The following is a 108,803-nucleotide window of genomic DNA, read 5'->3' on the forward strand; positions in this document are numbered from 1 at the left end:
CGTCGGCCGCGTTCACAACCAGGATCGCGCCGTCCATCTGCGCCGCACCGGTGATCATGTTTTTCACATAGTCAGCGTGGCCGGGGCAGTCGACGTGGGCGTAGTGACGGTTCTCGGTCTCATACTCGACGTGCGCGGTCGAGATGGTGATGCCGCGGGCCTTCTCTTCGGGCGCGCCGTCGATCTGGTCATACGCTTGGAAGTCACCGAAATACTTGGTGATCGCCGCGGTCAGCGTGGTTTTACCGTGGTCAACGTGGCCGATCGTGCCGATGTTGACGTGCGGTTTGGTGCGTTCAAACTTTGCCTTTGCCATGGTGGCGCCCTTTTAATTGAGGGGCCCCAACGGGGACCCGAACCCTATCTGGCGGGCGATGTATTGGGTTCGAGCGGTAAAATCAAGCGGGAGTTGCGTCTTGGCGCCACTTAAAGCCCACCGTGGGCCTGCCGCATCGGTCGGGCGCGCCCCGGCTATGGCTATTTATCCTCCGGCTCCCCGGCGGGGGAGAGGGCTGTGCCGCCGTTGAACCACCCCTCTTCGCGGTTTTGCTTGACCAGATATGTCTCAATCGCCTTGGCGGCGTTCTGGCTGAGGTTCTTCAGCTGCTCTTCGGCGGATTTGGTATAGCCCGAGCCCACCACCGGCCCCTGATCGAGGGATTCGAAGACGGTGATCTGATGCGGCTCGGGGTTCAGCTTTTTGTTCTTGGCGTCGTCCCAGACCGTCAGGTTGAGGATCAGGATCGATTTAGGCGCAAAGACCAGCGGGATGCCCGGCTGGGCCAGCACGTAGCCCTCGACGCTGATGCCGAAGTGGTAAAGCCGCTCGCCCTCGTAGCGATCAAAGCGTTCGGCGGTGGCGGCGCGTACGGCCTCGGCCAGTTCTTCCTTGCTCACCTCGCGGCTGAGCGGCCCCTTCTGCGCCTTGGGCGCCACCACGATATTGTGGTGCAGATTGAAATCCCCCAGCGGGGTCGGCGCCTTGTCGAGGTCGGATGCCCCGTTGCAGGCGGCCAGCGTCGCGACGAAGGTCAACAGGGCAAGAACTCTCAGCATGGGCGATCCCTCAGGGGTGTTAAGGTTTTGAAAAGGGGTAGCCGATGGGCCCAAGGGGCGCAATCATTTGCCGCAGTTGCGCAGCCCCCGGGCCGGTCTATCTTGGACTGAGAGTGAGGACAGCAAAATGACCCAAGCCCGCCCCCTGCCCGTTCGCGTGCCGCTCGTTACCGAGCCTGTCGGCATGCTCGGCAGCCTTCAGATGGCGCGTCGCAACGTGCTGAGCATCATCCCCAAGATCGCCACCACCCAGCCCATGGTTTCGGGCAAGACTGGCAAGCGCTGGCATATGGTGATGGATCCGGGTGCTATCCGGGAAATCCTGCTCGACCGGCTGGAGGACTACCCGAAGTCCGATGTCACCAAGAACCTGCTGCGCCCGGCGATCGGGGAATCGCTCTTCATTGCAGAGGGCGCGCATTGGCGTTGGCAGCGCCGCGCCGCCGCCCCCGTCTTTTCGCAGCGCAACGTGCGCAACCTCGCCCCGGTGATGAGCGCCGCCGCCGCCCGCTCGGCCGAGCGCATCGCCCAAGCCGGGCCGCGCGCGGTCAACATGCTCGATGAAATGGTGACCACCACTTTCGAGGTGATCGGCGACGTGACCTTCTCGGGCGATGGCACCTTCGACCGCGAAAAGGTGCATGGGGCGATCGACGACTATATCGCCGAGGCCGGCAAGATCAGCCTTTTCGACATCCTCGGCCTGCCCGACTGGCTGCCGCGCCCGGGGCGGATGATGTCCGGCCAAGCGCTGAAGCAAATGAAGGCCATGGCAGATCAGGCGATCGAGGCGCGGGTTGCGCGCGGCCATGACGGCACGCCCGACCTGCTGGACCTGCTTTTGGAAGGCGAGGACCCCAAGACCAAACGCCAGATGAACACCGGCGAGCTGCGCGACAACCTGCTGACCTTCATCGTCGCGGGCCATGAAACCACGGCGCTGACGCTGGCGTGGTCGATGTACCTGATGGGCTTTGACCCCGAGATGCAGGAACGCGCCCGCGCCGAAGTGCGCGCCGTGCTTCAGGGACGTGCCTGCACCGGCGAGGACGTGGATAAATTGCCGCTGGTGCGGATGATCGTCGACGAGGCGCTGCGCCTCTACCCCGCCGCCGGGATCATCTCGCGCACGGCGCAGAAGCCTGACAGGCTCTGCGACCGCGAGATCCGGCCCGGGGACACGGTGATGATTCCGATCTACGCGCTTGGCCGCAACGAACTGCTCTGGGAGGAGCCCGACGCCTTCCGGCCTGAGCGTTTCGCCGACCGCAAGGCGATCGACCGCTACGCCTATCTGCCCTTCGGAGACGGGCCGCGCATCTGCATCGGGGCGAGCTTTGCGCTTCAGGAGGCGGTGATCATCCTCGCCACCCTGCTGGGGCGGTTCAAATTCACCCCGGTGCCGGGCAAGGATCCTGAGCCGGTGATGATCCTGACCCTGCGCCCCGAGGGTGGCGTCTGGATGACCGCCGAGCAGCTGGACTGACCGCGCCCCGAAGGGCGCGGTGTTTCACGTGAACTTGTTGTCGCGCGGGAAGCCGCGAGGGGCCATGCGGCCCGAGCTTGCGCGCTTGCCGGTCCACTCGGCCAGATCGGCCTCGGTCCGCGTGCGGCCCGCCGGGTCCTGCCAAGTGAGACCCGCCTCGCGCGTGAAGGTGATGGCATCCGACAGGCCGCCGTCCTTGAACTTTTGCAGCCGCACGCCCTTGCCCCGGCCCATCTCGGGCAGCTCATCAAGGCCGAAGACCAGCACCTTGCGGTTCTCTCCCACCGTGGCGACGCTATCGCCTGAGACTGGGTGACAGACCAACGCCGTGACCCCCTCGCCGCGCACGTTCAGCACCTGCTTGCCGCTGCGGGTCTGTGCCACGACGTCATCCTCGGGCACGACAAAACCGTCGCCCGCGGTGGAGGCCACCAAAAGCTTGCGCCCCGGCTGGTGGATGAAGAGCGAGACGATCTGCACCTCGTTGGGCAGATCGACCATCAGACGCAAAGGCTCGCCCATGCCGCGCCCGCCGGGCAGGTTGGCGGCCGAGACGGTGTAGAACCGCCCGTTCGAGCCGAAGACCAGCAGCCGGTCCGTCGTCTCGGCATGGAAGATGAAGCGCGGGCCGTCGCCGTCCTTGAACTTCAACTCGCGGTTCAGGTCGATATGGCCGGTCATGGCGCGGATCCAGCCCATCTGGCTGCAGACCACGGTGATCGGCTCGCGGTCGATCATCGCCTCGATCGGCACGTCCTCGACCTCTCCGGCGGTGTCGAACTCGGTCAGACGCTGGCCGCGTTTGACACCGTCGATCACCCAGTCTTTGCCGAACTGCTTTTTCGTCGTGCGCAGCTGGTCGGCAATGGTGGACCATTGCAAGTCCTCGCTTTCAAGCAGGTCTTCGAGCCCCGCACGCTCGGTCATCAGCGCGTCACGCTCGGCCACCAGCGCGTCTTCTTCCAGACGCCGCAAGGACCGCAGGCGCATGTTGAGAATCGCCTCGGCCTGCACGTCCGACAGCCCGTTCTCACGGCCTGCGTAGCTGTGCGGGATGGCGCGGGTGTCACCACTTTCAGCCAGCACGCCGGTGGCCTGCGCCTCGGCATCGGCGATGACGGCGAGCTTCGAGACGTCAACGCCCGCAAGCGGCGAGACGTAAGCGGCCTCGTCCATGGCGCGTGTCAGCGTGTCCTGATGCGCGCGGCTCCAGTCCTCGTACATCAACGCGGCCTTGGGGTCTTCGTCGTAGCGGATGATCTCGATCACCCGGTCGAGGTTCAAGAAGGCCGTGATCAGGCCCTGCAACACCTCAAGCCGGTGATCGATCTTGTCCATCCGGTGCCGAGAACGGCGTTGCAGCACCTCGCGACGGTGGTCGAGGAAGGCGCGCAGCACTTCCTTGAGCGAGCAGACCTTGGGCGTCTGCCCGTCGATCAGCACGTTCATGTTGAGCGAGAAACGCACCTCTAGATCGGAGTTGCGGAACAGCATGCCCATCAGCACGTTCGGATCGACGTTCTTCGACCGCGGCTCGATGATCATGCGGATGTCTTCGGCGGATTCGTCGCGGACATCGGCAAGAATCGGGATCTTCTTGGTCTGGATCAGTTCGGCGATCTTCTCGATCAGCTTGGACTTCTGGACCTGATAGGGGATCTCGGTAACGACGATCTGCCAGGCCCCACGGCCAAGGTCCTCGACCTCCCAACGGCAGCGCAGCCGGAAGGAGCCGCGGCCCGTGCGATAGGCGTTGGCGATGTTCTCGGGCGGCTCGACGATGATGCCACCGGTGGGGAAATCTGGGCCGGGGACGTAGTTCAAGAGCGTGTCGTCGCGCGCGTCCGGCGTCTTAATCAAGTGAATACAGGCATCGCAAAGCTCGGCGATGTTATGCGGCGGGATGTTCGTGGCCATGCCTACGGCGATGCCCGAAGAGCCATTGGCCAAAAGGTTCGGGAACTGCGCGGGCAGCACGGCAGGCTCGGTCAGCGTGCCGTCGTAATTCTCGCGGAAATCGACGGCGTTCTCGTTCAGCCCTTCGAGCATGGCCTCGGCCACGGCGGTCATCCGCGCCTCGGTGTAGCGCGAGGCCGCCGGGTTGTCGCCGTCGATGTTGCCGAAGTTGCCCTGCCCGTCGACCAGCGGGTAGCGCACGTTGAAATCCTGCGCCAGACGCGCCATCGCGTCATAGATCGCGGCATCGCCATGCGGGTGATAGTTACCCATCACGTCGCCCGAGATCTTTGCCGACTTGCGGAAACCCCCGGTGGACGACAGCCGCAACTCGCGCATCGCGTAGAGGATGCGGCGGTGCACCGGCTTCAGCCCGTCGCGCGCATCGGGCAGCGCCCGGTGCATGATCGTGCTCAGCGCATAGGTCAGGTAACGATCCCCCAAGGCGCGGCGCAGCGGCTCGGACAGGTCATTCGGGTCGAGTTCTGGGGGTGTGCTTGTGTCTGACATGACGGGTCTTTTAGCCAAGCACGCCAGAGCGGGCAAGCGACAGATTACCCGCAAACGACTCGGCAAAATGGCCGCTGGCACGGTTTCAAGTGAGAAAAAAGCAATACTTTTCGGCTATGCGAATTCTTGCCAATCGGAAATGAACCATTCGCGAAGTTTCGCGTTGGTCTCTCAACAGCAACATGGTTTGACACGGGACGAGGAACAGCAAAAATGAAACGGTTCATCTTTTTGACATTTGGTTTCATGGGCTGGGCATTCTACGAGATGAGCGGCGGTGCCGATTTCGTGCCCGCAGGCCCGCAAACGGCCAGCGCCGAAGCGGCTGAGACGGCCCTGATCGCCAGCGCAAACCCCTCTTCCAACCTTGTCACTGCCACCGCCGCGAACGCGGCCCGCAAGGCGGAGAGCCCGATCACCCCCTTCGCCGAAAGGACCCCTGCGCGTGATGCCACGGCAACCCGCGTGGCGCTGAACCTCACAACGCTGAGCGACCTGCCGCAGGCCAATGACGGGATGGTGCAAAAGGCCGTGGCCACCCCTACGGACCGCGCCGGGGCGAAAGTGGTCAAAGCCAAGGCCGTCAGCGCCCCCAAAGTGGAAAAGGCCGCTTACACGACGACAAGCGCCAATGCGCCCGCTGTCATCCCGAGCCTGATCGAAGGCGCTGACAATGGCGCGACCTTTGTCAGCACGACCCAGGCCGACATCCGCGAAGTCAACGGCACCCGCGTAAATGTCCGCGGCGGTCCGGGCACCAACTTCGGCGTGGTCGGCAAGCTCGGCAAAGGCGATGCTGTCGAAGTGATCGAAGACAACGGCGCAGGCTGGGTGCGTTTCCGCAGCGTCGACGGCAGCGAATCCGGCTGGATGGCCGACTTCCTGCTCAACAACGGCTAACTTGCCAATCCCATAGCATCGCGCAATGAAGGGCCTTTCACACGAAGGGCCCTTTGCATGTCTGCGACCCGCTCCATCCTCATCACCGGCTGTTCCAGCGGCATCGGCTATGCCGCCGCGCACGGCATGCGCGCCCGTGGCTGGCGCGTTTTCGCTGCCTGCCGCCAACAAGCGGATTGCGACCGGTTGCAAGCCGAAGGCTTCGACGCGCCGCGCCTCGATTACACCGATGAGGCCAGCATCCAAGCGGTGCTTGCCCATGTGCTGGACCAAACCGGCGGCACGCTCGACGCGCTGTTCAACAACGGTGCCCACGCCACGCCCGGGTTGGTCGAAGACCTCCCCACCGATGCCCTGCGCGAGATATTCGAGGCGAATTTCTTTGGCTGGCACAGCCTGACCCGCGCGGTGATCCCGGTGATGCGCAAGCAGGGGCATGGGCGGATCGTGCAATGTTCCTCGGTGCTTGGCATGGTGGCGATGCCGTGGCGCGGGGCGTATAACTCCACGAAATTCGCCCTTGAGGGGCTGACCGATACCCTCCGGCTTGAGATGCGCGGCACCGGGGTCGCGGTGATCCTGATCGAACCCGGCCCCGTCACCTCGAAACTGCGGACCAAGGCCATTCCGCGTTTCGAGCGCTGGATCGACTGGCAAAACAGCCCCCGCGCGGCGGAGTATGAAAGCACCATGCGGCCCCGGCTTTATGACGACAGCGGCAAGAAGGACCGCTTCGAACTCCCGCCCGAGGCGGTGGTCGAGAAGCTGGTCCACGCCGTCGAATCCCCCCGTCCCCGCCCGCGCTATTTCGTCACAACCCCAACGCATATCGGCGGTGTTTTACGGCGTATCCTGCCGACGCGCGCGCTGGACTGGGTCACCAGCCGCTGATTTTGGTTGCGCGGCTGCCCGGTGCCGCTACATCTCGGGGCAACGAAAGGACAGCCCATGCCAAATGATCCGTTTTTCGTGATCGTCCTGATCTCTGTCGTGGCGGTCGCCGTTGTGCTCCTGATGGGGCTGGGCGGCTTTGCCACCGGGGGCAAATTCAACAAACGCAACGCCAATAAGCTGATGCGGTGGCGGATCATCGCGCAGTTCATCGCCGTGCTGCTGATCCTTGCCTATGTCTATTTCCGAGGGGGCACGATCTGATGGTTGTACTGAACAAGATTTACACCCGCACCGGGGACAAGGGCACCACCGCCCTTGGCAATGGCGACCGTGTCGCCAAACATGACGCGCGGGTCGAAGCCTATGGCACCTCGGATGAGTTGAATTGTTTCGTGGGGGTGGCCCGGCTTGAGGCTAAGGGCGCCACGGATGAAGCGCTGGCGCGCATTCAGAACGACCTTTTCGATCTGGGCGCCGACCTCTGCCGCCCCGATATGGAAGCCGATAAGGATGCGGAATACCCGCCCCTGCGGGTCACCCAAGAACAGGTCGACCGGCTGGAGCGTGAGATCGACGTGATGAATTCCGAGTTGGAGCCGCTGCGCAGCTTCATCCTGCCCGGCGGTCGCGCGCTGGCGGCGCATCTGCATGTTTGCCGCACCGTAGCGCGCCGCGCCGAGCGGCTGGCGGTGCTGCTGGCTGAGCAAACGGCGGTGAACCCCGCCTGCGTGACCTATCTGAACCGGCTCAGCGATTGGTTCTTCGTCGCCGCGCGGATGGCCAATAACGCGGGCAAGGAAGACGTGCTTTGGGTGCCGGGGGCGAACCGGGCGTAAAATAGCGCTAACAGACGAAAAACCGGGAAAACGCCGCGTTCAAAACTGCCAACCTGCCGATTTTGGCCTGTTTTGATCCGATCCGCTTCGTTACACCCGTCTGGAGAATTAGGGAGACCGGGCCACCAGCCCGCGTCGCAAACTGAGGAGAGAGACCGCTCATGAAGGTACTGGTGCCTGTCAAACGCGTGATCGACTATAACGTGAAAGTTCGTGTCAAAGCGGACGGATCGGGTGTTGATCTTGCCAATGTGAAAATGTCGATGAACCCCTTCGACGAAATTGCCGTCGAACAGGCGATTCGTCTGAAGGAAGCCGGTCAGGCTGAAGAGGTCGTCGCCGTCTCCATCGGTGTGAAGCAAGCGCAGGAAACGCTGCGCACCGCCCTCGCCATGGGTGCCGACCGCGCGATCCTCGTGGTGGCCTCGGACGATGTGCACAAGGACATCGAACCGCTGGCCGTGGCCAAGATCCTCAAAGCCGTCGTCGACGAGGAACAGCCGAGCCTCGTGCTCTGCGGCAAGCAGGCGATCGACAACGACATGAACGCCACCGGGCAGATGCTCTCGGCGCTGATGGGCTGGTCGCAGGCGACCTTCGCTTCTGATATCGCCATCGAAGGCGACAAGGCGAAAGTGACCCGCGAAGTCGATGGCGGCCTGCAGACCATCGAAGTTACCATGCCGACCGTGGTCACCGTGGACCTGCGCCTCAACGAGCCGCGCTACGCCTCGCTGCCCAACATCATGAAGGCCAAGAAAAAGCCGCTGGATGAAAAGACCGCCGAGGACTATGGCGTCGACGTCTCCAACCGCTTGGAAATCGTGAAGACCGAAGAGCCCGCGGAACGTGCCGCTGGCATCAAGGTCGGCTCGGTCGACGAGCTTGTGGCGAAACTCAAAGAAGCGGGGGCTGTGTAATGGCTGTTCTTCTGATTGCAGAGATTTCCGACGGCGAACTGTCGATGGACGCAACCGCCAAGGCGGTGACCGCGGCCAAGCAACTGGGCGACGTGACCATTCTGGCGGCGGGCAGCTCTGCCGCGGCGGCTGGCGAAGCGGCGGCCAAGATCGATGGCGTCTCCAAGGTGCTGGTTGCCGAGGACGAGATGCTGGGCCACCGTCTGGCCGAAGCCACCGCGGCGCTGATCGTCAGCCTTGCCGGTGACTACGACCACATCGTCGCGCCCGCCACCACGGATGCCAAGAACATCATGCCCCGCGTCGCGGCCCTGCTTGATGTCATGGTGATCTCGGACGCTTCCGGCGTTGTCGATGCCGATACCTTTGAGCGTCCGATCTACGCGGGCAACGCGGTGCAGACCGTGAAGTCCAACGACGCGAAGAAAGTCATCACCTTCCGCACATCGACCTTCGATGCCGCCGGTGACGGTGGGTCCGCCTCGGTCGAGACCATTTCGGCTGCCGAGAACCCCGGCCTGTCCACATGGGTCGAAGACAAGGTCGCCGAATCGGACCGCCCCGAGCTGACAAGCGCGGGCGTGGTGGTTTCCGGTGGTCGCGGTGTCGGCTCCGAAGAGGACTTCGCCCTGATCGAGAAACTGGCCGACAAACTGGGCGCCGCCGTTGGCGCGTCGCGTGCGGCGGTCGATTCGGGCTATGCCCCGAACGACTGGCAGGTGGGCCAGACCGGCAAAGTGGTCGCCCCCGACCTCTATGTCGCGGTTGGCATCTCGGGTGCGATCCAGCACCTTGCCGGGATGAAAGACTCCAAGATCATCGTCGCGATCAACAAAGACGAAGAATCGCCGATCTTCCAAGTCGCCGACTACGGTCTTGTGGCAGACCTCTTCGACGCGGTGCCGGAACTGATCGAAAAGCTGTAAGGCTTCTCATATGAGACACCAAAGGCCCGCCGCTCTCGGCGGGCCTTTTTCGTGCATGTCCCTACCGGGAGCGTCAGGACATGCTTTGCAGCGCATCGGTCAAAGCGGCGGCGGCAGAGGCATGAGCCATCGGGCCCAGCATTTCCGACGCGGCCTGCGCTTCGAATTCACTGACCACCATGCCAGCGGACGGTCCCCCTGAGGGATCTTTGGGAGAGACGACCTCGATCTTGGCCGTGGCGTGTTGGGCCACCGCGTCCAACATTTCGCGTGTCACGAAAAGCGGATCATGGCCCAACTCTCCCACCGGCTGCGCTGCTGTTGCGACCGGCGGGCGGTCAGCCAGCCAAAGCAGGAGCGTGCGCCCCTGTATCTGCCCCAGCATCAAACGCATGCGTGCCATCCACGCCTGCTGAAGCTCCGCGCGCACCGCTTCGAACCGTTCGGGCGAGACCTGCATGAGATGGGTCAGCATGTGCCGGTTAAAATGGAACTGCGAGAAATCGACCTCGCGGTAGATCGTCTGCAACAGGGCTGAGGCCCCGACAAAGCGGTCGTTCCGACGCCGATGCACGGAATAGAAACGGTTGGTCATATTCTGCGCCCCCATGATCTGAACCACCGTCACATCTGCCTGCGAGGCGGCCTGCGCGACGAAAGGGTCATGGGCAAAAGCGTCGATCCCCGCGTTGGGAAAGCCGAAGTTCACGCAGGTCTTGCCGATCTCGGCCTCGACCCGCGCGGGAAACGGCTCTTCAATGAATTTTCCATAGGTCTCCGTCCCGCCGAGAAAGGCAATATAGGGCGCCTCCAACCTGCGGCGCGGGCCGCGAAACATCAGCTTTGACGTGCCATAGCGACATGGCAAATAGTCCAGAGGCGCTGGCCCCACTGCATCATAGGTCATCGAACCCACCTTTTTGTTCACCCAAAGCCAGATTGCACAGCAGGGGCTGCGATTCTGTTAACGGGCGAATTTGTCGTGAGATTTCGTAAACAGCTGCCCTTGCGGCACCCCCGCCACGCGCCCTATTGTGCGCCGAACTCAAGCAAAGGACAGGCCATGGACATCCAGACAATCGGTATCGTGGGAGCGGGGCAAATGGGCAATGGGATCGCCCATGTCATGGCGCTGGCAGGCTACGACGTACTGCTGAACGATGTCAGCGCCGATGCGCTGGCCAAAGCGATGAAAACCGTGACCGGCAATATGGACCGCCAAGTCAGCCGCGAGAAGATCACCGCCGCCGACCGGGACGCCGCCATGGCGCGGATCACCACGACGCAGACGCTAAGCGATCTGGGCCAAAGCGATCTGGTGATCGAAGCCGCGACCGAGCGCGAAACGGTGAAACAGGCGATCTTTGAAGACCTGATCCCGCATCTGAAGCCGACGACGATCCTGACCTCGAACACCTCCTCGATCTCGATCACCCGCCTTGCCAGCCGCACCGACAGGCCCGAGAAATTCATGGGCTTTCACTTCATGAACCCCGTGCCGGTGATGCAGCTGGTCGAATTGATCCGCGGCATCGCCACGGACAGCGAGACTTATGACGCTTGCAAAGCTGTGGTGGACCGTTTGGGCAAGACCGCCGCCTCGGCCGAGGATTTCCCGGCCTTTATCGTGAACCGCATCCTGATGCCGATGATCAACGAGGCGGTCTATACGCTCTACGAAGGGGTCGGCAATGTCGAGTCGATCGACAGTTCGATGAAGCTGGGGGCAAACCATCCGATGGGGCCATTGGAGCTTGCGGACTTTATTGGTCTGGACACCTGCCTTGCCATTATGAACGTTCTGCATGACGGGTTGGCGGATACGAAATATCGCCCCTGCCCGCTCCTGACCAAATATGTCGAAGCCGGGTGGTTGGGCCGCAAGACGCAGCGCGGGTTCTATGACTACCGCGGCGAAAAGCCTGTCCCGACGCGCTGAGTTGCGAGGGTGTTGGGGGCCCTGCCCCCATCGCGCCAGAGGCGCGATTCCCCCGAGGGTATTTTTAAAAGGATGAAGTTTAGTTGGTGAGCGCCAGAGTATGGGCGCGCAGCCAAGCCATGAAACCGCGCGGGTCGTCGGCCCAGCGGTCAATCTCTTGGCGGGCGAGCGGGTGGCCGACGATGGGCCCTTGGGGTTTGTCGCAGGCGTGGGCGATTTCATGCAGCAAAAGCCCTTGGCGCAGCATCGGGCTGAGCCTGTTGGCGATCTGATAGGCGCGGCTGTTCTGGCCCGGGAATCGCATCGGCACCACCTGCGCACCGGAACGGCGGATCATCTTGGCGGTGAAGACGTTCCATTCCGCTTCAACCGCCGGGCCCCACCAGCTTTCCGAAGCCGCGACGACGCCGGAGGGGAAGAGCGCCACGACGCCGCCTTCTTTGAGGTGGGCCATGGCCTTGGCGCGCATTTCCACACCTTTGCGCTGCGCATCCGGGTCATGTGGGAAGGGCACCGGGATCATGTAGCTGCCTGCCACCTCGTCGATGGAGGTAAGCAGCGACCGGGTGAGGATACGGTAATCGGGGCGCACGCGGCCGATGAGATCGGCGAAAATCATACCGTCGACCATTCCGTGGGGGTGGTTTGCCACGACCACGACCGGCCCTTCTTTCGGGATGCGGTCCAGTTGTTCTTGGGGGGTGGTGAGGTCGATGCCCATCGTGTCGAGCGCTGCGCGCCAGAAGGCCTGGCCTGAGGGGGTGCCGCGTTGTTCGAACTTACGGATCAGACGCAGGATTTTGAGCTTGCCGGTGAAAAGCTCCATCGCGGAGATCACCCGCGCCTTCCATGGGTCATCGAAGGTCGAGGCATAGGACAGGCTGCGGCGGTCGTATTTGGTGAAGGCCACCGTGCCGTCGCCTGTCTGGGCCGGCTCGGCCGCGATGTTATGCACGTCATCCATGGGGTCGGCGGATCCTTTTTCCCGCTTGGTGGGCCTAAAACCCTTCGCCGAACTTATCCGCCACGAGGGCGGTCAAAGCTTCGGCCAAGGCCTCGGCATCGGGGCCGGAGGTTTGGACATCGATGGTGGTGCCGCGCGACGCGCCGAGCATCAACAGCCCCATGATACTGTCGCCCGAGGCCGACATGCCATCCTTGCTGACTTCGGCGCGGGCATCAAACGCCTCGACCACTTCGACCAATTTGGCGGAGGCGCGCGCGTGCAGGCCTTTTTCGTTTACGATCTTTAAAGAAAATTCGGGCATGACGTCTTGGGGCCTTCTAACCTGCGCTGACATTCTGGCTGTCGATATACTTCTTACCAGCTTCGAGCGCGGCACGCACGGCGTCGGGCACATCCATATGCCGCGATTTGGCGAGTTTGATCAGCATGGGCAGGTTCGCGCCGTAGATGATCCGGCGGTTTTCCGGGCGGCAAGCCAAGAGGCTGAGGTTCGAGGGGGAGCCGCCGAAAAGATCGGTGACAACCACCACACCGGCGCCTTGGTCCACCGCATCGGCGGCGCCGCAAATCTCGCGTTCTTTATCGGCGCGGTCATGGTCGGCTTCGATGGCGATGGCGCGTACGCCGAATTGGGATCCCACGACATGTTCGATGGCGGCAAGATATTCTTGCGCCAGCCCCCCATGTGCGACGATGACGATCCCGATCACGGCTTGTTTCCTTCACGATGCTGACGGTCCAGCTCTCGATGCCTAATTGACACCTGCCAGCCCTGCTCTGCAAGGCGCAAAGCGTGATCTTCGGCCATGGCGACAGAGCGGTGTTGCCCGCCCGTGCAGCCGAAGGCGATGGAGATATGGGATTTGCCCTCTTCGCGGTAGGCGGGCAGCAGCAGGAGGCTGAGGTCGAGCACCTTGTCGGCGAAATCGGCGTAGCGTTTGTCCCCCGCCACATGGGCCGCGACGGAAGGGTCACGCCCGTCGCCGCTGCGCAATTCAGGAACCCAATAGGGATTGCTCAGAAAGCGGCAGTCGTGCACCACATCAACGCCGCGCGGAAGGCCCCGTTTGTAGGAAAAGCTTTGTACCGAGACTGTGAGTTGGCGTTGCCCGCCGGGGGCGAACCATTGTTCGACCTCGGCGCGCAACTCGTGAACGTTCAGCGTTGTCGTATCAATAAGCACGTCGGCACGGGCGCGGATCGGGTGGAGCAATTCCTGCTCGCGCGCGATCCCGTCGACGGGGCGGTCAGCCGGGGCCAGCGGGTGGCGGCGGCGGGTTTCGGAAAAGCGTTGCAGCAGCACATCAGGCGCGCAGTCGAGATAGAGCAGTTCCGCGCGCCACCCCGGTTCAGCCGTCAGGCGGCCCATCAGCTCCAGCACGCCTTCGGTTGAAAAGTCCCGGTTGCGGGCGTCGATCCCCAAGGCCACCGATTGCGCATCGCCGGGGCGGTCAAGCAGCGCGGGCAGCAGCCGCAGCGGCAGGTTGTCGATCGCCTCAAACCCCGCATCCTCCAGCACGTTGAGCGCAGAGGACCGCCCGGCGCCCGAGGGGCCGGTGACAAGGACCAACCGCCGCGGGGCGGGGTCTGTTGATGAGGTCTGACTGATCAATTCGGTTCTTCCACACCTGACATATACAGATGAATTGCTGCCGCAAAATGAGCGCTATCGCATTTGTGAAAACAGGGCAACGTGACACCCCGTAGCATATGGCTGTGCCCTTCGGGAAGGCGCTGGTCTTCGGTACGGGCCAGATCGACGACCAGGCCCAGCGGCACGGGGCCGTGATCCTCGGCCCGCAGAATGCCCACGTAGCGCGCCTCAATCAGGCCGCGGATCGGCTCGGGGACGCTGGCAATCACCTGATCCCCGTCGCGCATGATATCGGTGCGATCATCGGCCACCAGCTTGGCACCGAAGGCGATCAGTTGCAGGGCGAGCGACGATTTGCCAGCACCCGACGGGCCAAGGATCAGCACCCCGCGCCCATTGATCGCCACGCAGCTGGCGTGGAGGTTTTCGCGCTCGACGGTCATATCAGGCCCCGCGCCCGGGAGTTAGGTGGGCAGCCCCACGACAAAACGCGCGCCCAAGGGTTCGGAGGTGATGTCGGCCTCGGTCGGGCGAATGTTCTCGGCCCAGATCACGCCGCCATGGGCTTCGACGATCTGTTTCGAGATCGCGAGGCCGAGGCCGGAGTTGTTGCCAAAATGCTCTTCCGGGCGCTGCGAATAGAAGCGTTTAAAGATTTTGCCGAGCGCCTGTTCGGGGATGCCGGGGCCGGTGTCCTCGACCACGATCAACACGCGATTGGCACGTTTGCGGGCCCAGACCCGGATCGCGTCGCCGTCTTCGCAAAAGGAAATCGCGTTGGTGATCAGGTTCACGAAGACCTGCGCCAAACGGGCTTCCAGCCCATGCACGGTGATTGGCGCAGCGGGCAGATCGGTGATGAAATCGATGCCTTTGGATCTCGCATCTTCGCCGAGGTACTGGCCCAGATTGCCCAGCATTTGCAGCAGGTCGAAGGGTTCTTCCTCTTCCTTGACCAGTTCGGAATCGAGCCGCGAGGCATTGGAAATGTCGCTCACCAAACGGTCGAGGCGGCGCACGTCATGTTCGATCACATCCAGCAGTTTCTCGCGCTGGTCGTCACGCTTGACCATCCGCAGCGTGCCCACGGCAGAGCGGAGAGAGGCGAGCGGGTTCTTGATCTCATGGGCCACATCGGCGGCGAATTGTTCGTTGCCGTCGATCCGGTTGTAGAGGGCGGAAACCATGCCGCGCAGCGCGCCTGACAGGCGGCCAATCTCATCAGGCCGCGCGGTCAGATCGGGGATGCGGATACGTCCGGGGTTCATCTTGCGCGCGTCCTTGTCGCGGCCCAGTTCGGCGGCGGCAGAGAGGTCGGCCAGCGGATTGGCGATGGTCGAGGCCAGAACGAGGCTGAGGCCGATGGAGACGAGGGTCGCGATGACGAAGATCTGCAAGACGCGCTCACGTTCGCTGCGCACAAGGCGGTCGATCTCTCCCGCCGCACTGGCCACGGCGACCACGCCAACGGGGGTCTCGCCCTGCATGATGGGGGTCACCACGCTGAAAAACGTGCCGCCTTCGATAGCGAGCGTGCCTTCGCGCCGGGTGCCGCTGGTCACGCTGGTGCCGACCATGCCGCGCAATTGCTCTTCGAGCGGCGGGGTCGCGGTAACCTCATCGGTGCTGAAGGGAGCTGCAACCCGGTCCCAAAGCCAGTTCAACCCGTCGTTCAGCAAGGTCCGCTCACCCGCCTCGGAGGCGGCGAGGGCCTCGGCCACGGTGAGGCTGCCTGCGGTGCGGGCGACCAAGGTTTCCGCCGGATCATAGACAAAGACTTCGATACCGCCGCGCAGGTCCAGCCCGTCGAGCGTGGCAGCCACATCGACGCCATCGCCGGTGGTCAGGTTCACCGGCGCGCCCGCGGGCAGTTGCGCTTCGATCACATCAGCGATCAGCTCGGTCTCAGAGACCAGCGCCGCAGCGCGTTGCAGCGCCAGACTGTCGCGCGAGGAATTAAGGTAGAGGATCCCCGCCACCAGAACGCTCAGCGCGATCAGGTTGAAGGTAATGATCTTGCGCGTCAGCGGCGAGGAGCGGAGCGAGAACAGCCCCCGCCGTTCGCGCTTGACCCGAATTTCATCCGGCGCGGCACTGTCGGGGGTGACCCAATCGTCCCCCAGTACAACATCACCGTCCCTGCCAGCAGCCATGTCCCGCACAAGCTTCCTTTCGACCCGCGTTAACCGACGGGTTTACTCTTCGTTATATCTATAGCCGATGCCGTAAAGCGTCTCGATCGCCGAGAATTCATCATCCGCGCTGCGCATCTTCTTGCGCAGGCGCTTGATATGGCTGTCGATGGTGCGGTCATCCACATAGACCTGATCATCATAGGCCACATCCATCAATTGGTCGCGTGATTTCACGAAACCGGGGCGCTGCGCGAGGGCTTGCAGCAGCAGGAATTCGGTCACGGTCAGCGACACATCCTTGCCCTTCCAGCTGACCGCGTGGCGCAGCGGGTCCATCCGCAGATCGCCACGCTCCATCACTTTGGTCTCTTCTGTATCGCCGACCTCGTTGGTCTCGACCGCGTCTTGGCGGCGCAGAAGGGCGCGGATACGCTCGACCAACAGGCGCTGGCTAAAGGGTTTTTTGACGTAATCGTCAGCCCCCATGCGCAGGCCCAGCACCTCGTCGATCTCATCGTCCTTGGAGGTCAGGAAAATCACCGGCATCGCGGTTTTCTGGCGCAGACGTTGCAGCAGATCCATGCCGTCCATACGGGGCATCTTGATGTCCAGCACCGCCATATCGGGCAGTTTCTTGTTGAAGGCGTCCAGCGCCGCCTGGCCATCATTATAGGTTTCCACTTCGAAACCTTCAGCTTCAAGAGTCATCGAAACGGATGTCAGGATGTTCCTGTCATCGTCTACCAATGCGATCTTTGACATTGCCTGCTTCCTTATGCTGCTCAATTCGTTCTTATTTTTGGAGACAGTGATCTCCAATATTACAGATCGAATCAATCCTTAAGTGCGAATCGTGCCTCTGAGATGCACCAATTCCGTCATAATTTGGTTAGGAATGGCTAAATTGCCGCACTTTGACCGGGCCGGTCCGGGAGGGCGCCGGGGCCGCGCGCGCCGCATCGGGCCGGGATCTAAGCGCTCGGAAACAAAGTTTTAGATGATGGCGCTAACTGTGACAAAGCTGCCTGTTCAACCAGAAAACGCCCGTGTTAAGAGGCTCTCAAGGCCCCCGACGCCCAGGGCAATTGCGCCCGCTCGGACACGTTCTGCGCTGCTCAAGCGCTACCACAGGAGACATCATATGACATTTGGACGGGTAAACCCGCAGTTCAGCCTTGAGGATCAACAGATCAGCGGGCTTGGCGATGTCTATTACAACCTGACCGAGCCTGCGCTGGTCGAGGCGGCATTGAAACGGGGCGAAGGCAGCCTTGGCAAAGGCGGGGCCTTCCTCGTGACCACCGGCAAGTTCACGGGCCGTTCGCCCAAGGACAAACATGTGGTCAAGACCGACAGCGTGGCCGACAGCATCTGGTGGGAAAACAACGCGGAGATGTCGCCCGAGGGCTTCGACGCGCTTTACGAAGACATGCTCGCACATATGCAGGGCAAGGACTACTTCGTCCAAGACCTCGTCGGCGGGGCGGACCCCAAACATGCGATCAACGTGCGCATGGTGACCGAACTGGCATGGCACGGGCTTTTCATCCGCACCATGCTGCGCCGCCCCGATGCCGAAGCGTTGAAGGACTTCACTGCCGATTTCACCGTCATCAACTGCCCCAGCTTCCAAGCCGATCCGGCCAAGCATGACTGCCGCAGCGAGACCGTGATCGCGATGAACTTCGACCGTAAGATGATCCTCATCGGCGGCACCGAATACGCGGGCGAGAACAAGAAATCCGTTTTCACCCTGCTGAACTACCTGCTGCCGGAAAAAGGCATCATGCCGATGCACTGCTCGGCCAACCACGCCAACGGCAACCCGGTCGACACCGCCGTCTTCTTCGGCCTCTCGGGCACCGGCAAGACCACCCTCTCCGCCGATCCCGAGCGCACGCTGATCGGCGATGACGAGCATGGCTGGTCCGACAACGGCACGTTCAACTTCGAAGGCGGCTGCTATGCCAAGACCATCAACCTCAACCCCGAGGCGGAGCCGGAGATCTACGCGACGACCTCCAAATTCGGCACCGTGATCGAGAATATGGTCTTCGATCCCGACACATTCGAGCTCGACTTCGACGACGACTCGCTCACCGCCAACATGCGTGCCGCCTACCCGCTGCACTACATCTCGAACGCCAGCGAGAAGGCCGTCGGCGGCCACCCGAAGAACATCATCATGCTGACCTGTGACGCTTTCGGCGTGCTGCCCCCGATCGCGCGGCTGAGCCCGGCGCAGGCGATGTATCACTTCCTGTCGGGCTTCACCTCTAAGGTGGCGGGCACCGAGCGTGGCGTGACCGAGCCGGAGCCCACCTTCTCCACCTGTTTTGGCGCCCCCTTCATGCCGCGTCGGCCCGAGGTTTACGGCAACCTGCTGCGCGAAAAGATCGCCCAACACGGCGCCACCTGCTGGCTCGTGAACACCGGCTGGACCGGCGGCGCATACGGCACCGGCTCGCGGATGCCGATCAAGGCGACCCGCGCCCTGCTTAGCGCCGCGCTCGAAGGCCGTCTGGCGGATGCGGAGTTCCGTAAGGACCCGAACTTCGGCTTCGATGTCCCTGTCGAGGTGAACGGCGTTGCCGACATCCTGCTCGACCCGCGCCGGACCTGGGACGACCCGGAGGCCTACGACCGTCAGGCGGCAAAACTGGTCAAGATGTTCTCGGACAACTTCGAGCAGTACCTGCCCCATATCGACGACGACGTGAAAGCCGCGGCGATCAGCTAAGCCTGTCGCCAAGGACGAAACAGAAAGGGCCGCCCCTGTTGGGCGGCCCTTTTCGCATCTCACGCTCCGTACCCCTTAGCCTGCGAAAGTCACCTTCGCATCCAAAGGCATTTCGCGCAGGAAACTGTCATCCACGCCGACGATATTGACCGAGGTCGACCGGTCGACCGCCGCGATCAGGGCAAAGCTCTTGTCCGGATAGCGCCCGGCCATCAGCAAACGTTTATAGGCCAGAGGCACCGGCGCGCCCCCCTCCTCCCGCGGGATTTCGGTGACCACCTCGTCCAATCGAACGCCACAGGTCGCCTCAACCTCCCGAAAGGGGTAGTTCAGCATATTCTCGAACTCAGGCCCGCCCGGAAACAGCTTGATCGGCCGTCCTATGCTGCTGCGCGCGTTGGTCCAGCCCCACCATTGCGTGTAAAAGGATTTCTCGCCTACTTCGGTACAAATCCATCCGTTAGGCGAGTCGCGGTAAACCAGCACATAGGGGCGCATGGCGCGGAAGGCCTCGCTCTCCAACTCACCGCGGCTCAGGCTCCACGCCTGTAGAACGGCCTGAAGCATGGCAGAGCCGCCATCCCAGATCAGCGACAGGGGCTGCTGTTGTTGGTGAAAACACCAGCCGTTCGGCTCTTCATGGGAAAGGCGCAGCATGCCATCGGCATGGCGCGTCTTGCCATCCAGCCACAGCTTGCCCCGGTCGAGAATATCGCGCGCTTCGGGCAAGGCCTCGACGCCTGCTTTGGTCAGGGAATAACGGCGGTTCTCAATCGTGAAGAGCGGCGCGCCCATCGCCTCTTCCAACTGCTGGATATGTCGCCGGACCGTCTGCCGTGTGCTGGCCAATTCGGCCACCGCATGGCTGAGGTTCAAAGTATGCGCCAGCGTCACGAAAGAGCGCATCATCTCGAACAAAAGGGCCGGGGCGGGCTCCTTTTGCAAGGTCTGGGGCACGGGTGCGACCGGCTCGATATCGGACATATGCTGGTTCATTGGCAAGGGATGGTACATGAATCACCCGGTAACGCAACATAATCCATACAGCTAGGGTGAATTGGTTAACGCAAAGAGGCCAGATCTAGGCAATTGATCCTCAATACATTGCGGGTAGTGAATATATGGTACTCAACCTGAGGTATTGAACCATGTCCCACCCCGTAGACGTTCACGTCGGTCGTCGGCTCAAGCAGGCACGCACCCTGCGACGGCAATCCCAGACCGATGTGGCACGCGAACTCAAACTGTCGTTTCAGCAGATTCAGAAGTATGAAATCGGCTCCAACCGGATCGCCGCCAGCCGCTTGCATGAGCTGGCCCGGATACTCAACGTCACCCCCGGCTATTTCTTCGAAGGGCTGGATGATGACAAGCCCGAGGCCAGCAACGACCCCTCGCTCGACATCGTAAACGCCATCGGCTCCATCAAGGATGATGCGGTAAAGGCCCGAATTCTAACGTTTATTGAGGATGTTGCCGGCGTCACCGTCGCGCGCAAAGGCTGATCACAACCCTTCGTTCACGCGAAACTCCGCCCGGGCCATCCGGCTCACACCACCGGACCAACGGCTACGAAAGCCCGCGGCAAACTGATGCGCACCCGCTTTAAGGGCCGGTCCAAGCCACCGGCGTCTCCCACCTTCACGCGACCAGCGTTTCCGCCTTTTTCAAATCGACAGAAACCAATTGGCTCACCCCCTGCTCCGCCATGGTGACGCCAAAGAGCCGGTCCATCCGGGCCATCGTCACCGCATGGTGCGTGATGATCAGAAAGCGCGTGTCGGTCTGACGGCACATCTCATCCAGCAGATCGCAGAACCTGGTCACATTTGCGTCATCAAGCGGCGCATCAACCTCATCCAGCACACAGATCGGCGCCGGATTGGCGAGGAAGACGGCAAAGATCAGCGCCATCGCGGTCAACGTCTGCTCCCCACCCGACAGCAGGCTCAGGGTGCTCAGCTTCTTGCCCGGCGGCTGGCACATGATCTCAAGCCCGGCTTCCAAGGGATCGTCGCTTTCGACCATCACAAGGTTCGCCTCACCGCCGCCGAAGAGATGGGTGAACAGCATCGAGAAATTCGCGTTCACCTGATCAAAGGCGGTCAACAGCCGCTCCCGCCCCTCGCGGTTGAGGCCCGCAATGCCGCTGCGCAGGGTCTTGATCGCCTCTTCCAGATCGGCCTTCTCGGTCAGCAGCGCTTCGTGCTCTTCGCGTATCTCTTTCCCATCATCCTCGGCGCGCAGGTTCACCGCGCCCAAGGAATCCCGCTGCCGCTTGTACCGGTTCACGTCCTCTTCAAGCGTTTCCACAGGTGGAATCTGATCCGTCTCGACATCAAGCGCATCGCGCAGCGCCTCGGGCGTGCTTTGCCGTTCGTCCTGAATGCGCTCTGCCGCATGGGTCACCGTTTCACGGGCGGCATCGCTGCGGGCCTCGGCCCGGGCACGGGCCTCCCGCGCATCCGATGCCTGCCGCTCCGCGTCACGCTCGGCATCCGTCGCGGCTTTCAATGCGGCTTCTGCGGCGGCCAGCGTTTCTGTGGCATGGGCGCGGCGGGCCTCGGCAGATGTGATCGCGCCTGACAGGTCTTCGCGCTTCGCCGCAATCTCCGCCGGGGCAGCGCTTGCCTCCATCAATTCGGCCTCCGACGCGGTCTTGCGCTCGACCAATTCAGCGCTGCGCTTGCCCGCCGTTTCCAAGCGATTCCGCCAGCCGCTGACCTCTTTCGCGACCTCTTGCAGCCGCCGTCTGCGCGCCTCGCCCTCGCGGCGCAACTCGTCATGGGCCGAGCGGCGCGACATCATGGTGATCCGCGACGCCTCGACCGTCATGCGGACATCTTCAACCGTCGCACGGGCGGCGGAGAGGTCATCCAAGCCCGCCAGCGTGCGCTCGGCGTCCATCACCTCGGCCCGCGCGGTGATCGCGGCTTCCTCATGGCGTTTCACGGCAAGGCCGAGGGATTCCAACCGGCTTTGGGCGAGGTTGCGATCCGCCTCTGCCCGGCTCAGGGCGCGGCCCGCCTCGGCGACCTGCCGGTCCGCATCGCGCCGCGCCTCGCGGGCCCGTTTGTCAGCCTCGGCCTGTTCGGCCAATTGCTGTTGCAGGGTCTCATGCGCCGCCCGCGCGGCATCGGCACGGGTGCTGGCCTGTTCCAGCGTCTGTTTCAGCACTTCCAACCGGTTCAACTGCTGCAAGCGCAGCGCGGCGGCCGATGGCGCATCTTCGGCCATCGCGCGGAAACCGTCCCACCGCCAAAGATCGCCTTCCTTCGACACCAAGCGCTGCCCCGGCTGCAACTGCGCCTGAAGCTCTGCGCCCGCTTCGGCATCAACGAGCCCGACTTGGGCCATCCGGCGCTCTAGCACCTGCGGCACGGTGACATGCTGTGTGAGCGGGGTCACCCCGGCGGGTAGCGGCTGCGGCGCCGGGTAGCTCGGCAAATGCGCCCAGCCTGAGGGGCGATCGGCCTCTACCTCGGGCGCGCGCAGGTCATCGGCCAAGGCCGCGCCGAGCGCTTTCTCAAAGCCCTGTTCCACCTGCAACCGGTCGAGAATCTGCCCGCCTTCGGCGCTGTCACGCTCCACCAGCTTTGCCAGCGCGCCAACCTCGGCGCGCAGGGCCTTGGCCTCGCCCTCCGCCTCAGAGCGCTCCGCGCGGGCCTCAGCCTCGCGCGACTGCGTGTCGGCGCGGGTCTCTTCGGCAGCCAAAAGGGCGGCATCCGCCGCCGCCGAGGCGGTGACGGCAGCGGCTTCGGCCTTCTCAGCCGCCGCGAAATCTAGCCCGGCCTTGTCGAGGGTCGCTTGGCTTTGGGCCACCGCATCGCGGGCCTTGCGGGCCTCGGCTTCCGACTTCTCTAACGTCTTGCGGCTGTCCTGAAGCAAGCGTTCCGCCGAACTGTGGCGCGCGGCCAAACGGGCTACGTCTTCGGTCTGCTGAGAGAGATCGGCCTCGCGGGTTTGCAAGACTTCGGCTGCCTCGCGCGCGGCCTGTTCCGCCGCCGCAACCGCGCTGTCGTGCCCCTTGTCCGCCTTGGCGAGGTCTTCCGCTTCCTCTTCGAGGCGCGCGATCGTTTCTTCCGCGTCGCGATTCAGCCCGCCTTCGCGTTCGATATCGCGGGTCAGCTGGGCAACGCGTCCGGTCAGGGTTTCGATCAGCGACGCCGCCCGCGCCTCTTCCTCGGTCAGGGTGTCGCGCTGCGTGGTCAGACGTTGCAGGATCGCAGTCGCAATTGCCTCTTCCTCGCGCAGGGGCGGCAAGGCGGCTTCGGCCTCTGCCCGCCCCTCGGCTACACGGCGCACCTGCGCTTCGGCCTCTGCCGTGGCGGCGACGCGGGCTCGCAATTCCCCCTCGGCTTTCGAACGCGCCTCATCGGCTTCGCGCCAGCGGCGATACAGCAACAAGCCTTCGGCATGGCGCAATGCTTCGCCAATCTCACGATACCGCGCCGCCTGCCGGGCTTGCCGGGCCAGCGTGGCCAATTGCGCGGCCAGTTGTTCAACCACATCATCTACGCGGGCGAGGTTTTGCTCCGCCCCGTTGAGTTTCAACTCGGCCTCATGGCGGCGCTGATACAGGCCCGAGATGCCAGCGGCCTCTTCCAAAATGCGGCGGCGGCTTTTTGGCTTGGCGTTGATCAACTCGGCAATCTGTCCCTGCCGGACCAAGGCGGGGCTATGCGCCCCGGTCGAGGCATCGGCGAAAAGCATCTGCACATCGCGGGCGCGTACATCCTTGCCGTTCACCTTATAGGCACTGCCGACATCGCGGGTGATCCGGCGGACGATTTCAAGCGCGTCTTGCTCGTTAAACCCCGCAGGCGCCAACCGGTCGCTGTTGTCGAGGTGCAGCGCCACTTCGGCGAAATTGCGTGCGGGCCGGGAGGAGGCACCGGCGAAGATCACATCTTCCATGCCGCCGCCGCGCATGGCGGTCGGGCGGTTTTCGCCCATCACCCACCGCAGCGCTTCGAGCAGGTTGGATTTGCCACAGCCGTTCGGCCCCACGACCCCGGTCAACCCGTCGGAAATGACGAGGTCAGTCGGGTCCACGAAGCTTTTGAAGCCGGTTAATCTGAGTTTGGAAAAGCGCAAGTTAGCCCTGCCGTGATTGATTCTCGCCTGAGCGGCGAACTTGCCGTTTGGCATGGGTCCGAGTCAATCAAAAGCCCCAAGGGAGAGGGGGCGGTCGGCGGTTATCCACAAGATATTGTCTTGATCGGCGTGTTTGCCCTACGGGGCGCCTAGTCGGAGCGGGTGGATAGCACACCTCGCCCATTCCGCGCCCCTCACCTCGTGCGATGCCGCAATACAAAGCCCGGTCTAATCACAGTCTAGCACCCCAAGCGCCAGCGCCTGATCGCCCAGAACCTCCTTCACCTCACAGCCGCTAACCAGTGCCATCGCGCGCCCGGCCCGCGCGCGGATGGGGCCAAAGCGCGGCGCGTATTGGGTGTTTACGCGCACCGCCTCTGCCCGCTCGCCCCGTACGCGCACATCGAACACCGACCCCTCCACGGTGATCCGCTGCGCCGGCAGCCCGCGGAACTCCCGACTGGGTGCCGTACAGGCCGCGAGGCCAATCAACATTGCAATGATAACGAGCAACCGCATGGTTCAACCCTGCCCCGGCAGAGTTAACAAAAGCCTAACTCAAAAGAAAAAGCCCCGGCGAGGCCGGGGCTTTCAAAAATCTATAAGGCGCTGGCTTAGTGCAGCTTGGCTTCGACTTGAGCGATGCCATTGTCGATCAGCTTGTTGCCCTGTGCGGCGGTCATCTGCTTGGCGATCACGTCGCGCGCGGCGGCCACGGCGATGGTCACGGCTTGGTCGCGAACTTCCTTCACAGCGGCGGCCTCGGCCGAGCTGATCTGGTCTTTCGCGGCGGCCATGCGACGCTCAAGCGACTTGGCCATATCCGCCCGTGCCTGTTCGGCGGCGAGACGGGCGTCTTCCTTGGCAGAAGACACGATCCGGTCCGCTTGGTCCTGCACCTCTTTCTGCTTGCGCTCGTAAGAGGCCAGCAGGGTTTGCGCTTCTTCACGCAGGGCGCGGGCTTCTTCCAGCTCGGTCTTGATGCCGTCGGCGCGTTTGTCGAGCATGCCGATCAAAAGCGTTGGCACCTTGAAGTAAATCAGGATCCCAAGGAACAGCAGGAAGGCCAGCAACACGATGAAATCGGTGTTGCGCAGCGAAAAGAAAGGCCCCGTGGCGGCAAGCGCCGGCGAAGCGGCGAGACCGGCGAGCAGGGTCGAAAGTGTCAGGCGCATGGATTTGGTCATGGCTTATCCTTTCATCCGCGCGTCGACGGCAGCGCTGACGGTTGCGGTATCGGCGGTGCCACCCAGAGCGGCGACGAGGGCCTCGGCGGTGTCCTTGGCAACGGCTTGTACGTTGTCCATGGCGCCCGCGCGAATTTCGGCGATGGCTTTTTCCGATTCCGCCACTTGCGCGGCAATCTCGGCATCGGCCTTGGCCATTTCGGCATCCAGATCAGCCTGCATGTCCGCTTTTGCCTGAGCCACGATCTGCTGTGCCTCGGCACGGGCGTCGATCAGGGCCTTGTCATAGGCGGCTTCGGCTTCCTGTGCCTTTACCTTAAGGTCTTCGGCAGCCGCGATGTCATTGGTGATGGTCCCTTGGCGCTCGGCCAGAACCGCACCGATACGGGGCAGAGCCACGCGCGACAGGATCAGGTAGGTGGCGATCAGCGCCAGGATCAGCCAGAAAATCTGGTTGCCCCAGTGATCGAAGTTCAGCTGCGGCATGCCCGGCGTTTCGGCAGCATGAGTCGCAATGCCGGTCGCGTCGGCCAGCCCGTCGCTGGTTGTTACAGTTGCCATCGTGGCTTCTCCTTGGAAACTTTGCCGTTACAGCCGGGCAGACACGGCGATGCGCGCCTGCCCGCTCGTAAGGATTACAGTTCCGAGAGCTTAGACAGCGAACATCAGCAGCAGAGCGACGAGGAACGAGAAGATCCCCAGAGCTTCTGCAAACGCGATGCCGATGAACAGGGTCGCTGTCTGGCTTGCGGCTGCCGAGGGGTTGCGCAGTGCGCCGGACAGGAAGTTGGCGGCAACGTTGCCGACACCCAGGGCTGCGATGCCTGTGCCGAGACCTGCGATGCCTGCGCCGATATGTGCGAGTTGACCTTCCATTGGGGTATCTCCTTACGATTGGAAGTTAAAACTTTGACGGGAAACCCCGCCGTTGTTGGGGTTGTTAGTGTGCCGGGTGCAGCGCGTCCTTGAGGTACACGCATGTCAGGATGGTGAAGACATAGGCCTGAATGAAGGCCACCAGCACTTCGAGACCGTACATCGCGGTGATCGCGACGACCGACACCGGCGAGATCACTGCGATGGCAGCAAAACCGGCGAAAACTTTGATCACCGCGTGGCCCGCCATGACGTTGCCCGCCAGACGAATGGAGTGGCTGACCGGGCGCACGAAGTAGCTGATCAGCTCGATGATCGCCAGCACGGGGCGCAGGGCCAGAGGCGCCGAGGACACCCAGAAGAGGCTCAGGAACGCCGCGCCATTCTTGACGAAGCCGACGACGGTCACGGTGATGAACACCGCCAGCGCCAGCACCACGGTCACCGAGAAATGCGCGGTGGGGGTGAAGGCCGTGGGGATCAGGCCGAGGAAGTTCGCCATCACGATGAACATGAACAGTGTCATGATATAGGGGAAGAACTTCAGCCCTTCTTTGCCGCAGATGTCTTCGACCATCTTGTGGATGAAGCCGTAAGCCAGTTCAGCAACCGATTGCATGCGGCCCGGAACGACCGAGCGGCGCGCGCTGCCCAGAACGAGCATCGCGAAAGTGGCCAGAACCGCCAGCGCCATCCAGAAGGTCGCGTTGGTGATGGTGTACCAAGCAACGGAAGCATCGTCGCCAAAGAGCGGCGATACGATGAACTGGTCCATCGGGTGGAATTCCAGACCGCCTGTTTCAGCGCCGTGTGTCTCTGTTGCCATCTCAGGCTCCCTCGTCCTTGCCCGAATGGGGCGTATCCTGTTCGGCCGGTTCGGCCTGTTGTTTACCCTGGATTTCCTCAGCGGTGCGGAGCATCGTCTTCACCCCCGCCGCAAGGCCCAGCATTACAAAGAGCACCATGAAGATGGGCAGCGTGCCAAAGAGCACATCCAGCCCGTATCCGATGCCGAAACCGATCCCAAGACCGGCCACAAGTTCGATCACCATCCGCCATGCCATACTGGCCTGCGAATAATGTTCATCCGCCCGGGGCTTGGGTGCGCCGCGTTCTTTCGCAGCCGCCAGTCTGGCCTCAAGCTGCTCCATCTGCTGCCGTTGGTCCGGGCTGGTCACACCAAAATCCCCTTAGGAATATCTGCTGCGGTGCTACTGTCAGGGCGGGTTAGAGTCAACAACCTTGGCTGCCGCGGGTTTTCACGAGTTTACAAGGGCTTACGGGAGGCGGAGGCAACCCACACTTGAAACGGGTCCGGCAAATCCCAAGGAAATCGCGCCGAAGGGTTATTCAACTCAGCGGTTAAGTTAGCTGCAATGCCCGCTTTCGCCTACGCGCGCCCCGCGCTATTCAAGCGTATGACCCAAGATCTCGATCAGGTGTTTGCCGCTCTTGCCGACCCCACGCGTCGCGCCATCCTCGCCATGCTGTTGGAGGATGATATGGCCGTGACCGATGTCGCCGAACCCTTCGAGATGTCGCTTGCCGCGATCTCGAAACATTTGGGCGTGCTGACAGCGGCGGGGCTGATCAGTCAGGAAAAGCGGGGGCGGGTGAAATGGTGCAAGCTGGAACCGGATGCGCTGCGCGATGCGTCGGTCTGGATGCAGGGGTTCGGGCAATTCGAGCCGGTGAACCTTGATGCCTTCGAGCGTTTTTTGGAGATCGAACTGCCTGAGGGCAGCGAAGGCGGGATGCGCTCAGGGTCAGAGTAGGTGATACATATATAAATAGAGTGATCCCCCCTTGCCACGAGGTAAATAAGACAAGGGGAGGATCAATCGACGGTCAGATGACGCCGAATGCGAAACGCAAAATAGCCAAAACCACGACGATCAACCCGATCAGGTAAATAATACTACGCATGGTGGTGTCCTTCACTGTTAATTCACGCCCCAACGCCGGGCGTCGCGCTTAGGTTCCGCCGATTCCGCAACTTTTTGAATTTTTATGACTTTTCTTCGCCATCCGCGCGCAGCAGCAGCGAAAGCGCGAGGATCGTCATCAACACCCCGCCCCAGACCAGCGCCCCCGGCAGGGCATTGCCAAAGCCCAACTCCCACAGGATCACCCAGCTGGGCGTGAGATAGGTGTAGGCCATGACCTTGGCCGAAGGCAGCCGCAGCGCCGCGAATTGCAGCAGAACCACCGTGGCCGCCGTGGCAAAGACCGCGACATAGAGGATGGTGATCCAGACCAAGGGGCGCAGCGCGCTCCAATCGGTCGCGCGAAGGTCTTTCCAGCCGTAAAGCCCCAAGAGCACCGTGCCTGCCAACAGGGTGCCAAAGGTGAACATCACCGCGCTTTCTCCGCGGTTCAGCCGCCTTACCATGGGGGTATAAAGCGCGTGGCTGATGCAGCCGACAAAATAAATCGCCTCCCCCCGCCCGATGTCGAAAGCCAAAATCGCCGCGAGGTCGCCGCGAAAGATCACCCAAAGCGCCCCGGCCCCGCCGATGGCCAGCGCCAGCGCCATGCGCGGCGTCATGACCTGCCGCATCAGCAGCCAGGCGAACCCCGCCGCCATCACCGGCACGAGGGTAAAGACCGCCGCCGCAGCCACCGGGGGCGCGGTCTTCAACCCTTCGAACATCAAGACGAAGTAAAGCGTGAACAGCCCTGCCAGCACGAAGTAGCGCCAAGGTGCTGCAAAGCCCGCCCGGCTGATATCGCCCCGCCCCCATGCCAAGGCCCCGACCAAGGCCGTCGCCAAGGCGAAACGCACGGCGTTCAGCGCCGTCGGCGTGATCTCATTCGCCACCTGCGCCCCGAGCGAGAATGACCCGGCCACCAGAGCCGAGAAGCAGAGCATCGCCAGATGCCCCTGCGCCGCGGCGCTTATTCGGGACATGCGACCGCATCCTCGGCATGTTCCTTGAGGAACCGCAGCACCGCCTGCACCTTGCTGGTGCGGTGCAGATCGACATGGGTGACCAGCCACAGCGCACTGCCCCAATCGGGGCGGGGGGCGTGAATCTCAACCAATTCCGGATCATTGCGCCCCATGGCAGCGGGCAAGCCGCCGATCCCGGCCCCGGCCCGCAATGCCGCCTCCAGCGCCGCACCGCTGGTGCTGCGCCATGTCACGCTTTCCTCTGGCACCGTGGCCCAGAGCCACTTGTGATAGGGCGCGCGGCTGTCGCGGTTGTCGGCGGCGATGAAAAACGGTGCTTGTGGTAATCCTCCGGCCCCTGCGGGATGCCGTACTGCGCCACATAATCTCGGCTGGCATAGGCCCCCATCGCCAGCTGCGCATAGGGCTGCACCACATTGTCGGGCTGATCCGGCGCGGCCCCGGCACGGATGGCGACATGCGCCTCGCCATATTCCAGCCGGAACAAGCGGTCTCCGATCAGATAGCGGACCACAAGATCGGGGTTCTGGCGCTGGAACTCGGTCAGCAAGGGCGCAAGCTGCGGGGCGAGGAAATCAAGCGAGGTGATCACCAACTCCCCCGAAACATCGCTGCCGCGCCCTTTGATCCGCCCGGCCAATTGGCTGAATTGATCGTCCGTCGCCCGCGCCACCCGCAGCAGGTCCTCCCCCGCCTCGGTGGCCGTGTAGCCGCGTGCATGGCGCTGAAACAGCTTCACGCCAAGCCGCCCTTCCAGGGCGTCGATATGGCGGATCACGGTGGCATGGTGCACGCCCAGCACCTCTGCCGCGCCGCTCACGGTGCCAAGCTGGGCGACCTGATAGGCGGTCCTGATCTCATCCCAATTGTCCATTGTTCACCTCGCCTTCCCGACTTGTGCATTTACGAACATGGTCACGCTCATTCTGGCAGTTGCGTTCGCGAGCACAATGGCCAATTCCATGCCATCAGATTTACCCTTGGAACAAGGATCAACACCATGGCCATATTGCGCATCGAAACCTCGGTGAACCGCGAAAACTCCGTCACCCGCCAACTGACGGACCGGATCATCGCAACCCTGGGCGACAGCGACGTCGTCACCCGTGACATCGCCAGCGAGCCCCTGCCACTGATCGATTCGACATGGGCCAGCGCCCGGGTGAAACCCGCCGAAGAGCGCACAGAGCTGGATCAAGAAGCCCTCGCCCTCTCCGACGCGCTGGTCGCCGAAGTGCAGGCCGCCGATACGATCGTGATCAGCGCGCCCATCTACAACTTCACCATTCCGGCCTCGCTGAAAGCGTGGATTGACCTGATCGCCCGCGTTGGCGTGACCTTCCGCTACACAGAAGACGGCCCCCAAGGGCTGCTGGAGGATAAACGCGTCATCGTGGCCTTCGCCTCGGGCGGGACGGGCATCGATTCCGCCGCCGATTTCGCCAGTGGCTACCTGCGTTTCGTGCTGGGCTTTCTGGGCATCACTGATGTGACCTTCGTCGCAGCGGACCAGCTGGCCGTGGACGCCGAAGGCACCATCGCCCGCGCCCATGCGCAGATCGACGCGCTGCGTAACGCGGCCTAAGCGCACCGCCCTCTCCTCCAAATCAGCCGCGTCTCCACGCCGGGGGCGCGGCTTTTGCATGGCGGCCTTTCGCCAGCCACCCCCACCCGGCTTGACTCGCACCCCCGCAGCGCGTAAACGCCAACCGATCTCCGGAAGCATTGCCTTCCGGTCCCGGCCTGTCGTCGGGATCGCCCCCAGTCAGCGCGTTGCGCCCACTGGGGCGTTTGTGCATTTTCGCGCGCGTCCTTAAATAGGGGCAAGTGCAACCGACCCGAAAGGCCCTGTGCCCATGTTTGAAAATCTTAGCGAACGGCTCTCTGGTGTCTTTGACCGCCTGACCAAACAAGGCGCGCTCAGCGACGAGGACGTCAAGACCGCTCTGCGCGAAGTGCGCATCGCCCTGTTGGAAGCGGACGTTTCGCTGCCCGTGGCGCGTGAATTCGTCAAGACGGTGCAGGAAAAGGCCACGGGCCAAGCGGTGACCAAATCGGTGACGCCGGGCCAGCAGGTCGTCAAGATTGTCCATGACGCGCTGATCGACGTGCTGAAAGGCGAAGGCGAACCCGGTTCGCTCAAGATCGACAGCCCGCCCGCGCCGATCCTAATGGTCGGTTTGCAGGGCGGCGGTAAGACGACCACCACCGCGAAACTCGCCAAGCGCATGAAAGACCGCGACGGCAAGCGCGTGTTGATGGCCTCGCTCGACGTGAACCGCCCCGCCGCGATGGAGCAGCTGGCGATCCTCGGCACGCAGATCGGCGTCGACACGCTGCCGATCGTCAAGGGCGAAAGCCCGGTGCAAATCGCCAAACGCGCCAAAACGCAGGCGGGCTTGGGCGGTTATGACGTCTATATGCTCGACACCGCGGGCCGCCTGTCCATCGACGAAGAGTTGATGAGCCAAGTCGAAGCGGTGCGCGACGTGGCCAATCCACGTGAAACATTGTTGGTCGTCGACGGCCTGACCGGTCAGGATGCCGTGCATACGGCCGAGAATTTCGACGAGCGTATCGGCATCTCCGGCGTCGTGCTGACCCGGATGGACGGCGATGGCCGTGGCGGTGCTGCGCTCTCGATGCGGGCCGTGACCGGCAAGCCGATCAAGTTCGTCGGTCTGGGCGAAAAGATGGACGCGCTCGAAACCTTCGAGCCCGAGCGTATCGCGGGCCGCATCCTCGGCATGGGCGACATCGTGGCGCTGGTCGAGAAGGCGCAGGAAACCATCGAGGCCGAACAGGCCGAGAAGATGATGAAGCGCATGGCCAAGGGTCAGTTCAACATGAACGACCTGAAGATGCAGCTTGAACAGATGATCAAGATGGGCGGCATGCAGGGCATGATGGGCATGATGCCCGGCATGGGGAAAATGGCGAAACAGGTCGAAGACGCCGGTTTCGATGACAAGATCCTCAAGCAGCAGATCGCCCTCATCCAGTCCATGACCAAGAAAGAGCGCGCCAACCCTGCCCTGCTGCAGGCCAGCCGCAAGAAGCGGATCGCCAAGGGTGCCGGCATGGAGGTCTCCGACCTCAACAAGCTGATGAAGATGCACCGCCAGATGTCCGACATGATGAAGAAGATGGGCAAGATGGGCAAAGGCGGCATGCTTAAGCAGGCCATGAAGGGCATGATGGGCAAGGGCGGCATGCCCGGCGGCATGGACCCCTCCCAGATGGACCCCAAGGCGCTTGAAGCGGCGGCCAAGCAAATGGGCGGCAAGCTGCCCGGCGGTCTGGGCGGCATGGGCGGTGGCCTCGGCGGCGGCATGGGCCTGCCCGGGGGCCTCAGCGGTTTCGGGAAGAAGAAATGACCGAGCCCCTCACAGATACCGCCGCCCGCGCCGCCGAGCTGTTGAAAGAGCACCGCGCCTCGATCGACCGGCTCGACGCGATCCTCGTCTATACGCTGGGCGAGCGGTTCAAACACACGCAGGCCGTGGGGAAACTCAAGGCCACGCACGACCTTCCCCCCTCCGATCCGGCCCGCGAAGCGGCCCAGATCGAGCGGCTCGAAGATTTGGCGGAAGCGGCGGACCTCGACCCCGTCTTCGCCAAGAAGTTCTTGAACTTCATCATCGCCGAAGTCATTCGGCACCACAAAACCCACCAAGAATAGGACGGCCTCCCGTCCCCCCAACCAACCTAAAGGATTAAACACCATGGCAATGAAAATTCGTCTCGCCCGCGGCGGTTCCAAAAAGCGCCCCTTCTACCGCATCGTGGCCGCCGACAGCCGCATGCCCCGCGATGGCCGCTTCATCGAGAAGCTGGGCACCTACAACCCTCTGCTGCCGAAAGACAGCGAAGACCGCGTGAAAATGGACGTTGAAAAGGTTCAGGAATGGATCGCCAAAGGCGCCCAGCCGACCGAGCGCGTCGTTCGCATGCTGGAAGCCGCTGGCATCCGCGAAAAGACCGAGCGTAACAACCCCAAGAAGGGCGCACCGGGCAAGAAAGCCCAAGAGCGCGCGCAGGAGAAAGCCGACAAGGCTGCTGCCGCTGCCGAAGCTGCCAACGCCCCTGCCGAAGAAGCTTCCGCAGAATAAGCTTCGAGCGCCCGGCATGGATACATTCTCTGATGACTTCCGTGCCGGGCTGCACGACCTGATGCGATGGCGGCGCGACGTGCGCCGCTTTCGCACAGACCCGCTGGACGAGGCGCTTGTGCAAAGTTGCCTCGACAGTTTCAATCTCGCCCCCTCTGTGGGCCTGTCGGAACCATGGCGGATCATCCGCGTGCAATCTGACACCGCGCGCCAAGCCGCGCTTGAGAATTTCCAATCCGCCAATGCCCGCGCCCTCGCCGGATACGAGGGTGAAAAGGCCAAGCGCTATGCCGGGCTCAAGCTTTCGGGCATGAGTGACGCGCCCGAGCAATTGGCGATCTACTGTGATGAAAGCACCGAAAAGGGCAGCGGCCTCGGCGCGGGCACCATGCCCGAGATGCGGCGCTATTCGGTGGTGGGGGCGATCACCCACCTATGGCTCACCGCCCGCGCCCATGGCCTCGGGCTGGGCTGGGTCTCGGTGCTCGACCCCGCGCGGCTGAACCGTGACCTTGCGGTGCCAGAGGATTGGTCGCTGGTGGCCTATCTTTGCATGGGCTGGCCCGAGGAAAACAGCCTGACGCCGGAACTGGAAACCAAAGGTTGGGAGACCCGCGCCCCCCGCCTTAAGGTCGAGACCCGCTAATGAGAAAGCTACTGTTCCTTCTGTCCGTGCTCGTGCTCGGCTTTGTCCTTGGCATCCGCTATGATCGGCAGTTAATGCAGGATGAATGCAAAGCCGGGGCCGGTGAATGGACCGGGACGATCTGCGTGAATTCGGAGTTGTTGCAATGAGTGACCAAGACCTGATCTGCGTCGGTGCCATCGCGGGCGCCTATGGCGTGCGCGGCGAAGTGCGCGTGAAAAGCTACTGCGCCGTGCCCGAAGACATCGAAAACTACCGCCCGCTGAGCACCGAGGACGGCAGCCGCCAGTTCACCCTCGCCCTGCTGCACCCGGTCAAAAACGGCTTTGCCGCGCGCATCGCCGAAATCACCACCAAGGAAGAGGCCGACGATCTGCGCGGTGTCTCGCTCTTTGCCGCGCGGGATCAATTGCCGGGCCTGCCGGATGACGAATTCTACCACGCCGATCTCATCGGGCTTGAGGTCTATGACACCGGCGGCGTGCTGCTGGGCCGTGTGAAAACGGTGCAGAACCACGGGGCGGACGATCTGTTGGAACTGCAACTTGCAGGCACTTCGGCCACCACCTTCCTGCCCTTCACCAAAGCCGCCGTGCCGACGGTCGATCTCGCCTCGGGCCGGATCATCGCCGACCCGCCTTTGGGCGTGCTGCCCGAGAGCAAGGATGGCTGAGACCAGAGCCGGATGATGCCCCGCCGGATCATTCTGCATCCCGGCTTTCACAAGACAGGGACCAGTTCCGTTCAAGCCACCCTGCGCGCCAACCGCGCCCTGCTGAAACCCCATGTCGCCCTGCGCCTGCGCTGGCAGATGAAAGACCTGCTGCATGCCGCGCGCGGCTATTCCACATGGCGCGACCCGCTCACGCTGCTCAAGGCCGAATACCGCTTCGACGCCCTTCTCAACGCCCTGCCCCGGATGCCGCGCCGCACGCTGGTCCTCTCGGCCGAGGAACTGGCCGGTCACATGCCCGGGCGGGGCGATCTTGCCGATTACAGCGCCGCGCCCGTGTTGCTGGAGACCTTTACCCGCAGCCTGCGCCGCCGCTTCCCCCGGGCGGAGATCATGGTCTACCTCTCGACCCGCGCCCCGGCGGATTGGATCGCTTCGGCCTATTGGGAGCATGTCAAAGCCTCCTCCATGACGCTCGACCTTGCGGAGTTCACATCCCGCTACGCCCCAGCGGCAGGTTTGGATGCGGTGGCCGAAACGATTGCCCGGCGTCTGCCCTGCCCGGTGCATCACGCGCGGCTGGAGGCCTGCCGCGACCTGCCGCTCGGCCCCGCGACGCCCCTTCTAGACCTTTGCGCATTGCCGCCTGAGGTCTTGGCGCAGATGAGCGTGCCCCCGCCCGAGAACCAGCGCTTGCCCGCGGAACTTTTGCAGGCTCTGCTTGACGCCAACCGCCAACACGCCGATGACCCCGAGGCGCGCCGCCGCGCCAAGACCGCCCTATTGCAACAGGCAGGAACCGCATGAAACCCACCCGCTCTCACGGACGTCAAAGCGCACGCCCCAGCCTCAAACCCCGCGCCCTGATGCAAGACGCGCCCGATTACGCCGATGTCTGGCAGGCCCGGATCGTCACGCTGTTTCCCGATCTCTTCCCCGGTGTGCTGGGCGCCAGCTTGACCGGAAAGGCGCTGCATGAAGGGCGTTGGCAATTGCACACCCATGACCTGCGCGATTTCGGCATCGGCAAGCACCGCAATGTCGATGACACCCCCGCAGGCGGCGGGGCGGGCATGGTCATGCGCGCCGATGTGGTCGGCCCGGCGCTGGCGCGGGCGCAAAGCCACGCCCATGGGCGCTGGCCAATCCTCTACATGTCGCCGCGCGGGCGGCGGTTCGATCAGGCCATGGCGCGCGATTTGGCAAGCTGCGCGGGGGTGACAATGCTCTGCGGGCGATTCGAGGGGGTCGACGAGCGGGTGATCGAGCATTTCGGCATCACCGAGGTTAGTCTGGGCGATTTCGTCATGACGGGGGGCGAGTTGGCCGCCCAAGCGATGATCGACGCCACCGTGCGCCTCTTGCCTGGCGTGCTGGGCAATGCCGAGAGCATCGAAGAGGAAAGCCACGCCTCGGGCCTGTTGGAACATCCGCATTATACCCGCCCCGCCGAATGGGAAGGGCGCGAGATTCCGCCTGTTTTGATGTCGGGCAACCATGGCGAGATTGCGAAATGGCGGCAGGCGCAGGCCGAAGAGCTGACCCGCAAACGCCGCCCCGACATGTGGGCCGCGTTCGAGAGCAAGGATTGAGCCCGCGCCCCGATACGGAACCCGCCCCTGCGCGGCGCGTTGATCTCCCATATCGGAGGGAGAATCCAAATGCTTGAACTTATTCTTATTCTGTTGATCGTCGCCGCCGTTGCAGCGCTCTTGGGCTTTGGCCGCGTATCGGGTGCCGCGATGACCGGGGCGAAAGTGCTGATCGGCATCGTTCTGGTGCTGTTCCTGCTCGTTGTCTTGGGCGTGATCGCGCTGGCCTGACGCGACAGCGCGCAGAGGTCTGAAACACTGGGGATCAAGGTGGCCACAGCCCCCTTGATCCTATCGCTTTTGCCCCCTATACCCCGCGCATCCGGAATCGCTTTGGCGGCTCCGGTGCTTTGCGTTTAACGCAGAAAACTAAGTAATGACGACGATACCTCCGGCGGGGGGCCTTGATCGGAAACGATCGCGGCGCCGCCCGATAGAACCCGAAGCTCTGGGTCGCGACATAATTTCGTGGAATACCGCGAACATCATAGGAGAATGGTCAGATGAACCTGATCGCAGAGATCGAGGCGGAACAAGTCGCCGAACTGGGGAAAGAGATCCCCGACTTCCGTGCCGGTGATACCGTTCGTGTTGGCTTTAAAGTCACCGAAGGCACCCGCACCCGTGTGCAGAACTACGAAGGCGTCTGCATTTCGCGCAAGAACGGTCACGGCATCGCCGGGTCCTTCACCGTGCGCAAGATTTCCTTTGGCGAAGGCGTGGAGCGTGTGTTCCCGCTGCATTCGACCAACATCGACAGCATCACCGTCGTGCGCCGTGGTCGCGTGCGTCGTGCCAAGCTGTACTACCTGCGCAGCCGTCGCGGCAAATCCGCACGGATCGCCGAAAACGTCCACTACAAGCCGCTTTCCGGCGCGAACGCATAAAGGACTGGTCGATGAAAACCGATACACATCCCGAATACCACATCATCAACGTCAAAATGACCGACGGCACCGTTGTGGAAATGAAATCGACATGGGGCAAGGAAGGCGACCAGCTGTCGCTCGACATCGACCCCTCCGTGCACCCTGCCTGGACCGGCGGCACTGGCCGCATCATGGACACCGGCGGCCGCGTGTCGAAGTTCAAGAACAAATACGCAGGTCTGGGCTTCTAAGCCTTGCCGACAGTGCGAAACAAAGGCGCGGCCCCTCGGGGGTCGCGCCTTTTGCGTTTGGGAGACGGGGCAGTGGATGGGGCCGAGGCCGGGTGTGTTCGGCAAGCGCTGTGGAGGTATTTTTGAAAGGATGAAGTTAAGGGGTATGCGTGCCGGTGGGGGCCGGCGCGCACGGGGGAGGCCGGGTTAGAGGCGGCGTTCTTGTAGGGCGGCTTGGGCGCCGTAGCCGTGCAGGTGGGACAGCACCGCCCCATAGGCGATCAGCAGATAGGCGAGCAGTTCCGTGCCCTCTTGGACGGTGGTTTTGATTTGCGGGTCATAGGCGGCGCCCATGACGGCCTCCCACAGGGCGCCGGTACCGAAAATCCGCGAGAAGAAGAGCAGCAGCACGACGCCGATATAGACGAAGGTGGCGGAGCGGGTTTGCAGGTGGTGCAGCATGGGCAGCAGCGTGGTGCCGCGATTGCGCCATGCGATGAAGCTGCCCACCGCCAGTGTCACGAGGGCGGGGTAGATCCAGAACCCGTGTTGGATACGGTCGAGCGCGGCGTCATATTCGCGCAGGAACATGCAGGCGAAGAGCGTGGCCGCCAGTGTCAGATACCCCCGCATGCCCACATGTTGATAAGCGCCCATCATGAAAATCCCAGCCGCGATGGCCAGCAGGGTGTTGTGCATATGTTCGGTCAGCGAGTCTTCGGTGACGCCCTCGCCCAGAACGGCCGTATCGAGGTAGACCGTCACCGGCACAAGCGCCACCAGCAGGCAAACCAGCGCGAATTCCGCGATCACCATGCCCAGAGACGGCAGCACGCCGCGGACTGTTGTCTGTTTCGATGTGGTGGGGTGGTGATCTGGCATGGGGGAGGCCTTGCTTGAGCGGTTCGTTGGGGTGCGCGGGCGCGGTAAGGCGCGGTGTTACACGGCGCCTTAGGCGGTGAAAATAGCGCAAATGTGCGCGATGTCCAAACGCGGCAGCGCTGCCACGGTCGGGCTGAACGAGCGGCCTCGCCACTTTCCAAAGGCGTGAACCCTACATATAGTGCGGCTCAACAATATCCTGTCTTGAAGGGCAGGCGCGAAGGGACAGCAGTATGGCGCATATTATCGTCGTCGGTAACGAAAAAGGCGGCGCGGGCAAATCGACCGTTTCCATGCATGTGGCGACGGCCTTGGCGCGGCTTGGCCATAAGGTCAGCGGGCTGGACCTCGACTTGCGGCAGCGGACCTTTGGCCGCTACATCGAGAACCGCCGTGATTTCATGCGCGAGTCTGGTCTGACGCTTGCCAGTCCGACGCTTTGCGAATTGCCGGATGTGGAGGCCAGCAGCCTGCGCCCCGGTGAGAACATGTATGACCATCGCCTGAGCGCCGCCGTGGCCGCGCTGGAGCCGGACAATGATTTCATTCTGATTGACTGCCCCGGTTCGCACACGCGCCTCAGTCAGGTGGCCCATTCGCTGGCGGACACATTGATCACGCCGCTGAACGACAGCTTCATCGACTTTGATCTTTTGGCCCATATCGACGCCAATGGCGAAAAGATCACCGGCCCCTCCGTCTATTCCGAAATGGTTTGGAACGCGCGGCAGCTCAGGGCGCAGGCCGGGCTGTCGGCGATCGACTGGATCGTGGTCCGAAACCGTTTGGGGGCGCAGCGCATGGTCAACAAGGAGAAGATGGAGCGCGCGATCAACAACCTCAGCAAACGGATCGGGTTCCGCACCGCGCCGGGGTTCAATGAGCGGGTGATCTTTCGGGAGCTATTCCCGCGCGGTCTGACCTTGCTGGACCTCAAGGATATCGGGGTGAAACAGCTCAATATCTCGAACATCGCCGCGCGGCAGGAGTTGCGTGAGTTGATCAAGGCGTTGGAATTGCCGGGCGTCAGCCCCGACTTTTGATCCTAGTGGCGCGGCAGCGGGGGAACGACCCGGCGGCGGCGCGACAGGGCGATGAGGTTCGACAGGAACAGCGCGCCCACGACGATCCCCCCGCCGATCAGCGCATAGATCCCGGGGTCTTCGCCCAGCACCGCCCAGACCAACAGCGGCGCCAGCACGGATTCCAACAAAACGAGCAGGCCCACTTCGGCGCTTGAAATATAGCGCGGGCCAAGCGCGATGAGCCCGGCGCTGGCAGCCATGAACGCCGCGTAGAGCAGCATCTGCGGCAGTTCTGCGGTGGGCATGTGCAGCGGCTGCGCCACGGGCAGCAGCACCGCCCCGGCCAGCAGATAGGCCAATGCCACCGCTGGCACCATCGACACCGCGCGCGCGTGGCGCGCCGCTGTCAGCGCTCCGGCGAAGATGGCCGAGATCGACAGGGCCAGCAGATCGCCCGCGCGGGAGGCATTCTCGGTCTCGCTCGAGCCGAAGGCGATTACGGCCAGCCCGGCAAGCACCGCCGCGATGGTAAAGAACATGCGCCGGCTGATCGGCTCCCCCAGAAAGACCCGGCTATAGATCGCGGCAAAGACCGGCAGCGAGGCGAGGATGAAGACCACATTCGCGACCGAGGTCAGGCGCACGGCCAGCACGAAGCCGACCCCCGCGCAGGCCACGCCGCCGATGTAGATCGCGCTTGCCCATCCGGCGCGGCTGAGGGCGCGGAAGGGGGCGGTGCCTTGGGCCAGCAGCAGGCCCGCGCCAATCGCCATGCCCACGAGGGTCACCTTCCAAAAGGCAAGCGTCAGCATCGGCGCGTCGATGACGCGCACGAAAAGCGCTTCGGGAACGATGCACATCACCCCAAGAAAGGTGAGCAGGAGGCCTTTGGTCTGATCGGTCATGCGCCATCGGTGGCGGTTTCCACGGGCTAAGTAAAGCCCCCCTGCCCCACATCCGACAGCTTGAGCAGCGCCCGCCGCAGCACCGCCGCCTCGGCAGGGTCGAGCGCATCCATCAGCGCGGCATTGTAGCGCTGCGCCACGGCGCGCAGATCGTCATAGGCCGCTTGGCCCTGCCGGGTCAGCGACAGATGCTCTACCCGCCGATCCTCTGGGTCACGGCTGCGGGTCACGAAGCGCCGCTCGGTCAGGCGGTGTACGGCGCGGCTGATCTTGGTCTTATGCATCCGCGCGCGCTGGCCGATCTCGCTTGCCGTGAGTTGCCCATAGAGGCCGAGGTGGAACAAGACCCGCCATTCGGTGCGCAGCACGCCATAGCGGCTTTTGTAGATCTGCTGAAACTCGAGCGATGACGCCTCCGCCGCTTGGTTCAGCAGGTATGGCAGAAAATGCTGAAGCTGAAAGTCACCGTCCGCCATGCTGCGCCGCTTGTTAGTTACAAATCCAACTATTACGCTTGTAACAGATTCTGCAAGGGGGCACAGATGACCAGCCAGTCCAAGCCATCGACGATGACAACCGCGGCCACCACATCGGGCACGCATCCGGGCTATATGCCGGGATTCGGCAATGATTTCGAAACCGAAGCCCTGCCCGGCGCCTTGCCGCAGGGCATGAACTCCCCGCAGAAATGCAACTACGGCCTCTATGGCGAACAGCTTTCCGGCACGGCTTTCACCGCGCCCTCTCATCAGAACGAGCGAACGTGGTGCTACCGCATCCGGCCCTCGGTGAAACATTCGTCGCGCTATACGCGGATCGACCTGCCCTATTGGAAGTCCGCACCGCATCAGCCGCAGGATGTAACCAGCCTTGGCCAATACCGCTGGGATCCGGTGCCGCATTCCGACACACCGCTGACTTGGCTGACCGGCATGCGCACGATGACCACGGCAGGCGACGTGAACACCCAAGTCGGCATGGCGAGCCATATCTATCTGGTGACCGAGAGCATGGTGGACAGCTATTTCTACTCTGCCGACAGCGAGCTTTTGATCGTCCCGCAGGAGGGCAGCTTGCGCTTTTGCACCGAGTTGGGCGTCATGGACATCGCCCCGCAGGAGATCGCCATCATCCCGCGCGGGCTGGTCTACCGGGTGGAGGTGCTGGACGGCCCCGCGCGCGGCTTTGTCTGTGAGAACTACGGCCAGAAGTTCCACCTGCCAGCCCGCGGCCCGATCGGCGCCAACTGCATGGCGAACCCGCGTGACTTCAAAACCCCCGTGGCGGCTTTTGAGGACCGCGAGGTGCCCTCCACCGTCACCATCAAGTGGTGCGGCCAGTTCCATGAGACCCAGATCGGGCATTCGCCGCTCGACGTGGTGGCATGGCACGGCAATTACGCGCCGGTGAAATACGACCTCAACACCTATTGCCCCGTGGGCGCGGTGCTGTTCGACCACCCCGACCCGTCGATTTTCACTGTGCTGACCGCGCCTTCGGGCGTCGAAGGCACCGCCAATATCGACTTCGTGCTGTTCCGCGACCGCTGGATGGTGGCCGAGGATACCTTCCGCCCGCCGTGGTATCACAAGAACATCATGTCCGAACTGATGGGCAATATCCACGGCCAGTATGACGCCAAGCCCAAGGGTTTCGTTCCCGGGGGCATGAGCCTGCACAACATGATGCTGCCGCATGGGCCGGACCGGAACGCCTTCGAGGGCGCGTCGAATGCCGAATTGGCGCCCCATAAACTCGACAACACAATGTCCTTCATGTTCGAGACCCGCTTCCCGCAGCATCTGACCGAATTCGCCGCCAAGGAAGCGCCGTTGCAGGACGATTACATCGACTGCTGGGAAAGCCTTGAGAAGAAATTCGACGGTACGCCGGGCAAGAAGTGACCCGCGGCAGACTGGCCCCGAAAGGACCGTTATGACCCTGATGACCTCTTGGGTGGAAAGCGCCAATTCGGCCACCACCGATTTCCCGCTGAACAACCTGCCCTACGGCGTCTTTTCGACCAATCAGCTTGAGGCGCGCTGCGGCGTGGCGATTGGCGATCAGATCGTGGACATGGCCGCGCTGGAGGAAGAGGGGCTGATCGCCCTCGCCGAAGAGCCGGTGTTCGATGTTCCCTATTGGAACGATGTGATGGACCTTGGCCCCACGGCTTGGGCTTCCTTGCGCTCCCGGTTGATCGAACTCCTCAGCGCCGATGCGCCCGATCAGGCAGCCGTGGCGCCCCATCTGGTGCCGATGGAGGCCGCGCAGTTGCACATGCCGATGATGGTTTCCGAATATACGGATTTCTACGCGGGCAAGCATCACGCCACGAATGTCGGCACCATGTTTCGCGGGGCCGAGAACGCCCTGCCGCCGAATTGGCTGCACATCCCTATCGGCTACAATGGCCGCGCTTCCACCGTCGTCGTCTCGGGGACTGAGATCACGCGGCCCAATGGCCAGTTGAAGGCCCCCGAGGCCGAAGCGCCGCATTTCGGCCCCTGCCAGAAACTCGATATCGAGCTGGAGATGGGCGCGATCGTCGGCACCTCGACCGAGATGGGACAGCCGATCCGCATAGACGAGGCGGATGAGATGATCTTTGGGTATGTCCTGCTCAACGACTGGTCGGCGCGGGACATTCAGGCGTGGGAATACCAACCGCTCGGCCCGTTTCAGGCCAAGGCATTCGCCACCTCGATCTCCCCTTGGATCGTGACCCGCGACGCGTTGGAGCCCTTCCGCACCCCGACGCCCGCGCGGGAGAAAGACCTGCTGCCCTACCTGCGCGAGAGCAAACCCGGCCTTTATGACATCGACCTGTCGGTGATGCTCCAGCCCGAGGGCGGCGAGGCCGAGGAAATCGCCCGCACCAACTACCGCGAGATGTATTACTCCGCCGCGCAGCAGTTGACGCATCATGCCTCTTCGGGCTGTGCGATGAACGCGGGCGATCTGCTGGGTTCCGGCACGATCTCCGGCACCGAGAAATCGCAGCGCGGGTCGCTGCTGGAACTGTCATGGGGCGGCAAGGAGCCGATCACCCTCGCAGACGGCAGCACCCGCAGCTTTGTCGAAGACGGCGATACGCTGACCCTCACCGGCCACGCGCAGGGCGATGGCTTCCGCGTGGGCTTTGGCAGCTGCACCGGCAAGGTCCGCCCGGCAATCGACTTTTCCTGAACAGGCCGCGCAACCGCGCTGGCGAAGCAAGACAGAAGGACAACACATGGCTAAGCAATTCGCATCTCAAGGCGACATGACCGAGAAAGAAATCTCCTTCACCGAGGTCGGCGAGGGGCTCTACGCCTTCACCGCCGAGGGCGATCCGAACTCCGGCGTGATCATCGGCGACGACAGCGTGATGATCATCGAAGCGCAGGCGACACCGCGACTGGCGAATAAGGTCATCGAATGCGTCCGCTCGGTCACCGACAAGCCGATCAGCCATCTGGTGCTGACCCATTACCACGCCGTGCGCGTGCTCGGGGCCTCCGCCTTCGGTGCCTCGCAGATCATCATGTCTGAGAAGGCCCGCGCCATGGTCGCCGAACGCGGGCAAGAGGATTGGGACAGCGAATTCGAGCGTTTCCCCCGCCTCTTCGAAGGTCATGAGAGCATCCCCGGGCTGACGTGGCCCACCACCACCTTCAACGGGCGGATGAGCGTCTACCTCGGCAAACGCCGGGTCGATATCATGCAGTTGGGCCGCGCCCATACGGCGGGCGACGCGGTGGTCTATGTGCCGGACCAGAACGTCATGTTCACCGGCGACATCGTCGAATACCACTCCGCCTGCTACTGCGGCGACGGGCATTTCCACGACTGGCCCGACACGCTGGAACGCATCCGCGCCTTCGACCTCGACGCCATCGCGCCGGGCCGGGGCGACGCGCTGGTGGGGCGCGAGATGGTCAATGCCGCAATTGACAGCACCGCCGATTTCGTCCGCTCCACCTACCGCCCGGCGGCCCGCGTGGCCCTGCGTGGCGGCACCTTGAAAGAGGCTTGGGACGCCGTGCGCGCCGAATGCGACCCCAAATTCGGCGACTATGCAATCTATGAGCACTGCCTGCCCTTCAACGTCGCCCGCGCCTATGACGAGGCGCTGGACATCGACACGCCGCGCATCTGGACGGCGGCGCGCGACAAAGAGATGTGGGAGGCGCTGTCGGACTGATGTCCCTGCCCGCGCTTCTTCCTGCCCTGATCGTCTTGGCACTGGCGCTCTGGTTCTATCTGGTCTTTGCACTGGTGATGGATCACCGCCGCCAAGCTGCGCGCCGGAGCGGGCAGCCCTACGCCGGGCTGCGCGATGCGGCGCAGGTTTGGTCAAAGATGCTGCGCGCGCCCGAATACCGCGGTGCGCGCCGCCGGGTGGCGCTGGTGTCGCTGGCCTTGCTGGCTCTGCTGCTCTTGCACGCCTTTCTCTGAGGATACCGCCATGGCCTATGCCTACACCCCCTTCCCCTACAGCCCCGCAGCCGGTCTGACCGCGCCCGAGCCGCGGCATCCGGTTGTGATTGTAGGCGCTGGCCCTATCGGCCTGTCGATGGCCGTGGACTTGGCCCTGCGCGGGGTCAGATCGGTCGTGTTGGATGACAACAATGTCGTCTCCCTCGGCTCGCGCGCGATCTGCTGGGCGAAACGGACGCTGGAGATTTTCGACAGGCTCGGCATCGGCGAGCGGATGCTGGAAAAGGGCGTGACATGGAAAGTGGGCCGCCAGTTTCACGGGGAACAGGAGGTCTATAACTTCGACCTCCTGCCGGAGCCGGGGCATAAATATCCGGCCTTCGTGAACCTTCAGCAATATTACGTCGAAGAGTATCTCATTGAACGCGCGCAGGAGTTCCCCGACCTGATCGACCTGCGCTTTCTCAACAAGGTGACCGATCACAGGGGCCACGCCGACCATGTTAAGCTGACGGTCGAGACGCCGGATGGCCCCTACCAACTGGAAACCGACTGGTACATCGCCTGCGATGGCGCAGGCTCGGCCACGCGCAAACGGATGAACCTGCCATTCGAGGGGCAGACCTTTGACGAACATTTCCTCATCGCTGATGTTGAGATGGAGACCTCCCCCTTCGGCGACCATGACACGCCCGAGCGGTGGTTCTGGTTCGCCCCGCCCTTTCACAACGGCCACTCCGCGCTGCTGCACAAACAGCCCGACAACATCTACCGCATCGACCTGCAACTGGGGCCAGAGACCGACCCAAAAGCCGAAGCGACCGAAGAGAAGGTCGTCCCCCGCCTGAAACAGATGCTGGGCGATGCGCCGTTCCGGTTGGATTGGATGAGCGTCTATAAGTTCCGCTGCGCGCGGCTGGAGAGGTTCGTGCATGATCGCGTCGTCTTTGTCGGCGACAGCGCCCATGTGGTCAGTCCGTTTGGCGCGCGGGGCGGCAATGGCGGGGTGCAGGATGTCGACAACCTTGGCTGGAAACTGGCGGCTGTGGTGCAGGGCGAAGCGCCGCCAAGCCTGATCGAGAGCTATGACATCGAGCGCGGCCATGGCGCGGACGAAAACATGCGCAACTCCGCCCGCGCGACCAATTTCATGACGCCGAAATCCCCCATCGAGACCCTGTTTCGCAACGAGGTGCTGACCCTCGCCGCAAAGCACCCTTTCGCGCGCAAACTGATCAACTCAGGCCGGTTGTCACAGCCCTGCACGCTGGCCCATAGCCCGCTGCAAACCGCAGGCGACGCGCCCCTGCGCCCCGGCAGCGCGCTGATCGACGCGCCATTGGTCGGGCCTGCGGGGGATTGCTGGCTGTTGGGTGCGGTTCAGGGCCAGTTCACCCTCCTCGCCGTGGGCGAGATCACCGCCCCCGACCTGCCCGGCCTTGCCCGGATCGGCATCGATCAATCCCATGATGTTCACCCCTGCTTCCAAGGCAAGGACGGCCACGCGCAGCGGCGCTATGGCAGCGGGTTCCTCTATCTGCTGCGCCCCGATGGCCATGTCTGCGCCGTCTTCGACCAGCCCGACAGCGCCGCGATTGCCCGCGCCTATGACCGTGCGAAAGGAGCCACCGCATGATCCTCGAAGACAACCTCGGCACCGAGGGCGACAGCGTCTATGCCGCCCTTATGGCCGCCCATGAAGGGCTGACCGAGGATGAAAGCCACGCCCTCAACGCCCGATTGGTTCTGATGCTGGCCAATGAACTCGGCGACCCGGCGCGGCTTACGGCGCTCTTCAAAGCCGCGCGCGATCTGGCCTAACCCGCCAGCCTCACAGCACTTTTCCCCCATGCCCGCGCTTGCCGGGCCGGTTTCCTGCGCTAGCTTGCTGCTCAACTTCCCGCGACAGGCTTGACGCAACGCGCCTGATCGGCAGACTAAACACCCCGCGCCCACCTCAAGAGGCGACAAAAGCAGGTCAACTGCATCACCTGCCCCACCGTGAAAAGTGGGGATCCGCGATGGCCCGGCCAACGCACCAACAGAGAGGAAAATCATGGAATTTTTGACACGCACCGGAAAACCGCTGCCGCAATCCGTGCTGACATCAGCCGAGAACGCCAAGAAAGACCCCGTCAGCAGACGCGAGTTTCTGGCGATTGCGAGCGCCTTCGGGGCCACGTCCGCCACAGCCTACGGGATGCTTGGCATGGCCGCGCCCGCGCGTGCGGCGGCCCATGCCAACCTCAAGGAAGGCGGCACCGTGCGGATGCAGATGGAGGTGCGTGCCCTGAAAGACCCGCGCACCTATGACTGGTCGCAGATCGCCAACTTCAGCCGCGGCTGGCTGGAATACCTCGCCATCTGGGAGAATGACGGCACCTTCACCCCCGGCCTGCTGGAAAGCTGGGAGATTAACGACGATGCCACCGAATACACGCTGAACGTCCGCAAGGGCGTGACATGGAACGACGGCACTGCCTTCACCGCGCAAGACGTGGCGCGCAACATCGAAGGCTGGTGCGACAAGTCGCTCGAAGGCAACTCCATGGCGGGCCGTTTCGCCACGCTGGTGGATGAGGAAACCGGCAAGGCCATCGAGGGCGCAATCGAGGTGGTGGATGACCACACCGTCAAGCTCACGCTGCCCAAATCCGACATCACGCTGATCCCCGGCATGGCCGACTACCCCGCCGCCATCACGCCCGAAGGGTTCGACCCCGACACGATGTTGGAAAACCCGAAAGGCACTGGCCCCTACCTGCCCGAGTCGCTCGAAGTTGGCGTGAAAAGCGTGCTGGTGAAGAACCCCGATCACACTTGGTGGGGTACCGAGGTCTTCGGCGGGCCCTACATCGACCGTTTGGAATACATCGACTACGGCACCGATCCTTCCGCATGGATCGCGGCGGCCGAGGCCGAAGAGGTCGACGCTTTCTACTCCATGGAAGGCGAATATATCGACGTGATGAGCACGCTGGACGGCTGGGTCGAGAATGAGATCGCCACGGCGGCGACCATCGTGATCCGCCCCAACCAATTGGCCGAAGTGGACGGCATGAAACCTTACGAGGACAAGCGCGTGCGCAACGCGCTGCAACTGGCCGTCGACAATGCCGTGCTGCTGGAACTGGGCTACGCCGGGCGCGGCCTCGTCGCCGAGAACCACCACGTCGGCCCGATGCACCCCGAATACGCCGAGGTCGAGCCGCCCAAGACCGACCCCGAAGCCGCCCGCGCGCTGATGGAAGAGGCGGGGATGGCCGATTACGAGCATGAGCTCTTCTCGATCGACGATGCATGGCGCAAAGACACTACCGATGCCGTGGCCGCCCAGCTGCGTGACGCGGGCATCAAGGTCAAACGCACCATCCTGCCCGGCTCGACCTTCTGGAACGACTGGGTGAAATATCCCTTCTCCTCCACCAACTGGAACGCGCGGCCTCTGGGCGTGCAGATCTGGGCGCTGGCCTATCGCTCGGGCGAGGCGTGGAACGAGTTCGGCTATGCCAGCCCCGAGTTCGACGCCCTGCTGTCAGAGGCGCTGGCCACGGCGGATGTCGAAGCGCGCCGCGAGATCATGGCGAAGGGTGAGAAGATGCTGCAAGACGATGGCGTCACGATCCAGCCCTACTGGCGCTCGCTCTACAACCACACCCGCGAGGGGCTGGTGGGTGCCGCGCATCACATCGGGTTCGAATACCACCCGGCCCGGATGGCTTGGGCGGAAGAGTGATCTGCCGCTAAGTAGACACGCGAAAGGGCCGCAGCGATGCGGCCCTTTTTCTTGGCGCGGCGGCGCAGTTAACCGCCGATCAACTCTTTCGCCATCATCATATGCACGCCCTTTTCACGGTTCACCGTCTGGGTGATCCGCAGATCGCCCGCCAGCGAACAGAGCACATAGGCATCCTCGCGGCTGATCCCCGCGCGTGCTGAGACCAATGTGATCATGTCGCGCAGGGCCATCTCCGCGCAGTGGTCAAGGTCGGGGGCCATGCCCATGGTAATCACATGGGTCGGCGTTTCGGCCTGCGGATAGCTGAGCCCGCGATCCTTCAACACCGTCAGACGAAAGCGCCCCTGTAGCGCCGTCTCAATCGCCGTGACGCAGACCTCCCCATCGCCCTGCGCGCCATGCCCGTCTCCGCAGGAAAACAGCGCCCCTTCGTTGAACACTGGCAGGTAAAGCGTACTCCCCGCCACCAGTTCCTTGTTGTCCAGATTGCCGCCATGCTTGCGCGGCTCAATGGTGGCGATCCGGCCCCATTCAGGCGGCGGGGCCACGGCCATCACGCCAAAGAACGGGGCCAAGGGCAGTTCCAGCCCCCAAGGCAGCCGGGCGATGCCCCGCTCAGCATCGAGCGGGATGTTGCTGTGATAGGTCTCGGTGAAATCCTGCGGCAGCGTGCCTGCCAAGGGGCGGATGAAGTTATAGCCCCAGTCCTGCCGCAGCGCGACATCAAGGATATCGACCTTCAGCACATCCCCGGGCATCGCGCCTTCGACGGCCACCGGGCCGGTCAGGATATGGCCGGGCATCGGCGGCGGGCCTGCCTTGTGGATGTCGTAAAGTTCCGGCGGCACATGGAAGCCCTCGGGCGGCAGACAGTTCGGCGCGCCAGAGACGGTGTTGATGATCACCTCGTCGCCGCTTTGGACCGTCAGCGCGGGCGGGCGGCTGGCCTCAAAGTAGCCCCAGTGGCAGGTTTCGGGCGATGACTGCAAGGTGGCGGTCATGGCTGCGCCCCCCGGTTGGCCAATATGCCTTCGATAAGCTCCTGCACGCGCAGCGCCTCTTCTGGCGTGGCCAGTCGGCTCGGGCCGCCGTCCATCAGAAGCGCCATGTCGTCAAGCTGCGCTTTGAGGCTGGTGGCGCGGGTGTCGGTGGGGCTGCTGTTGGTCGGCGCAAAGGCCTCTCCGGTCGACAGGGTGTCGATGGCAAACTCCGAGATGCGGCGGCTGGCCTTCGCGCCTTTCACCGTCACCTCCTGCCGGTCCGGCTGCGCGCCGCCGACAGAACCGAGGATCGAAACCGGCAAGCCCTCGGCATTGACCAGCCGCGCCGCCACATGGGTTTCGCATAGCTTTTCGTCGGGGTATTCCGCATGGGCCCATTGTAGGGTCAGCGGCCCCAGCACCCGCTCGCTCAGGAACAGGAAGTGCGAGATCACCTCGCGCGTCATGCCCCCCTCAGCGGCAAAGCGCAGCCAATCGGCATCCACCTGCCACGCACGGGGCCATGCCGGATAGGTCACGATGATGTCGATGCCGCAAAGATCGCCAAGCGCGCCCTCTTTGATCGACCGCGTCAGATCGGTCAGCGCCGCCCCCGCCGCCTGGGTAAAGTTGACCGCCGCCGGAACGCCTGCGGCCTGCAACTCGGCCACCAAGGCGCGGCTCTCTGCAATGTCCACACCAAGCGGTTTTTCGAGGAAGATCGCCTTGCCCGCCGCGGCGGCCTCAAGCGCATAGGCTTTGCGCGGCACCGGAGGGCAGGCGAGGTAAACGAGATCGACATCGGCCATCGCCTCGGACGCCGTGGCGGAGACAACCGCTTCCGGCGCAACTTCTTGCGCGGCGGCGCAGGCCGCGGGGTCGGGATCCCACATGGTGGTGACCGTGAAGTCAGGGTGCAGCACCATGTTCTCGGCCATGCGCCGCCCCATGATCCCCAATCCGATTACCGCAGTCCTGATCGTCATCTTCGTCTCCCTCGATGTGCTGCGCGATAAGACGCTGCAATCGGGAGAACTTCAACTGCTCGCGGCGCAATTGCCTCAGCCGAGGTCGGCGCGGACCAAAGGTTTGATCACACGAGCCAATTCTTCGGGCGCGGATTGGCTTTTGAACACATCCGCGATGGTAAAGACGCAGGTGAAAGACCCTTCGAAACAGAGCACCCCGTTCTGCCGCGCCTTCATGCCGAAGGTGATAGATTTATTGCCAAGCCGCGTCGGATAGGTTTCGCACATCAGCTTGTGCCGCGGGGTGACCGGGCTGCGGAAATCCATCGACAGATTGACGAAAGGCGTGCCGATATTGCGGTCGATCTGAAGCTGAAACCAGCCGTCACCGTCAAAATGCGCCTCCCACCACGCGTTGATCGCGTCCAGCGCGAAATAGGGCAGCCGCGCGGTATAGGCGATCTGCGCCGGGTCACAATCGCCCCAAGTGACGTTGATCTCGTGAACGAAGTTTTCCGTGGTCATAAGGCTGCTTTCATCTGCTCAAACCCGCGCGGGGCATGGGCTATCTTCTATCCCTTCCAGCCCCGCGTGCAACCCAAGCGCAGGTGGCCAGTGCCAGCCCAGCAGGCATATCGTCATACGAAAAAGGGAGAGGATGGTGGCGTTACCTGGATTTGAACCAGGGACCTAACGATTATGAGTCGTTCGCTCTAACCAACTGAGCTATAACGCCGTGGCGCGTCGGATAAGGCAGCTTGGCATCGGGGTCAAGGGCGAAATCTGGATGATTTCACTTTTGCCGCAGAAAACTGCCGCCCGCCCTCAATGCGCGGGGGCCGAGACCACATCAAGCAGGGTGCGCCCGCCGTCGATGGTCATGATTTCGCCCGTCATGAAGCCCGAACTTTCAGCGGCGAGGAATTGCACCGCCTCGCAAAGCTCATTCGGCCCGGCGATCCGGCCAAGCGGCGTATGCGCGCGGATGTCGTCGCGCCAGTCGCGGTTTTCGGCCACGGCAGCGCGGAGGGACGCGCTCATCACCGAACCGAAAGATATCGCATTCACCCGTATCCGATGCGGCGCCAGCACCAGCGCCAGAGAGCGGGTCATCTGCTGCACCGCCGCCGAGGCGATGGCATAGCCCATCATATCCGGCTGGTGGCGCTGTGCCGCGATGGAGCTAAGGTTGATGATCGACCCCACCTGCCCCTCGGTCTGGCCCTCGGCCTGTTTGATCATCCGCCGCGCCACCTGCTGTGACAGTTGCAGCGCCGTCATCAGGTTCTGCTGCAACAGCGTCTCGACCGAGCCATCCTCCACATCCAGCGGATCGGTCGGCATCACCTGCCGCGAGGCATTCACGAGGATATCGACCTGATCGTAAGCGTCGATCGTGGCCGAGACGAGGTTGGCGATGGTCAGGCGCTGACGCAGATCACCGGCAAAGACGCGGATATTGCCGTCGTCCGGCGTGTCGCCCAACTCTTCCATCAGCTTTTTCTCGTTGGAATCGGCGCACATCACATTGGCGCCCCGGTCGGCCAGATGCCGCGCGATAGCAAGGCCGATCCCGTCCGCCGCGCCGGTGATGATGGCTGTTTTACCAGAGATCGAGAATGACATCGGGATACCCCCTTTTGGCTCAGCGGCGCCGGGTCAGCGGGCGTGTGGCGTGGAACAGTTTGAACCGCGCATCGCCTCCAAGCTCGGCCACCTGAGCAAAGCGTTTCTTCAGTTCCGCCTCATAGGGCAGATGCCGGTTGGCCACCATCCACAGATCGCCCTGCCCCGAGAGGATCCGCGCGGCCGCGGCGACAAAGGCCTGACCGATCTGCGGCTCGGCAGCGCGGCCTGTGTGGAAAGGCGGGTTCATCACCACGGTATCCATCCGGTGCGGGGGCTGCCATTCGGTGGCATCCTCCCAATGGAACACGGCGCGATCGTCGGTGACGTTATGGCGCGCACATTCCAACGCCATATGCCCGGCCTCGACCAAATGCACTGTCTTCACCTTGGGCCGCGTCAGAACATGCGCCGAAAGGAACCCCCAGCCTGCGCCCAGATCGGCCACTTCGGCCCCGAGGTTATCGGGCAGCACATCCACCAAAAGCGCCGAGGCCAGATCGACCCCATCGGCAGAGAACACCCCCGGCGCGGTCCAAAAGCCGCCTTCCGTCTGGGCCGGGCCAGCCTCCCAATCGGTGAAAAAATCGCTCGCGCCCGCGTCGATCCAGTAAAGCTTGCCATGCGCCTTGGAGATCGGCCCCTGCACCGTCACCCGCGCCCGCATCTCGCGCAGGATGGAATCCGCGCCATCGGTCTTTTGCCCGTCAACCACCACCGGCCCATCGCTCACAGCGCAGGCTTGGGCGACCAAGGCGCGGGCCTCATGTTTGGCACGCGGCAGGCAGACGATGGCGGCAGCATAACGCCCCTCGATCGAATGCGCCGCCTCATAGCCCCGCGCCGTCCATGCGTCATAGGCAGGTTTGAAATCGTGAATGATCTTGCAACGCTCGGGCGGAAGACCGGCCAGATCCGCATCCACGGGGGGCTGAAAGACAGCGATCACCCCAGTTTCGGGCAGGTCCAGCCCACCGCCGTTCAGGGCCAGTTCCAGTCGCGGATCAATCACGTGTTATTCTTCTTTTTCCATGGTGCATTGTAGCGGATGCTGGTGACGCCGGGCGAAATCCATCACCTGCGCCACTTTCGTCTCCGCGATCTCGTGGCTAAAGACGCCAACCACGGCGAGCCCCTTCTTGTGAACCGTCAACATGATCTCGAACGCCTGCGCATGGTTCAGGCCAAAGAAACGTTCCAAGACATGCACCACGAATTCCATCGGGGTGAAATCGTCGTTCAGCAACATCACCTTGTAGAGCGGCGGGCGTTTGGTCTTGGGGCGGGTCTTGGTCAGCAACTCGCTGTCGTCGTCATCCTTGGGGCCGTCGGCCATCATCCACGCGCCCGGCGCGGGCCGGCCTGCGGGCTGGATCGTCCAATCTGCTTTCACGTCGTCACGGTGCATTGCTGCTCCTGCGGCTGGGGGTAGAGCTTGTTCGTCGTGCAGCCGTCTATATAACCCCTGAACCAATTTAGGAAAGAGGCAGCACATATGGGCGGGGCACTCACCACTATCGGTTTCGATGCGGATGACACATTGTGGCATAATGAACGCTACTTTGCACTCTCTCACGACCGTTTTGCAGCCCTTCTCGCCGAACATAGTGAACGCGACCACCTGATGGCCCGGCTGCTGGAGGCCGAACGGCGCAATCTGCCGCATTACGGCTATGGGATCAAAGGCTTCACCCTGTCGATGATCGAGACCGCGATCGAGGTAACCGAGGGCAAAGTCCCCGCCGAGGTGATCAGCGATCTGCTCGCCGCCGGGCGTGACATGCTGGACCACCCCATCGAATTGCTGCCCCATGTCGAGGACGTGCTGGAAAACCTGCGCGGCGACTACCGGCTCATCGTGGTGACCAAAGGCGACCTGCTGGACCAAGAACGCAAACTGGCCCAATCGGGCCTGCGCGATAGGTTCGACGCGGTCGAAATCGTCTCTCACAAGACCGAAGCCGCTTATCGCCACATTTTTGAGCAGCATGGCCAAGGTGCCGAACGGGGGCTGATGGTTGGCAACTCGATGGCCTCCGACGTGCGCCCGATGATCGCGGCAGGCGGCTGGGGCGTCTATGTGCCTCACGACCTCACATGGGCGATGGAACATGCCGAAGCGCCAACCAATTCCCCCCGTTTCGCCGAGATCAGCGACCTCTCAGGCCTCCCAGAAACGATCGAAAAGATCGTGTCGGGGTGACTCGCCCCCGCGTCTGAGTCGTTCTGACACATCGCCGAAAATGCCGCACTGCGGGCCAATTTACGCCTAATTCTTGCCTTATTCGCGCTTATAGTGGGTTGATGTGTGCAAGCCTCTACATATTGGAGGAGAGATCCGCCCCTTTTTCCCCTGTTCACTGGATTCGACGGCTTCCGCGATGCGGCGTCCTATGCTAGCCTTGAACCAATTAATAAATGGTCAGCCAGAAATCGGCGGCCTGAGGCAGTAAAAGGCAGGCAAATATGAAGGCTCGGCGCATTCAGCCGGCCCGTTACGGGCTATTTCTATTCGCAGCACTCTGGGTTCTGGTTCTCCTGCCCCTCAGCGCCATCGCTGCCCCCTATGCCGCCTATGTCATCGATGCCCGCACCGGCAAGGAAATCCACGCCGAGAATGCCGATACGCGCCTGCACCCGGCTTCCCTGACCAAGATGATGACCCTCTACATCGCCTTCCAAGCGGTAGAGCGGGGGGAAATCTCTCTCGACACCCAAGTGACGATCTCCAAAAACGCGGCCTCCGAGCCGCCTAGCAAATTGGGCATGCGCCCGGGCCAAAAGATCGCCCTGCGCTATCTTATCCGCGCCGCCGCAGTGAAATCCGCCAATGATGCCGCCACCGCGATCGGCGAAGCCATCGGCGGTTCTGAGGCCGCCTTCGCCCGCCGGATGAACCGCACTGCCAAACAGCTTGGCATGACGCGCACCACGTTCAAAAACATGCATGGTCTGACCGAAAGCGGCCACCTCTCCACCGCCCGCGACATGACCCGCATGGGCCGCCACCTGCTCTATGATTACCCGCAATACTACAACCTCTTCTCGCGCATCACCGCCGATGCGGGCGTGCGCAAGGTCTCCCATACAAATCGCCGGTTTCTGGGGTCCTACAAAGGGGCGGACGGCATCAAAACCGGCTACACTCGCGCCGCTGGCTTCAACCTCACCGCGTCGGCCGAACGGGGCAATGAGCGCATCATCGTGACCGTTTTCGGCGGCAAATCCACCGCCTCGCGCAACGCCAAAGTGGCCGAGCTTATGGACCTCGGCTTCCGCCGCGCGCCCTCCTCCGCGCCGCTGCGCAAACCGGTCCCGCCCGTCTACGCCGATGTGGAAACCGCCCCCGGCGCCGCAGGCAAAACGATCCGCCTCGTCGGCGCCGTCACCACCTCCAAACGCCCGCAACTGCGCCCCCGCAGCGACGTCGTCGTCGTGGCCACCGCCGCCGCGCCCGAGGCAACCAGCGTGGTTTCCAACAGCGATATCACCGCAGCGCTGCGCGAAGCAGTTGAAACGGCACCAACCCCGCCCGCCGCCGCGCCCACCCCAGAGGCCAAGGAGGCCGAGGTCGTCATCGCCGCCGCCAAAGCTTCCCCCCGCCCCGAACCGCGCCCCAAGGAGGTGACGCTGGCGGTACAACAGGCGGTAGAGCAAGAGATCGTGACCCGCGTCTCCACCTCCGGCGGGCGCCACTGGGGCGTGAACGTGGGCCGTTTCCCCAGCCGCTACGCCGCCGAGAAGGTCCTGCTGAAAACCGCCCTGGCCGAAATGTCGACCCTCGACGGCACGCTGCGCAAAGTGGTGCGCCGCCCACAAGGCTTTGACGCGAACTTCCTCGGCATGTCCCGCGAAAGCGCCGACCTCGCCTGCCGCCGTCTGGCCGCGCGCAACGTCAGCTGCTTCATGATCGGCCCCAGCGAAGGCTAAACCGCCACCGGGCGGCGAAAGCGCCGCCCAAACCAACTTCATCCTTTCAAAAATACCGCGGGGGAATCGCGCCCCCGGCGCGATGGGGGCAGCGCCCCCCTACCCTCTCCGCAAATGCGACGCCCGCTTACCCTGCCGCCTGCAACAGGTTCCGTGTGTATTCCGTCTGCGGATTGTCATAAAGCGCGTCGACGTCCCCATATTCCACCACGTCGCCGCGTTTCATCACCATGACCTTGTGCGACATGGCCCGCACCACTTTCAGATCATGGCTGATGAAGAGATAGGCCAGCCCGTATTTCGCCTGCAAATCCCGCAGAAGATCAACGATCTGCACCTGCACGGTCATGTCTAGGGCCGAGGTCGGCTCGTCCAGCACCAGCAGTTTTGGCCGCAGCACCATGGCGCGGGCGATGGCGATGCGCTGGCGTTGACCGCCGGAAAACTCATGCGGGTAGCGGTCCATCGTCGCGGGGTCGAGCCCGACCTCGGTCATGACCTCGGCCACCAACTCGCGCCGGTCGCGCCCCTTGTCGATCTTGTGGATCGCGAGCCCCTCACTGATGATCTGGAAACAGGTCATCCGCGGGCTGAGCGAGCCGAAGGGGTCCTGAAAGACGATTTGCATGTCGGCGCGCAGCCGGCGCAGCTTCTTGGTCGACCATTTGCGCAGGTCCTCGCCGCGAAAGGTCACCTCCCCTTCCGAGCCGATGAGCCGCATGATCGCCAGCGCCGCCGTGGTCTTGCCCGAGCCGCTTTCGCCGACGATGCCCAGGGTCTCGCCCGCGCGGATCGACAGGCTGGTGTCGTTGACGGCCTTCACATGGCCCACGGTCCGGCGCAGCAGGCCCTTCTGGATCGGGAACCAGACCTTGAGGTTGTCGGTGCGCAGCACTTCGGGCGCATCCTCGGCCACCGGGGCGGGCGCGCCGGTGGGCTCGGCGCCGAGCAGTTTGCGCGTGTAGGGGTGCTGCGGGTTGTCGAAAATCTCCGCCGTCGGGCCTTCCTCGACCACCAGCCCCTTCTGCATGACGAAAACCCGGTCGGCGATGCGCCGCACGATGCCAAGGTCATGGGTGATGAACAAAAGCCCCATGCCCATCTCGTCTTTCAGATCCTTCAACAGGTCGAGGATCTGGGCCTGAATGGTCACGTCGAGCGCCGTCGTCGGCTCGTCCGCGATCAGGATGTCGGGCTTGTTGGCCAGCGCCATGGCGATCATCACGCGCTGCCGCTGCCCGCCCGAAAGCTGGTGCGGGTAGGCGTCCATGCGGCTTTCGGCGTCGTTGATGCCGACCTGTTGGAGCAGTTCCAGCACCCGCGCCCGCGCCGCCTGACCTTGTAGCCCCTGATGCAGCGCCAGCGATTCCGCCAGCTGCTTCTCGATCGTGTGCAGCGGGTTGAGCGAGGTCATCGGCTCTTGGAAAATGAAGGAAATATCGTTGCCGCGCACGTCGCGCAGCAGCTTGTCGTCGGCGCCGATCATCTGCTGGCCGTTGTAGGTGACCGACCCGCTCACCTCAGCGCTTTCGCCCAGCAGCGACACGGTCGACAGCGCCGAGACCGACTTGCCCGAGCCGCTTTCGCCCACCAGCGCCACTGTCTCGCCGCGGTTCACGGCAAAGCTCACCCCGCGCACCGCCGGGATCAGCTGACCGTCCTGCCGGAAGGAGACTTGCAGGTCTTTGACGTCCAACAATGCAGTCACGAGAAGGTCTTTCTGGGGTCGAATGCGTCGCGGATGCCCTCGAAGATGAAGACCAGAAGCGACAGCATGATGGCAAAGGTGAAGAAGGCCGAGAAGGCGAGCCACGGCGCCTGCAGGTTCTGCTTGGCCTGCAGCGTCAACTCACCCAGCGAAGGTGCCGAAGAGGGCAGACCGAAGCCGAGGAAATCGAGCGTCGCCAGCGTGGAGATCGTGCCGGTGATGATGAAGGGCAGCATCGTGAGCGTCGCCACCATGGCATTGGGCAGCATGTGGCGCAGCATGATCGTGCCATTGCCCACGCCAAGCGCGCGGGCCGCGCGGACGTATTCAAGGTTGCGCGCACGCAGGAACTCGGCGCGTACCACGCCCACCAGCGCGGTCCACGAAAACACCACCAGAAGGATCACCAGAAGCCAGAAACTTCGGCCAAGAATGGCGAACATGATGATGATCACGTAAAGCGACGGGGTCGAGGACCAGATCTCGATAATGCGCTGGAAAATTAGGTCGAGCCAGCCACCGAAGAAGCCCTGCACCGCGCCCGCGAGGATGCCGATCAGCGACGCCGCCCCGGTCACGATCAGGGTGAAGACCACCGACAGTCGGAAACCATGGATCACGCGGGCCATGACGTCGCGCTTGGTGCCGTCGGTCCCGAGCCAGTTCTGCCCGTTGGGCGGCAGGGGTGCGGCCCCGGGGCGGTCCACGGCGGTGTCGTAGGAATAGGGAATGACAGGCCAGAGCGCCCAGCCTGTCTCGACCGCCTCGCCCTCGACCTCGCCATCCTCGGCGTCGAGGATGTAGCCCTCCGGATCGTCGAAACAGAGGTCCAGCCCGCCGGTGGCGATAAGACATTGCACCTCCGGATCGCGGTAGGCGGCCTCGGTCTGGAAGTCGCCGCCGAAGGCGGTCTCGGGGTAGAAGTTGAAGATCGGCGTGTAATATTCGCCGCGGTAGCTGACGAGGATCGGCTTGTCGTTGGCCACGAACTCGGCAAACAGCGAGATGCCGAACAGGATCGCGAAGATCCACAGCGACCAATAGGCGCGGCGGTTCGCGGTGAAATTGCGCCAGCGGCGCTGGTTCAGAGGAGACAGCGCCATCAGCCTTCCCTCTTCTCGAAGTCGATGCGCGGGTCGACGAGCACATACATCAGGTCAGACAGGATGCCGACGACCAGCCCGATCAGGCCGAAGATGAAGAGCGTGCCGAAGACGATCGGATAGTCCCGCGCCACCGCAGCCTCAAAGCCCAAGCGCCCCAACCCGTCGAGGCTGAAGATCGTCTCGATGATGATCGACCCGCCAAAGAAGACCGAGATGAAGACCGCCGGGAAACTGGCGATCACGATCAGCATCGCGTTGCGGAATACATGGCCGTAGAGGACCTTGCTCTCGGACAGGCCCTTGGCGCGGGCGGTGATGACATATTGCTTTTTGATCTCGTCGAGAAAGCTGTTCTTCGTGAGCAGCGTCAGCGTGGCGAAGGCCGAGATCGTGGAGGCCAGCACCGGCAAGGTGATGTGCCAGAAATAATCGGCCACCTTGCCCAGGGGGCTGAGGCTGTCGAAATTATCCGAGGTCAGGCCGCGCAGCGGGAAGATCTGCCAGTAAGAGCCGCCGGCAAAGAGCACCAGCAACAGGATGGCGAAGAGAAAGCCGGGGATCGCATAGGCGGCGATGATCGCGCCCGAGGTCCAGGTATCGAACCGACTGCCGTCGCGCACCGCCTTGCGGATGCCCAAGGGGATCGAGACCAGATGCGCGATCAGCGTGGACCACAGCCCCAGCGTGATCGAGACCGGCAGCTTTTCCTTGATCAAGTCGATCACGCTGATTGCGCGGAAATAGCTCTCTCCGAAGTCCAGCCGCATGTAGTTCCACAGCATGTGAAAGAACCGTTCCACCGGGGGTTTGTCGAAGCCGAATTCTTTCTCCAATTCCTCGATCAACTCGGGCGGCAAGCCGCGCGCGCCGACATAGGTGCTGTCGGACCCGCGGGCCATGGTATCGACACCGGCATCGTTGTTGCCCCCGGCGAAACCGCCGAAGACGTCACCGCCGCCCTGAATCCGGGCGATGGCCTGTTCCACCGGGCCACCGGGCACGAATTGCACCAGCGCGAAATTGACCAGCATGATGCCGAACAACGTCGGGATCACCAGCAAAAGCCGTCTGAGGATATAGGCTCCCATTTGGTCGCCTTACCGCAAGGCGCCCGAGGCGCGCAACTGCTGGGCGGCCTCTTCGTCGTACCACCAGAAATCAAGGTAGCCCAAGGCGTAGGGCGGGATTTCGGGGTGGTCGTATTGGTCGTAATAGGCGACCCAATAGCTGTCGTTGTACCACGTCGGGATCATGAAGAACTCATTCCGCAGCGCCCGGTCGAGGGCCATGAGGGCGGCGTCTTCCTCCTCGGCCGTTTCGGCATCAAGCGATGCCTCGATGATCGCGTCCACCAAGGGGCTGGCAAGGCCTGCCGGGTTGAAGAGCGAGAACTCCGCCGCCTCCGAGCCATAGCGCTGTGCCAGACCGGTGCCGGTGCCGAGGAAGGCGGCATAGGCGTCATAGATCATGTCGTAATCGCGGTCCCGCTCGCGGGCGGTGTATTGCGAACTGTCTACCTTCTCGAGCCGCGCGTCGATGCCGATGGACGTGAGGTTACCGACGAAGTTCTCGATGACCGCCGAGATCGTCGGCGACCCGGCGGAGTTCATCAGGAAGTTCAGCCGCAAGGGCTCGCCCGCCTCGTTGACGCGCATGCCGTTCTGCACGGTCCAGCCTGCCTCTTCCAGCAACTTGGAGGCGCGGCGCGCGTTGCGGCGGTCCAACAGGCGCGCGGGATCGGAGCTATGCGGCACCACGGCAGGCTCGGTCAGCAACTCCTCCGGCACCAGATCGCCGAGGCTCTCCAGAAGCGCCAGTTCGGCCCCCTCGGGCGTGCCCTGCGCCATCAGCGGCGTGTCCTGCGTGAAGGAAGCGCGGTGGCTAAACAGCCCGTATTGCAGCGACTCGTTGGTCCACTCGAAATTAAACATCAGCGCCACGGCCTCGCGCACACGGCGGTCCTGCAGCGTCTCGCGGCCCATGTTGAAGATGATGCCAGAGGGCGTGGGCGGAGAACCGTCGGGCAGTTCGGCCTTCACAATGGCACCGTCACTCACCTTGGAAAAGTCATAGCCTGTGGCCCATTTCTTGGAGTCCCCCTCGGCGCGGAAGGTGTATTCGCCAGCCTTGAAAGCCTCGAAAGCCGAGGTGTCGTCGCTGAAGATTTCCAACCGGATGCGGTCGAAGTTCATGCGGCCACGGTTGATCGGCAAGTCCTTACCCCAATAGTCCGGGTTGCGCTTCAGCACGATACGCTTGGTCAGATCGACGCTTTCGACCATATAAGCGCCCGATCCGGGGGGCGGGTCCATCCAGCTGTCCTTGAGGGTATTGCCGGTCTCCTCGAACCAATGTTTCGGCCATGCGGGCACGCCGCCCACCGTCTCGATCAGGCTGCGGCGCGAGATGCCGTCGGCGAAGTGGAACTTCACCGTGTGATCGTCCAGCGCCTCGACCTTGGGAATGCGCTTGCGCACCGCGTCGGCGTAGGATTTCAGCCCCTCATCCAACAGCAGGTTATGCGAAAACACGATGTCATGCGCCGTCACCGGCGTGCCGTCCGAGAAACGCGCCTCGGGGCGCATGTGGAAGGTGACCCAGGATTTATCCTCGGGGTATTCGAGGCTCTCGCAGAGCAGGCAGTAGCTCTCGCCGTAGACATCTGCCGGCAGCGGCTCACCCGAGGGCGCCTCCCCCAACAAGCTCTCGAAACCGAAGATCGAGAACAGATGCGCGCGGCCCTTGCCGGAATAGGGGTTCATCGAATCCAGCGTGCCGACGAAGGGGATCGAGATTTCCCCGCCCTTGGGCGCATCCGGGTTCACATAGTCGAAATGCTCGAAATCCGCCGGATAGGTCAGATCGCCGTAGAAGGAATAACCGTGGCTTTTGATGATCTTCTGCTCCTGTGCCACGGCGGCACCGGCCAGCAAGGCCGCCACCATCAGCGTCAGCGTCGCGAGCCAGAACGGCAGGTCATCAATGACCGAAGGACGGGTCGCGGCGCGGGTCTGGGCACGGGGCATAGGTCACTCCTTGGCGTGGCGTAGTCCGGGTAGGCGTCATCTAGGCTAACGCTGTGCGACGCCAAGATACAAGTTGCGAATATGTAAGGTTGCCCCGCACGGGCGGTCCACCGCAAAGCATGCCCCGTGGATTGGCGGTTTCCCCCGCCCCCGCTCGCGACAAAGTGTAGCCCGCTGCCCCTGTATCTTCGCGGCCCAGCCCGTTTCTCGCCCTAAAGTTAACAGATTCTTCACTCAGGTTAACGATGCGTAAACTGGAGCTGAGCATGAGAACCTACCCGATTCCCTTTAACGAAGAAGCCCGTCTGCGCGCCGTTTTCGATGTGCCCGGCCTCACCGCCGAGAACGAAGCACTGTTCGACACCATTTGCGAGGCCACCCGCCGCCTGCTTGACTGTCCGATCGCACATATCAGCGTCGTGGAGGCAGATACCCAGTGGTACAAATCCGTGGTCGGCTACCCGCTGGGGCCGATGCCGAAAGATACCGGGTTTTGCAGCCATACAATCATGTCGGACGCGCCGCTGGTGGTACCAGACCTCAGCAAAGACCCCCGGTTCGCGCGTCACCCCATGGTCGCCGAGGGCGGCCCCGAGGCGCGCTATTACTGCGGTGTGCCGCTGATCCTGTCGTCGGGCCACCGCTTTGGCAGCCTGTGCGCGCTGGACCTGCAACCGCATGAGGCGCCTTCTGAGAAGCAGATCGCCCTATTGGAAGATATGGGCCGCATGGTGGTCGCGGCCCTTGAACGCTGCCAGCCGGACGCGTCCGAGCAAAAGGCCGACAACAGCGCCGAAGCCACTTTCCTGACGCTGGTGGGCCACGAACTCCGCACCCCGCTGACGGTTCTTTTCGGCAGCCTGCGCATGTTGGAGGCCAAGGCCGAACAGGGGGTCAATCCGCTGCTGATCCGCTCGGCCCGCCGGTCTGTCGACCATCTGAGCGCCCTGATCGAGACGATCATTTCCTACAGCAATGTCAGCACCGGCGAGCTGCGCCTGAACGAGCGGAAATGCAACCTGAGCGACCTTCTGCAATCGGTCTCCGCCCTGCATTTCGCCACCACGGATGCGACGCCCAAGACCATCACGCTGCGCGACAGTCTCCCCCTTGAAGAAATGCACATCGACGGCGACCAGATCGAATTGGCGGTGACGGCGCTGGTTTTGAACTCCGTCCTGCATGGCGGTAGTGAGATCGCCTTGGAGACGTTTAAAGACGCCGAGGGCAATATCGAGATTTCGATCGTCGACAACGGCTCATTCGATGATCACGTCGATCTGGCGGAGCTTTACAAACCCTTCGTCGTCGGCGGCATGATGGAGCACCGCAGCACGAAGGGCGGGCTCGGCCTTGGGCTGCCGCTGACCCGTAAGCTGATCGAAATGCACGGTGGGGATTTCGAAGTGCATGTGGAAGCGGGCCAAAGCCGCGCCGTGATCCGCCTGCCCGCTTGGCGCTGCGACATCGGCGGGATCGCCGCCGCGAATGCCACCGCCCCGGTGATCGCCGCTCAGTAAAGTCGAACCGGGGCGCATACTATGCCGCGCCCCGCGTCCGATCATTGGCCACCGACCGTGCGGATCAGCGCGTTGATCTCATCCGCCAGCACCTCGGGGTGATCCTCCGGCGTGAAGTGTTTGCCCCCTTCGATCCGGCGCAGGGGCGCATTCAGGTCTTTCGCCAACCGCTCGCCATATTCGATCTTTTGGAAGTCATCCGCAGCGCCCCAGACGATCCGCGCGGGGATGTTAAGCGTGGGCAGCTTGTCCGCGATGGCCTTGGTGTCTTCCACATCCAGCGACTGCGCCTGCCGGACAAAGGCTTCGGCCTCTCCGTGCTGCGCGTAATGCGGGGCATGGGCGTCAAAGGCAGCCTCGGCGGCGGCATCGGTCTCATGCCCCTTGGAGAACATCATCTTCAGCAACTGGTGGAATGAGCCATCGGGCGCATGTTTCGCCACGCCGCCGGTCTTGGCCACCGCGCTGATCAGCGGAACGGGCCACGAATCATAACTGATCGCATTGGTCAAAAGCAGCCCGCTGACCATCTCAGGGTGACGCACCGCCGCGATCTGCGCGAGCCCGCCACCGAGGTCATGCGCCGCGAGGATCGCGCGCGTGATGCCCTGACCACGCATCCAAGCAACCAGATAATCCGCCTGTTTGGCGACCGAGATATCGCGGCCTTCGCCCTGCGGGATTGAGGCCCCATAGCCCGGCATCTCCCAAGCGAGCACCCGACGGCCCGTGATCTTGGGCGCGACATCCCGCCAAAGCGCGGGACAGGTGGGAATGCCGTGAAGCAGGATCACGGGATCCCCCGCCCCCGTCTCTTCCCACCGCATTTCGATTCCATCGACCGTGGTTTTGTGACTTTGCATGGCGCGTCTCCTTTCGGTGTGGACGTTTCATGGCCCAACACCTGCATGGATAAGACGTTCCGCCCCGCCCAAACGCAAAAGCCGCCCCGGAGGGCGGCTTTCTCTCACGCGATGGCGAGGGATATCAGTTGGAAACGCTTTGCAGGTAAGCGATCACGTCGGCGCGGTCTTCGACCTTACGCAGACCGGCGAAGCCCATGGTGGTGCCGGGCGCGTAGCCTTTGGGGCTTTCCAAGAAAGCGCTCAGCTCTTCCGGGGTCCAGTCCCCTTCGAGCGATGTCAGCGCGCCGGAATAGCCAAAACCATCAACCGCCGCGATGTCACGGCCAACGACACCGTCAAGGTGCGGACCAACGGCATTGGTGCCGTCAACCTTGTGGCAAGCGGCGCATTTGCGGAACACTTTCGACCCGCTGTCGGCATCGGCTTCGGCCATCACGGCGGTAAAATCGATCTCTTCGCCGCCATCGTCACCACCGGCGTCGGCCACTTCGATGACATAGGACGCTTCCCCATGTGCATCGGCGTGGTAAATCTCTTCACCCGCCCATTTGCCCAGCAGAAGTACCAACCAGGCGCCGAATACGCCGGCTGCGATTTTGGTCAGGGTCATTGTATCGAACATGCGTCAGGGTCCATCACTTGGTATTGGCACCATGGGCGGGCCATGGTTCTTGGCATCGTTGCCCGCGTATCTATTGCTTTCCCTTGGCGCAGGCAAGGTGTAGTTACCGCGACCAATTGCCCTTCTCCGCGCCTTTTGCAGCAGGATACGATCCATGACCGCCCAGACCACGCCGCGCATCGCCTTCCAAGGGGCCCTTGGCGCCTATAGTCACGAGGCCTGCCTTCAGGCCTGCCCCGACATGGAACCGGTGCCCTGCCAATCGTTCGAAGGCGTGATCCGGGCCGTAAACGAAGGCCGCGCGGAACTGGCCATGCTGCCGGTCGAGAACACGACCTATGGCCGGGTGGCCGACATTCACCGCCTGCTGCCGGAAAGCGGGCTGCATATCATTGGCGAAGCCTTCGTGCGGGTGCGCATCGCCCTGATGGCCCGCCCCGGCGTGGCATTGGAAGACATCAAACATGTCCGCGCGCATCTGGTGCTTTTGCCGCAGGCACGCAGCTTTTTGCAGCAACATGGCATCACCTCTGAACCCGCCGCCGATTCCGCCGGGGCCGCCGCCGAACTGGCCGCGACCGAGGGCAGCACCGATGGCGTGCTGGCAGGCGAGGTCGCGGCAGAGATCAACGGCCTCACCGTGCTGGCCCGCGATATTGAGGATATGGACCACAACACCACCCGCTTTTTGCTGATGGCGCCCAAGATCGACCTTTCGCGCCGGGCCGAGCGGATGCTGACCACCTTCGTCTTCGAGGTGCGCAACATTCCCGCTGCGCTTTACAAGGCGATGGGGGGCTTTGCGACCAATGGCGTCAACATGACCAAGCTGGAAAGCTATATGGTCGGCGGCTCCTTCACCGCAACGCAGTTCTACGCCGATATCGAAGGCCATCCCGAAGACCCGGCAGTGAAACGCGCGCTGGATGAACTGGGGTATTTCACCAACAAGTTGGAAATTCTCGGCGCCTACCCCGCCCATCCCGGCCGGGGCGCGCCGACCGGGATGTGAGGCGGGGCGAGGCGCGCAGGCTCAGACCTTGACGCCGCTGGCGTAGCGTTCCTCCATCCCGCGGGCATATTCCGCCACGCGGTCTTTGTATTTTTGGGTCAGGGTGGTCTTGGCCAGTTTGAGCGATTGCACCCAAAGCCGCGCCGACAGGGTCAGCGGCTTGACCTCAAGCGCCACCAAAACCCGCGTGCTGTTGCGCGACAGGGGCATCAATTCAAAGGACATCTGCCCCGCCAGCCCCTGCGACATGCTGTCGATCACCATCTCGTTGGGCCGGTCAAAGGTCACCATCTCTAGCGTCAACTCGCGCCGCTTTCCGCGCAGGGGGAAGACCGCCTTCCATGTCATCCCGACGCCGGGCTGATGCAGGGCATCGGCGCGCTGCACCTCGGCCCCGCGCCGCATCGCCGCCCGCTCAAAGCTTTCAAAATCGCACAACATGTCAAAGACCGCTTCGATCGGCGCTTCGACGTCTTCTTTGGTGGAGAATTTCATTCGGTCCGTTCCAATTCTTCTGCTCGCATTTGCCACCCGCGCCGCTTTGTCCGGGCCCGTCAGCGCGGTGTGTCAGGTCAGTCTATCCGCAAGCCAGTTTTCCAGCAAGAAATGCGCGATGGCCCCGCGACGAGCGGGCAGAAGCCGCGGATGGCTTCCGGCAAAGACCTCCATCATCTCTTCGCGGGTGACCCAAAGCGCGTCTTCGATCTCAACCGGGTCGATGGTCAACTCCCGGCTCAACGCCTGCCCCGCGCAACCCAGCATGAGGGACGCCGGAAAGGGCCATGGCTGGCTGGAGAGGTAGCTCACCGCGCCGACCTCTACGCCCGCCTCCTCAAAAACCTCCCGCCGCACAGCGGCCTCTACCGTCTCTCCCGGTTCGACAAAGCCCGCCAGCAGGGAATACATCCCCTCGGGCCAACCGGGGGAGCGGCCCATGAGGACCGAGTTTCCGTGTGTAATCAGCATGATGACCACCGGATCGGTGCGCGGAAAATGGGCGCCGCCACAGTCGGGGCAGACCCGTTGCCAGCCGCCCTGCGCCAGATCGGTGGCGCCGCCGCAGCGCGCGCAATGGCGGTGGGTCTCGTGCCAGCCGAGGATCGCCTTGCCGCTGGCCGCCAGTTCGGCATCGCGCGGATCGAGCCAAGTCATCACCCGCCGCAATTCGGCAAAGGCCATGTCATCGCCCAAAAGCGGATGGCGCTGTTCGCTGGGGTCAAGGAACGCGCCCAGTTGCGATTGATCCAGATCGGCGGGTTCCCAGCCGGATATATCGACCGCAAAGCGCGGCGCCCCATCCTCACGCCCCAGCAAGATCGCCGTGCCTTCGGCCTCGTGCAAGACGGGGTGATCCATCGCCAATCGCGCCAAAGCGGCGGGGCGTTCGGGCGCGATCAGCGGCTTGCCGCGCCAAAAGACCACCGCCCGGGCCGCCGGGTCGGCGCGCAACTGCGCCAAGGCTTCCGGATTGCCGCGTATCTCCCCCGCCCGATCAAGGGCCGAGCCTCCAAAGGTTACCGTCTCCGCGTGACGCATGGCGCTCTCCCGATACAGGCCCGATACAGGCTTTTGGCGTTTTGCCCAGCCATGCCACGGCGCATGCGAGATTGGCAATCCCAAGCCCCCTTGCCAGAGCGGTTGAAATCTGGTCATATCAAAACATCTTTAAGTTGCAAAATTTAACGAGTACTTACCTTTTCGGTGAACAGGCGCAGCACATATGCCTCGACCGGTGTCGTTCCCCCTGAGGGTGGCATCCCGGTCGAGGCACGTCTGCGCATACTGGCCACGACGGACCTGCATATGCAGATCGTGGGGCATGACTATGTGGGCGACCGTTCGGTGGGCCATCAGGGTCTGGCCGGGATCGCCACCTTGATCCGCACCGCCCGGGCAGAGGCGGCGGAACAGGGGGCCGCCTGTATCCTGCTCGACAATGGCGATTTGTTGCAGGGCAATGCCTTGGGCGATCAACTGGCGCAGATGCCGGTCACCCATACGCATCCGCTCGTCGCCTGTGTGAACCATCTGCATTATGACGGTCTGGGCCTTGGCAATCACGACCTCGACCATGGGCTGCCCTATCTGCGCGCTGTGGCTGGGGCGCTGGACATGCCGTTGATCTCGACCAATCTGCATTTGACCGACCCCGGCCCGCTGCGCCGTTGGGCCGTCGTCTCGTGCCTGCTGCCTGCCGTTGCGGGGCATCCCTCTTCTCGGCTGCGGGTGGGCCTGCTTTCGGTCCTGCCGGGCCGAACCGCGATCTGGAATCGCGAGGTTCTGGAGAATGAGGCCGAGATCATCTGCCCGCTCGAAAGCCTGCGCAGCGCCGCACTGACGCTGCGGGCAGAGGGCGCCGATCTGACCGTGCTGCTGGCCCATATGGGCATCGCCCATGAAGGTGAAATTACTACCGAAGAAGACATCTGCACTTTGGCCAAGATCGACGGGATCGACGCGGTGATCACCGGCCACACCCATCTTCGTTTTCCCGGAGAGGACCACGGCCCGCGCGAGGGGGTCGACACGCAGGCGGGCACACTGTCCGACCGTCCGGCGGCGATGCCGGGCTTTGGCGGGTCCGATTTGGCGGTGCTGGATCTGGCTCTTGAACGGGATGCGCAGGGGCGCTGGACAGTGTCGGGCCATCAAAGCCACCTGCGCGACAACAGCACAAAAACGCTGGCCGATCCCACGGTGCTGAGCGCGGCACGGGTCAGCCACATCGGCGTGCGGAGGCATCTGGAGGAGGTGGTCGGCCATACCGACACCGCGCTGCACAACTACTTTGCCCTCGCCATGCCCACCCCCATCGACGCGCTGAGCGCCCGCGCGCAGGCCGAGGTCATCCGCCAAGGGGTCGCGGGCACGGCGGATAGCGAGCTCCCGATCCTCGCCGCCACGGCGGCGCATACGGCAGGCGGGCGCGGCGGGCCGGGGCATTTCCTACATATCCCGCCGGGCGCGGTGCAACGCCGCCATATTGCCGGGCTGCTTCCCTATCAAAACGCGGTCTGGGCGTTGCGCCTCACCGGTGCCGACCTGCGGCGGCGTTTGGAAAAAGCGGCGGAGGTGTTCGCTCCGCTCGGCAGCACCCCCGGACCGCTACTCGACCCCTGCCGCCCGCCATTTCACTGCGACACGATTTTTGGCGTTATCTATGCCATTGACCCCTGCCGCCCCCGCGGCAGACGGATCACTGCGCTGTCATGGCAAGGGGCACCGGTGAGGCCAGACCAAAAGTTTCTACTCGCGACCAACCAGTTCCGCGCGGCGGGCGGGGGCGGGTTTGACCGCGCGGCGAAGGATGACGTAGCTCTGCGCAGCCCGCTTCCGCTGTCCGACGCGCTGATTGCCGCTCTCGCTACGCCGCAGGCGTGCCTATGGTCCGACGCGCCGCCATGGCGCTTCGATGCGGCGGGGGCGCAGGCGTGCCTATGGTCCGACGCGCCGCCATGGCGCTTCGATGCGGCGGGGGCGCAGGCGGTTCTCTATACCTCGCCCGAGGCCCTGCCCTTCTTACAAGACATCGCCCATCTGTCGCCCACCCCGCGCGGCATGACCGCCTCGGGCTTCGCCCAAATCGCGATCCGCTTGTGAGGCTTGCACTTCGCTCCATGCCCTCCTATATGGGCTTTGAGAGGTTGGTGCGGGCAAGCGCCTCGCCAACCCGGTCAGATCCGGAAGGAAGCAGCCGTAACGAGCCCCGCTTGGGTCGTTATCAGCCTCTCACCACCGTCGCATTGCGCAGCAATGCGACGCCCCGGCAATCGCTTCGCAGAAGCGATGAGAGGGGTAGCTTCTCCAAATAAATGATGCATTCGAGAGGCGAGACGCCCCGCCCGTGGGCACCACGGGCATCGCCTCACAACCGATCCGCCTCAAACGTATCGCAGGCCGCAATCTGGCCACTCTCAAACCCGCGCTCGAACCAACGCGCGCGCTGTTCGGACGTGCCATGGGTGAAAGTATGCGGCTGCGGCACCTGACCGGCCTGTCGCTGCAAATGATCGTCCCCGATCATCCGCGCAGCATTCAGCGCTTCTTCGAGGTCGCCCTTCTCCATCAAACCTTCGACGTTCGACGCCCAGATGCCCGAGAAACAATCGGCCATCAGTTCAAGCCGCACGGTTAGGGCATTCGCCTCAACCTCGGAAGACTGCTGCCGCATCCGGGCCACCTGCGGCAGAACGCCGATTTCGTTCTGGACATGGTGCGCGACCTCATGGGCAATCACATAGGCCGCCGCGAAATCGCCCCCGGCACCAAGACGCTGGTCCAACGTCCGGAAAAACGCGGTGTCGAGATAGGCCATATTGTCCGCCGGGCAGTAAAACGGCCCCGTTGCGCCCGAGGCCCCGCCGCAGGCGCTTTGCGTCACATTCTCAAAGACCACAAGCTTGGGCGGTGTATAGGTTTCACCCAATTGCTCTTGGAAAATCCGGCTCCAGACCTGTTCGGTCGTGGTCAGCACGCGGGCGGCGAAATCGACCTGCGGATCCTCGCTGTCACTTAGCGGGCGGGACTGCTGGACCTGACCGCCGCCTTGGCCGGTCAACAGCGGCGTCACATCGATCCCGGTGAAATAGCCGATGGCCATGACCGCCAAAACGCCGACCAACCCAAGACCCCCGGCCTTGCCGGCCCGTCCGCTGCGGCGGATGACATTCTTGCTCCGCCCAATTCCACCCAACCGCATGAACCGTCCCTCGTTATGTCAAAGCCTATTGCCACATGAACGCGCAAGGCGCAGTTTGGTTCAATGAGTGATAAGAATGACCTGGCCGAAGACCGCACCGACTGGGCCGAGGATCGCACGATCCTTGCCAATGAACGCACCTTTGCGAGCTGGATGCGCACCGGCATGGCCGCCGTCGCCGTGGCCATCGGTCTGCGCGCCGTGTTTGGGGAGTTCGAGCCGACATGGGTGGCGAAAGCCGTGGCCTCGATCTTCATCTTAGCCGCGCTCTACGTCTATTGGGCCGCGCAGGCCTCGGCGGCGAAAACCCAAAAGCGGCTGAGCGACCATCACGCCCATGCCCAGCCCAACAGCCGCATGAAGGTTCTGGCGGCGATCCTCGCCTTCGCCTCTGCCGGGGTCGGCGCGATCCTCTGGATGCTCTGAGCCTTCCGCAAGCACGGTAGACGCCACGGCGCGGAGCGCATAGTTTACGGCCTTGACCGAATCCGATCTGGGGCACCATGACAGATACATCCGCCTACCGCGTTCTGGCCCGCAAATACCGGCCCGAAACCTTTGCCGATCTCGTCGGCCAAGACGCCATGGTGCGCACGCTCAAGAACGCTTTTGCCGCCGACCGGATCGCGCAGGCCTTTGTGATGACGGGCATTCGCGGCACCGGCAAGACGACGACGGCGCGGATCATCGCCAAGGGGATGAACTGCATCGGGCCGGACGGCAACGGCGGGCCGACGACCGACCCCTGCGGCGTTTGCGAACATTGCACCGCCATCATGGAAGGCCGCCATGTCGACGTGATGGAGATGGACGCGGCATCGAACACCGGCGTCGCCAACATCCGCGAGATCATCGATTCGGTGCATTACCGCGCCGCCTCGGCCCGGTACAAAGTCTATATCATCGACGAAGTGCACATGCTCTCGACCGGGGCGTTCAACGCGCTTCTCAAGACGCTGGAAGAGCCGCCGGAACACGTCAAATTCATCTTCGCGACCACCGAGATCCGCAAGGTGCCGGTGACGGTGCTGTCGCGCTGTCAGCGCTTCGACCTGCGCCGGATCGAGCCCGAGGTGATGATCGCGCTCCTGCGCAAGATCGCCACCGCCGAGAGTGCCGAGATCACCGATGACGCGCTGGCGCTGATCACCCGCGCCGCCGAAGGCTCGGCCCGCGATGCGACCTCGCTGCTTGACCAAGCGATCAGCCACGGCGCGGGCGAGACCGGGGCCGAACAGGTGCGCGCCATGCTGGGGCTGGCCGACCGTGGCCGAGTGCTGGACCTCTTTGACATGGTGCTGCGCGGCGATGCAGGTGCCGCGCTGACCGAGCTTTCGGCGCAATATGCCGATGGGGCCGACCCGATGGCGGTGCTGCGCGATCTGGCCGAGATCACCCATTGGGTCTCGGTCGTGAAGATCACGCCCGATGCCGCCGAAGACCCCACCATCGCCCCTGAGGAACGTGCCCGCGGCCAGCAGATGGCCGAGACCCTGCCGATGCGGGTGCTGACGCGGCTCTGGCAGATGCTGCTGAAGGCGCTGGACGAGGTCGCCGCCGCGCCCAACGCGATGATGGCCGCCGAAATGGCCGTGATCCGCCTCACCCATGTGGCCGATCTGCCCTCGCCCGAGGAACTGGTGCGCAAGCTGCAAAACAGCAGCCCGCCCCCGGCCCCCGGCCCCGTGGGCGGCGGTAATGGCGCCGCGCAGGGCAGCACCGGCGCGCAGGCCGTGCAACAGGCGCAGCAGCGGATGGCCTCCAACCCCGGCCAGCAGGGGCAGACCACGGCACTGGCGCAAGACCTCAACGCTGCGCTGGCCCGCTTTCCGACATTCGAACATGTCGTCGAGCTGATCCGCGTGAACCGCGACGTGAAGCTGCTGGTTGAGGTGGAAACCTGCGTGCAACTTGCCGCCTACCAGCCCGGCCGCATCGAGTTTGTCCCCACCGACGACGCGCCGCGCGATCTGGCGCAGCGGCTGGGGCAGAAATTGCAACTCTGGACCGGCAACCGCTGGGCCGTCTCACTGGTGAACGAGGGCGGGGCCGAGACCATTGCGCAGGTCCGCGATGCGCGTGAACTGGCGCTGAAAAAACAGGCCGAGGACCACCCGATGATGCAGGCGGTGCTGGCGCAGTTTCCCAAGGCCCGGATCACCGCGATCCGCACCCCCGAAGACATCGCCGCTGCCGCCACGGCAGAGGCGCTGCCCGAAGTCGAAGACGAATGGGATCCGTTCGAGGACGGTTGATCCCCCGGCCCCTGCGCCACATATAAACGACAACGCAACAAGGAGACCCAGATGCTCAAGGGATTAGGCGGCCTCGGCGATATGGCCGGGATGATGAAAAAAGCGCAGGAAATGCAGGGCAAAATGGCCGAACTGCAAGAGGAGATGCACAACATCACCGTCGAAGGTGAATCCGGTGCGGGCCTCGTCAAAGCGACCTGTAGCGCCAAGGGTGAATTGAAGGGGCTGGATATCGACCCGTCGATCTTCAACAAAGACGAAAAGGAAGTGGTCGAAGACCTGATCCTCGCCGCCATCAAGGACGCGCAGAGCAAGGCCTCGGAACGCGCGCAGGCCGAGATGAGCAAGCTGACCGAAGGCATGGGCCTTCCCGCGGGCATGAAACTGCCCTTCTAATTCCGGTGGGGCGGGCCGGTCCCGCCCCTCTTTCAACGCCCATAGGTGCCATTCTTGAGCTCTACCCGCGATATTGACGCCCTGATCGAGCTGATGGCGAAACTGCCCGGCCTTGGCCCCCGCTCGGCCCGGCGGGCAGTGCTGCACCTGATCCGCAAACGGGCGCTTTTGCTGACGCCCCTGTCCGACCTGATGCAGACCGTCGCCGCCACGGCGCGCGAATGTCTGAACTGCGGCAACGTCGGCACCGCCGACATCTGCGACATCTGCACCTCGGAAAAACGCGCGAACGGAGAGCTTTGCGTGGTCGAAGATGTGGCCGACCTCTGGGCGATGGAACGCTCTGGCGTATTCAAAGGCCGCTATCATGTGCTGGGCGGCACGCTCTCGGCGCTCGACGCCATTGGCCCGCAGGAATTGCGCATCCCGCGCCTCGTGGACAGGATTGATACCGAAGGGGTCACCGAGGTCATCCTCGCGCTCAACGCCACGATCGACGGGCAGACCACGGCACATTACATCGCGGATCAATTGGAAGACCGCGTGCGGCTGACGTCGCTCGCCCAAGGCGTGCCGATCGGCGGGGAGTTGGATTACCTCGACGACGGGACGATCACCGCCGCGATGCAGGCGCGCAAGTCGCTTTAACCCCCAGAATCAAAGCGGGCCGCCCGCTCCTCCCAAAGCAGACGGCCCTTTTCCGGGGCGACGCAGATCGTGCTGTCAGAGCACGATCACATCAAGCGGCGGAAATCCATTGAACCCAACCGAACTGTAAGAGCTTGTGTAGGCTCCGCAAGCACGAATCATCACTTTATCGCCATCGCGCAGGGCCAAAGGCAGATGAATGGGGCGTTTTTCATAGAGAATATCCGCCGAATCGCAGGACGGGCCGGCCAGAACGCAGGGTCCAGTCTCTTCCCCGTCATGCGGTGTGACGATCTGATAGCGAATCGCTTCGCCCTCGGTTTCGGCCAGCCCCGAGAAACGACCGATATCCAGATAGACCCAGCGGTGCAGATCGTCCGCGGATTTACGGCTGACCAGCATGACTTCGGCGGCGATATGCCCGGCTTCGGCCACCAGACCACGGCCCGGCTCCGCCATCACCTGCGGGACATCGCCAAAGCGGGCTGCAACGGCGCGCATCACAGCGGCAGCATAGGCGCGGGGCGCTTCGATGCTTTCGCCGTAAAAGGCCGGAAAACCGCCACCGAGGTTCAGCAATTGCAGGTCATGGCCATCCGCACGGGCGGCGTGCCACAGCGGCGCCACCTGATCCAGCACCGGGTTCCAAAACTCCGCCTTGCGGGTTTGAGAGCCGACGTGAAACGACAGGCCGAAGGGCACGAGGCCCACGGCAACCGCGTGGTTCAGCAGCGCTGGCAGCGCCGAACCGGCACAGCCGAATTTCCGGCTGAGCGGCCAGTCGGCCATGGAGTTTTCGACGATCAGCCGCAGATAGACCCGCGCGCCCGGCGCATGGGCGGCGATCTTGTCCAACTCGGCTTCGCTATCCGCCGCAAAGAGTGTCACTCCCGCCGAATGGGCGAAAGCGATGTCAGAGGCGCGTTTGATGGTGTTGCCGAAAGAGATATTCTCGGGCTTTGCCCCTTGGCTCAGGCACAGCTCGATCTCGGCCCGCGAAGCCGCATCAAAGCCGGAGCCTTTGTTGACCAGCAGACGAATGATCTCCGGCGCCGGGTTCGCCTTGACCGCGTAGTGGATATGCGCCGCGCCCAAGCCCTTGTGCAGCGCGTCATATTGCGCGGCCACACGGTCACGGCTGATCACCAGCGTGGGCTTGTCAAAGCTGTTGGCGGCGATATAGGCCGCAGCCGGGTCGGCGTTAAAGGACGGTGCGGCGCGCAGGGCGCCGGGGACTGTAGCATTCATGGTCATCTCCAAAGAGCAGGTGGGGCTGGTTCCCCGCGTGTCGTTTCAAGAGACGTTACCGTCGCTACATAAACGCGGGTCAGTCAGAGTGGGAACTGACCGGCCAGAGGCGCGTGCGTTGGCGTCTGTAACGCGCCACATACGCCGTTTTTGGATTCGTACAAGGGGTAAAATTGCCCCTACGGCAAATTGTTAGTTTTCCTCGTCTTCCCAATCGCTGCCGATGGGGTCGCGGTCTCTTTTCCGTTCTTCTTTGATCATATTCTTGGCTTCCCGCTCTTCTTCGGGGTCGGTTTCTTCGGGGTCGCTCTCGGCGGCTTCGGTCTCGGCCATGGCGAGTACGAACCACATCGGGAAGTGGTCCGACCCGATCTTGTCCAAGCGGTCCATCTCTAGCAGACGGAACTGCGGATCGTGGAAAAGGTGGTCCAAGGGCCAGCGCATCCAAGGCATTGTCGCGCTGAATGTGTTGTACATGCCGCGCCCCACCCGCGGGTCCAAAAGACCCGAAAGCCGCTGAAAGCGCCGGGTCGTGGTCGACCAAGCCACATCGTTCAGATCACCCGAGACCACGGCGGGCAGCGGATCCTTCTCGGCCTCGATACCGACCAAGGCGATCTCACTATCGCGCCCTTTGGTGTCATGTTCGATCACGGGCGGTTCGGGATGCACGACGTAGAGGCGGAAATCCTCCCCCAGCGGCAGGTGTACACGGGCGCGGATGGAGGGCACCTCTTCGGTGACCAACTCGCGCACCTCGACCTCTGACAACGGCAGTTTCGACATGAGGCAAAGCCCATAGCCATTGTCGAGCGGCACGTCGACGCGGTGTTCGTAGTTCTTGCCCAGACCGTCATCCAGCGCGTTGATCCACGCCTGATCGACCTCAATCGCCATGAAGAGATCCGGCACCCGCGCCTCGGCCAGTGCGATCAGCTTGCCATAGTCGCGGTTGGACATTTTGACATTGGCGGCCAGCAGGCTGAAATGCCGGTCCGTCGCGCGGCGCAACTCGGGCGAGGCCGCCAAAGATTGCTTGCGCCACAGCGGGGTGAACTTGGTGATGTAGAGCGCGTGAAGCGCGGCGACCCCCAGCATCAACGCGATCCCTGCCATGCCCGAGGGTGTCGTCACCCCCTGCGACAGGGCGAACCCGATTGCCAGCAACAGCGCCAAGCCGAGGAATTGTTCCCGAGGGAAGGCCAGCCCGCGGATCGCCCCGAAGGGCAGCTTGCTCAGCGGCAGCAGGCTGCCCAGTATCAGCAGCCCCGCCAGCCCCCAGATCACCCAGTCCAATGCCGTTTCCAAATCCATCCCCCGGCGCGCCGCGCCTTTTCTACAAAGCAAAACAGGGCGCCGGAAAACCCGACGCCCTGTCATTCTAACACATCTTTACGGCGAAAGTTCCTTTCGCCACACCGCTTTGAGGGGGCTTAGCCCTTGGCTTTGTCTTCGTCCTCATCGTCTTCATCGGTGCTGTCGGGCAGCGAGAAGAAGCTGTCGGCGTCAGAGTAATCGCCCTTGGTGTGGCTCTCTTCTTCCTCGTCATCCGTGCTGTTGCCGGAAAGGGTGAAGGTTTCCAGCCCTTCGATGGCCGTGGGGATTTTCGGCTCGCTCTCCATGCCGAGGCTCTGCTCGGTCGAGACCAGCTTGCGGCGCTCATCGTCGTTCATCACCTCGCCCGCGGCGGCCTTTTTCGCGGCAGCCTTTTGCACGGCGGCGTCAAGTTCGGACTGTTTGCACAGGCCCAGCGCGACCGGGTCGATCGGCTGGATGTTGGCGATGTTCCAGTGGGTCCGCTCGCGAATCGCTTGGATCGTCGGCTTGGTGGTGCCCACCAGCTTGCTGACCTGACCGTCGGAAAGCTCGGGGTGGAACTTGACCAGCCACAGGATCGACGCCGGGCGGTCCTGACGTTTGCTAAGCGGGGTATAGCGCGGGCCGCGGCGTTTCTCTTCGCCCTCGGCGGCGGCGTTGAACTTGAGCTTCAGCTTGTGTAGCGGGTTGTCCTGCGCCGCGTCAATCTCTTCCTGCGTCAGCTGGTTGTTGGCAACCGGATCAAAACCCTTCACCCCCTGCGCCACGTCGCCATCGGCGATGCCCTGCACTTCGAGTTCATGCATGCCGACGAAATCGGCGATCTGCTTGAAGCTGATGGTGGTGTTGTCCACGAGCCAGACGGCGGTGGCTTTGGCCATAATCGGTTTTGCCATGTCACTCTCCTAAAAACGCAATTTTCCCGTCGCCTGAAAGGCTGTCCTGCTTGGCAGAACGGTCTCCATTGTCGGGGAAGTTGGCGGCTGTATACTGTCTCAAACGTCATAAGGGAAGACCCAATGCGGCCACTGCGCGCCTGTCTGCTGATCCTCGGGCTGATCGCCCCCGCTGCCACGCTGGCTGAAGGGGAGCGTTCGGGCGAATTCGACTACTACGTCATGTCCCTGTCATGGTCGCCCAATTGGTGCGAATTGACCGGCGATGCGCGGCAATCTCCGCAATGCGACGCCGCGAAAGACCACGGTTGGACCCTACATGGTCTCTGGCCCCAGTTCACACGGGGATACCCGTCCTATTGCCAAAGCGGCCGCCGCCCGCCCAGCCGTGCCCAGACCGGGGCGATGGCCGATATCATGGGCACCGGTGGCTTGGCATGGCACCAGTGGAAGAAACACGGTTCTTGCAGCGGGTTGGACCCAGCGGATTACTTCGCCCTCTCGCGGGAGGCCTACGCCCGCATCAAGCGCCCCGAGGTCTTTCGCAAGCTCGACCGTACCGTGTCCCTCCCCGCCGCGGTGGTGGAAGAAGCCTTCCTCAAAGCGAACCCGGACCTGACCGCGCGGGGGATCACCATCACCTGCAAGCAAGGGCACATCCAAGAGGCGCGCATTTGCCTGTCCCGCGACCTTGAGTTCATCCCCTGCGGGCCGGACGTTCGGCGGGACTGCACGCTTGATAACGCGCTGTTCACCCCTCTGCGCTAGACCCAACCGGGCCGATAGTCTGGCGAAAGCGGGAGAGGCGTAATTTCCTCCCCCGCATTCAATGCCTTTCGGCTCTCTCTCCAACACGGGTGGCCAGCGTCCCGGCCACCCGTGCCTTCAGTAAACGAATTACTGGTTAACAATTCGTTACTGTCTCAAGTTTTACTGATCTTCTTCACCCTGCAGCTCACCGCCCACCTTCAGGACGATCTTGCCGATATGGCCGCTGGCCTCCATCCTACGGTGCGCGTCATTCGCCTCGGACAGGTCATAGGTGCTGTCCATCACTGGCGCGACGCGGCCCTGCTCCAACAGGGGCCAGACATTCTGCAAAAGCTCCTCTGCAATCCGCGCCTTGGCCAAATCGCTCTGTGGGCGCAGGGTCGATCCGGTCATAGTCAGGCGGCGGGTCATCAGCGTGACGAAGTTCACCTCTTGCTTGGCCCCTTGCAGAAACGCGATTTGCACCAGCCTGCCGTCCTCGGCCAAGGTCTTGAGGTTACGGTTGATATAGCTGCCGCCCACCATGTCGAGGATCACATCCGCGCCACCTTCGGCCTGCACGACATCGACGAAATCCGTATCCCGGTAGTTGATCGCCACCTCGGCCCCCAGCTTCATACAGGCCGCGCATTTGCTATCGGTGCCCGCGGTCACGAAAACCCGTGCGCCCAAGATGCGCGCCAGTTGGATCGCCGTGGTGCCAATGCCGGAAGAGCCGCCGTGAATCAGCACTTTCTCCCCGGCCTTCAACCCTCCGCGCATGAAAAGGTTCGACCAGACGGTAAAGAAGGTCTCAGGCAGGCAAGCGGCTTCTTTCAGCCCCATGCCTTCGGGAATGGGCAGGCAATGCGCCGCGGGGGTGGCGACATATTCGGCATAGCCGCCGCCCGGCAGCAGGGCGCAGACCAGATCGCCCGGGGCCAGCGTTGTCACCCCCGGCCCGACTTCGACCACCTCGCCCGAGGCCTCCAACCCCGGCAGATCGCTGGCGGTGGCGGGCGGCGCGTAGCGGCCCGCGCGTTGCAGCGCATCGGGGCGGTTCACCCCGGCATAGGCGACCTTGATGATGACCTGACCGTGTTTCGGCTGGGGCCGCGGGCGGGTGGTGCCTTGCAGAACGTCCGGACCGCCGGGTTCGGTGATTTCGATTGCACGCATGGTCTCTGTCATGTCTGAAGTATCCTCGGGTCTGGTTTCGCCGCAGCCTAACGGGCGGCCCCGGGGCGTGCACCCGGAATTTGAGACCCGACGGAAGAGGGAGAGGTGGATGCGCGGGCAAGACAGGTTCAAATGGCATGAGGCCGCACGGCTTTATGCAGGGGAACAGGAACTGCCCCGCGCACCCGAAGGCCAGCACGACAGCTTCCGCGCCCTGCCCGCCACTCCGGCCTTCGACGCACTGGCGGCCCTTACCACAGCGATCACCCAGCAGGCCCCCTTTTGCCTCAGCGACCGGCCCCTGCCCGATGACATCTCCTGCCCGCCCGCTGCCTTTCTCACCCTCACCGGCGGCGCGTCGGGGCGGCCCAAGGCGGTCCGCCGCAGCCAAGCCTCTTGGATCGCCAGTTTTGAGGTCAATGCCGAGGGTTTCGCCCTTACCCCCCGCGACCGCGTCGCCGTGTTGGGTCAGCTCAGCCATTCGCTATCGCTCTATGCGGTGCTGGAAGCGCTGCATCTTGGCCTTGATGCGCATGTGCTGGCGGATCACGCCCCCCGGCTGCAGGCAGAGCGGATCGCCGAGGCCGGGGCGACGATCCTCTACGCCACGCCGACCCAGCTGCGCCTGCTTGCCCGCGCTGCCGCCGCCCCGCTGCCATCGCTGCGCTTGGTCCTTTGCGGCGGCGGCGCGCTTGATGCGGCGACCCGGGCGGCGATGAAGCGGCTCTGCCCCCGAGCGGCTGTGCATGTTTTTTACGGCGCGGCGGAGACGAGTTTTATCACGCTGGCCGATGCCAATACACCCGAAGGCGCGGTGGGCCGCCCCTACCCCGGTGTCGAGCTGCGGCTTCTGAATGCGGAGGGTGAACCCGCTACTGATGTTGGTGAGATCTGGGTGCGCAGCCCCTACCTCTTCGATGGCTACGCCCTGGGCCACAGCGAAGAGACCCGCTGTCAGGAGGGCTTCGTGACCGTGGGTGAGATGGGGGCGCTGGATGCCAAGGGCAACCTCTGGATCAGGGGGCGGCGGCAGCGCATGGTGCAGATCGCCGACCAGATGGTGTTCTCCGAAACGGTGGAGGCCGTGATCAGCGCCCAAACTGGCCTGCCCTGCGCGGTTCTGCCCCGGGACGATGCGCTGCGAGGGCAGCATCTGGTCGCGGTGGTCGAAGCCCCGGCAGGAGAGCCGCCCGCCGAAGAGATCATTGCACATTGCCGCGCGACGCTCGGGCCCCTTACCTCCCCCCGGCGCATCTATTTCCGCCCCGACCTGCCCCTGCTGCCCTCGGGCAAGCCCGACCTGCGCGCCCTCTCGGACTGGGTGGAGGGCCAAAGGTGACCCGCGCCTATATCGTCTCGGCCTGCCGCAGCCCGGTCGCCCCGCGCGGCGGGGCGCTGGCGCATCTTTCCCTGCCCGAGCTTGCAGCGCCGGTCCTTTCTGCTGCCCTTAGCCGCGCGGGGCTGGACCCTGCGCAGGTCGACGAGGTGATTTGCAGCACCGCCCTCGGCCCCGGCGGCAACCCCGCGCGCAGCATCGCTTTGGCCGCGGGGCTGCCCGAACAGGTGGCGGGCTTGAGCATCGACCGGCAATGCGCGGGGGGATTGGACGCGCTGGCACTGGCGCGGCAGATGGTCCTTTCCGGTGCCGCCGATATCGTCGTGGCGGGCGGGGCCGAGAGCTACTCCCGCCAGCCGCTGCGCTACCGCACCTTCGCCGATGGCCGCCCGGCTGAGGCCTATACCCAAGCGCCCTTTACCCCATGGCCCGAACGCGACCCCGACATGGCGGAGGCCGCCGCGGCGCTTGGTCGGTCCCAGGGCATTTCCCGCGCAGAACAGGATGACTGGGCCGTGGAAAGCCATGCGAAGGCCCGCGCGAGCGCCCCGACCGAAGCGGAACTGGTGCCGCTCGCGGGCGTCTCAACCGATGCCTTCACCCGCCGCCTCACCCCCGCGCTTTGCAGCCGGGCCAAGGTGCTTTCCGGCGACATCACTGCCGCCAATGCCGCCGTCGCCGCCGATGCCGCGGCCTTTTGCGTCGTCGTGTCAGAACGGGTGGCGGCGGACCTCACCCTGCCGAAAGTCGAACTCATCGCGGCGGCGACGAAAGGCAGCATACCCGAAGAGCCGGGGCTGGCCCCATTGGTGGCCATCAAAGAAGTCTTTCGTCAAAACGGATTGAAAGCCAGCGGCCTGCACCGCGCCGAGATCATGGAGGCCTATGCCGTGCAGGCCATTGCCTGCGTCACCGGTGCGGGGATCGCGGCGCAGATCGTCAACAGGGGCGGCGGCGCTTTGGCGCGTGGGCATCCGATTGGCGCCTCGGGCGCGATCAATGCGGTGCGGCTTTGGCATGAGTTGGTGGCGCGGGGATCAGGCACCGGCTTGGCGGCGATTGCCGCCGCCGGGGGGATCGGCTCTGCCGCGCTGATGCGGCTGTAGCGGCCCGCCCCTTGGGGAGCGGGCCAATCATTTAGCTGCGCGACAGCAGGCTTGCCGGGCGCGCCTTGGCCAGACCGGAGGTGATGAACCCCGCCAGCACGGCCTTGATCAGGTCACCGGGGATGAAGGCTTGAACCAGCAGGGTCGCCTCGACCAGCGTTTTGTTCAGCGTCATCATCATGCCGAAGATGCCGAAGGCATAGACCACGAGGATGCCGCCCAAGACCGCCGACACCCCAGCCGCGAGACCCACCGGCGCGCTGCGCCACTGGTCCATGATGAAGCCGGTCACGAAAGCCCCGATCGGGAAGCCGACGAGGAAACCCACGGTCGGCGAGGCAAAGACGCCCAGACCGCCACGGCCCCCGGCCAAAAGCGGCAGACCCAGCGCCACCAGCGCCACGAACAAAAGCGCCGCAAGGCCACCGCGCCATGCGCCCAGCACCGTGCCGCAGAGCATGACACCCAGCGACTGCGCCGTAATCGGCACGCCGAAGCCCAGCGTGAATTTCGGAATCAGGCCCAGCGCCGCGATCAACGCGGCAAAGAGGGCGATCATGGTCAGATTGCGTTCCATTGGAAGGATCCTTGGGTTGAATTTTCCATTGCCTAGGCCACACCCTTGCCCCGGTCAAGCATTACAGACCGCCGCGCGCGCGCAGCGCCTCGGCCACATGTTCGGCATCGTCGATGGCCAGAACCGTGAAGGGCATCACCACGCGCCAGCCCGCCCGCCTGCGCGACCGCGCCCGCCACGCCAGCGACAGCATCTGCCCCTTGGCCGCCAGTACGGGGGTGAAACGCACCACCAGCGCCACGGCCAACTCAAGGCTGCGCGTGCGCAGCCCGAAACGGCGCAGCGGGGCGGCGAGCCAATGCACCACCCCCATCATATCGCTGAGCTTCGTGGTCATGGTGACGAGGTTCGCAAGACCCACAGCGGTGATCATCCGCAGCGCGATCACAAGCCCTGCCTCCGCATCGTCGGTCAAGACATGCCACAGCAAGATCAGCCCGACGAAAGGCCAAAGCATCCACAGACGCCCCAACCCGGCCCGCAGGAAGGCCCGCCCCGGCAGGGCATAGAGCAGCAGCATCCCGGCACAGAAGAGAATTTGCCAAACCGGCTCCTCCACCCCAAAAAGCAGCAGCGTGGCCAGGCAGAGCGCCCCCAGCTTGACCCCGGCCGGCCAGCCATGAGCGCGGGTCTCAACCGGCGAGGTCAGAGAGATCATCGCTCGCCCCCAGTTCCTTCATCCGCGTCTCAAAGGCGCGCAGCACCGGGCGGGCGCTGCCTTGCTGAACGACTTCGCCGCGCTCCAGCCAGAGAACGTGATCGTATGCCGCCACCGCCGCCGGATCGTGGGTGATATGGACCAGCGTCAGGTCCAGCCCCGCCAAAACCCGTTCAAGGTGCAACCGCGTGGGGATGTCGAGCCCGGCAAAGGGTTCGTCCAACACCACCACCCGCGGCTGCATCGCCAAGACTGCCATCAGGCAAACCAATTGCCGCTGTCCTTGGGAGAGTTGGTGAATCGACGCCTGCGCCCAATGGCGCTTGTCGAATTGACCAAGGATCGCCGCCACGCCCCGCGCGGCCTCGGCCTTGGATTGGCCCATCTGCCGCAGACCAAAGGCGATTTCCTCTTCCACGGTGGGAAAGATGATCTGATGGTCCGGGTTCTGGAACAGGATGCCCACCGCCCCGATCGCGCGGCGGCGGTCACGGGCCACATCGACCCCGGCAATCCGCACCTGCCCCTCATCGGCAGCCACCAGCCCCGACAGAACCCGCGCGAAAGAGGTCTTGCCCGAGCCATTGCGGCCCACGATGCCGATCCGCGCGGCATCGGAGCTCAGGCTCACGCCCCGCAGCACCGGCGTGCCCCCGGGAGTGTAGCTGATGCTGTCAATATCGATGAGCGGAAGGGTCGCGTTGGTCATCGGGCGCCTGTGGTAAAACCGGGTGCCCCGCCCTACCACCTGCCGCGCGGGCGGGGAAGCCCGCAGCGCGCCTTAGCTCGGCGGCGTCCAACGGCCCGGCAGATCCGGGTCACCTTGCCCGCGTGGGGCTTTGATATGGCTCAACAGCCAGTTCGGCCCGGCCATGAGACGGCTCAGCGTCGGGCTTTCGCGCACATGGGATTTAAGCTTTTCGATCTGCATTACATCGTCGATGCGCCGGTCGAGGAACGACCATGTCGCCTGATGCCCCTCACTGGCATCCCCCAACCAATAAAGCAGCGTGGCCGAATAGACCCCCGATAGCGTGGCCCGTTTGCTGTACCAATTCACATCCTCCGAGGTATCGCCAAGCGCGGTCCAAATCTTATCGCTGGTCTCCCAGATCAGCCCGGCCCCTTCGGGGGCGTGATGCGGCAGGGCGAAAAGCGTGCTGCCCCGGCGGATCGCTTCACGATCCCCGGCTTCCAGCCGCAGGCGTACCGCCTTGGCGATACGGTCCCTGAAGCGCAGCGCTGACAGATCGGCCTGCGCCAAGCCTTCGACCATCTTGGCATCCCCGCGCCGGTGATAGGCCACCGCCAGATCGACCGCCCCGCGCGGGCAGACCGCACGGGCCAGCGCCGGGTCCAGACCGCTGTCCTTGATCGCGGCGTTGAAGGTCGCGGGCGACCAGCCGTCAAACGGCACATGCATCAATGCGGCATCAAGCAGTTGGTCCTTTGGGTCGGCCTTGGGCGGTGTCATGGCGGGCTCCTATCGGGGCGTGATGGGGTGGACAAACGTGATATAGGCTGTTATAGGCCCATTTCCTGCAATTCCTTGCAACTTTATCCTAGAAAGGTGGTGACAACCACATGCAGGTTAGTGTTCGCGACAACAACGTCGATCAGGCCCTCCGGGCTCTGAAGAAAAAGCTCCAGCGCGAAGGCGTTTTCCGTGAAATGAAGCTCAAGCAACATTTCGAGAAACCGTCCGAGAAAAAAGCGCGCGAGAAAGCTGAAGCGATCCGCCGTGCCCGTAAGCTGGCACGCAAAAAAGCGCAACGCGAAGGTATGATGTAAATCATCCCCGCGACACGCGACAGATATAGAACCCCCGGTGCCCATGGCAGCGGGGGTTTTGTTTTGTGGGGGAGCGCAGCGGAGCCGGGCAGCGCCAGACCGCGGGAAGGCGCTCGAAATCCCTTCAACTGGGCAGTTTATGGTAGCTGTGCTTGAGAAACACCTCAGGACGGCACGACCTCAGCAAAAGCGCCAGCCCGTCCGGGCGGTCTGGCGCTGCCCGGCGGCCTTCGGCCTTGATTCCGGGCTTTCCAACTACACCGGCAGCGCCGTGGTCTTGCACACCGTCCTAAGCGCGAAACTCGACTGCATCTGCGCCACCCCCGGCAGCCGCGCCAAATGCTGGCGGTGAATACGGGCGAAATCTTCGGTATTCTCGGCCACGATCTTCAACAGATAATCCGCCGTCCCGGCCATCAGGTGACACTCCAAGACATCGGGAATGCGCGAGACCGACTTCTCGAAAGCCTCCAACACCTCTTCGGCTTGCGCCTGTAGAGTGATCTCAACAAAGACCGTCGTCGGCATATCCAGCTTGCGCGGGTCCAAGAGGGCCACATAATCGCGGATATACCCTTCCTTCTCCAACCGCTGCACACGGCGATGACAGGCCGAGGGCGACAGATGCACCACCTCCGACAGTTCAGCATTGGACATCCGCCCATTGCGCTGCAAAGCCCGCAGAACACGCCGATCAATCTCATCCAAGGCCATATGCGCAATACTTTCGCGTGAGGAAGCAATCCAGCGCGATTATATTCGAGTGATGCGCCCCTTGGCGACCCCAAGTTCGCAGCGATATGCACGGCGGATATGATAATCCTGTCCCACTACGGAGGAGGAGGACCCCCCATGAAAATCGGATGCCCGACAGAAATCAAACCGCAGGAATTCCGCGTCGGCCTGACGCCCAATGCCGCACAAGAAGCCATCGCCCATGGGCATGAGGTTATCGTGCAGGCGGGGGCCGGGGTCGGCGCGGGCTTCGAAGATGCGGATTACACCGCCGCCGGGGCGCGCATCATCGACACGGCCGAGGAAATCTTTGCCACAGCCGACATGATCGTCAAGGTGAAGGAGCCGCAGGCGGGCGAACGCAAGATGCTGCGCGAAGGGCAATTGCTCTTTACCTATCTGCACCTCGCGCCCGACCCGGATCAAACCCACGATCTGCTGGCCTCGGGCTGTACGGCGATTGCCTATGAAACCGTGACCGACCGCAATGGCGGTCTGCCCCTTCTGGCCCCAATGTCCGAAGTTGCGGGCCGTTTGGCCCCGCAGGTCGGGGCGTGGACGCTGCAAAAGGCCAATGGCGGGCGCGGCGTGCTGATGGGCGGCGTGCCCGGTGTCGGCCCGGCTAAGGTCATGGTCATCGGCGGCGGCGTCGTCGGCACCCATGCGGCCCGCATCGCCGCGGGCATGGGCGCGGATGTGACCGTGCTCGACCGGTCCCTGCCCCGGATGCGCTATCTCGATGACATCTATGGCGGCACCTTCAAGACCGCCTATGCCAGCGCGGGCAACACCATCGAACTGGCGCGTGAGGCCGATATGATCATCGGCGCGGTGCTGATCCCCGGGGCCGCGGCCCCCAAACTGATCAGCCGCGCGCAACTGTCGGAACTCAAACCCGGCGCGGCCCTGGTCGACGTGGCCATCGACCAAGGCGGCTGCTTTGAGACTTCCAAGGCGACGACGCACCAAGACCCGGTTTATGAGGTCGACGGCATCATGCACTACTGCGTGGCCAATATGCCCGGCGCGGTGGCGCGCACCTCGACCATCGCGCTTGGCAACGCCACCATGCCCTTCATGCTGGCACTGGCCGACAAGGGCTGGAAACAGGCCTGCGCGGATGACCCGCACCTCAAGGCCGGGCTGAACGTCCACGCGGGCAAGCTGACCTATGCCGCAGTGGGCGAAGCGCTTGGGCTCGACAGCATCACCGCGGATCAGGCCATCGCGAGCTGAACGACAGCGGCCAAACAAAAGGCCCGCCAGATTGGCGGGCCTTTCCATTTCGAAAGCAGCGCTCAGCGCGTCTTCAAAGCGTCCCGAATTTCCAACAATACATCGAGCTGCGATGGGCCGGTCTTGACCTCTGGCGCCACCTCATCCGGCTTTTCCGCAGCCGCCTTCACCCGGTTCACCATCTTCACCAGGATGAAAACCACGAAGGCGATGATGAAAAAGTTGATCACGGCCATCAGGAACGAGCCATAGGCAAAGACCGACGCCCCCGCCTCCCGCGCCTGCTCTAGCGAAGCGGTCGCAGGCACATCGCCCGACAGCACGGCATAGTTATTGGTGAAATCCACCCCGCCGGTGAAAAGCCCGATGATCGGGTTGATCAGGTCCGCCACCAGTGACGACACGATCGCCGTGAAGGCCGCGCCGATGATGATACCAACGGCCATGTCCATGACATTGCCCTTGGCGATGAAATCCTTGAATTCTTGAATCACAGTTCTGTCCCTATTCTAAGGCGCGCCGATAACCCCGCCATCACGGTCGATAGTGCGGACTGGCACATAGAACGGTCAATAAGTTTTACGGTAAATCGCGCGTTTTACGGCCCGCGCCCGTTCAATTCCGAAAACAGACCCGCAAAAGCGCGCCCTCGGGGCTGAAATCGGTCGTCAGACGCCCGTTCAACTGCTCGGCTGCCGTGGCCATCAACATCCGCCCAAGCCCCGTGCTATCGGCCCCCGAGACGGCACCGGCATGGCCGCAGCCATTGTCGCGGCATTCCAAAAGCCAGCCCTCGGCCCCCTCCTGCCGCCGTAGGGAGATTTTGATCTCCCCTGCCCGGTCCCCGGCGAAGGCGTGTTTGATCGAATTGGCCACGAATTCGCTCACGATCATGCCGAGGGCTGAGGCCTGCACGGCCTGCAACTCGCCCGGCTCAGCCGCGCAAAAGATGGTAACGTGGTCCGGCGCGCTGGCGGCGAGAAGCTTGTTCAGCTGTTCGAGGTAGGAAGTGGTTTGCACCTTGCTTCGGCCACCCTGCCCCATCAACTCGCTGTGCAGCGATGCCACCGCGCCGAAACGGCGCTCGACAAGGGCAAGCACATCCTTGGCGTCTGGGTCTTGCACCTTGCGTGTCGCCATGCGCAGCAATGAGGCGATGGTCTGGAACGAGTTCTTCACCCGGTGGTCCATCTCGGCGCGCAGCGCCGCTTCGATGCGGATTTTCTTGCGCAGTTCCAACTGCATCATCACATGGCGCGACAGGGTTTGCAGCGCTTGGCGTTGAAAATCATTCAGGGTCCGCGGCTTGGTATCCAGCACGCAAAGCGTGCCAATCGGCTGGCCGTTCGGCGCGACAAGATTGGCACCGGCATAGAATTTCACCCGAGGGTCGCCAACATAGAGCGGATTGTCCGAGGTGCGCGGATCCGCCCCCATATCCGCAATCTCGGTATAGCCTTCGTCAAGAATGGCATGAGAGCAGACCGATTGATCAAGGGCCGTCTCATGCGGCTCGAACCCGACGCGCGCCTTGAACCATTGGCGCTTTTCATCAACCAGACTGATCAGAGAGACGGGCGTTTCGCAGATTTTGGACGCAAGCTCGACGATATCGTCGAAATCCGCTTCGGCTTCGGTATCAAGAATATCATAGGAATAGAGCGTCTCTAGACGCTCGTCCTGCTCTGCGGGCGTGTCGGCTAAAATGGACCTTCTCCTTCCAAAGTTAACCCGCCGCGCGACTATGGCACGACAGCGGGGGTCGGATATGGCCTGCCTTTCGGGGGGCAGATCACGGCTGATGAACCTCCAGCTAGTGAAGGTTTAGTCCGCAAAGCAGCGGCGTCCAGCACGCTGCCGAATCGATTCGCGCTTAAACCCTTGATAGATGTTAAATTTTAACGCGGCTAGCCCCGCTGCCGCGTCACCCCGGCAGCGTACCGGTCAAGACATAGCGCAGAATCTCCACCACCTGCGCAGGCTCGGAGGCCACGGCGAGCGCCGCCGCGTCGACCTCTTTCAGCGCATGGGCGTGATCGGGTCCGTGCAGGATGATCAGCGATTTGCCAAGTGCTGCGGCATAGCCGGCGTCGAAGGCCGCGTTCCATTGCTTGTACTGGTCGCCGAAACGCACCACGACGACATCCGCCTCGGCAATCGCCTTGCGGGTGCGGATCGCGTTGATCTGCGCGCCCTTGCGGTCGTGCCAGAACTTGTCGTCCTCCGCGCCGAGGATCGCCACGCCGCAGTCATCAGAGGCGGCGTGGTCGGTGACGGGTGCGGTAAAGGTCACGTCGAGACCCTTGGCCCCTTCGGTGATCTGTTCGCGCCAATCGGTGTGGATTTCACCGGAGAGATAGACTTTCATCGCTCGTCCTTTCGTTCAGCCGCGCAGCACGCCGCCTGTGGCTTTGGTCACTTTCTCGACAACCTTAGCACCTACGGCTTCGATGTCTGCATCCTTCAGCGTCTTGTCGCTGGGCTGCAGGCGCACGGTGATGGCGAGGGATTTCTTGCCGTCGCCGAGGCTGCCGCCGATGAACTCGTCAAAGACGCGCACGTCTTCGATGAGGTTCTTGTCGGCGCCCTTGGCGGCATTGACCAGCGCCAGCGCCTCCACATCGGCATCGACGACGAAGGCGAAATCACGCTCTACCGCCTGCAGGTCGCTGATCTGCAACGCGGGGCGCGTGGCACCAGATTTGCGCGGCAGCGGCACTTCGGCAGGATAGAGGGTGAAGGCCATTGCCGGGCCTTTCACGTCCATCGCGGCCAGAACCCGCGGGTGCACTTCGCCAAAGACGCCCAGCACTTTCTTGGGACCGAGGCAGATCTTGCCGTGACGGCCCGGGTGCCACCACTCATCAGCGCCGCGCAGGATCTGCACCTTGGCAGGCGCGCCGATTGCCGCGAGCACCGCCTCGGCATCGGCCTTCACGTCATAGACATCCACGGCGCGCGCAGCGCCATGCACGTCGCGTGGGCCGGTGCGGCCAACCAGAAGGCCGGAAACCATGACCTGCTCTTCACCCGGCTCCCCGCCGGAGAAGGCAGGGCCGACCTCGAAAAGCGCCATGTCGGCAAAGCCGCGCGCCTGATTGCGGGCGGCAGCTTGCAGCAGGCCGGGCAGCAGGTCGGGGCGCATGTGGCTCATGTCCGAGGAGATCGGGTTCTCCAGCCGCGTCGCATCGGTGCCACCACCGAAGAGTGCCGCCGAGGCTTGGTCGATGAAGCTGTAGCTCACGCATTCGTTGTAGCCGAGCGCCGCCGCCGTGCGCCGGGCGGTCACCACGCGGCGCTGCATGGGCGAAAGCACCGGGCGCGGCACGCCTGTTGTCAGACGTGGCAGGGGCTTGCCTTCGAGCTGCGTCAGCGAGGCGATACGCGCGACTTCCTCGACCAGATCGGCCTCGCCCTGCACGTCCGGGCGCCAGCTTGGCACCTGTGCCATGTCGCCGTCGAGCTGGAAGCCGAGCGCGGTCAGCGTCTCGCGCTGGTCACTCTCAGGGATCGTCATGCCGACGAGCGACTGCACCCGCGCGGTATCGAGCTTGTAGGCGCGCGAGGTGTCCGGCACCTGCCCCGCGACCACGACCTCGGAGGCCTCACCGCCCGCGTGATCAAGGATCATCCGCGTGGCATGCTCAAGCCCCTCGGGCGTGAAGGCCGGGTCGACGCCGCGCTCGAACCGGTAGCGCGCGTCCGAATTGATCTTCAGCGCGCGGCCCGTGTAGGCGATCTGAACCGGGTCCCAATAGGCGCTCTCGACAAAGACGTTCACCGTCTCCTCGGTCACACCGGTCGCCTCGCCGCCCATGATGCCCGCGATGCTTTCCACACCGCTGTCATCGGAGATGGCCATCTGGCCCTCCTGCAGGGTGTAGGTCTTCTCGTCCAGCGCGGCGATTTCCTCGCCGCCCTTGGCGCGGTGCACCCGCAGGTTGCCCTTGACCTTATCGGCGTCGAAGACATGCAGCGGGCGGTTGCGGTCGAATGTGAAGAAGTTGGTCACGTCGACGAGGAAAGAGATCGGGCGCAGCCCGATGGCGCGCAGGCAATCCTGCAGCCACTGCGGGCTGGGGCCGTTCTTCACGCCTTTGATCAGGCGACCGTAGAACACCGGGCAGCCGTCCAGCGTGTCCTCGTCGATGCTGACGGAGATCGGCGAGGCAAAGCTGCCCTCTACCGCATCGCAATCGCGCGGCTTCAGCTTGCCCAGACCCCGCGCGGCGAGGTCACGCGCGATGCCGCGCACGCCGAGGGCGTCGGGCCGGTTCGGGGTGATGGCGATCTCGATCACCGGATCGACTTTGGCCGGGTCATTCTCGGCCAGCCAGTCAATGAAACGGTCACCGGGCTTGCCCGAGGGCAGCTCGATGATGCCGTCATGCTCTTCGCTCAGCTCCATCTCGCGTTCGGAGGCCATCATGCCGAAGCTTTCCACACCGCGGATCTTGCCGACGCCGATGGTCGTGTCGATGCCCGGCACATAGACGCCCGGCTTGGCCACGACGACGGTGATCCCCGCGCGGGCATTGGGCGCGCCGCAGATGATCTGCATGACGCCTTCGTCGGTTTCCACCTGACAGACGTTCAGCCGGTCGGCATCGGGGTGTTTCTCGGCCGATTGCACATAGCCGAGGGTGAAATCGGCAAGCTTCGCCGCCGGGTTCTCGACGCCTTCGACCTCGAGGCCGAGGTCGGTGAGGGCATAGGTGATCTCATCAATCGACGCCGTGGTGTCGAGATGGTCCTTGAGCCAGGAGAGGGTGAATTTCATGATTTTAGTCCCCGTTTGGCCTGCTAGTTAAGATTGCAAGCTCAGCGATATTCTCTAGAGGCGCTACCCCTAGCTCAATACGTGCAGCGTTTATTGCAATGCGAAATGCCATGTTCGCATTCTCAAGTTCTTCAGCATAGCTTTCTTGGCTCTCGCTCCCAAAGTCCGCTTCATTGGATAACCTATTCGATAGGAGGGCAGCGAACACGTACAATGCCCTCATGGCATCTGCTGTATCCTTGTGCGCGAATATAGAAACTTCATTTAGTGAAGCTTTTACTCGATTAATAGCGCGCATCTTTTCGACTTGAGTATCGAGAAGCCGCTGGTTCAAGAGCCCGTCTATGTTTTTTAGAAAATCGCGATACACAGCACGTTTTTCTTCATCTATCTTGATTTCACGGTCCTTGTCTTTTTGGATCGGATATATTTTTTTAGCGATATACAGAGCGACCAACGCTGCTACTGATGCAGATAGCAACGTGAGCAAACCCTGGATTATCGCCGGGTCTAGATTTGCCAGCCATAAGTAATCCTCACGAAGGTTTTGCCCCGCAGAGATCATTTCCAACCGCATTACCTACTCAACCCACCATGCAAATTCGGCTGATCCAAGCTCGCGAACCCATAATGCCGCAGCCAACGCAGGTCTGAATCAAAGAACGCCCGCAAATCCGGAATCCCGTATTTCAGCATCGCGATCCGGTCGATCCCCATGCCAAAGGCAAAGCCCTGCCACTCATTCGGGTCGATCCCGCCCGCGGCCAGCACCTTGGGGTGCACCATGCCGGAGCCCAGCACCTCCATCCAGCCGTCGCCTTCGCCAATGCGCAGCTGGCCGTCGACCCAGGAACACTGGATGTCGACCTCGGCCGAAGGCTCGGTGAAGGGAAAATGCGAGGCGCGGAAGCGGGTCTTGATACCGTCGACCTCGAAAAACGCCGAGAAAAACTCTTCCAGCACCCATTTCAGGTTCGCCATCGATAGGTCCTTGTCGATCGCCAGACCTTCGACCTGATGGAACATCGGCGTGTGGGTCTGGTCATAATCGGCGCGGTAGACGCCGCCGGGGCAGATGATGCGCAAAGGCGCGCCCTCGGCCTCCATGGTGCGGATCTGCACGGGCGAGGTATGGGTGCGCAGCACATGGGGGGCGCGTTCGTCACCCTCGGCCCGGTGCATATAGAAGGTGTCCATCTCGGCCCGCGCGGGGTGGTGGCCGGGGATGTTCAGCGCATCGAAGTTGTACCAATCGGTGTCGATGCGCGGGCCTTCGGCGACGGCAAAACCCATTTCGGCGAAGATCGCGGTCAGCTCTTCGGTCACTTGGCTGACCGGGTGGATGCTGCCCTGACGCTGGTTCCGCGTGGGCAGGGTCACGTCGAGCCATTCGCTGCGCAGACGCTCATCCAACGCGGCATCGCCAAGTGCTGCCTTCTTGGCGGACAGCGCCGAGTTGATCTCATCCTTCAGCGCGTTCAGCGCGGGGCCCGCGACCTGACGCTCCTCGGGGGTCATCTTGCCCAGCTCGCGCATTTTCAGTGCGACTTCGCCCTTTTTGCCCACGGCGGCCAGCCGGATGTCTTCCAGCGCGGATTCGTCGCCAGCATCGGCAATTTGGCTCAGGTACTTTTGCTTCAGATCGTCCATGACAGGCCCTTGGAATAATACCCCGTCCTGCTAGCCCTCTCGCCCCTCGAATGCAAGCCGTAGGGGTTGTGGCGCCATGGGGGAACCACCACCTCTGCAAAGCGTTAGGCCGCATCCCCTCGGCGCGCCCTGCTTCAGCGACGCGCCCAACCTCCCCCGAAAGGAGAGACTGATGAAAATTCTGATGGTTCTGACATCGCATGACGAATTGGGCGACACCGGCAACAAGACCGGTTTCTGGCTCGAAGAATTCGCAGCCCCCTATTACGTTTTCAAAGACGCGGGCGCGGATGTGACACTCGCCTCACCCAAGGGCGGGCAGCCGCCGCTCGACCCCAATAGCGACAGCGAAGACGCGCAGACCGATGCCACCCGCCGGTTCAAAGACGACGCCGCCGCGCAGCAGGCGCTGGCCTCGACCAAAGTGCTGGGCGATGTGGACGCGGATGGTTTCGATGCGATCTTCTACCCCGGCGGCCACGGCCCCCTGTGGGATCTGGCCAATGACGCCGACAGCAAGCGCCTGATCGAAACCTTCTGGGCCTCCGACCGCCCCGTGGGGGCCGTGTGCCACGCGCCTGCCGTGTTCAAAGATACCCAAGCCGACGGCAAGCCGCTGGTCTCGGGCAAGCGCGTCACCGGCTTCACCAACACCGAGGAAGAAGGCGTTGGCCTCACCGATGTGGTGCCCTTCTTGGTCGAAGATATGCTGAAGGAAAACGGCGGCGACTATAGCAAGGGCGACGATTGGGCGTCCTATGTGCTGGTCGACGGCAAGCTGGTCACCGGCCAGAACCCCGCCTCTTCCGAGGAAGCGGCGAAAGAGATGCTGGCGCTTTTGAAGTGACGGCAGGAGGGGGGCGCAGAGCGTGCCCCCTCTCCCTCACAGGAGGAACCGCCACAGGCCGCGCCGTGTTTTGCCCGTGAAAGGAGCCTCCGACATGGCAGATTATGACCGCAGCACCGGCGCCCCATGGAGCGCCGAAGACCTAGAACAGCTTCGCATTCTTGCGGCAGAGGGCACGGCGACCAGCGTGATCGCGGTGCAACTGAACCGCAGCGAAGAGGCGATTGCGCATCGCGCGGCACAGGATGGGATCAACCTGTCCGCCGCCAGCCACAATCCCTATGACCCCGACACCCTAAACCGATAGCAGGGCGCGCCCGTTTTTCTTGTGCTTTGCAATCAACCGCTTTTGCACGGGGCCCGCTGGGATCTGATGCGCGGGGGTGCCGAAGCCGTTGCCCTCAACCAAAGCGGGGAAGAGCGTCGCAAACTCCTCGCGCTGCGCCTGACCGAGGGTTTTTACCGTTTCGGCATTCAGCAAAAAGCTCTCGCTCGGTGCGCCCTCGGCATAAACGATCTGGTGTTTCTCAAAAACCAAGTGGAAATACTCCACCTGCGAGACACCCTCATCCACATGCACCCCCGGCAGTTCGGTCAACCGGATCGCGGCGACGAGCACGGCCATCGCGCCGCAGACCCGCTTGACGATGCCTGAACGCGCGACCATGCGATGCTGCCTTGAGACCATGAGGTCACGCTTTGGCAGCCCCGCGCCCAAGGCTCCGGCACTGATCCGAATGGGGTAGAGCTTGGGATTCTTCGCCAACTCCCCCGCCCCGACCGAACGGCGCAGCGCCGCGACGAGTTCCTGATAGCCGTGGCCTTGGGTCAGCACGCGCACGCCGGGGGCCAAAGCCTCGACCGGGAGATCGCCCGCTTCGGTGGTGATCAGCGTGCCGCGCGCGAAACAGGCCACCCCGGTCGAGACCAGATCGCCCTCTTCGCGCATCGTGTCGATGTCGGATTTCCACGCCAAATTCCCCAATAACCCGCCCTCGGGCAGGTCTGAGAAATCGACGGTCATGGTGGTGAAAAGATCCCCCGCAGCCGGGCTGCCCGCCAGATTGACGATGCCGGAATAGGTCACCTCAAGATCACCGGCCAAATCCCGCGAACCGGACTCCACGCGGAAGGGAAACCCCTCAAGCGAAGTGGGGGTCGAGCCGCCATTGGGGTCATCGTCCGCCGTGGTGGTGCTGTCGAAAACGGAACTGGCGGGCTGAAGGTCGATCTCCATCGTGGCGAGCGGCTTGGTCGTCTCAAGATGGTGCCAGTCATAGCCGAAGGACATCTGCGTATCCTCCCCCACCGCCGCGCCATTCGTATAGGGATCTGTTGCGTGCCACGTCAGCGTCTCGACCGAGCCATCGGCATAGGTCAGCGTGATCCGCGCGCCCTCCAGATCGACGCCGCGCGAACTGGTATCGTCGCGAATGCCATAGACCGTCTCATGCGGGTCTTCGTCCAACCTGTTGATTACAATTCCGGGCATAAACGTCCCCACCTTTTATAAATAACTTGCTGACAAACAGCGCCAATTGCTGCGGCACCGGTGCAGATAGGCTGCACAGTGACCTGTCGTTGGGGCACATTGTCCATGGGGGTGAGGAGCAGGCAAGGCCGTGGCAAGGGATTATCGGGGCAAGATTGTGGCAAGGCCCGCACGCCGGCCCGAAACGCAGATCCCCCAAATGCAAAAAGCCCCGCCATCCGGCAGGGCTTTCGCAAATTCAAAGCAATCTCGGCTTAGGCCGCCAGCGCGTCCTGCGCTTGCTTGACGATCGCACCGAAGGCTTCGGGCTCGTGCACGGCCAGATCGGCCAGAACCTTGCGGTCCACTTCGATGCCGGCCAGCGTCAGACCGTTGATGAAGCGGCTGTATGTCAGCGCCTCGTCGTGGCTGCGCACGGCGGCGTTGATCCGCTGGATCCACAGAGCGCGGAAGTTGCGCTTGCGATTCTTGCGGTCACGCGTTGCATATTGGTTGGCCTTGTCGACCGCCTGCGTGGCGACCTTGAAGACGTTCTTGCGCCGACCATAGTAGCCTTTTGCGGCTTTGATGATCTTCTTGTGACGCGCGTGGGTGACTGTACCACCTTTAACTCGGGACATCTCGGCTCTCCTTAATCAGCGGGCGTAGGGCATGAAGCCCTTGACGATCTTTGCATCGGCTTCCGACAGGGTTGTCGTGCCGCGTGCGTTACGGATGAACTTGTTGGTCCGCTTGATCATGCCGTGCTGTTTGCCGGCTTGGCTGGCGATGACCTTGCCGGTCGCCGAGACCTTGAAGCGCTTCTTGGCGCTCGATTTCGTCTTCATCTTGGGCATTTCCGTCTCCGTCTTTTGAGTTCGGTATAAACACGACTCGGCATGCCACTTGAGGCCGGTCGTGCAGGCTAAGATGCGCCGTATAGGCGCGGTCGGTCAGGGATGCAAGAGGTTTCGCACGACCCCTCAGGGCAAGAAGTCCGCCGCGACCGAGACGAAGACCTCCGGCAGGTTCTCAAAGGAATAGCGCCCCGGATTTTCGCGCAGCGCAAAGACGATCAGCCCGCCCGCGATCAAGATCGTGATGGCCGAGGCGCGCGGCGACCGACGGTCGGTCACCGCGGACAGGATCGAGGGGACCGACAGCACCGCCAGAACGATGCCCACCACCATTGCCAAGTCAGAGTCCACGCAACATCCCCCTATCCGGGGAAAGGCTACTCTGGATCGGAGGCGTAAATCAAACGTTCGTCACAGGGCGCGACGCGCAGAATATTGGTGCTGCCCGGCACGTTGAAGGGCACCCCGGCGGTGACGACGATATGATCCTCCGGCCCGGCATACCCCTCTGACAAGGCGGCCCGCGCGGCGCTCAGCACGGCCAGCTTAAACCGGTCATGCCCATCGGTGATGATGCAATTCGTGCCCCAGCTCAGCGCCAGACGGCGCGCGGTGTTGACCAGCGGCGACAGGGCGATGATCGGCACGCGGGGCCGTTCGCGGGCGGTCAGCAGGGCGGTGGTGCCCGATTGAGTAAAGCAGCAAATCGCCTTGATGTCCGTCGTCTCGGCAATCTCACGCGCGGCGGCGACGATGCCATCGGCCACGGTGGTGCGGTCCGCCGTGCGCGAGGATTCGATGATCTGCGTATAGGTCGCATCGGCTTCGACCTCTTGAGCCACGTTATCCATCGTCGCCACGGCCTGCAGCGGGTAATCCCCGGCGGCGGATTCGGCGCTCAGCATCACGGCGTCGGCGCCTTCGTAAATCGCGGTCGCCACATCCGAGACTTCGGCGCGGGTCGGCATCGGGCTTTCGATCATCGATTCGAGCATCTGTGTCGCCACGATCACCGGCTTGGCCGCCGCGCGGCATTTGCGCACCAGACGTTTCTGGATCGGCGGCACGTTCTGCACCGGCAGCTCCACGCCCAGATCGCCCCGCGCCACCATGATGCCGTCGCTGACATCCAAGATCGCCTCGAACCGCTCAACCGCCGCAGGCTTCTCGATCTTTGAAAGCACCGCCGCCCGGCCTCTGACCAGATCGCGCGCCTCGGTCACATCCTCGGGCCGCTGAACAAAGCTGAGGGCGAGCCAGTCGACCCCCAATTCGCAGACGAACTCCAGATCGGCGCGGTCTTTCTCGGAAAGCGCGGCCAGCGGCAGCAGCACGTCAGGCACGTTCACGCCCTTGCGGTTTGAGATGACACCGCCCGTCACCACTTCACAATCGGCGAAATCCGGGCCGCAGTCGCGCACCTTAAGGCGGATCTTGCCGTCATTGACCAACAGGCTCGCGCCCGGCTCAAGGGCTGCGAAAATCTCAGGATGCGGCAGGCAGACGCGGGCCGCATTGCCCGGCGTCTCATCAAGGTCGAGCCGGAAAGACGCACCTTCTTCCAAGGTTGGCCCGTCGCCCTCGAACACACCAACGCGCAGTTTCGGCCCCTGAAGGTCCGCCAGAATGCCGATCGCGCCGCCGGTCTCTTTCTCGATATCGCGGATGATCCGGTGTTTTTCCCGGATCTCTTCATGGCTTCCGTGGCTCATGTTCAGGCGGAAAACATCCGCCCCGGCGTTGTGCAATGCCGCGATCACCTCTCGTGTTTCAGAGGCTGGCCCAAGCGTGGCCACGATCTTTACATTGCGCAAACGTCTCATATCTGTTCCTTCGTGTCCTATGTCCCCAGAGCGAATGTTAACGATAACATCGCCTGTCCGGTGGCCTAGCGCCCCCATGAGTGCCTGTCAAAGGTTTCATCAGAATGACGGTCCATCGCGGTCCCGTCCAGTGATATGAGAAGGAAGCTGTCATGCCCAGCCAACAAGAGATCGAACTGCAAGCCGCCGCCTTTCGCCGGCTGCAGAAACACCTGATGGAAGATCGGTCGGATGTGCAGAACATCGACATGATGAACCTCGCCGGTTTTTGCCGCAACTGCCTGTCGCGCTGGTATCAAGAGGCCGCCAACGAACGCGGGATCGAGATGGGCAAGGACGAGGCGCGCGAGTTGTTTTACGGGATGTCCATGGACGAATGGAAAGCCAACTATCAGACCGATGCGAACGACAGCCAGAAAGAGGCGTTCAAAACGGCCTTTGAAGAGAATGTCGGAAAGGGTTGAGCAACCCGCTTGAATGAACCCACAAAGCGGGCGTGCATCCCTGTGCGCCCGCCTTTGCCTCGGCCAAGCGCGCTCAAGGGCTTCGCCTAGAACTGATAGAGCACAAGCCAATCCGCCTTGAGCGCAGGCCGCGCGGCGCCTTCGATCTCTACCGTTGCGGCAAAGCGGGTCATCAGGTCACCCCGCCCGCGCCTCTGCGCCTCGGCCAGCGTGAACCTTCCCCGAATCCGCTTGCCGGAATGCACAGGGGCGATGAAGCGCACGCTGTCGAACCCGTAGTTGATCGACGCCTTCGTGCCCACCACCACCGGCAGCGCGCCGTAAGCCATGCCCGACATCATCGACAGGGTGAGCATCCCATGCGCCACGGTGCCGCCGAAATCCGTCTTGGCCGCGCGGAGCGGGTCGACATGGATGAACTGATGGTCCTCGGTCACATCAGCAAAGGCGTCGATCCGCGCCTGATCCATCATGAACCACGGCGAGACGCCCAACTCACGGCCCACGGCGGCTTCCATCTCTGCCCGGTCAATCTCTCTGCGCATCGCGGCCTCCTCTTTGCGCCAGTCTAGCCGCGCGGGCGCTCGCTGCGAAAGCCCTTGCGCCCGGCGCGACATCTCTCATGCTGGGGCCAAGCAGAGCGGAGCCGCTATGAACACCCCCATCCTTGCCCTTATCACCGTCGCCATCGCTGGGGCCGCCGTGGCCCTGCAAACCCCGATCAATGCCGCCTTGGGGCGCAACATCGGCAGCGGCGTCGCTGCGGCGGCGGTGTCCTTTGGCGTCGGCTTTGCGATCCTGTTGGGGGTCTTGCTGCTGCGCGGCGAATTGAGCGCCCTGCCCCGCGCGGCCTCGGCCTCTCCCGTTTTGCTGCTGGGCGGGGTGTTGGGCGCGTTCTACGTCTGGTCGGTGCTTTGGGCGATCCCGACGCTGGGGGCGCTGACAGTGATCTCGGCGCTGATCCTTGGCCAGTTGAGCGCGGCGCTGGTGATCGATGCCACGGGGCTCTTGGGGCTGTCGGTGCAGGCCATCACCCCCACCCGCATTGCCGCCGCCGCGCTGGTGGCGGCGGGGCTGGTTTTATCGCGGTTCTGAAACTCAGATCGCGGTTTTGCGCATCTCTTCGAGGTAGATTTCACGCAAACGGGGCGCAAGCTTGCCCGGCGTGCCGCTGCCGATCTTGGCGCCGTCGATCTCAACCACCGGCGTCACGAAAGCGCTGGCCGAGGTGACAAAGGCCTCATCCGCCTGCTGCGCCTCTTCGATGGTGAAGTTGCGCTCTTCCACCTGCATCTGCGCTTCGCGGGCCAGTTCCAGCACCGCCTTGCGGGTAATGCCGTGCAGGATGTCGTTCGAGGTCTCGCGCGTCACGATCTTGCCGTCCTTGACGATATAGGCGTTGTTCGACGTGCCTTCGGTCACAAAACCGTCTTCGACCATCCAAGCGTCTTCAACACCGGCTTTCTTGGCCATCATCTTGCCCATCGACGGGTAGAGCAGCTGCACCGTTTTGATATCGCGGCGGCCCCAACGGATGTCTTCGATGCTGATCACGCGGATGCCGTCACGGGCGGCGGGATTGTCGGCCAGCCCCGGTTTCGACTGGGTGAACAGCACCAGCGAGGGCGCGGTCGTCTCGGGATCGGGGAAGGCGAAATCACGGTCGCCATCCGACCCGCGCGTGACCTGAAGATAGATCAACCCGTCTTTGATATCGTTGAGACGCACCAACTCGCGGTGGATTTCCAGCAGTTCTTCGGTCGTCGCAGGCGCGCGCATGTCAAGCTCATTCATCGAGCGGGTCAGACGTTCGGCATGGCCGTCAAAGGCGATGAGCTTGCCATCCAGCACGCTCGTCACCTCATAGACCCCATCGGCCATCAGGAAACCCCGGTCAAAGATCGAGACCTTGGCCTGATCCTCGGGCAGGTATTCGCCGTTTACATAGACAGTTCGCATGGTCACCCCCAGAGCGCTGCGGCGGGGGGATGCACGCCCGCGCCGTCGAATTTCAAAGCATTGTCACGGTCTTCGGCCAGAAGCAGCGGGCCGTCAAGGTCCACCACCTTCGCGCCTTGGGCGACCAGCGTCGCGGGTGCCATCGCCAGCGACGAGCCAACCATGCAGCCCACCATGACCTCGAACCCCTCGGCCCGCGCCGCATCGCGCAGCGCCAGCGCCTCGGTCAGCCCGCCGGTCTTGTCGAGTTTGATATTTACCACATCGTATTTGCCCTTGAGGCCCGGCAGGCTGGCGCGGTCATGGCAGCTTTCATCCGCGCAGACGGGCACGGGGCGGTCCATCCCCAAAAGCGCGTCGTCTTCGCCAGCGGGCAGGGGCTGTTCAACCAGCGCCACACCCAGACGGAGCAGATGCGGGGCGAGGTCGGCATAGACCTCAGCCGACCAGCCCTCATTGGCGTCGATGATGATGGTGGCATCAGGCGCGCCGGCGCGCACCGCTTCGAGCCGCGGCATGTCGTCAGGCGTGCCGAGCTTGATTTTCAGCAGTGGCCGATAGCTGTGTTTCGCCGCCTGCGCGCGCATTGCCTCGGGTTCGTCCAGCGAAAGGGTATAGGCCGTGATCTCTGGCCCCGGCGCGGTCAGCCCGGCCAACTCCCACACCCGCTTGCCGGCGCGTTTGGCCTCCAGATCCCACAGCGCGCAGTCGACCACGTTGCGTGCGGCCCCGGCAGGCAGCAGATCATAGAGCGCTTGACGGGTGATATCGCCCGGCAGGCCGTTGATCTCAGCCGTGACCGATTCGAGGGTCTCGTCATAGCGCGCGTAGGGCACGCATTCGCCCCAGCCGGTCACGCCGCCTTCGGTCACGCGGACGGTCAGCACCTTTGCTTCGGTCCGCGAGCCGCGGCTGATGGTAAAGACCTGCGCCAGTTTGAACGTATCTGCGGTAACGTCGATCTGCATGGTCACAGCGCCGCCAGCGCATCGGCCAGTCGCGCCGCCCCTTGGCGGAAGGGATCGACCGCAGGCAGGCCAAGACGCTCTTCAACCTCAGCCAGATAGGCATCCGCCTCGGCCTCGGACATGTGGTAGGTGTTGACCGAGATACCGACGACCTTGCAGTCTGGGTTCGGCACCTGCGCCAGCGTCAGCGCCATGTCGCGCACCGCTTCGAGGCTGGGCAGGCTGTATTCCGGCAGGCCGCGCATATGGGTCCGGGTCGGCTCATGGCACAGGATCAGCGCATCGGGCTGACCGCCATGGATCAGCGCCATGGTCACACCGGAATAAGAGACGTGGAACAGGCTGCCCTGCCCTTCGATGATGTCCCAATGGTCATCGTCATTGGCGGGGGTGAGATATTCCACCGACCCGGCCATGAAATCGGCGATCACGGCATCCAGCGGCACGCCTTCGCCGGTGATCAGGATGCCGGTCTGGCCGGTGGCGCGGAAGGTGCTTTTCATGCCCTTCTCGCGCATCGCCTCGTCCAGCGCGAGGGCGGTGTACATTTTCCCGACCGAACAATCGGTGCCCACGGCCAAGACCCGCTTGCCGCTGCGCTTCTTGCCGTCGGCGATGGGGTATTCGACGCTGGGCACGCGCACGTCATGCAATGTGGTGCCGTTCGCCTCGGCAGCCGCCACCAGATCGGCTTCGTTGCGTAGCAGGTTGTGCAGGCCCGAGGCGATGTCGAAGCCCATGTTCAGTGCCTCGATCAGCACCTCTTTCCATGCCGCGCTGATTTTACCGCCACGGTTGGCGACACCGATGACCAATGTCTCGGCCCCCGCCTCACGCGCTTCGGCCAGCGTCATGTCTTGCAGACCGAGATCGGCCTTGCAGCCCTCCATGCGGAACTGGCCGACCGCGTTGTCGGGCCGCCAATCCTTGATGCCTTGTGCGACCTTGGCGGACAGAGAGTCAGGCGCGTCGCCCAGAAAGAGCAGATAGGGGGTTTTGATCATAGCAAGCCTCCGGCATTGAATTTGTCCGCATATTGCGCGCGAGAATACGCAAGTGCGTGGCGTTGTCGACGCATCTGCATGCAAATGCGCTGTATATCCCGCAAATTACCGCTGGCTGCGCAAAATTCGTGCGCGGCTTGGCTTTGCAGGCAAACCCCTCAAAATGCTGCGCCTGCGAAAACCTCCTTGCGATTGGCGGCGCAATTTCATACCAGAATGCAGACGCTTGATGAAACAAAATTACCCATAGGTGCCCCATGAGCTTCCGCATTCAGCCTGCCGCCCCTGCCCGCCCGAACCGCTGCCAATTGTTCGGCCCCGGCTCCCGCCCGGCGATCTTTGAAAAGATGGCAGCGTCGGATGCCGATGTGATCAACCTCGACCTCGAAGACAGCGTGGCACCTTCGGACAAGGACAGCGCGCGCGCCAATATCATCAAGGCGATTTCCGAGATCGACTGGGGCAACAAGACGCTTTCGGTGCGGATCAACGGGCTCGACACGCCCTATTGGTATCGTGACGTGGTGGACCTGCTGGAGCAGGCCGGGCCGCGGCTTGACCAGATCATGATCCCCAAGGTGGGCTGCGCGGCGGATGTCTATGCCGTCGACGCGCTGGTGACGGCGGTTGAGACCGCCAAGGGCCGCGAAAAGAAGATCAGCTTTGAGGTCATCATCGAATCCGCCGCCGGTATCGCCCATGTGGAAGAGATCGCCGCCTCTTCTCCGCGTTTGCAGGCGATGTCGCTGGGGGCCGCCGATTTCGCCGCCTCCATGGGCATGCAGACCACCGGCATCGGCGGCACGCAAGAGAACTACTATATGCAGCGCGGCGAGCAGAAGCATTGGTCGGACCCGTGGCACTGGGTACAGGCCGCCATCGTCGCCGCCTGCCGCACCCATGGCGTGCTGCCCGTCGACGGGCCTTTCGGCGATTTCTCGGACGACGAGGGTTTCCGCGCACAGGCGCGCCGCTCGGCCACCTTGGGCATAGTCGGCAAATGGGCGATCCACCCCAAGCAGGTGGCGCTAAGCAACGAGGTGTTCACCCCGTCGGAAGAGGCTGTGGCCGAGGCGCGCGAGATCCTCGCGGCGATGGAAGAGGCCAAGGCCAAGGGCGAAGGGGCCACGGTTTATAAGGGGCGTTTGGTGGATATCGCCAGCATCAAACAGGCGGAGGTGATCGTGCGCCAGTCTGAGATGATCGCCGGGGGCTGAGCGCTTTTGGCAAGCCGCCGGGGGCCCTGCCCCCGGACCCCCGAGGGTATTTGAAAAAGGATGAAGAGGGAGGGGCGTGGGCTTGCCTGCCTTGCAAACCCGCGTTGCAAACCGGCGCGCGGCGCTCCATATACACAGGCAACAAGCCGGAGCATGCAATGACCCAATATCTGGATTTCGAAAAACCCCTGGCCGAGATCGAAGGCAAGGCGGAAGAGCTGCGGGCGTTGGCCCGGTCCAATGAAGAGATGGACATCACCGATGAGGCCCGTGCGCTGGATAAGAAAGCCGCCGGGATGCTTGAAGAGCTTTATGGCTCTCTGACGCCTTGGCGGAAATGTCAGGTGGCGCGTCATCCGGAGCGGCCCCATTGCAAGGATTATATCGAGGCGCTGTTCACCGAGTTCACGCCCTTGGCGGGGGATCGGAACTTTGCCGATGATCTGGCAGTCATGGGCGGGTTGGCGCGGCTCAATGATACGCCGGTGGTGGTGATTGGCCATGAGAAGGGCAATGATACCAAGAGCCGGATCGAGCGTAATTTCGGCATGGCGCGGCCTGAGGGCTATCGCAAGGCGGTGCGGTTAATGGAACTGGCGGATAAGTTCGACCTGCCGGTGGTTACCATCGTCGACACGCCCGGCGCCTATCCCGGCAAGGGTGCCGAAGAACGCGGCCAGTCCGAGGCGATTGCCCGTTCGACGGAGAAATGCCTGCAGATTGGCGTGCCTTTGGTCAGTGTGATCGTGGGCGAAGGCGGCTCTGGCGGGGCGGTGGCATTCGCCACGGCGAACCGTGTCGCGATGTTGGAGCATTCGGTTTATTCGGTGATCACGCCCGAAGGCTGTGCGTCGATCCTATGGAAGGACAGCGAGAAGATGCGCGAGGCTGCCGAGCAGATGCGTCTGACGGCCGATGAGCTGAAAACGCTTGGCGTGATCGACCAGATCATCCCTGAGCCGATGGGGGGTGCGCATCGCCATGCCGAGGAATCGATCAAGGCCGTGGGCAAGTCGATCGAAGCGATGCTCAAGGAGCTTGACGGCAAGGACGGCAAGACGCTGGTTCAGGAACGCCGGACCAAGTTCCTTGAGATGGGGCGGAAGGGGCTGGCGGCCTAAGCCAGCCGCCGCCAAAAACGTGGATCAGGCGTGATTTGATCGAAACCGGCGGCGCGGTAGAAACCCTGCGCGCGCCGGTTTTTCGTATCCGTGCCCACGGTCACATAGCTGCATCCTTGGCGCTCAGCATGGTCCAGCGCCGCTTTGACCAGCGCGCGGCCAATGCCGCGGCCGCGGGCCGTGTCGCAGACGAAGAGGTGGTGCAGGTCCATCCCTCTTGCGCCGAATTGCAACTGCATCTGCGGGCAGAGCGCGGCATAGCCATGCAGGCCGGTAGCGCCTTCGGCCACCAGAAGGGTCACCCAGGGTGTGGGGCCGAAGCAGTCACGTTCTAGCGCGGCGCGCGTCACGGTGGCGGTGTCACCGTGGTAGGCGGCCAGCGCGTGGGCCAGATCGAGCACCATCGGCAGGTCGGATTTCACGGCGGGTCGAATGGGGGGCATGTCGTCTCTTTCTGTGAGGCCACAGGGAGACAGAATAAGCCGCGCTGTGCCGGCTTGTGGATATGGGAATGGGTGCCGCGCCGATCAGGAACGGGGGTAATAGACAGATGTGAAGCTGGTCTTTTCCATATGCCTTTCATGCGCCGCTGCTCCCCTACTGTCAAGCCATGGGCGGGATCAGCTGGCCAGCATGCGCAGCCCTTGGGTCACATCCGAACGCACCGCCAGCCGCAGCCCCGGCTCATCGCCCGCGCGCAGGGCCGCGATGATCAGACGGTGGAAATGCGGCGGCTCGGTCCGGCGCAGGCGGCCATAGAGCGCGCGCATGGTGGGGCCGAGTTGCAGCCAGACCGTCTCTGCCATGGCGAGCATGGCAGGCGCTTGGGCGCGCAGGTAGAGCGTGCGGTGAAACTCGAGATTGGTGCGGATGTAGCTGACCGCATCGCGGTGGGCCACGGCCTCGGCAATATTGGAGTTGATCGTCTGCATCCGCTCAATCAGCGCCATATGGGCGCGCGGCAGGGCGCGAGAGGCAAGCTCGACCTCCAAGAGCGCGCGGAGGGCGGCCAGCTCCTCGATCCGCTCGTTGCTGAGTTCGGGGGTGGAGATGCGTCCGGAAGTCGACATGGTCAGCGCCCCCTCTGCCGCCAGCCGCCGCACCGCTTCGCGGGCCGGGGTCATCGAGACCTCATATTCCTTACCGATGCCGCGCAGGGTGAGGGCGTGGCCGGGCGGTAGATCGCCATGCATGATCCGCGCGCGCAGGCGGCGGTAGACACGATCATGGGCCAGCGGCGTGGCCTCGACAGGGCGTGGGGTCAGGTTCATGATGCGGTTGTGATCACAAACCAGCCACCCGTCAAGCGCGGCATTTTGCAGCCAAGACGCGATCACCCGTTGTCGCGGGCCTTGCGGCGATTTATCGGAGGTCAAACTGCCTTAAGGAGACGCGCCGTGACCAAACGAAACTTCATCCGTCATGTGGTCTTTTTCTCGGCCAAGGACCCCAAGGACATTCCGACGATCGTGGCGGGGCTTTGGAAACTGGCCGACATTCCGCATTCGACGACTTTCGAGATCTGCGAGAACACCCGTGTTGACGCGCTGTCGGGGGATGTGGATGTGGTCGTCTATGCCGAATTCCCGGATGCCGAGGCACTGGCCGCCTATAAGGCGCATCCGATCTACCAGGAATCCATCGATATCGTGCGGCCCCTGCGCGATATGCGCGTGCCTGCGGACTTTTAAGGCGCGCCATGGCTGGCCCGCGCGTTCTTTTCGACACTGGCCCGCTGGGGTACGGCACGGCCTTCACCGCGCCGCGGCAGATCATCAGTGCCGATACCCCGGCTGAGGTGCCTGCGGCCTTTGCAGCACTTGAAGCGGCGCGGGAAAGCGGCGCCTGGTTGGCGGGCTATGCGAGTTATGAGTTGGGCTATCTCGGCTCGCACAAGCTACGTGAGTTGATGCCGGCGGCGCGCGGGCTGCCCCTGCTGCGCTTCGGCGTTTTTGATGCGCCTGAGGCTTATGGTTTTGCCGAAGATGCGGGTGATGCCAGCCTGTCGGCGCTCACGCCGGATTGGGATTTCGCGCAGTATCAGGCCGCCTTTGCTGAAGTGCAGGACTTCATCAGCGCGGGGGACATCTATCAGGCCAATCTGACCTTCGGGATGGAGGGGCGCTATACCGGGACGCCAGCGGCGCTTTACGCCCGGCTGCGCCAGCGGCAAAGCGTGGCCCATGGGGCTTTCGTCGATCTTGGCGGCCCTGTGCTGTTGTCGCGCTCGCCGGAGCTGTTTTTTGCGCTCACCGCCGAGGGACAGCTCACCGCCCGCCCGATGAAGGGCACGGCGCGGCGCGGGCGGGACGCTGAGGAGGACGCGGAGCTGCGCGGAGAGCTTGCGGCCTCGGAAAAGAACATGGCCGAGAACCTGATGATCGTGGACCTTTTGCGCAACGACATCAGCCGGATCGCCGAGGTGGGCAGTGTCGAGGTGCCGAAACTGTTCGAGATCGAGACCTATGAGACCCTGCACCAGATGACCTCGCGCATCACGGCGCAGGTCTTGCCGGGAAAGCGGCTGCCCGACCTTTTTCACGCGCTTTTTCCCTGCGGCTCGATCACCGGCGCTCCCAAGATCCGCGCGATGCAGATCCTGCGCGCCTTGGAGCCGGCCCCGCGCGATGCCTATTGCGGCGCGGTGGGTTGGATCGCCCCCACGGGTGCGATGCAGTTCAATGTGGCGATCCGCACGGCGACCTGTCACCCAGAGGGGCGGCTGCGGCTGAACGTGGGCGGCGGCGTGGTGCATGACAGCACGGCCGAGGATGAATATGCCGAAGCGCTGCTGAAGGCGCGTTTCGCCACGCTGGACTAGAATCGATAGCGGTGCAGCCCGCCGCCGTGGTCGCGCAGCCATTGGCGCGGCGCCTGATAATCGCCGTAGATCCGCGCGACCTCGGCCCAGAAGGCGGGGGAGTGGTTCATCTGCGCCAGATGCGCGACCTCATGGGCGGCGACATAGTCCAGCACCTCGGGCGGGGTCATGATCAGCCGCCAAGAGAACATCAGCGCCCCGTCGCATGAACAAGATCCCCAGCGGGAGCGCGTATCGCGCAGGGTGATGCGGGCATAGGGCTTGCCCAGTAGCGCGGCATAGTCGTCACAAGCCCCGGCGAGGCGGTCGCGCGCCACTTCGCGCAGGTGTGCGGCCAGACGCTTCCCCAGGCTTTCCTCCGGGCCGGGCACGAGAATCTCTTCGGGGCCGATCCGCACGCCCCTCCCCTGCCCGCCGCGGACGCGCAGCAGCTTGCCGCCCACCGGAAGCTCTGCCCCCGGGGCCACGATCACATCTTCGCCCCGCGCGGCAAGGTGTTGGCGAATCCAGTCTTGTTTGCTTTCGGCAAAGGCCAGCGCCTCACGCTCCGCCAGCCGTTTCGGCATCGTCAAGGTCACCCGCCCGTCCAGTTGCGAGATGCGCAGTGAGATGCGCCGCGCGCGCGCCGAACGGCGCAGGATCAGCGGAATCGGCGGGTTGCCGGGCAGCACAGGGTCTTTCATTACCGGAGCAACGTCCCTAGATAGAGGCCAAAGCCTTTGACAGTGCCCCCCTCATATGGCACTTGGCCGGAATCATCTACACGCAACAGCAATATTATAAAGGGGTGTTTCATGCCCAACGAAGAATGGGGAACCAAGCGCCTGTGCCCCACTACGGGCAAGCGCTTCTATGACCTCAACAAGAATCCGATCATCAGCCCCTACACGGGCGAAGAGGTCGAGATCGACAATTCCAAGTCGCGCATGATCGCGGCGGACGCCGAGGATGCGGTCACAGCCAAAGCCAAGAAGGGCGACAAGGCTGATGAAGAATCGCTGGTCGATGACGATGACGCGGTCGACGTGGATCTGGATGACGATATCCTTGATGACGACGACGATGATGACGATACAGTACCGCTCGACGACCTCGCCGATGTGGCCTCGGACGATGAGGATTAATTAATCGGCGGCGGGGTCAATTTTCCGCTTGATCCCGCCTCCGCCAGCGCCTAGACAGCGCCACAGAACGACCCGGATCACACGATCACGATCCACGATGGGGCCTTAGCTCAGCTGGGAGAGCGCCTGCATGGCATGCAGGAGGTCAGCGGTTCGATCCCGCTAGGCTCCACCATCATCCTCCGCTTCGATTTTTGCTATGCTTCGCCCGATAGATGGGCTGACTGACGCGCACCCACTGCGCGGCTACTCTGAGTCAGCGGTTCGATCCCGCTAGGCTCCACCAAGCCTTTTGCAAAGCAAAAGGCGTCGCGCGGCAGTCGCTTCGAAGAAGCGATGAGAGCGCAAATCCACCCCCCCCCTCAAAATCGAACGATGCTAGCAATCAGTCGAAATCGATGCGTTGCAATCGATTCCTGAAGGTCATCTCCTGCCCGCGTGCAAGCAATGGCACGGCGCCTGCGGCTTATTCCCGGGC

General features: G+C 63.3%; 121 protein-coding genes, 2 tRNA genes, 1 other RNA gene and 1 pseudogene. 58 read left to right on the forward strand and 67 right to left on the reverse strand.

The genetic code is table 11. The features are described from left to right. Together J7392_RS05135 and J7392_RS05140 are read right to left on the reverse strand one after the other, a co-directional pair. The coding region (locus J7392_RS05135; protein WP_209216506.1) for a GTP-binding protein at positions 1-316 on the reverse strand (316 nt) is incomplete at its 3' end. 161 nt (positions 317-477) lie between these two features. Further along, positions 478-1,056, reverse strand: coding sequence for a hypothetical protein (locus J7392_RS05140; protein WP_067260571.1), 579 nt, complete (start codon positions 1,054-1,056; stop codon positions 478-480). Between the two features lie 127 nt (positions 1,057-1,183). On the opposite strand from J7392_RS05140, the gene J7392_RS05145 reads away from it, so the two are divergent. Further along, the gene (locus J7392_RS05145; protein ID WP_209216507.1) at positions 1,184-2,542 is read left to right on the forward strand and encodes a cytochrome P450; all 1,359 of its coding nucleotides are present in this window, start codon (positions 1,184-1,186) and stop codon (positions 2,540-2,542) included. Positions 2,543-2,566: 24 nt separating this feature from the next. Here the strand turns inward: J7392_RS05145 and J7392_RS05150 are convergent, their stop codons facing one another. Continuing rightward, positions 2,567-5,008 (reverse strand): DNA topoisomerase IV subunit A, encoded by a 2,442-nt coding sequence (locus tag J7392_RS05150; RefSeq protein ID WP_209216508.1) that lies wholly within the window; start codon positions 5,006-5,008, stop codon positions 2,567-2,569. On the opposite strand from J7392_RS05150, the gene J7392_RS05155 reads away from it, so the two are divergent. The 7 genes from J7392_RS05155 (at position 4,998) to J7392_RS05185 (ending at position 9,484) form a co-directional block, all read left to right on the forward strand. Beyond that, complete coding sequence (locus J7392_RS05155) at positions 4,998-5,225, forward strand: hypothetical protein (RefSeq protein ID WP_209216509.1); 228 nt, start codon at positions 4,998-5,000, stop codon at positions 5,223-5,225. The genes J7392_RS05150 and J7392_RS05155 overlap by 11 nt on opposite strands. Then, complete coding sequence (locus tag J7392_RS05160) at positions 5,222-5,908, forward strand: SH3 domain-containing protein (protein ID WP_209216510.1); 687 nt, start codon at positions 5,222-5,224, stop codon at positions 5,906-5,908. Before J7392_RS05155 ends, J7392_RS05160 begins: the two co-directional genes overlap by 4 nt. A 57-nt stretch (positions 5,909-5,965) precedes the next feature. Further along, positions 5,966-6,799, forward strand: a complete 834-nt coding sequence (locus tag J7392_RS05165) for an SDR family oxidoreductase (RefSeq protein ID WP_209216511.1) — start codon at positions 5,966-5,968, stop codon at positions 6,797-6,799. Between the two features lie 57 nt (positions 6,800-6,856). Next, a complete protein-coding gene (locus tag J7392_RS05170; RefSeq protein ID WP_067260586.1) occupies positions 6,857-7,063 on the forward strand; it encodes a twin transmembrane helix small protein in 207 nt (68 codons plus the stop codon). Next, positions 7,063-7,638 carry a cob(I)yrinic acid a,c-diamide adenosyltransferase gene (locus J7392_RS05175; RefSeq protein ID WP_067260588.1) on the forward strand — a complete coding sequence of 192 codons (576 nt, stop codon included), beginning with the start codon at positions 7,063-7,065 and terminating at the stop codon, positions 7,636-7,638. Before J7392_RS05170 ends, J7392_RS05175 begins: the two co-directional genes overlap by 1 nt. A gap of 161 nt (positions 7,639-7,799) precedes the next feature. Continuing rightward, positions 7,800-8,558, forward strand: coding sequence for an electron transfer flavoprotein subunit beta/FixA family protein (locus J7392_RS05180; protein ID WP_209216512.1), 759 nt, complete (start codon positions 7,800-7,802; stop codon positions 8,556-8,558). After that, positions 8,558-9,484, forward strand: a complete 927-nt coding sequence (locus tag J7392_RS05185; protein WP_067260593.1) for an FAD-binding protein — start codon at positions 8,558-8,560, stop codon at positions 9,482-9,484. Before J7392_RS05180 ends, J7392_RS05185 begins: the two co-directional genes overlap by 1 nt. 73 nt (positions 9,485-9,557) lie before the next feature. Here J7392_RS05185 and J7392_RS05190 read toward each other — a convergent pair whose 3' ends face one another. Next, complete coding sequence (locus J7392_RS05190) at positions 9,558-10,391, reverse strand: DUF6473 family protein (RefSeq protein ID WP_209216513.1); 834 nt, start codon at positions 10,389-10,391, stop codon at positions 9,558-9,560. A gap of 156 nt (positions 10,392-10,547) precedes the next feature. Here J7392_RS05190 and J7392_RS05195 point away from each other — a divergent pair, with 156 nt between their 5' ends. Further along, on the forward strand, positions 10,548-11,423 hold the full coding sequence (locus J7392_RS05195; RefSeq protein WP_168612495.1) for a 3-hydroxybutyryl-CoA dehydrogenase: 876 nt from the start codon (positions 10,548-10,550) through the stop codon (positions 11,421-11,423). Positions 11,424-11,502: 79 nt separating this feature from the next. Here the strand turns inward: J7392_RS05195 and J7392_RS05200 are convergent, their stop codons facing one another. Genes J7392_RS05200 through J7392_RS05230 form a run of 7 tightly spaced genes read right to left on the reverse strand, consistent with a single transcriptional unit; the run spans position 11,503 to position 16,881 of the window. Continuing rightward, complete coding sequence (locus J7392_RS05200) at positions 11,503-12,387, reverse strand: lysophospholipid acyltransferase family protein (protein ID WP_209216514.1); 885 nt, start codon at positions 12,385-12,387, stop codon at positions 11,503-11,505. Between the two features lie 34 nt (positions 12,388-12,421). Next, complete coding sequence (locus J7392_RS05205) at positions 12,422-12,691, reverse strand: HPr family phosphocarrier protein (RefSeq protein WP_067260603.1); 270 nt, start codon at positions 12,689-12,691, stop codon at positions 12,422-12,424. Positions 12,692-12,707: 16 nt separating this feature from the next. After that, complete coding sequence (locus tag J7392_RS05210; RefSeq protein WP_067260606.1) at positions 12,708-13,100, reverse strand: PTS fructose transporter subunit IIA; 393 nt, start codon at positions 13,098-13,100, stop codon at positions 12,708-12,710. Continuing rightward, positions 13,097-14,002: an RNase adapter RapZ gene (gene rapZ, locus J7392_RS05215; protein ID WP_209216515.1), complete on the reverse strand. Its 906-nt coding sequence runs from the start codon at positions 14,000-14,002 to the stop codon at positions 13,097-13,099. Before rapZ ends, J7392_RS05210 begins: the two co-directional genes overlap by 4 nt. Further along, positions 13,999-14,427 carry an HPr kinase/phosphatase C-terminal domain-containing protein gene (locus J7392_RS05220; RefSeq protein WP_209216516.1) on the reverse strand — a complete coding sequence of 143 codons (429 nt, stop codon included), beginning with the start codon at positions 14,425-14,427 and terminating at the stop codon, positions 13,999-14,001. The genes rapZ and J7392_RS05220 overlap by 4 nt, the downstream gene beginning before the upstream one ends. Positions 14,428-14,448: 21 nt before the next feature. Continuing rightward, positions 14,449-16,137: a sensor histidine kinase gene (locus tag J7392_RS05225; RefSeq protein WP_209216517.1), complete on the reverse strand. Its 1,689-nt coding sequence runs from the start codon at positions 16,135-16,137 to the stop codon at positions 14,449-14,451. 42 nt (positions 16,138-16,179) lie between these two features. Beyond that, positions 16,180-16,881 carry a response regulator transcription factor gene (locus J7392_RS05230; RefSeq protein ID WP_067260621.1) on the reverse strand — a complete coding sequence of 234 codons (702 nt, stop codon included), beginning with the start codon at positions 16,879-16,881 and terminating at the stop codon, positions 16,180-16,182. A 379-nt stretch (positions 16,882-17,260) separates the two neighbouring features. On the opposite strand from J7392_RS05230, the gene J7392_RS05235 reads away from it, so the two are divergent. Continuing rightward, positions 17,261-18,859: a phosphoenolpyruvate carboxykinase gene (locus tag J7392_RS05235; protein ID WP_209216518.1), complete on the forward strand. Its 1,599-nt coding sequence runs from the start codon at positions 17,261-17,263 to the stop codon at positions 18,857-18,859. Positions 18,860-18,934: 75 nt separating this feature from the next. On the opposite strand, the gene J7392_RS05240 is transcribed toward J7392_RS05235, so the two are convergent. Continuing rightward, positions 18,935-19,843, reverse strand: coding sequence for a LysR family transcriptional regulator (locus J7392_RS05240; RefSeq protein ID WP_247744473.1), 909 nt, complete (start codon positions 19,841-19,843; stop codon positions 18,935-18,937). A 164-nt stretch (positions 19,844-20,007) separates the two neighbouring features. On the opposite strand from J7392_RS05240, the gene J7392_RS05245 reads away from it, so the two are divergent. Next, entirely contained in the window at positions 20,008-20,364 is a 357-nt protein-coding gene (locus tag J7392_RS05245; protein ID WP_209216519.1) for a helix-turn-helix transcriptional regulator, read from the forward strand. Positions 20,365-20,500: 136 nt separating this feature from the next. Here J7392_RS05245 and smc read toward each other — a convergent pair whose 3' ends face one another. The 7 genes from smc to J7392_RS05280 all read right to left on the reverse strand — a co-directional run bounded on the left by smc (position 20,501) and on the right by J7392_RS05280 (position 27,197). After that, entirely contained in the window at positions 20,501-23,956 is a 3,456-nt protein-coding gene (gene smc / locus J7392_RS05250) for a chromosome segregation protein SMC (RefSeq protein WP_209216520.1), read from the reverse strand. 228 nt (positions 23,957-24,184) lie between these two features. Then, positions 24,185-24,475 carry a hypothetical protein gene (locus J7392_RS05255; RefSeq protein ID WP_209216521.1) on the reverse strand — a complete coding sequence of 97 codons (291 nt, stop codon included), beginning with the start codon at positions 24,473-24,475 and terminating at the stop codon, positions 24,185-24,187. 95 nt (positions 24,476-24,570) lie between these two features. Beyond that, on the reverse strand, positions 24,571-25,131 hold the full coding sequence (locus tag J7392_RS05260; protein ID WP_209216985.1) for a F0F1 ATP synthase subunit B: 561 nt from the start codon (positions 25,129-25,131) through the stop codon (positions 24,571-24,573). 15 nt (positions 25,132-25,146) lie between these two features. After that, positions 25,147-25,704 carry a F0F1 ATP synthase subunit B' gene (locus tag J7392_RS05265; protein WP_136720208.1) on the reverse strand — a complete coding sequence of 186 codons (558 nt, stop codon included), beginning with the start codon at positions 25,702-25,704 and terminating at the stop codon, positions 25,147-25,149. Between the two features lie 90 nt (positions 25,705-25,794). Further along, positions 25,795-26,019, reverse strand: coding sequence for a F0F1 ATP synthase subunit C (locus tag J7392_RS05270; protein WP_007118046.1), 225 nt, complete (start codon positions 26,017-26,019; stop codon positions 25,795-25,797). A 64-nt stretch (positions 26,020-26,083) separates the two neighbouring features. Continuing rightward, positions 26,084-26,845, reverse strand: a complete 762-nt coding sequence (locus J7392_RS05275; RefSeq protein ID WP_067260637.1) for a F0F1 ATP synthase subunit A — start codon at positions 26,843-26,845, stop codon at positions 26,084-26,086. A 1-nt stretch (position 26,846) separates the two neighbouring features. Next, positions 26,847-27,197, reverse strand: a complete 351-nt coding sequence (locus J7392_RS05280; protein ID WP_209216522.1) for an AtpZ/AtpI family protein — start codon at positions 27,195-27,197, stop codon at positions 26,847-26,849. A gap of 240 nt (positions 27,198-27,437) precedes the next feature. Here J7392_RS05280 and J7392_RS05285 point away from each other — a divergent pair, with 240 nt between their 5' ends. After that, positions 27,438-27,794, forward strand: a complete 357-nt coding sequence (locus J7392_RS05285) for a metalloregulator ArsR/SmtB family transcription factor (protein ID WP_209216986.1) — start codon at positions 27,438-27,440, stop codon at positions 27,792-27,794. A gap of 233 nt (positions 27,795-28,027) precedes the next feature. On the opposite strand, the gene J7392_RS05290 is transcribed toward J7392_RS05285, so the two are convergent. Both J7392_RS05290 and J7392_RS05295 read right to left on the reverse strand, forming a co-directional pair. Then, complete coding sequence (locus J7392_RS05290) at positions 28,028-28,930, reverse strand: DMT family transporter (protein WP_209216523.1); 903 nt, start codon at positions 28,928-28,930, stop codon at positions 28,028-28,030. Further along, a pseudogene (locus J7392_RS05295) lies at positions 28,918-29,807 on the reverse strand (LysR family transcriptional regulator). Before J7392_RS05295 ends, J7392_RS05290 begins: the two are co-directional and overlap by 13 nt. 126 nt (positions 29,808-29,933) lie before the next feature. Here J7392_RS05295 and J7392_RS05300 point away from each other — a divergent pair. The 12 genes from J7392_RS05300 (at position 29,934) to rpmE (ending at position 37,076) form a co-directional block, all read left to right on the forward strand. Then, on the forward strand, positions 29,934-30,518 hold the full coding sequence (locus J7392_RS05300) for an NAD(P)H-dependent oxidoreductase (protein WP_209216524.1): 585 nt from the start codon (positions 29,934-29,936) through the stop codon (positions 30,516-30,518). A gap of 271 nt (positions 30,519-30,789) precedes the next feature. Further along, entirely contained in the window at positions 30,790-32,310 is a 1,521-nt protein-coding gene (ffh, locus tag J7392_RS05305) for a signal recognition particle protein (protein ID WP_209216525.1), read from the forward strand. Further along, entirely contained in the window at positions 32,307-32,615 is a 309-nt protein-coding gene (locus tag J7392_RS05310) for a chorismate mutase (protein WP_067262239.1), read from the forward strand. Before ffh ends, J7392_RS05310 begins: the two co-directional genes overlap by 4 nt. 43 nt (positions 32,616-32,658) lie before the next feature. After that, complete coding sequence (gene rpsP, locus J7392_RS05315) at positions 32,659-33,045, forward strand: 30S ribosomal protein S16 (RefSeq protein ID WP_067262240.1); 387 nt, start codon at positions 32,659-32,661, stop codon at positions 33,043-33,045. Positions 33,046-33,061: 16 nt separating this feature from the next. Beyond that, a complete protein-coding gene (gene bluB / locus J7392_RS05320; RefSeq protein WP_209216526.1) occupies positions 33,062-33,691 on the forward strand; it encodes a 5,6-dimethylbenzimidazole synthase in 630 nt (209 codons plus the stop codon). Continuing rightward, a complete protein-coding gene (locus J7392_RS05325; protein WP_169306052.1) occupies positions 33,691-33,840 on the forward strand; it encodes a hypothetical protein in 150 nt (49 codons plus the stop codon). Before bluB ends, J7392_RS05325 begins: the two co-directional genes overlap by 1 nt. Further along, positions 33,837-34,364 carry a ribosome maturation factor RimM gene (gene rimM, locus J7392_RS05330; RefSeq protein WP_209216527.1) on the forward strand — a complete coding sequence of 176 codons (528 nt, stop codon included), beginning with the start codon at positions 33,837-33,839 and terminating at the stop codon, positions 34,362-34,364. The genes J7392_RS05325 and rimM overlap by 4 nt, the downstream gene beginning before the upstream one ends. Before the next feature lie 15 nt (positions 34,365-34,379). Beyond that, a complete protein-coding gene (locus tag J7392_RS05335; protein ID WP_209216528.1) occupies positions 34,380-35,171 on the forward strand; it encodes a hypothetical protein in 792 nt (263 codons plus the stop codon). Beyond that, entirely contained in the window at positions 35,168-35,956 is a 789-nt protein-coding gene (trmD, locus tag J7392_RS05340; protein ID WP_209216529.1) for a tRNA (guanosine(37)-N1)-methyltransferase TrmD, read from the forward strand. The genes J7392_RS05335 and trmD overlap by 4 nt, the downstream gene beginning before the upstream one ends. A gap of 69 nt (positions 35,957-36,025) precedes the next feature. Then, positions 36,026-36,187 carry a DUF1328 family protein gene (locus J7392_RS05345; protein WP_082849512.1) on the forward strand — a complete coding sequence of 54 codons (162 nt, stop codon included), beginning with the start codon at positions 36,026-36,028 and terminating at the stop codon, positions 36,185-36,187. A 272-nt stretch (positions 36,188-36,459) separates the two neighbouring features. Beyond that, positions 36,460-36,843, forward strand: a complete 384-nt coding sequence (gene rplS, locus J7392_RS05350; protein WP_067262249.1) for a 50S ribosomal protein L19 — start codon at positions 36,460-36,462, stop codon at positions 36,841-36,843. Between the two features lie 11 nt (positions 36,844-36,854). Then, complete coding sequence (rpmE, locus tag J7392_RS05355) at positions 36,855-37,076, forward strand: 50S ribosomal protein L31 (RefSeq protein WP_067262252.1); 222 nt, start codon at positions 36,855-36,857, stop codon at positions 37,074-37,076. A 186-nt stretch (positions 37,077-37,262) separates the two neighbouring features. Here the strand turns inward: rpmE and J7392_RS05360 are convergent, their stop codons facing one another. Then, positions 37,263-37,937, reverse strand: coding sequence for a hypothetical protein (locus tag J7392_RS05360; RefSeq protein ID WP_209216530.1), 675 nt, complete (start codon positions 37,935-37,937; stop codon positions 37,263-37,265). 233 nt (positions 37,938-38,170) lie between these two features. Between J7392_RS05360 and J7392_RS05365 the strand changes: the two genes are divergently transcribed. Then, positions 38,171-38,980: a division plane positioning ATPase MipZ gene (locus tag J7392_RS05365; RefSeq protein ID WP_209216531.1), complete on the forward strand. Its 810-nt coding sequence runs from the start codon at positions 38,171-38,173 to the stop codon at positions 38,978-38,980. 2 nt (positions 38,981-38,982) lie between these two features. On the opposite strand, the gene J7392_RS05370 is transcribed toward J7392_RS05365, so the two are convergent. Beyond that, a complete protein-coding gene (locus J7392_RS05370) occupies positions 38,983-39,867 on the reverse strand; it encodes a DMT family transporter (protein WP_209216532.1) in 885 nt (294 codons plus the stop codon). 26 nt (positions 39,868-39,893) lie between these two features. After that, a complete protein-coding gene (locus tag J7392_RS05375; RefSeq protein ID WP_209216533.1) occupies positions 39,894-40,343 on the reverse strand; it encodes a MarR family transcriptional regulator in 450 nt (149 codons plus the stop codon). 93 nt (positions 40,344-40,436) lie between these two features. On the opposite strand from J7392_RS05375, the gene hmgA reads away from it, so the two are divergent. The 7 genes from hmgA (at position 40,437) to J7392_RS05410 (ending at position 48,025) form a co-directional block, all read left to right on the forward strand. After that, entirely contained in the window at positions 40,437-41,771 is a 1,335-nt protein-coding gene (hmgA, locus tag J7392_RS05380) for a homogentisate 1,2-dioxygenase (RefSeq protein ID WP_247744483.1), read from the forward strand. A gap of 31 nt (positions 41,772-41,802) precedes the next feature. After that, positions 41,803-43,056, forward strand: coding sequence for a fumarylacetoacetase (fahA, locus tag J7392_RS05385; protein WP_209216535.1), 1,254 nt, complete (start codon positions 41,803-41,805; stop codon positions 43,054-43,056). A 46-nt stretch (positions 43,057-43,102) separates the two neighbouring features. Then, positions 43,103-44,053: an MBL fold metallo-hydrolase gene (locus J7392_RS05390; protein WP_209216536.1), complete on the forward strand. Its 951-nt coding sequence runs from the start codon at positions 43,103-43,105 to the stop codon at positions 44,051-44,053. Continuing rightward, on the forward strand, positions 44,053-44,307 hold the full coding sequence (locus J7392_RS05395) for a hypothetical protein (protein ID WP_209216537.1): 255 nt from the start codon (positions 44,053-44,055) through the stop codon (positions 44,305-44,307). Before J7392_RS05390 ends, J7392_RS05395 begins: the two co-directional genes overlap by 1 nt. Positions 44,308-44,317: 10 nt before the next feature. Continuing rightward, positions 44,318-45,925, forward strand: a complete 1,608-nt coding sequence (locus J7392_RS05400; protein ID WP_209216538.1) for an FAD-dependent oxidoreductase — start codon at positions 44,318-44,320, stop codon at positions 45,923-45,925. After that, positions 45,922-46,110: a DUF2783 domain-containing protein gene (locus tag J7392_RS05405; protein WP_209216539.1), complete on the forward strand. Its 189-nt coding sequence runs from the start codon at positions 45,922-45,924 to the stop codon at positions 46,108-46,110. The genes J7392_RS05400 and J7392_RS05405 overlap by 4 nt, the downstream gene beginning before the upstream one ends. A gap of 235 nt (positions 46,111-46,345) precedes the next feature. Further along, positions 46,346-48,025, forward strand: a complete 1,680-nt coding sequence (locus J7392_RS05410) for an ABC transporter substrate-binding protein (RefSeq protein WP_209216540.1) — start codon at positions 46,346-46,348, stop codon at positions 48,023-48,025. A 68-nt stretch (positions 48,026-48,093) separates the two neighbouring features. Here the strand turns inward: J7392_RS05410 and J7392_RS05415 are convergent, their stop codons facing one another. The 7 genes from J7392_RS05415 to clpS form a co-directional block, all read right to left on the reverse strand. Next, positions 48,094-49,029, reverse strand: coding sequence for an acetamidase/formamidase family protein (locus tag J7392_RS05415; protein WP_209216541.1), 936 nt, complete (start codon positions 49,027-49,029; stop codon positions 48,094-48,096). Continuing rightward, positions 49,026-49,994, reverse strand: coding sequence for a Gfo/Idh/MocA family oxidoreductase (locus J7392_RS05420; protein WP_209216542.1), 969 nt, complete (start codon positions 49,992-49,994; stop codon positions 49,026-49,028). Before J7392_RS05420 ends, J7392_RS05415 begins: the two co-directional genes overlap by 4 nt. A gap of 75 nt (positions 49,995-50,069) precedes the next feature. Beyond that, on the reverse strand, positions 50,070-50,501 hold the full coding sequence (locus J7392_RS05425; RefSeq protein ID WP_209216543.1) for a thioesterase family protein: 432 nt from the start codon (positions 50,499-50,501) through the stop codon (positions 50,070-50,072). Positions 50,502-50,635: 134 nt separating this feature from the next. After that, positions 50,636-50,712 (reverse strand) — tRNA-Met (locus tag J7392_RS05430). Between the two features lie 89 nt (positions 50,713-50,801). Then, positions 50,802-51,602: an SDR family oxidoreductase gene (locus tag J7392_RS05435; RefSeq protein ID WP_067268615.1), complete on the reverse strand. Its 801-nt coding sequence runs from the start codon at positions 51,600-51,602 to the stop codon at positions 50,802-50,804. A 19-nt stretch (positions 51,603-51,621) separates the two neighbouring features. Further along, the gene (locus J7392_RS05440) at positions 51,622-52,614 is read right to left on the reverse strand and encodes a class I SAM-dependent methyltransferase (RefSeq protein ID WP_067268613.1); all 993 of its coding nucleotides are present in this window, start codon (positions 52,612-52,614) and stop codon (positions 51,622-51,624) included. 3 nt (positions 52,615-52,617) lie between these two features. Next, on the reverse strand, positions 52,618-52,941 hold the full coding sequence (gene clpS / locus J7392_RS05445) for an ATP-dependent Clp protease adapter ClpS (RefSeq protein WP_067268646.1): 324 nt from the start codon (positions 52,939-52,941) through the stop codon (positions 52,618-52,620). A gap of 156 nt (positions 52,942-53,097) precedes the next feature. Between clpS and J7392_RS05450 the strand changes: the two genes are divergently transcribed. Together J7392_RS05450 and J7392_RS05455 are read left to right on the forward strand one after the other, a co-directional pair. After that, on the forward strand, positions 53,098-53,805 hold the full coding sequence (locus tag J7392_RS05450; protein WP_209216544.1) for an HAD family hydrolase: 708 nt from the start codon (positions 53,098-53,100) through the stop codon (positions 53,803-53,805). 263 nt (positions 53,806-54,068) lie between these two features. Further along, the gene (locus J7392_RS05455; protein ID WP_209216545.1) at positions 54,069-55,532 is read left to right on the forward strand and encodes a D-alanyl-D-alanine carboxypeptidase family protein; all 1,464 of its coding nucleotides are present in this window, start codon (positions 54,069-54,071) and stop codon (positions 55,530-55,532) included. 127 nt (positions 55,533-55,659) lie between these two features. Here J7392_RS05455 and J7392_RS05460 read toward each other — a convergent pair whose 3' ends face one another. The 4 genes from J7392_RS05460 to J7392_RS05475 are packed head-to-tail and all read right to left on the reverse strand — an operon-like array spanning position 55,660 to position 61,372. Then, complete coding sequence (locus J7392_RS05460; protein ID WP_209216546.1) at positions 55,660-57,240, reverse strand: ABC transporter ATP-binding protein; 1,581 nt, start codon at positions 57,238-57,240, stop codon at positions 55,660-55,662. Beyond that, the gene (locus tag J7392_RS05465; RefSeq protein ID WP_209216547.1) at positions 57,237-58,343 is read right to left on the reverse strand and encodes an ABC transporter permease; all 1,107 of its coding nucleotides are present in this window, start codon (positions 58,341-58,343) and stop codon (positions 57,237-57,239) included. Before J7392_RS05465 ends, J7392_RS05460 begins: the two co-directional genes overlap by 4 nt. Next, positions 58,343-59,434 (reverse strand): microcin C ABC transporter permease YejB, encoded by a 1,092-nt coding sequence (locus J7392_RS05470; protein WP_067268603.1) that lies wholly within the window; start codon positions 59,432-59,434, stop codon positions 58,343-58,345. Before J7392_RS05470 ends, J7392_RS05465 begins: the two co-directional genes overlap by 1 nt. A gap of 9 nt (positions 59,435-59,443) precedes the next feature. After that, positions 59,444-61,372 (reverse strand): extracellular solute-binding protein, encoded by a 1,929-nt coding sequence (locus J7392_RS05475; protein WP_209216548.1) that lies wholly within the window; start codon positions 61,370-61,372, stop codon positions 59,444-59,446. 266 nt (positions 61,373-61,638) lie between these two features. On the opposite strand from J7392_RS05475, the gene J7392_RS05480 reads away from it, so the two are divergent. Next, complete coding sequence (locus J7392_RS05480; protein WP_209216549.1) at positions 61,639-62,892, forward strand: GAF domain-containing sensor histidine kinase; 1,254 nt, start codon at positions 61,639-61,641, stop codon at positions 62,890-62,892. A gap of 41 nt (positions 62,893-62,933) precedes the next feature. Here J7392_RS05480 and J7392_RS05485 read toward each other — a convergent pair whose 3' ends face one another. Next, positions 62,934-63,755 carry an alpha/beta hydrolase gene (locus tag J7392_RS05485; protein ID WP_209216550.1) on the reverse strand — a complete coding sequence of 274 codons (822 nt, stop codon included), beginning with the start codon at positions 63,753-63,755 and terminating at the stop codon, positions 62,934-62,936. A 124-nt stretch (positions 63,756-63,879) separates the two neighbouring features. Next, positions 63,880-64,380 carry a cytochrome c family protein gene (locus J7392_RS05490; RefSeq protein WP_209216551.1) on the reverse strand — a complete coding sequence of 167 codons (501 nt, stop codon included), beginning with the start codon at positions 64,378-64,380 and terminating at the stop codon, positions 63,880-63,882. Positions 64,381-64,534: 154 nt separating this feature from the next. Here J7392_RS05490 and J7392_RS05495 point away from each other — a divergent pair, with 154 nt between their 5' ends. Then, the gene (locus J7392_RS05495; protein WP_209216552.1) at positions 64,535-65,392 is read left to right on the forward strand and encodes a prephenate dehydratase; all 858 of its coding nucleotides are present in this window, start codon (positions 64,535-64,537) and stop codon (positions 65,390-65,392) included. Positions 65,393-65,413: 21 nt separating this feature from the next. Here J7392_RS05495 and J7392_RS05500 read toward each other — a convergent pair whose 3' ends face one another. Together J7392_RS05500 and nudC are read right to left on the reverse strand one after the other, a co-directional pair. Further along, a complete protein-coding gene (locus tag J7392_RS05500; RefSeq protein WP_067268594.1) occupies positions 65,414-65,887 on the reverse strand; it encodes an SRPBCC family protein in 474 nt (157 codons plus the stop codon). A 72-nt stretch (positions 65,888-65,959) separates the two neighbouring features. Next, complete coding sequence (gene nudC / locus J7392_RS05505; RefSeq protein WP_209216553.1) at positions 65,960-66,928, reverse strand: NAD(+) diphosphatase; 969 nt, start codon at positions 66,926-66,928, stop codon at positions 65,960-65,962. Positions 66,929-67,093: 165 nt separating this feature from the next. Between nudC and J7392_RS05510 the strand changes: the two genes are divergently transcribed. Together J7392_RS05510 and ffs are read left to right on the forward strand one after the other, a co-directional pair. Beyond that, a complete protein-coding gene (locus J7392_RS05510; RefSeq protein WP_209216554.1) occupies positions 67,094-68,992 on the forward strand; it encodes a 5'-nucleotidase C-terminal domain-containing protein in 1,899 nt (632 codons plus the stop codon). Positions 68,993-69,029: 37 nt separating this feature from the next. Next, positions 69,030-69,127, forward strand: an RNA gene (ffs, locus tag J7392_RS05515) — signal recognition particle sRNA small type. A gap of 130 nt (positions 69,128-69,257) precedes the next feature. Here ffs and J7392_RS05520 read toward each other — a convergent pair. After that, on the reverse strand, positions 69,258-70,091 hold the full coding sequence (locus tag J7392_RS05520; RefSeq protein ID WP_209216555.1) for a neutral zinc metallopeptidase: 834 nt from the start codon (positions 70,089-70,091) through the stop codon (positions 69,258-69,260). A 63-nt stretch (positions 70,092-70,154) separates the two neighbouring features. Here J7392_RS05520 and J7392_RS05525 point away from each other — a divergent pair, with 63 nt between their 5' ends. The 4 genes from J7392_RS05525 (at position 70,155) to recR (ending at position 73,390) form a co-directional block, all read left to right on the forward strand. Further along, positions 70,155-70,517, forward strand: a complete 363-nt coding sequence (locus J7392_RS05525; protein ID WP_209216556.1) for a DUF202 domain-containing protein — start codon at positions 70,155-70,157, stop codon at positions 70,515-70,517. Positions 70,518-70,594: 77 nt separating this feature from the next. After that, complete coding sequence (locus tag J7392_RS05530; protein ID WP_209216557.1) at positions 70,595-72,346, forward strand: DNA polymerase III subunit gamma/tau; 1,752 nt, start codon at positions 70,595-70,597, stop codon at positions 72,344-72,346. Positions 72,347-72,397: 51 nt separating this feature from the next. Continuing rightward, positions 72,398-72,742, forward strand: coding sequence for a YbaB/EbfC family nucleoid-associated protein (locus J7392_RS05535; protein WP_007118099.1), 345 nt, complete (start codon positions 72,398-72,400; stop codon positions 72,740-72,742). 54 nt (positions 72,743-72,796) lie between these two features. After that, positions 72,797-73,390 carry a recombination mediator RecR gene (recR, locus tag J7392_RS05540; RefSeq protein ID WP_067268574.1) on the forward strand — a complete coding sequence of 198 codons (594 nt, stop codon included), beginning with the start codon at positions 72,797-72,799 and terminating at the stop codon, positions 73,388-73,390. Positions 73,391-73,465: 75 nt separating this feature from the next. On the opposite strand, the gene J7392_RS05545 is transcribed toward recR, so the two are convergent. The 3 genes from J7392_RS05545 to J7392_RS05555 all read right to left on the reverse strand — a co-directional run bounded on the left by J7392_RS05545 (position 73,466) and on the right by J7392_RS05555 (position 76,851). Continuing rightward, complete coding sequence (locus tag J7392_RS05545; RefSeq protein ID WP_209216558.1) at positions 73,466-74,644, reverse strand: type III PLP-dependent enzyme; 1,179 nt, start codon at positions 74,642-74,644, stop codon at positions 73,466-73,468. 186 nt (positions 74,645-74,830) lie between these two features. After that, on the reverse strand, positions 74,831-75,952 hold the full coding sequence (locus J7392_RS05550; protein WP_209216559.1) for an endonuclease/exonuclease/phosphatase family protein: 1,122 nt from the start codon (positions 75,950-75,952) through the stop codon (positions 74,831-74,833). Positions 75,953-76,071: 119 nt separating this feature from the next. Next, positions 76,072-76,851, reverse strand: coding sequence for a cell cycle transcriptional regulator TrcR (locus tag J7392_RS05555; protein WP_067268570.1), 780 nt, complete (start codon positions 76,849-76,851; stop codon positions 76,072-76,074). A 123-nt stretch (positions 76,852-76,974) separates the two neighbouring features. On the opposite strand from J7392_RS05555, the gene J7392_RS05560 reads away from it, so the two are divergent. Further along, positions 76,975-77,619: a ribonuclease T2 gene (locus J7392_RS05560; RefSeq protein WP_209216560.1), complete on the forward strand. Its 645-nt coding sequence runs from the start codon at positions 76,975-76,977 to the stop codon at positions 77,617-77,619. A 162-nt stretch (positions 77,620-77,781) separates the two neighbouring features. Here the strand turns inward: J7392_RS05560 and J7392_RS05565 are convergent, their stop codons facing one another. After that, positions 77,782-78,792, reverse strand: a complete 1,011-nt coding sequence (locus J7392_RS05565; RefSeq protein WP_209216561.1) for an NAD(P)H-quinone oxidoreductase — start codon at positions 78,790-78,792, stop codon at positions 77,782-77,784. Positions 78,793-78,889: 97 nt separating this feature from the next. On the opposite strand from J7392_RS05565, the gene J7392_RS05570 reads away from it, so the two are divergent. Further along, positions 78,890-80,119: a fatty acid--CoA ligase family protein gene (locus J7392_RS05570; RefSeq protein WP_209216562.1), complete on the forward strand. Its 1,230-nt coding sequence runs from the start codon at positions 78,890-78,892 to the stop codon at positions 80,117-80,119. Continuing rightward, the gene (locus tag J7392_RS05575; protein WP_209216563.1) at positions 80,116-81,222 is read left to right on the forward strand and encodes a thiolase family protein; all 1,107 of its coding nucleotides are present in this window, start codon (positions 80,116-80,118) and stop codon (positions 81,220-81,222) included. Before J7392_RS05570 ends, J7392_RS05575 begins: the two co-directional genes overlap by 4 nt. A gap of 31 nt (positions 81,223-81,253) precedes the next feature. Here the strand turns inward: J7392_RS05575 and J7392_RS05580 are convergent, their stop codons facing one another. The 4 genes from J7392_RS05580 to J7392_RS05595 form a co-directional block, all read right to left on the reverse strand. After that, positions 81,254-81,799 carry a biotin transporter BioY gene (locus J7392_RS05580; protein WP_209216564.1) on the reverse strand — a complete coding sequence of 182 codons (546 nt, stop codon included), beginning with the start codon at positions 81,797-81,799 and terminating at the stop codon, positions 81,254-81,256. A 61-nt stretch (positions 81,800-81,860) separates the two neighbouring features. Then, positions 81,861-82,457 (reverse strand): energy-coupling factor transporter transmembrane component T, encoded by a 597-nt coding sequence (locus tag J7392_RS05585; RefSeq protein WP_209216565.1) that lies wholly within the window; start codon positions 82,455-82,457, stop codon positions 81,861-81,863. After that, positions 82,432-83,166 (reverse strand): ABC transporter ATP-binding protein, encoded by a 735-nt coding sequence (locus tag J7392_RS05590; RefSeq protein ID WP_209216566.1) that lies wholly within the window; start codon positions 83,164-83,166, stop codon positions 82,432-82,434. Before J7392_RS05590 ends, J7392_RS05585 begins: the two co-directional genes overlap by 26 nt. Positions 83,167-83,238: 72 nt before the next feature. Further along, positions 83,239-83,931, reverse strand: coding sequence for a COQ9 family protein (locus J7392_RS05595; RefSeq protein WP_209216567.1), 693 nt, complete (start codon positions 83,929-83,931; stop codon positions 83,239-83,241). Positions 83,932-84,041: 110 nt separating this feature from the next. Here J7392_RS05595 and rpsU point away from each other — a divergent pair, with 110 nt between their 5' ends. Then, entirely contained in the window at positions 84,042-84,248 is a 207-nt protein-coding gene (gene rpsU / locus J7392_RS05600; protein ID WP_007118112.1) for a 30S ribosomal protein S21, read from the forward strand. Between the two features lie 255 nt (positions 84,249-84,503). On the opposite strand, the gene J7392_RS05605 is transcribed toward rpsU, so the two are convergent. Further along, a complete protein-coding gene (locus J7392_RS05605) occupies positions 84,504-84,962 on the reverse strand; it encodes an Lrp/AsnC family transcriptional regulator (RefSeq protein WP_120351940.1) in 459 nt (152 codons plus the stop codon). Between the two features lie 138 nt (positions 84,963-85,100). Here J7392_RS05605 and ald point away from each other — a divergent pair, with 138 nt between their 5' ends. Further along, on the forward strand, positions 85,101-86,219 hold the full coding sequence (gene ald / locus J7392_RS05610) for an alanine dehydrogenase (RefSeq protein WP_209216568.1): 1,119 nt from the start codon (positions 85,101-85,103) through the stop codon (positions 86,217-86,219). A 62-nt stretch (positions 86,220-86,281) separates the two neighbouring features. Here ald and mscL read toward each other — a convergent pair whose 3' ends face one another. Both mscL and J7392_RS05620 read right to left on the reverse strand, forming a co-directional pair. Further along, positions 86,282-86,713 carry a large conductance mechanosensitive channel protein MscL gene (gene mscL, locus J7392_RS05615; protein ID WP_209216569.1) on the reverse strand — a complete coding sequence of 144 codons (432 nt, stop codon included), beginning with the start codon at positions 86,711-86,713 and terminating at the stop codon, positions 86,282-86,284. Between the two features lie 121 nt (positions 86,714-86,834). Next, the gene (locus tag J7392_RS05620) at positions 86,835-87,788 is read right to left on the reverse strand and encodes a histidine kinase dimerization/phosphoacceptor domain -containing protein (protein WP_348540689.1); all 954 of its coding nucleotides are present in this window, start codon (positions 87,786-87,788) and stop codon (positions 86,835-86,837) included. On the opposite strand from J7392_RS05620, the gene J7392_RS05625 reads away from it, so the two are divergent. Beyond that, positions 87,726-87,890, forward strand: coding sequence for a hypothetical protein (locus J7392_RS05625; RefSeq protein ID WP_156505690.1), 165 nt, complete (start codon positions 87,726-87,728; stop codon positions 87,888-87,890). The genes J7392_RS05620 and J7392_RS05625 overlap by 63 nt on opposite strands. 253 nt (positions 87,891-88,143) lie before the next feature. Here the strand turns inward: J7392_RS05625 and J7392_RS05630 are convergent, their stop codons facing one another. From J7392_RS05630 to pheS, 4 genes are read right to left on the reverse strand one after another with little or no spacing between them, the layout of a single operon-like run. Continuing rightward, positions 88,144-88,587, reverse strand: coding sequence for a YtoQ family protein (locus J7392_RS05630; RefSeq protein ID WP_209216571.1), 444 nt, complete (start codon positions 88,585-88,587; stop codon positions 88,144-88,146). A gap of 15 nt (positions 88,588-88,602) precedes the next feature. After that, positions 88,603-90,999, reverse strand: a complete 2,397-nt coding sequence (gene pheT, locus J7392_RS05635) for a phenylalanine--tRNA ligase subunit beta (RefSeq protein WP_209216572.1) — start codon at positions 90,997-90,999, stop codon at positions 88,603-88,605. Between the two features lie 4 nt (positions 91,000-91,003). Next, the gene (locus tag J7392_RS05640) at positions 91,004-91,576 is read right to left on the reverse strand and encodes a hypothetical protein (protein WP_209216573.1); all 573 of its coding nucleotides are present in this window, start codon (positions 91,574-91,576) and stop codon (positions 91,004-91,006) included. Then, on the reverse strand, positions 91,576-92,649 hold the full coding sequence (gene pheS, locus J7392_RS05645) for a phenylalanine--tRNA ligase subunit alpha (RefSeq protein WP_209216574.1): 1,074 nt from the start codon (positions 92,647-92,649) through the stop codon (positions 91,576-91,578). The genes J7392_RS05640 and pheS overlap by 1 nt, the downstream gene beginning before the upstream one ends. 172 nt (positions 92,650-92,821) lie before the next feature. On the opposite strand from pheS, the gene J7392_RS05650 reads away from it, so the two are divergent. Both J7392_RS05650 and J7392_RS05655 read left to right on the forward strand, forming a co-directional pair. Beyond that, positions 92,822-93,496, forward strand: a complete 675-nt coding sequence (locus J7392_RS05650) for a type 1 glutamine amidotransferase domain-containing protein (protein ID WP_209216575.1) — start codon at positions 92,822-92,824, stop codon at positions 93,494-93,496. 94 nt (positions 93,497-93,590) lie between these two features. Next, a complete protein-coding gene (locus J7392_RS05655) occupies positions 93,591-93,803 on the forward strand; it encodes a hypothetical protein (protein WP_209216576.1) in 213 nt (70 codons plus the stop codon). Here the strand turns inward: J7392_RS05655 and J7392_RS05660 are convergent. From J7392_RS05660 to pyk, 5 genes are all read right to left on the reverse strand, one after another. Beyond that, positions 93,792-94,988, reverse strand: a complete 1,197-nt coding sequence (locus J7392_RS05660; protein WP_209216577.1) for a Hint domain-containing protein — start codon at positions 94,986-94,988, stop codon at positions 93,792-93,794. The genes J7392_RS05655 and J7392_RS05660 overlap by 12 nt on opposite strands. A 254-nt stretch (positions 94,989-95,242) precedes the next feature. Further along, on the reverse strand, positions 95,243-95,608 hold the full coding sequence (gene rplT / locus J7392_RS05665) for a 50S ribosomal protein L20 (protein WP_067264504.1): 366 nt from the start codon (positions 95,606-95,608) through the stop codon (positions 95,243-95,245). Positions 95,609-95,623: 15 nt separating this feature from the next. Then, complete coding sequence (gene rpmI / locus J7392_RS05670; protein WP_067264506.1) at positions 95,624-95,824, reverse strand: 50S ribosomal protein L35; 201 nt, start codon at positions 95,822-95,824, stop codon at positions 95,624-95,626. A 126-nt stretch (positions 95,825-95,950) separates the two neighbouring features. Beyond that, positions 95,951-96,175: a hypothetical protein gene (locus J7392_RS05675; RefSeq protein WP_271692463.1), complete on the reverse strand. Its 225-nt coding sequence runs from the start codon at positions 96,173-96,175 to the stop codon at positions 95,951-95,953. 26 nt (positions 96,176-96,201) lie between these two features. Further along, positions 96,202-97,647: a pyruvate kinase gene (gene pyk / locus J7392_RS05680; protein ID WP_209216578.1), complete on the reverse strand. Its 1,446-nt coding sequence runs from the start codon at positions 97,645-97,647 to the stop codon at positions 96,202-96,204. Between the two features lie 152 nt (positions 97,648-97,799). Between pyk and J7392_RS05685 the strand changes: the two genes are divergently transcribed. After that, entirely contained in the window at positions 97,800-98,111 is a 312-nt protein-coding gene (locus J7392_RS05685) for a DUF1244 domain-containing protein (RefSeq protein WP_209216579.1), read from the forward strand. Positions 98,112-98,197: 86 nt separating this feature from the next. On the opposite strand, the gene J7392_RS05690 is transcribed toward J7392_RS05685, so the two are convergent. Beyond that, complete coding sequence (locus J7392_RS05690) at positions 98,198-98,656, reverse strand: MaoC family dehydratase (protein WP_209216580.1); 459 nt, start codon at positions 98,654-98,656, stop codon at positions 98,198-98,200. 106 nt (positions 98,657-98,762) lie between these two features. Between J7392_RS05690 and J7392_RS05695 the strand changes: the two genes are divergently transcribed. Further along, a complete protein-coding gene (locus J7392_RS05695) occupies positions 98,763-99,206 on the forward strand; it encodes a DMT family transporter (protein ID WP_209216582.1) in 444 nt (147 codons plus the stop codon). 3 nt (positions 99,207-99,209) lie between these two features. Here J7392_RS05695 and J7392_RS05700 read toward each other — a convergent pair whose 3' ends face one another. From J7392_RS05700 to dgcN, 3 genes are read right to left on the reverse strand one after another with little or no spacing between them, the layout of a single operon-like run. Next, complete coding sequence (locus J7392_RS05700) at positions 99,210-100,070, reverse strand: D-amino-acid transaminase (protein WP_209216584.1); 861 nt, start codon at positions 100,068-100,070, stop codon at positions 99,210-99,212. 2 nt (positions 100,071-100,072) lie between these two features. Then, positions 100,073-101,038, reverse strand: a complete 966-nt coding sequence (gene dgcA, locus J7392_RS05705; RefSeq protein WP_209216586.1) for an N-acetyl-D-Glu racemase DgcA — start codon at positions 101,036-101,038, stop codon at positions 100,073-100,075. 2 nt (positions 101,039-101,040) lie between these two features. Next, entirely contained in the window at positions 101,041-102,042 is a 1,002-nt protein-coding gene (gene dgcN / locus J7392_RS05710) for an N-acetyltransferase DgcN (RefSeq protein ID WP_067264538.1), read from the reverse strand. A gap of 257 nt (positions 102,043-102,299) precedes the next feature. Between dgcN and J7392_RS05715 the strand changes: the two genes are divergently transcribed. Further along, complete coding sequence (locus J7392_RS05715; protein ID WP_209216588.1) at positions 102,300-103,259, forward strand: L-malyl-CoA/beta-methylmalyl-CoA lyase; 960 nt, start codon at positions 102,300-102,302, stop codon at positions 103,257-103,259. A gap of 158 nt (positions 103,260-103,417) precedes the next feature. After that, the gene (locus tag J7392_RS05720; protein WP_209216590.1) at positions 103,418-104,380 is read left to right on the forward strand and encodes an acetyl-CoA carboxylase carboxyltransferase subunit alpha; all 963 of its coding nucleotides are present in this window, start codon (positions 103,418-103,420) and stop codon (positions 104,378-104,380) included. On the opposite strand, the gene J7392_RS05725 is transcribed toward J7392_RS05720, so the two are convergent. Continuing rightward, positions 104,377-104,823: a GNAT family N-acetyltransferase gene (locus J7392_RS05725; protein ID WP_209216592.1), complete on the reverse strand. Its 447-nt coding sequence runs from the start codon at positions 104,821-104,823 to the stop codon at positions 104,377-104,379. The genes J7392_RS05720 and J7392_RS05725 overlap by 4 nt on opposite strands. A 177-nt stretch (positions 104,824-105,000) precedes the next feature. Continuing rightward, positions 105,001-105,651 carry a GntR family transcriptional regulator gene (locus tag J7392_RS05730; RefSeq protein WP_209216593.1) on the reverse strand — a complete coding sequence of 217 codons (651 nt, stop codon included), beginning with the start codon at positions 105,649-105,651 and terminating at the stop codon, positions 105,001-105,003. A 126-nt stretch (positions 105,652-105,777) separates the two neighbouring features. Between J7392_RS05730 and J7392_RS05735 the strand changes: the two genes are divergently transcribed. After that, a complete protein-coding gene (locus tag J7392_RS05735) occupies positions 105,778-106,071 on the forward strand; it encodes a Dabb family protein (RefSeq protein WP_007118141.1) in 294 nt (97 codons plus the stop codon). A gap of 8 nt (positions 106,072-106,079) precedes the next feature. After that, the gene (locus J7392_RS05740) at positions 106,080-107,201 is read left to right on the forward strand and encodes an aminodeoxychorismate synthase component I (protein WP_209216597.1); all 1,122 of its coding nucleotides are present in this window, start codon (positions 106,080-106,082) and stop codon (positions 107,199-107,201) included. Here J7392_RS05740 and J7392_RS05745 read toward each other — a convergent pair. After that, positions 107,198-107,884 carry a SprT family zinc-dependent metalloprotease gene (locus tag J7392_RS05745; protein WP_209216599.1) on the reverse strand — a complete coding sequence of 229 codons (687 nt, stop codon included), beginning with the start codon at positions 107,882-107,884 and terminating at the stop codon, positions 107,198-107,200. The genes J7392_RS05740 and J7392_RS05745 overlap by 4 nt on opposite strands. Before the next feature lie 111 nt (positions 107,885-107,995). Between J7392_RS05745 and J7392_RS05750 the strand changes: the two genes are divergently transcribed. Both J7392_RS05750 and J7392_RS05755 read left to right on the forward strand, forming a co-directional pair. Next, entirely contained in the window at positions 107,996-108,325 is a 330-nt protein-coding gene (locus J7392_RS05750; protein WP_209216601.1) for a TIGR02300 family protein, read from the forward strand. A gap of 99 nt (positions 108,326-108,424) precedes the next feature. Beyond that, positions 108,425-108,500, forward strand: a tRNA-Ala gene (locus J7392_RS05755). The last annotated feature ends 303 nt before the right edge of the window (positions 108,501-108,803 follow it).

Origin of the sequence: Sulfitobacter sp. R18_1 (assembly GCF_017743915.1) — a bacterium.
Lineage (GTDB): Bacteria > Pseudomonadota > Alphaproteobacteria > Rhodobacterales > Rhodobacteraceae > Sulfitobacter > Sulfitobacter faviae.

Excerpts from the sequence above, each read along its gene's own strand:
- rpmE (WP_067262252.1), top strand. The coding sequence starts at position 36,855 with ATGAAAACCGATACACATCCCGAATACCACATCATCAACGTCAAAATG.
- J7392_RS05175 (WP_067260588.1), top strand. The coding sequence starts at position 7,063 with ATGGTTGTACTGAACAAGATTTACACCCGCACCGGGGACAAGGGCACC.
- J7392_RS05145 (WP_209216507.1), top strand. The coding sequence starts at position 1,184 with ATGACCCAAGCCCGCCCCCTGCCCGTTCGCGTGCCGCTCGTTACCGAG.
- J7392_RS05730 (WP_209216593.1), bottom strand. The coding sequence starts at position 105,651 with ATGAACCTGACCCCACGCCCTGTCGAGGCCACGCCGCTGGCCCATGAT.
- J7392_RS05560 (WP_209216560.1), top strand. The coding sequence starts at position 76,975 with ATGCGGCCACTGCGCGCCTGTCTGCTGATCCTCGGGCTGATCGCCCCC.
- J7392_RS05490 (WP_209216551.1), bottom strand. The coding sequence starts at position 64,380 with ATGTTCGATACAATGACCCTGACCAAAATCGCAGCCGGCGTATTCGGC.
- J7392_RS05240 (WP_247744473.1), bottom strand. The coding sequence starts at position 19,843 with ATGTCCGATATCGAGCCGGTCGCACCCGTGCCCCAGACCTTGCAAAAG.
- J7392_RS05255 (WP_209216521.1), bottom strand. The coding sequence starts at position 24,475 with ATGCGGTTGCTCGTTATCATTGCAATGTTGATTGGCCTCGCGGCCTGT.
- J7392_RS05285 (WP_209216986.1), top strand. The coding sequence starts at position 27,438 with ATGACCCAAGATCTCGATCAGGTGTTTGCCGCTCTTGCCGACCCCACG.
- J7392_RS05465 (WP_209216547.1), bottom strand. The coding sequence starts at position 58,343 with ATGGCGCTGTCTCCTCTGAACCAGCGCCGCTGGCGCAATTTCACCGCG.
- nudC (WP_209216553.1), bottom strand. The coding sequence starts at position 66,928 with ATGCGTCACGCGGAGACGGTAACCTTTGGAGGCTCGGCCCTTGATCGG.
- J7392_RS05595 (WP_209216567.1), bottom strand. The coding sequence starts at position 83,931 with ATGACACCGCCCAAGGCCGACCCAAAGGACCAACTGCTTGATGCCGCA.
- bluB (WP_209216526.1), top strand. The coding sequence starts at position 33,062 with ATGGATACATTCTCTGATGACTTCCGTGCCGGGCTGCACGACCTGATG.
- J7392_RS05150 (WP_209216508.1), bottom strand. The coding sequence starts at position 5,008 with ATGTCAGACACAAGCACACCCCCAGAACTCGACCCGAATGACCTGTCC.
- clpS (WP_067268646.1), bottom strand. The coding sequence starts at position 52,941 with ATGATGGCCGACGGCCCCAAGGATGACGACGACAGCGAGTTGCTGACC.
- J7392_RS05745 (WP_209216599.1), bottom strand. The coding sequence starts at position 107,884 with ATGAAAGACCCTGTGCTGCCCGGCAACCCGCCGATTCCGCTGATCCTG.
- J7392_RS05325 (WP_169306052.1), top strand. The coding sequence starts at position 33,691 with ATGAGAAAGCTACTGTTCCTTCTGTCCGTGCTCGTGCTCGGCTTTGTC.
- J7392_RS05180 (WP_209216512.1), top strand. The coding sequence starts at position 7,800 with ATGAAGGTACTGGTGCCTGTCAAACGCGTGATCGACTATAACGTGAAA.
- J7392_RS05410 (WP_209216540.1), top strand. The coding sequence starts at position 46,346 with ATGGAATTTTTGACACGCACCGGAAAACCGCTGCCGCAATCCGTGCTG.
- J7392_RS05605 (WP_120351940.1), bottom strand. The coding sequence starts at position 84,962 with ATGGCCTTGGATGAGATTGATCGGCGTGTTCTGCGGGCTTTGCAGCGC.
- J7392_RS05485 (WP_209216550.1), bottom strand. The coding sequence starts at position 63,755 with ATGCAAAGTCACAAAACCACGGTCGATGGAATCGAAATGCGGTGGGAA.
- J7392_RS05415 (WP_209216541.1), bottom strand. The coding sequence starts at position 49,029 with ATGACCGCCACCTTGCAGTCATCGCCCGAAACCTGCCACTGGGGCTAC.
- J7392_RS05370 (WP_209216532.1), bottom strand. The coding sequence starts at position 39,867 with ATGACCGATCAGACCAAAGGCCTCCTGCTCACCTTTCTTGGGGTGATG.
- J7392_RS05545 (WP_209216558.1), bottom strand. The coding sequence starts at position 74,644 with ATGACCATGAATGCTACAGTCCCCGGCGCCCTGCGCGCCGCACCGTCC.
- J7392_RS05170 (WP_067260586.1), top strand. The coding sequence starts at position 6,857 with ATGCCAAATGATCCGTTTTTCGTGATCGTCCTGATCTCTGTCGTGGCG.
- J7392_RS05570 (WP_209216562.1), top strand. The coding sequence starts at position 78,890 with ATGCGCGGGCAAGACAGGTTCAAATGGCATGAGGCCGCACGGCTTTAT.
- J7392_RS05375 (WP_209216533.1), bottom strand. The coding sequence starts at position 40,343 with ATGGCGGACGGTGACTTTCAGCTTCAGCATTTTCTGCCATACCTGCTG.
- J7392_RS05425 (WP_209216543.1), bottom strand. The coding sequence starts at position 50,501 with ATGACCACGGAAAACTTCGTTCACGAGATCAACGTCACTTGGGGCGAT.
- J7392_RS05630 (WP_209216571.1), bottom strand. The coding sequence starts at position 88,587 with ATGAAAGTCTATCTCTCCGGTGAAATCCACACCGATTGGCGCGAACAG.
- ffh (WP_209216525.1), top strand. The coding sequence starts at position 30,790 with ATGTTTGAAAATCTTAGCGAACGGCTCTCTGGTGTCTTTGACCGCCTG.
- J7392_RS05660 (WP_209216577.1), bottom strand. The coding sequence starts at position 94,988 with ATGCCCGGAATTGTAATCAACAGGTTGGACGAAGACCCGCATGAGACG.
- pheT (WP_209216572.1), bottom strand. The coding sequence starts at position 90,999 with ATGAAATTCACCCTCTCCTGGCTCAAGGACCATCTCGACACCACGGCG.
- J7392_RS05625 (WP_156505690.1), top strand. The coding sequence starts at position 87,726 with ATGCGGCTCGAACCCGACGCGCGCCTTGAACCATTGGCGCTTTTCATC.
- J7392_RS05190 (WP_209216513.1), bottom strand. The coding sequence starts at position 10,391 with ATGACCTATGATGCAGTGGGGCCAGCGCCTCTGGACTATTTGCCATGT.
- J7392_RS05525 (WP_209216556.1), top strand. The coding sequence starts at position 70,155 with ATGAGTGATAAGAATGACCTGGCCGAAGACCGCACCGACTGGGCCGAG.
- J7392_RS05455 (WP_209216545.1), top strand. The coding sequence starts at position 54,069 with ATGAAGGCTCGGCGCATTCAGCCGGCCCGTTACGGGCTATTTCTATTC.
- J7392_RS05435 (WP_067268615.1), bottom strand. The coding sequence starts at position 51,602 with ATGTCATTCTCGATCTCTGGTAAAACAGCCATCATCACCGGCGCGGCG.
- pyk (WP_209216578.1), bottom strand. The coding sequence starts at position 97,647 with ATGAGACGTTTGCGCAATGTAAAGATCGTGGCCACGCTTGGGCCAGCC.
- J7392_RS05290 (WP_209216523.1), bottom strand. The coding sequence starts at position 28,930 with ATGTCCCGAATAAGCGCCGCGGCGCAGGGGCATCTGGCGATGCTCTGC.
- J7392_RS05450 (WP_209216544.1), top strand. The coding sequence starts at position 53,098 with ATGGGCGGGGCACTCACCACTATCGGTTTCGATGCGGATGACACATTG.
- ald (WP_209216568.1), top strand. The coding sequence starts at position 85,101 with ATGAAAATCGGATGCCCGACAGAAATCAAACCGCAGGAATTCCGCGTC.
- J7392_RS05480 (WP_209216549.1), top strand. The coding sequence starts at position 61,639 with ATGAGAACCTACCCGATTCCCTTTAACGAAGAAGCCCGTCTGCGCGCC.
- J7392_RS05405 (WP_209216539.1), top strand. The coding sequence starts at position 45,922 with ATGATCCTCGAAGACAACCTCGGCACCGAGGGCGACAGCGTCTATGCC.
- J7392_RS05260 (WP_209216985.1), bottom strand. The coding sequence starts at position 25,131 with ATGCGCCTGACACTTTCGACCCTGCTCGCCGGTCTCGCCGCTTCGCCG.
- J7392_RS05535 (WP_007118099.1), top strand. The coding sequence starts at position 72,398 with ATGCTCAAGGGATTAGGCGGCCTCGGCGATATGGCCGGGATGATGAAA.
- J7392_RS05640 (WP_209216573.1), bottom strand. The coding sequence starts at position 91,576 with ATGCGGTTGGAAATGATCTCTGCGGGGCAAAACCTTCGTGAGGATTAC.
- J7392_RS05685 (WP_209216579.1), top strand. The coding sequence starts at position 97,800 with ATGCCCAGCCAACAAGAGATCGAACTGCAAGCCGCCGCCTTTCGCCGG.
- fahA (WP_209216535.1), top strand. The coding sequence starts at position 41,803 with ATGACCCTGATGACCTCTTGGGTGGAAAGCGCCAATTCGGCCACCACC.
- J7392_RS05390 (WP_209216536.1), top strand. The coding sequence starts at position 43,103 with ATGGCTAAGCAATTCGCATCTCAAGGCGACATGACCGAGAAAGAAATC.
- rpsU (WP_007118112.1), top strand. The coding sequence starts at position 84,042 with ATGCAGGTTAGTGTTCGCGACAACAACGTCGATCAGGCCCTCCGGGCT.
- J7392_RS05160 (WP_209216510.1), top strand. The coding sequence starts at position 5,222 with ATGAAACGGTTCATCTTTTTGACATTTGGTTTCATGGGCTGGGCATTC.
- J7392_RS05185 (WP_067260593.1), top strand. The coding sequence starts at position 8,558 with ATGGCTGTTCTTCTGATTGCAGAGATTTCCGACGGCGAACTGTCGATG.
- trmD (WP_209216529.1), top strand. The coding sequence starts at position 35,168 with ATGAAACCCACCCGCTCTCACGGACGTCAAAGCGCACGCCCCAGCCTC.
- J7392_RS05275 (WP_067260637.1), bottom strand. The coding sequence starts at position 26,845 with ATGGCAACAGAGACACACGGCGCTGAAACAGGCGGTCTGGAATTCCAC.
- J7392_RS05395 (WP_209216537.1), top strand. The coding sequence starts at position 44,053 with ATGTCCCTGCCCGCGCTTCTTCCTGCCCTGATCGTCTTGGCACTGGCG.
- J7392_RS05360 (WP_209216530.1), bottom strand. The coding sequence starts at position 37,937 with ATGCCAGATCACCACCCCACCACATCGAAACAGACAACAGTCCGCGGC.
- J7392_RS05740 (WP_209216597.1), top strand. The coding sequence starts at position 106,080 with ATGGCTGGCCCGCGCGTTCTTTTCGACACTGGCCCGCTGGGGTACGGC.
- rimM (WP_209216527.1), top strand. The coding sequence starts at position 33,837 with ATGAGTGACCAAGACCTGATCTGCGTCGGTGCCATCGCGGGCGCCTAT.
- J7392_RS05690 (WP_209216580.1), bottom strand. The coding sequence starts at position 98,656 with ATGCGCAGAGAGATTGACCGGGCAGAGATGGAAGCCGCCGTGGGCCGT.
- J7392_RS05365 (WP_209216531.1), top strand. The coding sequence starts at position 38,171 with ATGGCGCATATTATCGTCGTCGGTAACGAAAAAGGCGGCGCGGGCAAA.
- hmgA (WP_247744483.1), top strand. The coding sequence starts at position 40,437 with ATGACAACCGCGGCCACCACATCGGGCACGCATCCGGGCTATATGCCG.
- J7392_RS05555 (WP_067268570.1), bottom strand. The coding sequence starts at position 76,851 with ATGGCAAAACCGATTATGGCCAAAGCCACCGCCGTCTGGCTCGTGGAC.
- J7392_RS05140 (WP_067260571.1), bottom strand. The coding sequence starts at position 1,056 with ATGCTGAGAGTTCTTGCCCTGTTGACCTTCGTCGCGACGCTGGCCGCC.
- J7392_RS05220 (WP_209216516.1), bottom strand. The coding sequence starts at position 14,427 with ATGACCGTCGAGCGCGAAAACCTCCACGCCAGCTGCGTGGCGATCAAT.
- J7392_RS05420 (WP_209216542.1), bottom strand. The coding sequence starts at position 49,994 with ATGACGATCAGGACTGCGGTAATCGGATTGGGGATCATGGGGCGGCGC.
- J7392_RS05300 (WP_209216524.1), top strand. The coding sequence starts at position 29,934 with ATGGCCATATTGCGCATCGAAACCTCGGTGAACCGCGAAAACTCCGTC.
- J7392_RS05655 (WP_209216576.1), top strand. The coding sequence starts at position 93,591 with ATGGCAGATTATGACCGCAGCACCGGCGCCCCATGGAGCGCCGAAGAC.
- J7392_RS05750 (WP_209216601.1), top strand. The coding sequence starts at position 107,996 with ATGCCCAACGAAGAATGGGGAACCAAGCGCCTGTGCCCCACTACGGGC.
- J7392_RS05695 (WP_209216582.1), top strand. The coding sequence starts at position 98,763 with ATGAACACCCCCATCCTTGCCCTTATCACCGTCGCCATCGCTGGGGCC.
- J7392_RS05500 (WP_067268594.1), bottom strand. The coding sequence starts at position 65,887 with ATGAAATTCTCCACCAAAGAAGACGTCGAAGCGCCGATCGAAGCGGTC.
- rplT (WP_067264504.1), bottom strand. The coding sequence starts at position 95,608 with ATGTCCCGAGTTAAAGGTGGTACAGTCACCCACGCGCGTCACAAGAAG.
- J7392_RS05580 (WP_209216564.1), bottom strand. The coding sequence starts at position 81,799 with ATGGAACGCAATCTGACCATGATCGCCCTCTTTGCCGCGTTGATCGCG.
- dgcN (WP_067264538.1), bottom strand. The coding sequence starts at position 102,042 with ATGATCAAAACCCCCTATCTGCTCTTTCTGGGCGACGCGCCTGACTCT.
- J7392_RS05590 (WP_209216566.1), bottom strand. The coding sequence starts at position 83,166 with ATGACCAACGCGACCCTTCCGCTCATCGATATTGACAGCATCAGCTAC.
- J7392_RS05585 (WP_209216565.1), bottom strand. The coding sequence starts at position 82,457 with ATGATCTCTCTGACCTCGCCGGTTGAGACCCGCGCTCATGGCTGGCCG.
- J7392_RS05400 (WP_209216538.1), top strand. The coding sequence starts at position 44,318 with ATGGCCTATGCCTACACCCCCTTCCCCTACAGCCCCGCAGCCGGTCTG.
- dgcA (WP_209216586.1), bottom strand. The coding sequence starts at position 101,038 with ATGCAGATCGACGTTACCGCAGATACGTTCAAACTGGCGCAGGTCTTT.
- J7392_RS05715 (WP_209216588.1), top strand. The coding sequence starts at position 102,300 with ATGAGCTTCCGCATTCAGCCTGCCGCCCCTGCCCGCCCGAACCGCTGC.
- J7392_RS05550 (WP_209216559.1), bottom strand. The coding sequence starts at position 75,952 with ATGGATTTGGAAACGGCATTGGACTGGGTGATCTGGGGGCTGGCGGGG.
- J7392_RS05720 (WP_209216590.1), top strand. The coding sequence starts at position 103,418 with ATGACCCAATATCTGGATTTCGAAAAACCCCTGGCCGAGATCGAAGGC.
- J7392_RS05565 (WP_209216561.1), bottom strand. The coding sequence starts at position 78,792 with ATGACAGAGACCATGCGTGCAATCGAAATCACCGAACCCGGCGGTCCG.
- rpmI (WP_067264506.1), bottom strand. The coding sequence starts at position 95,824 with ATGCCCAAGATGAAGACGAAATCGAGCGCCAAGAAGCGCTTCAAGGTC.
- J7392_RS05225 (WP_209216517.1), bottom strand. The coding sequence starts at position 16,137 with ATGGCTGCTGGCAGGGACGGTGATGTTGTACTGGGGGACGATTGGGTC.
- pheS (WP_209216574.1), bottom strand. The coding sequence starts at position 92,649 with ATGGACGATCTGAAGCAAAAGTACCTGAGCCAAATTGCCGATGCTGGC.
- J7392_RS05495 (WP_209216552.1), top strand. The coding sequence starts at position 64,535 with ATGACCGCCCAGACCACGCCGCGCATCGCCTTCCAAGGGGCCCTTGGC.
- J7392_RS05270 (WP_007118046.1), bottom strand. The coding sequence starts at position 26,019 with ATGGAAGGTCAACTCGCACATATCGGCGCAGGCATCGCAGGTCTCGGC.
- J7392_RS05310 (WP_067262239.1), top strand. The coding sequence starts at position 32,307 with ATGACCGAGCCCCTCACAGATACCGCCGCCCGCGCCGCCGAGCTGTTG.
- J7392_RS05650 (WP_209216575.1), top strand. The coding sequence starts at position 92,822 with ATGAAAATTCTGATGGTTCTGACATCGCATGACGAATTGGGCGACACC.
- J7392_RS05245 (WP_209216519.1), top strand. The coding sequence starts at position 20,008 with ATGTCCCACCCCGTAGACGTTCACGTCGGTCGTCGGCTCAAGCAGGCA.
- J7392_RS05470 (WP_067268603.1), bottom strand. The coding sequence starts at position 59,434 with ATGGGAGCCTATATCCTCAGACGGCTTTTGCTGGTGATCCCGACGTTG.
- J7392_RS05165 (WP_209216511.1), top strand. The coding sequence starts at position 5,966 with ATGTCTGCGACCCGCTCCATCCTCATCACCGGCTGTTCCAGCGGCATC.
- J7392_RS05195 (WP_168612495.1), top strand. The coding sequence starts at position 10,548 with ATGGACATCCAGACAATCGGTATCGTGGGAGCGGGGCAAATGGGCAAT.
- J7392_RS05265 (WP_136720208.1), bottom strand. The coding sequence starts at position 25,704 with ATGGCAACTGTAACAACCAGCGACGGGCTGGCCGACGCGACCGGCATT.
- J7392_RS05725 (WP_209216592.1), bottom strand. The coding sequence starts at position 104,823 with ATGCCCCCCATTCGACCCGCCGTGAAATCCGACCTGCCGATGGTGCTC.
- J7392_RS05200 (WP_209216514.1), bottom strand. The coding sequence starts at position 12,387 with ATGGATGACGTGCATAACATCGCGGCCGAGCCGGCCCAGACAGGCGAC.
- J7392_RS05520 (WP_209216555.1), bottom strand. The coding sequence starts at position 70,091 with ATGCGGTTGGGTGGAATTGGGCGGAGCAAGAATGTCATCCGCCGCAGC.
- J7392_RS05345 (WP_082849512.1), top strand. The coding sequence starts at position 36,026 with ATGCTTGAACTTATTCTTATTCTGTTGATCGTCGCCGCCGTTGCAGCG.
- rplS (WP_067262249.1), top strand. The coding sequence starts at position 36,460 with ATGAACCTGATCGCAGAGATCGAGGCGGAACAAGTCGCCGAACTGGGG.
- rpsP (WP_067262240.1), top strand. The coding sequence starts at position 32,659 with ATGGCAATGAAAATTCGTCTCGCCCGCGGCGGTTCCAAAAAGCGCCCC.
- J7392_RS05335 (WP_209216528.1), top strand. The coding sequence starts at position 34,380 with ATGCCCCGCCGGATCATTCTGCATCCCGGCTTTCACAAGACAGGGACC.
- J7392_RS05475 (WP_209216548.1), bottom strand. The coding sequence starts at position 61,372 with ATGCCCCGTGCCCAGACCCGCGCCGCGACCCGTCCTTCGGTCATTGAT.
- J7392_RS05700 (WP_209216584.1), bottom strand. The coding sequence starts at position 100,070 with ATGCGAACTGTCTATGTAAACGGCGAATACCTGCCCGAGGATCAGGCC.
- J7392_RS05530 (WP_209216557.1), top strand. The coding sequence starts at position 70,595 with ATGACAGATACATCCGCCTACCGCGTTCTGGCCCGCAAATACCGGCCC.
- J7392_RS05235 (WP_209216518.1), top strand. The coding sequence starts at position 17,261 with ATGACATTTGGACGGGTAAACCCGCAGTTCAGCCTTGAGGATCAACAG.
- J7392_RS05205 (WP_067260603.1), bottom strand. The coding sequence starts at position 12,691 with ATGCCCGAATTTTCTTTAAAGATCGTAAACGAAAAAGGCCTGCACGCG.
- J7392_RS05230 (WP_067260621.1), bottom strand. The coding sequence starts at position 16,881 with ATGTCAAAGATCGCATTGGTAGACGATGACAGGAACATCCTGACATCC.